Annotated in this window: 100 protein-coding genes and 1 pseudogene (2 of these 101 running past the window's edge); 38 read left to right on the forward strand and 63 right to left on the reverse strand. The window is 75.1% G+C overall.

The window, feature by feature from the left end:
- The 4 genes from ABZY20_RS21260 to ctaD form a co-directional block, all read right to left on the reverse strand.
- Positions 1-305, reverse strand: partial view of a helix-turn-helix transcriptional regulator gene (locus tag ABZY20_RS21260; RefSeq protein ID WP_356443060.1) — the 5' portion only. Its footprint begins 91 nt before the window's first position; only the first 305 of its 396 coding nucleotides appear in the window; the start codon lies at positions 303-305; the stop codon falls past the left edge of the window.
- Positions 306-353: 48 nt separating this feature from the next.
- A complete protein-coding gene (locus tag ABZY20_RS21265) occupies positions 354-1,079 on the reverse strand; it encodes an SDR family NAD(P)-dependent oxidoreductase (protein ID WP_356443061.1) in 726 nt (241 codons plus the stop codon).
- Positions 1,080-1,161: 82 nt separating this feature from the next.
- Positions 1,162-1,536, reverse strand: a complete 375-nt coding sequence (locus tag ABZY20_RS21270) for a hypothetical protein (RefSeq protein ID WP_356443062.1) — start codon at positions 1,534-1,536, stop codon at positions 1,162-1,164.
- On the reverse strand, positions 1,533-3,245 hold the full coding sequence (ctaD, locus tag ABZY20_RS21275; protein WP_356443063.1) for a cytochrome c oxidase subunit I: 1,713 nt from the start codon (positions 3,243-3,245) through the stop codon (positions 1,533-1,535). Before ctaD ends, ABZY20_RS21270 begins: the two co-directional genes overlap by 4 nt.
- 249 nt (positions 3,246-3,494) lie before the next feature.
- Here ctaD and ABZY20_RS21280 point away from each other — a divergent pair, with 249 nt between their 5' ends.
- Complete coding sequence (locus ABZY20_RS21280) at positions 3,495-4,589, forward strand: glutamate--cysteine ligase (RefSeq protein ID WP_356443064.1); 1,095 nt, start codon at positions 3,495-3,497, stop codon at positions 4,587-4,589.
- 17 nt (positions 4,590-4,606) lie between these two features.
- Here the strand turns inward: ABZY20_RS21280 and ABZY20_RS21285 are convergent, their stop codons facing one another.
- On the reverse strand, positions 4,607-4,957 hold the full coding sequence (locus ABZY20_RS21285; protein WP_356443255.1) for a hypothetical protein: 351 nt from the start codon (positions 4,955-4,957) through the stop codon (positions 4,607-4,609).
- A 217-nt stretch (positions 4,958-5,174) separates the two neighbouring features.
- Between ABZY20_RS21285 and ABZY20_RS21290 the strand changes: the two genes are divergently transcribed.
- The 4 genes from ABZY20_RS21290 (at position 5,175) to ABZY20_RS21305 (ending at position 10,109) form a co-directional block, all read left to right on the forward strand.
- Positions 5,175-6,413, forward strand: a complete 1,239-nt coding sequence (locus tag ABZY20_RS21290; RefSeq protein ID WP_356443256.1) for a PP2C family protein-serine/threonine phosphatase — start codon at positions 5,175-5,177, stop codon at positions 6,411-6,413.
- A gap of 114 nt (positions 6,414-6,527) precedes the next feature.
- Complete coding sequence (locus tag ABZY20_RS21295; RefSeq protein WP_356443065.1) at positions 6,528-7,628, forward strand: winged helix DNA-binding domain-containing protein; 1,101 nt, start codon at positions 6,528-6,530, stop codon at positions 7,626-7,628.
- A gap of 102 nt (positions 7,629-7,730) precedes the next feature.
- Positions 7,731-9,428, forward strand: coding sequence for a RecQ family ATP-dependent DNA helicase (locus ABZY20_RS21300; protein ID WP_356443066.1), 1,698 nt, complete (start codon positions 7,731-7,733; stop codon positions 9,426-9,428).
- 99 nt (positions 9,429-9,527) lie between these two features.
- Positions 9,528-10,109 (forward strand): hypothetical protein, encoded by a 582-nt coding sequence (locus ABZY20_RS21305; protein WP_356443067.1) that lies wholly within the window; start codon positions 9,528-9,530, stop codon positions 10,107-10,109.
- A 64-nt stretch (positions 10,110-10,173) separates the two neighbouring features.
- Here the strand turns inward: ABZY20_RS21305 and ABZY20_RS21310 are convergent, their stop codons facing one another.
- The 8 genes and pseudogenes from ABZY20_RS21310 to ABZY20_RS21345 form a co-directional block, all read right to left on the reverse strand.
- Positions 10,174-10,656, reverse strand: coding sequence for a hypothetical protein (locus ABZY20_RS21310; RefSeq protein ID WP_356443068.1), 483 nt, complete (start codon positions 10,654-10,656; stop codon positions 10,174-10,176).
- A gap of 147 nt (positions 10,657-10,803) precedes the next feature.
- On the reverse strand, positions 10,804-12,072 hold the full coding sequence (locus tag ABZY20_RS21315; protein WP_356443069.1) for a hypothetical protein: 1,269 nt from the start codon (positions 12,070-12,072) through the stop codon (positions 10,804-10,806).
- Positions 12,069-13,346 carry a bifunctional glycosyltransferase family 2/GtrA family protein gene (locus ABZY20_RS21320; protein ID WP_356443070.1) on the reverse strand — a complete coding sequence of 426 codons (1,278 nt, stop codon included), beginning with the start codon at positions 13,344-13,346 and terminating at the stop codon, positions 12,069-12,071. Before ABZY20_RS21320 ends, ABZY20_RS21315 begins: the two co-directional genes overlap by 4 nt.
- 131 nt (positions 13,347-13,477) lie before the next feature.
- The gene (locus tag ABZY20_RS21325) at positions 13,478-14,014 is read right to left on the reverse strand and encodes a cellulase (protein WP_356443071.1); all 537 of its coding nucleotides are present in this window, start codon (positions 14,012-14,014) and stop codon (positions 13,478-13,480) included.
- Between the two features lie 11 nt (positions 14,015-14,025).
- Complete coding sequence (locus tag ABZY20_RS21330; protein WP_356443072.1) at positions 14,026-14,535, reverse strand: SigE family RNA polymerase sigma factor; 510 nt, start codon at positions 14,533-14,535, stop codon at positions 14,026-14,028.
- Positions 14,536-14,766: 231 nt separating this feature from the next.
- Positions 14,767-15,117, reverse strand: coding sequence for a hypothetical protein (locus ABZY20_RS21335; protein WP_356443073.1), 351 nt, complete (start codon positions 15,115-15,117; stop codon positions 14,767-14,769).
- Positions 15,118-15,195: 78 nt separating this feature from the next.
- Entirely contained in the window at positions 15,196-15,561 is a 366-nt protein-coding gene (locus tag ABZY20_RS21340; protein ID WP_356443074.1) for a DUF6479 family protein, read from the reverse strand.
- Positions 15,562-15,598: 37 nt separating this feature from the next.
- Positions 15,599-16,053, reverse strand: a pseudogene (locus ABZY20_RS21345) (ChaB family protein).
- A 125-nt stretch (positions 16,054-16,178) separates the two neighbouring features.
- On the opposite strand from ABZY20_RS21345, the gene ABZY20_RS21350 reads away from it, so the two are divergent.
- Both ABZY20_RS21350 and ABZY20_RS21355 read left to right on the forward strand, forming a co-directional pair.
- Complete coding sequence (locus tag ABZY20_RS21350) at positions 16,179-16,553, forward strand: ferredoxin (protein ID WP_356443075.1); 375 nt, start codon at positions 16,179-16,181, stop codon at positions 16,551-16,553.
- 193 nt (positions 16,554-16,746) lie between these two features.
- Positions 16,747-16,863 carry a hypothetical protein gene (locus tag ABZY20_RS21355; RefSeq protein ID WP_356443257.1) on the forward strand — a complete coding sequence of 39 codons (117 nt, stop codon included), beginning with the start codon at positions 16,747-16,749 and terminating at the stop codon, positions 16,861-16,863.
- Positions 16,864-16,927: 64 nt separating this feature from the next.
- Here the strand turns inward: ABZY20_RS21355 and ABZY20_RS21360 are convergent, their stop codons facing one another.
- From ABZY20_RS21360 to ABZY20_RS21405, 10 genes are all read right to left on the reverse strand, one after another.
- Positions 16,928-17,938 carry a 2-hydroxyacid dehydrogenase gene (locus ABZY20_RS21360; RefSeq protein ID WP_356443076.1) on the reverse strand — a complete coding sequence of 337 codons (1,011 nt, stop codon included), beginning with the start codon at positions 17,936-17,938 and terminating at the stop codon, positions 16,928-16,930.
- Positions 17,939-18,066: 128 nt separating this feature from the next.
- Positions 18,067-18,681, reverse strand: coding sequence for a V-type ATP synthase subunit D (locus ABZY20_RS21365; RefSeq protein WP_356443077.1), 615 nt, complete (start codon positions 18,679-18,681; stop codon positions 18,067-18,069).
- Between the two features lie 4 nt (positions 18,682-18,685).
- Positions 18,686-20,083: a V-type ATP synthase subunit B gene (locus ABZY20_RS21370; protein WP_356443078.1), complete on the reverse strand. Its 1,398-nt coding sequence runs from the start codon at positions 20,081-20,083 to the stop codon at positions 18,686-18,688.
- A complete protein-coding gene (locus ABZY20_RS21375; protein WP_356443079.1) occupies positions 20,080-21,816 on the reverse strand; it encodes a V-type ATP synthase subunit A in 1,737 nt (578 codons plus the stop codon). Before ABZY20_RS21375 ends, ABZY20_RS21370 begins: the two co-directional genes overlap by 4 nt.
- Positions 21,813-22,331 (reverse strand): hypothetical protein, encoded by a 519-nt coding sequence (locus ABZY20_RS21380; RefSeq protein ID WP_356443080.1) that lies wholly within the window; start codon positions 22,329-22,331, stop codon positions 21,813-21,815. Before ABZY20_RS21380 ends, ABZY20_RS21375 begins: the two co-directional genes overlap by 4 nt.
- Positions 22,328-22,549, reverse strand: a complete 222-nt coding sequence (locus ABZY20_RS21385; RefSeq protein ID WP_356443081.1) for a hypothetical protein — start codon at positions 22,547-22,549, stop codon at positions 22,328-22,330. Before ABZY20_RS21385 ends, ABZY20_RS21380 begins: the two co-directional genes overlap by 4 nt.
- Positions 22,550-22,551: 2 nt before the next feature.
- Positions 22,552-22,974, reverse strand: a complete 423-nt coding sequence (locus tag ABZY20_RS21390) for an ATP synthase subunit C (RefSeq protein WP_356443082.1) — start codon at positions 22,972-22,974, stop codon at positions 22,552-22,554.
- On the reverse strand, positions 22,971-24,383 hold the full coding sequence (locus ABZY20_RS21395) for a V-type ATPase 116kDa subunit family protein (protein WP_356443083.1): 1,413 nt from the start codon (positions 24,381-24,383) through the stop codon (positions 22,971-22,973). The genes ABZY20_RS21390 and ABZY20_RS21395 overlap by 4 nt, the downstream gene beginning before the upstream one ends.
- Positions 24,367-25,290: a hypothetical protein gene (locus ABZY20_RS21400; protein ID WP_356443084.1), complete on the reverse strand. Its 924-nt coding sequence runs from the start codon at positions 25,288-25,290 to the stop codon at positions 24,367-24,369. The genes ABZY20_RS21395 and ABZY20_RS21400 overlap by 17 nt, the downstream gene beginning before the upstream one ends.
- Positions 25,290-25,769, reverse strand: coding sequence for a hypothetical protein (locus ABZY20_RS21405; RefSeq protein WP_356443085.1), 480 nt, complete (start codon positions 25,767-25,769; stop codon positions 25,290-25,292). The genes ABZY20_RS21400 and ABZY20_RS21405 overlap by 1 nt, the downstream gene beginning before the upstream one ends.
- 190 nt (positions 25,770-25,959) lie before the next feature.
- Between ABZY20_RS21405 and ABZY20_RS21410 the strand changes: the two genes are divergently transcribed.
- Entirely contained in the window at positions 25,960-26,805 is an 846-nt protein-coding gene (locus ABZY20_RS21410) for a CBS domain-containing protein (protein ID WP_356443086.1), read from the forward strand.
- Between the two features lie 112 nt (positions 26,806-26,917).
- Here the strand turns inward: ABZY20_RS21410 and ABZY20_RS21415 are convergent, their stop codons facing one another.
- The 10 genes from ABZY20_RS21415 to ABZY20_RS21460 form a co-directional block, all read right to left on the reverse strand.
- Entirely contained in the window at positions 26,918-27,172 is a 255-nt protein-coding gene (locus ABZY20_RS21415; protein WP_356443087.1) for an acyl carrier protein, read from the reverse strand.
- Between the two features lie 46 nt (positions 27,173-27,218).
- Entirely contained in the window at positions 27,219-28,967 is a 1,749-nt protein-coding gene (locus ABZY20_RS21420; protein ID WP_356443088.1) for a dihydrolipoamide acetyltransferase family protein, read from the reverse strand.
- A complete protein-coding gene (locus tag ABZY20_RS21425; RefSeq protein ID WP_356443089.1) occupies positions 28,967-30,031 on the reverse strand; it encodes an alpha-ketoacid dehydrogenase subunit beta in 1,065 nt (354 codons plus the stop codon). The genes ABZY20_RS21420 and ABZY20_RS21425 overlap by 1 nt, the downstream gene beginning before the upstream one ends.
- Positions 30,028-31,062: a pyruvate dehydrogenase (acetyl-transferring) E1 component subunit alpha gene (gene pdhA, locus ABZY20_RS21430; protein WP_356443090.1), complete on the reverse strand. Its 1,035-nt coding sequence runs from the start codon at positions 31,060-31,062 to the stop codon at positions 30,028-30,030. Before pdhA ends, ABZY20_RS21425 begins: the two co-directional genes overlap by 4 nt.
- Positions 31,059-32,861 (reverse strand): acetate--CoA ligase, encoded by a 1,803-nt coding sequence (acsA, locus tag ABZY20_RS21435; protein ID WP_356443091.1) that lies wholly within the window; start codon positions 32,859-32,861, stop codon positions 31,059-31,061. The genes pdhA and acsA overlap by 4 nt, the downstream gene beginning before the upstream one ends.
- Before the next feature lie 81 nt (positions 32,862-32,942).
- Positions 32,943-33,824, reverse strand: coding sequence for a universal stress protein (locus ABZY20_RS21440; RefSeq protein ID WP_356443092.1), 882 nt, complete (start codon positions 33,822-33,824; stop codon positions 32,943-32,945).
- A gap of 36 nt (positions 33,825-33,860) precedes the next feature.
- Positions 33,861-34,745 carry a universal stress protein gene (locus ABZY20_RS21445; protein WP_356443093.1) on the reverse strand — a complete coding sequence of 295 codons (885 nt, stop codon included), beginning with the start codon at positions 34,743-34,745 and terminating at the stop codon, positions 33,861-33,863.
- Between the two features lie 49 nt (positions 34,746-34,794).
- A complete protein-coding gene (locus ABZY20_RS21450; protein ID WP_356443094.1) occupies positions 34,795-35,664 on the reverse strand; it encodes a universal stress protein in 870 nt (289 codons plus the stop codon).
- Positions 35,665-35,754: 90 nt separating this feature from the next.
- Positions 35,755-36,339 carry a hypothetical protein gene (locus ABZY20_RS21455; RefSeq protein WP_356443095.1) on the reverse strand — a complete coding sequence of 195 codons (585 nt, stop codon included), beginning with the start codon at positions 36,337-36,339 and terminating at the stop codon, positions 35,755-35,757.
- A 140-nt stretch (positions 36,340-36,479) separates the two neighbouring features.
- Positions 36,480-37,124, reverse strand: coding sequence for a CBS domain-containing protein (locus tag ABZY20_RS21460; protein ID WP_356443096.1), 645 nt, complete (start codon positions 37,122-37,124; stop codon positions 36,480-36,482).
- Positions 37,125-37,353: 229 nt separating this feature from the next.
- Here ABZY20_RS21460 and ABZY20_RS21465 point away from each other — a divergent pair, with 229 nt between their 5' ends.
- The 5 genes from ABZY20_RS21465 to ABZY20_RS21485 all read left to right on the forward strand — a co-directional run bounded on the left by ABZY20_RS21465 (position 37,354) and on the right by ABZY20_RS21485 (position 43,237).
- Positions 37,354-38,352, forward strand: a complete 999-nt coding sequence (locus ABZY20_RS21465; RefSeq protein ID WP_356443097.1) for a pyridoxamine 5'-phosphate oxidase family protein — start codon at positions 37,354-37,356, stop codon at positions 38,350-38,352.
- Positions 38,353-38,399: 47 nt separating this feature from the next.
- On the forward strand, positions 38,400-39,050 hold the full coding sequence (locus ABZY20_RS21470; protein ID WP_356443098.1) for an OsmC family protein: 651 nt from the start codon (positions 38,400-38,402) through the stop codon (positions 39,048-39,050).
- 130 nt (positions 39,051-39,180) lie between these two features.
- On the forward strand, positions 39,181-41,928 hold the full coding sequence (locus ABZY20_RS21475; RefSeq protein WP_356443099.1) for a cation-transporting P-type ATPase: 2,748 nt from the start codon (positions 39,181-39,183) through the stop codon (positions 41,926-41,928).
- Entirely contained in the window at positions 41,925-42,584 is a 660-nt protein-coding gene (locus ABZY20_RS21480) for a TrkA family potassium uptake protein (protein WP_356443100.1), read from the forward strand. Before ABZY20_RS21475 ends, ABZY20_RS21480 begins: the two co-directional genes overlap by 4 nt.
- On the forward strand, positions 42,581-43,237 hold the full coding sequence (locus tag ABZY20_RS21485; protein WP_356443101.1) for a TrkA family potassium uptake protein: 657 nt from the start codon (positions 42,581-42,583) through the stop codon (positions 43,235-43,237). The genes ABZY20_RS21480 and ABZY20_RS21485 overlap by 4 nt, the downstream gene beginning before the upstream one ends.
- A 247-nt stretch (positions 43,238-43,484) precedes the next feature.
- Here the strand turns inward: ABZY20_RS21485 and ABZY20_RS21490 are convergent, their stop codons facing one another.
- On the reverse strand, positions 43,485-43,937 hold the full coding sequence (locus tag ABZY20_RS21490; RefSeq protein ID WP_356443102.1) for a universal stress protein: 453 nt from the start codon (positions 43,935-43,937) through the stop codon (positions 43,485-43,487).
- Between the two features lie 212 nt (positions 43,938-44,149).
- On the opposite strand from ABZY20_RS21490, the gene ABZY20_RS21495 reads away from it, so the two are divergent.
- Together ABZY20_RS21495 and ABZY20_RS21500 are read left to right on the forward strand one after the other, a co-directional pair.
- Entirely contained in the window at positions 44,150-44,869 is a 720-nt protein-coding gene (locus ABZY20_RS21495; protein WP_356443103.1) for a CBS domain-containing protein, read from the forward strand.
- 98 nt (positions 44,870-44,967) lie between these two features.
- A complete protein-coding gene (locus ABZY20_RS21500) occupies positions 44,968-45,384 on the forward strand; it encodes an Hsp20/alpha crystallin family protein (RefSeq protein WP_356443104.1) in 417 nt (138 codons plus the stop codon).
- A 104-nt stretch (positions 45,385-45,488) separates the two neighbouring features.
- On the opposite strand, the gene hypE is transcribed toward ABZY20_RS21500, so the two are convergent.
- The 8 genes from hypE to ABZY20_RS21540 are packed head-to-tail and all read right to left on the reverse strand — an operon-like array spanning position 45,489 to position 52,822.
- Entirely contained in the window at positions 45,489-46,523 is a 1,035-nt protein-coding gene (gene hypE / locus ABZY20_RS21505; RefSeq protein ID WP_356443105.1) for a hydrogenase expression/formation protein HypE, read from the reverse strand.
- Positions 46,520-47,623 (reverse strand): hydrogenase formation protein HypD, encoded by a 1,104-nt coding sequence (gene hypD / locus ABZY20_RS21510; protein WP_356443106.1) that lies wholly within the window; start codon positions 47,621-47,623, stop codon positions 46,520-46,522. Before hypD ends, hypE begins: the two co-directional genes overlap by 4 nt.
- Positions 47,620-48,285 carry a CBS domain-containing protein gene (locus ABZY20_RS21515; protein ID WP_356443107.1) on the reverse strand — a complete coding sequence of 222 codons (666 nt, stop codon included), beginning with the start codon at positions 48,283-48,285 and terminating at the stop codon, positions 47,620-47,622. Before ABZY20_RS21515 ends, hypD begins: the two co-directional genes overlap by 4 nt.
- Positions 48,286-48,303: 18 nt before the next feature.
- Positions 48,304-49,635 (reverse strand): Ni/Fe hydrogenase subunit alpha, encoded by a 1,332-nt coding sequence (locus ABZY20_RS21520; RefSeq protein ID WP_356443108.1) that lies wholly within the window; start codon positions 49,633-49,635, stop codon positions 48,304-48,306.
- Complete coding sequence (locus ABZY20_RS21525; protein WP_356443109.1) at positions 49,632-50,384, reverse strand: oxidoreductase; 753 nt, start codon at positions 50,382-50,384, stop codon at positions 49,632-49,634. The genes ABZY20_RS21520 and ABZY20_RS21525 overlap by 4 nt, the downstream gene beginning before the upstream one ends.
- A 1-nt stretch (position 50,385) precedes the next feature.
- Positions 50,386-51,204: an FAD/NAD(P)-binding protein gene (locus tag ABZY20_RS21530; protein ID WP_356443110.1), complete on the reverse strand. Its 819-nt coding sequence runs from the start codon at positions 51,202-51,204 to the stop codon at positions 50,386-50,388.
- On the reverse strand, positions 51,201-51,665 hold the full coding sequence (locus tag ABZY20_RS21535) for a cyclic nucleotide-binding domain-containing protein (RefSeq protein ID WP_356443111.1): 465 nt from the start codon (positions 51,663-51,665) through the stop codon (positions 51,201-51,203). The genes ABZY20_RS21530 and ABZY20_RS21535 overlap by 4 nt, the downstream gene beginning before the upstream one ends.
- Positions 51,662-52,822, reverse strand: coding sequence for a 4Fe-4S dicluster domain-containing protein (locus ABZY20_RS21540; RefSeq protein WP_356443112.1), 1,161 nt, complete (start codon positions 52,820-52,822; stop codon positions 51,662-51,664). Before ABZY20_RS21540 ends, ABZY20_RS21535 begins: the two co-directional genes overlap by 4 nt.
- 706 nt (positions 52,823-53,528) lie before the next feature.
- On the opposite strand from ABZY20_RS21540, the gene ABZY20_RS21545 reads away from it, so the two are divergent.
- Positions 53,529-54,404 (forward strand): universal stress protein, encoded by an 876-nt coding sequence (locus ABZY20_RS21545; protein WP_356443113.1) that lies wholly within the window; start codon positions 53,529-53,531, stop codon positions 54,402-54,404.
- 161 nt (positions 54,405-54,565) lie between these two features.
- Positions 54,566-56,935, forward strand: coding sequence for a glycosyl hydrolase family 65 protein (locus ABZY20_RS21550; RefSeq protein ID WP_356443114.1), 2,370 nt, complete (start codon positions 54,566-54,568; stop codon positions 56,933-56,935).
- A gap of 51 nt (positions 56,936-56,986) precedes the next feature.
- Here the strand turns inward: ABZY20_RS21550 and ABZY20_RS21555 are convergent, their stop codons facing one another.
- Both ABZY20_RS21555 and ABZY20_RS21560 read right to left on the reverse strand, forming a co-directional pair.
- Positions 56,987-57,244 (reverse strand): DUF1876 domain-containing protein, encoded by a 258-nt coding sequence (locus ABZY20_RS21555; protein ID WP_356443115.1) that lies wholly within the window; start codon positions 57,242-57,244, stop codon positions 56,987-56,989.
- Positions 57,245-57,338: 94 nt separating this feature from the next.
- The gene (locus ABZY20_RS21560; RefSeq protein WP_356443116.1) at positions 57,339-59,666 is read right to left on the reverse strand and encodes a heavy metal translocating P-type ATPase; all 2,328 of its coding nucleotides are present in this window, start codon (positions 59,664-59,666) and stop codon (positions 57,339-57,341) included.
- 273 nt (positions 59,667-59,939) lie between these two features.
- Here ABZY20_RS21560 and ABZY20_RS21565 point away from each other — a divergent pair, with 273 nt between their 5' ends.
- From ABZY20_RS21565 to ABZY20_RS21590, 6 genes are all read left to right on the forward strand, one after another.
- Positions 59,940-61,010: a zinc-dependent alcohol dehydrogenase family protein gene (locus ABZY20_RS21565; RefSeq protein WP_356443117.1), complete on the forward strand. Its 1,071-nt coding sequence runs from the start codon at positions 59,940-59,942 to the stop codon at positions 61,008-61,010.
- A gap of 31 nt (positions 61,011-61,041) precedes the next feature.
- Positions 61,042-61,731: a pyridoxamine 5'-phosphate oxidase family protein gene (locus tag ABZY20_RS21570; RefSeq protein ID WP_356443118.1), complete on the forward strand. Its 690-nt coding sequence runs from the start codon at positions 61,042-61,044 to the stop codon at positions 61,729-61,731.
- 154 nt (positions 61,732-61,885) lie between these two features.
- Positions 61,886-62,584 carry a response regulator transcription factor gene (locus ABZY20_RS21575; RefSeq protein ID WP_356443119.1) on the forward strand — a complete coding sequence of 233 codons (699 nt, stop codon included), beginning with the start codon at positions 61,886-61,888 and terminating at the stop codon, positions 62,582-62,584.
- A 185-nt stretch (positions 62,585-62,769) separates the two neighbouring features.
- Complete coding sequence (locus ABZY20_RS21580; protein WP_356443120.1) at positions 62,770-64,494, forward strand: GAF domain-containing sensor histidine kinase; 1,725 nt, start codon at positions 62,770-62,772, stop codon at positions 64,492-64,494.
- A 175-nt stretch (positions 64,495-64,669) separates the two neighbouring features.
- Positions 64,670-67,453 (forward strand): HAD-IC family P-type ATPase, encoded by a 2,784-nt coding sequence (locus ABZY20_RS21585; protein ID WP_356443121.1) that lies wholly within the window; start codon positions 64,670-64,672, stop codon positions 67,451-67,453.
- 81 nt (positions 67,454-67,534) lie between these two features.
- A complete protein-coding gene (locus ABZY20_RS21590; RefSeq protein WP_356443122.1) occupies positions 67,535-68,440 on the forward strand; it encodes a universal stress protein in 906 nt (301 codons plus the stop codon).
- 34 nt (positions 68,441-68,474) lie between these two features.
- Here ABZY20_RS21590 and ppk2 read toward each other — a convergent pair whose 3' ends face one another.
- The 7 genes from ppk2 to ABZY20_RS21625 all read right to left on the reverse strand — a co-directional run bounded on the left by ppk2 (position 68,475) and on the right by ABZY20_RS21625 (position 76,656).
- Positions 68,475-69,278, reverse strand: a complete 804-nt coding sequence (gene ppk2 / locus ABZY20_RS21595; protein ID WP_356443123.1) for a polyphosphate kinase 2 — start codon at positions 69,276-69,278, stop codon at positions 68,475-68,477.
- A gap of 241 nt (positions 69,279-69,519) precedes the next feature.
- Positions 69,520-70,023: a flavodoxin domain-containing protein gene (locus ABZY20_RS21600; RefSeq protein WP_356443124.1), complete on the reverse strand. Its 504-nt coding sequence runs from the start codon at positions 70,021-70,023 to the stop codon at positions 69,520-69,522.
- A 15-nt stretch (positions 70,024-70,038) separates the two neighbouring features.
- Positions 70,039-70,770: a CBS domain-containing protein gene (locus tag ABZY20_RS21605; RefSeq protein ID WP_356443125.1), complete on the reverse strand. Its 732-nt coding sequence runs from the start codon at positions 70,768-70,770 to the stop codon at positions 70,039-70,041.
- A gap of 32 nt (positions 70,771-70,802) precedes the next feature.
- Positions 70,803-73,496, reverse strand: a complete 2,694-nt coding sequence (locus tag ABZY20_RS21610) for a GNAT family N-acetyltransferase (RefSeq protein ID WP_356443126.1) — start codon at positions 73,494-73,496, stop codon at positions 70,803-70,805.
- Between the two features lie 110 nt (positions 73,497-73,606).
- On the reverse strand, positions 73,607-73,864 hold the full coding sequence (locus tag ABZY20_RS21615) for a HypC/HybG/HupF family hydrogenase formation chaperone (protein ID WP_356443127.1): 258 nt from the start codon (positions 73,862-73,864) through the stop codon (positions 73,607-73,609).
- 6 nt (positions 73,865-73,870) lie between these two features.
- Entirely contained in the window at positions 73,871-76,153 is a 2,283-nt protein-coding gene (hypF, locus tag ABZY20_RS21620; RefSeq protein ID WP_356443128.1) for a carbamoyltransferase HypF, read from the reverse strand.
- Positions 76,150-76,656: a hydrogenase maturation protease gene (locus tag ABZY20_RS21625; RefSeq protein ID WP_356443129.1), complete on the reverse strand. Its 507-nt coding sequence runs from the start codon at positions 76,654-76,656 to the stop codon at positions 76,150-76,152. Before ABZY20_RS21625 ends, hypF begins: the two co-directional genes overlap by 4 nt.
- A 236-nt stretch (positions 76,657-76,892) precedes the next feature.
- Here ABZY20_RS21625 and ppdK point away from each other — a divergent pair, with 236 nt between their 5' ends.
- Entirely contained in the window at positions 76,893-79,577 is a 2,685-nt protein-coding gene (gene ppdK, locus ABZY20_RS21630; protein WP_356443130.1) for a pyruvate, phosphate dikinase, read from the forward strand.
- A gap of 24 nt (positions 79,578-79,601) precedes the next feature.
- Here ppdK and ABZY20_RS21635 read toward each other — a convergent pair whose 3' ends face one another.
- Positions 79,602-80,165 carry a rhodanese-like domain-containing protein gene (locus ABZY20_RS21635; protein ID WP_356443131.1) on the reverse strand — a complete coding sequence of 188 codons (564 nt, stop codon included), beginning with the start codon at positions 80,163-80,165 and terminating at the stop codon, positions 79,602-79,604.
- Positions 80,166-80,240: 75 nt separating this feature from the next.
- On the opposite strand from ABZY20_RS21635, the gene ABZY20_RS21640 reads away from it, so the two are divergent.
- The gene (locus ABZY20_RS21640) at positions 80,241-80,522 is read left to right on the forward strand and encodes a metal-sensitive transcriptional regulator (RefSeq protein ID WP_356443132.1); all 282 of its coding nucleotides are present in this window, start codon (positions 80,241-80,243) and stop codon (positions 80,520-80,522) included.
- Between the two features lie 163 nt (positions 80,523-80,685).
- Here the strand turns inward: ABZY20_RS21640 and ABZY20_RS21645 are convergent, their stop codons facing one another.
- Positions 80,686-82,278 carry an FAD-dependent monooxygenase gene (locus ABZY20_RS21645; RefSeq protein WP_356443133.1) on the reverse strand — a complete coding sequence of 531 codons (1,593 nt, stop codon included), beginning with the start codon at positions 82,276-82,278 and terminating at the stop codon, positions 80,686-80,688.
- Entirely contained in the window at positions 82,275-82,889 is a 615-nt protein-coding gene (locus tag ABZY20_RS21650; RefSeq protein WP_356443134.1) for a hypothetical protein, read from the reverse strand. The genes ABZY20_RS21645 and ABZY20_RS21650 overlap by 4 nt, the downstream gene beginning before the upstream one ends.
- Before the next feature lie 204 nt (positions 82,890-83,093).
- On the opposite strand from ABZY20_RS21650, the gene ABZY20_RS21655 reads away from it, so the two are divergent.
- From ABZY20_RS21655 to ABZY20_RS21665, 3 genes are all read left to right on the forward strand, one after another.
- Complete coding sequence (locus ABZY20_RS21655; RefSeq protein WP_356443135.1) at positions 83,094-83,942, forward strand: oxygenase MpaB family protein; 849 nt, start codon at positions 83,094-83,096, stop codon at positions 83,940-83,942.
- Between the two features lie 61 nt (positions 83,943-84,003).
- Positions 84,004-86,574: a tetratricopeptide repeat protein gene (locus ABZY20_RS21660; RefSeq protein ID WP_356443136.1), complete on the forward strand. Its 2,571-nt coding sequence runs from the start codon at positions 84,004-84,006 to the stop codon at positions 86,572-86,574.
- A gap of 67 nt (positions 86,575-86,641) precedes the next feature.
- The gene (locus ABZY20_RS21665; protein WP_356443137.1) at positions 86,642-88,219 is read left to right on the forward strand and encodes an NAD(P)/FAD-dependent oxidoreductase; all 1,578 of its coding nucleotides are present in this window, start codon (positions 86,642-86,644) and stop codon (positions 88,217-88,219) included.
- A gap of 160 nt (positions 88,220-88,379) precedes the next feature.
- Here ABZY20_RS21665 and ABZY20_RS21670 read toward each other — a convergent pair whose 3' ends face one another.
- Together ABZY20_RS21670 and ABZY20_RS21675 are read right to left on the reverse strand one after the other, a co-directional pair.
- Positions 88,380-90,107 (reverse strand): serine hydrolase, encoded by a 1,728-nt coding sequence (locus tag ABZY20_RS21670; RefSeq protein ID WP_356443138.1) that lies wholly within the window; start codon positions 90,105-90,107, stop codon positions 88,380-88,382.
- Positions 90,108-90,369: 262 nt separating this feature from the next.
- Positions 90,370-92,793, reverse strand: coding sequence for a penicillin acylase family protein (locus ABZY20_RS21675; RefSeq protein WP_356443139.1), 2,424 nt, complete (start codon positions 92,791-92,793; stop codon positions 90,370-90,372).
- 239 nt (positions 92,794-93,032) lie between these two features.
- Here ABZY20_RS21675 and ABZY20_RS21680 point away from each other — a divergent pair, with 239 nt between their 5' ends.
- From ABZY20_RS21680 to ABZY20_RS21690, 3 genes are all read left to right on the forward strand, one after another.
- Positions 93,033-94,559, forward strand: coding sequence for an acyl-CoA synthetase (locus tag ABZY20_RS21680; RefSeq protein ID WP_356443140.1), 1,527 nt, complete (start codon positions 93,033-93,035; stop codon positions 94,557-94,559).
- A 75-nt stretch (positions 94,560-94,634) separates the two neighbouring features.
- Positions 94,635-95,486 carry an alpha/beta hydrolase gene (locus ABZY20_RS21685; RefSeq protein WP_356443141.1) on the forward strand — a complete coding sequence of 284 codons (852 nt, stop codon included), beginning with the start codon at positions 94,635-94,637 and terminating at the stop codon, positions 95,484-95,486.
- A 66-nt stretch (positions 95,487-95,552) separates the two neighbouring features.
- Positions 95,553-96,275: an alpha/beta hydrolase gene (locus ABZY20_RS21690; RefSeq protein ID WP_356443142.1), complete on the forward strand. Its 723-nt coding sequence runs from the start codon at positions 95,553-95,555 to the stop codon at positions 96,273-96,275.
- Here ABZY20_RS21690 and ABZY20_RS21695 read toward each other — a convergent pair.
- Positions 96,247-97,887, reverse strand: coding sequence for a sulfatase (locus ABZY20_RS21695; protein ID WP_356443258.1), 1,641 nt, complete (start codon positions 97,885-97,887; stop codon positions 96,247-96,249). The two genes, ABZY20_RS21690 and ABZY20_RS21695, sit on opposite strands and share 29 nt — an antisense overlap.
- Before the next feature lie 782 nt (positions 97,888-98,669).
- Between ABZY20_RS21695 and ABZY20_RS21700 the strand changes: the two genes are divergently transcribed.
- The 4 genes from ABZY20_RS21700 to ABZY20_RS21715 all read left to right on the forward strand — a co-directional run bounded on the left by ABZY20_RS21700 (position 98,670) and on the right by ABZY20_RS21715 (position 101,179).
- Entirely contained in the window at positions 98,670-98,912 is a 243-nt protein-coding gene (locus ABZY20_RS21700; RefSeq protein ID WP_356443143.1) for a DUF397 domain-containing protein, read from the forward strand.
- Between the two features lie 161 nt (positions 98,913-99,073).
- Positions 99,074-99,970 carry a universal stress protein gene (locus ABZY20_RS21705; protein WP_356443144.1) on the forward strand — a complete coding sequence of 299 codons (897 nt, stop codon included), beginning with the start codon at positions 99,074-99,076 and terminating at the stop codon, positions 99,968-99,970.
- Between the two features lie 52 nt (positions 99,971-100,022).
- Positions 100,023-100,622, forward strand: coding sequence for an ABATE domain-containing protein (locus tag ABZY20_RS21710; RefSeq protein WP_356443145.1), 600 nt, complete (start codon positions 100,023-100,025; stop codon positions 100,620-100,622).
- 59 nt (positions 100,623-100,681) lie between these two features.
- The gene (locus tag ABZY20_RS21715) at positions 100,682-101,179 is read left to right on the forward strand and encodes a hypothetical protein (RefSeq protein WP_356443146.1); all 498 of its coding nucleotides are present in this window, start codon (positions 100,682-100,684) and stop codon (positions 101,177-101,179) included.
- Between the two features lie 67 nt (positions 101,180-101,246).
- Here the strand turns inward: ABZY20_RS21715 and ABZY20_RS21720 are convergent, their stop codons facing one another.
- Positions 101,247-102,386, reverse strand: coding sequence for an aminoglycoside phosphotransferase family protein (locus ABZY20_RS21720; RefSeq protein WP_356443147.1), 1,140 nt, complete (start codon positions 102,384-102,386; stop codon positions 101,247-101,249).
- 234 nt (positions 102,387-102,620) lie between these two features.
- Here ABZY20_RS21720 and ABZY20_RS21725 point away from each other — a divergent pair, with 234 nt between their 5' ends.
- Positions 102,621-104,114, forward strand: a complete 1,494-nt coding sequence (locus ABZY20_RS21725) for a hypothetical protein (RefSeq protein WP_356443148.1) — start codon at positions 102,621-102,623, stop codon at positions 104,112-104,114.
- Between the two features lie 4 nt (positions 104,115-104,118).
- Here ABZY20_RS21725 and ABZY20_RS21730 read toward each other — a convergent pair whose 3' ends face one another.
- The 3 genes from ABZY20_RS21730 to ABZY20_RS21740 all read right to left on the reverse strand — a co-directional run bounded on the left by ABZY20_RS21730 (position 104,119) and on the right by ABZY20_RS21740 (position 108,563).
- Entirely contained in the window at positions 104,119-105,525 is a 1,407-nt protein-coding gene (locus tag ABZY20_RS21730; RefSeq protein ID WP_356443149.1) for a SpoIIE family protein phosphatase, read from the reverse strand.
- Between the two features lie 274 nt (positions 105,526-105,799).
- On the reverse strand, positions 105,800-106,894 hold the full coding sequence (locus tag ABZY20_RS21735) for a chemotaxis protein (RefSeq protein WP_356443150.1): 1,095 nt from the start codon (positions 106,892-106,894) through the stop codon (positions 105,800-105,802).
- Positions 106,895-106,991: 97 nt separating this feature from the next.
- The gene (locus ABZY20_RS21740; RefSeq protein ID WP_356443151.1) at positions 106,992-108,563 is read right to left on the reverse strand and encodes an alpha/beta hydrolase; all 1,572 of its coding nucleotides are present in this window, start codon (positions 108,561-108,563) and stop codon (positions 106,992-106,994) included.
- Positions 108,564-108,823: 260 nt separating this feature from the next.
- Here ABZY20_RS21740 and ABZY20_RS21745 point away from each other — a divergent pair, with 260 nt between their 5' ends.
- Entirely contained in the window at positions 108,824-109,507 is a 684-nt protein-coding gene (locus ABZY20_RS21745) for a chaplin (protein WP_356443152.1), read from the forward strand.
- A gap of 28 nt (positions 109,508-109,535) precedes the next feature.
- On the opposite strand, the gene ABZY20_RS21750 is transcribed toward ABZY20_RS21745, so the two are convergent.
- Both ABZY20_RS21750 and ABZY20_RS21755 read right to left on the reverse strand, forming a co-directional pair.
- Positions 109,536-110,270 (reverse strand): class I SAM-dependent methyltransferase, encoded by a 735-nt coding sequence (locus ABZY20_RS21750; protein WP_356443153.1) that lies wholly within the window; start codon positions 110,268-110,270, stop codon positions 109,536-109,538.
- Positions 110,271-110,416: 146 nt separating this feature from the next.
- Positions 110,417-110,902 carry a nucleoside deaminase gene (locus ABZY20_RS21755; RefSeq protein ID WP_356443154.1) on the reverse strand — a complete coding sequence of 162 codons (486 nt, stop codon included), beginning with the start codon at positions 110,900-110,902 and terminating at the stop codon, positions 110,417-110,419.
- 106 nt (positions 110,903-111,008) lie between these two features.
- Here ABZY20_RS21755 and ABZY20_RS21760 point away from each other — a divergent pair, with 106 nt between their 5' ends.
- A protein-coding gene (locus ABZY20_RS21760) for a GNAT family N-acetyltransferase (RefSeq protein ID WP_356443155.1) crosses the window boundary here: on the forward strand, positions 111,009-111,258 show its start. The gene runs 527 nt beyond the window's last position; only the first 250 of its 777 coding nucleotides appear in the window; it begins with the start codon at positions 111,009-111,011; its stop codon lies beyond the right edge, outside the window.

Genomic DNA, 111,258 nt, shown 5'->3' on the forward strand with positions numbered 1-111,258 from the left:
GTCAGCAGCGACACCAGCCGGTGCGGCCCGGCCTGGATCTCCACCTGGGCGGCGACGTCCCCGAGTTTCACGGCGGTGACGATGCCGGGGAACGCGTTGCGCACGGAGGTGTACGACACGTCCTCCTCGCCGTCCCCGCTCCTGGCCAGCTCCACGGAGAAGGCGGCCAGATCCCGCCCGTCGATCAGCCGCCGCCCGCCCTCGTCCCGATGGGTCGCCACCCGGCCCGCGTCCGCCCAGCGCCGCGCGGTGTCGGGACTCACGCCGAGGAGCCGTGCCGCCTGGCCGATCGTGTAGGACTGCATGGGCGCCAAGATAAGCGATCAGGACCGGCCCCTCTCGGCCGCGGCGTCTCAGAGCGCGCTGCCGGTCTCCTCGGCCAGGGCCCCCACGAGGCGGTTCTGGAACCCCTCGTCGTGCACCGCGCCATGGGGCTGCCGCCGCCTGCCGTGGTACCAGTAGCCGCCGCTGGTCAGCGCCTCCGGGTCGTCGCTCGTCACGAGCCACTCCTGCGTGCGGTGGCCCAGTTCGAGGTCGTCCGGCGCGTTCGGTCCGCCCATCTTCGTCGGCACCCAGCCGGGATCCACGGCGTTGCTCAGCACCCCGGGCCGCAGCCGGGCCACGGCGGCCGCGAGGGCCGTGACGAAGAGCTTGCTGTCGGCGTACGAGCCGGCCCCGGCGCCCCGCCAGTCGACCCCCTCCAGCGAGGGCCGCCCGCCGTAGTGCGAGCCGCTGCTCAGGTACACCAGCCGGCGCGGCCCGCGCAGCAGGGACGTCAGCAGATACGGGGCGACGACGTTCACCGGCATGACGGCCGGCCCGCTCCACACACCGGCGTTGTGGATGACCGCGTCGAGCGGCCCGGACCCGTTGAGCTCGTCGGCCACGCGCCGTACGGCGTCCCGGTCGGTGAAGTCGCCGACCACGAGCCCCGCCCCGCGGTCCACCAGCGGGCCGAGCCCGGAGGCGCGCTCCCGGTTCCGGGCGTGCACCACCACCTCGTGCCCGCCGGACAGCAGGGCCTGGGCCGCGTAGCGCCCGAGCCCGTCCGCGGACCCGGTCACCCGGATCCGGCTCACGATCGCTCCCCTCCTCGCCGCTCGGCTCTCCTTCGAGCCTGTCACGCTTCGGGGATCTCCGCCGCGGGCCGGGGCCGGCCGGTCAGCGGGAGAGCAGGCAGGCCAGTGCGCTCAGCCCGGCGGCACCGCTGAGGACCGCGCAGGCCCCGGCCGTGTGACGGCGCAGCAGGGCGGCCCGCAGTCCGGCGTAGCGGCTCTCGTACTCCCGGCGCAGCTCCTGGGCGCGCTGGACCGTGCCCAGCAGCAACTGGCGGGAGACGTCGAGGCGCAGGCGGACGTAGTGATCCGTCAGTTCCTCGGACTGGGCCGTGGTCAGCCACGGCAGCCGCGCACACAGCTCATCGGCCTCGCGCCGGATGCGGTCGTGGTGGGCCTGGGCGAGCAGATAGCCCTCGGCCTCCCGGACCAGATCGCCCTGCCCGGCGGATTCCAGCGCCTCGTGCCGGCCGCGTCTCACGGCCGTTCGCCCTTGTGGCCCTCGATGTCCACGGCGTCGCGCCTGCCGGTGTTCTCCGCCTGGTCCAGGACGGCCACGTCCGGGTGGCGCAGGTCGAAGGCGGGGGACTCGGAGCGGACCTTCGGCAGGGTGAGGAAGTTGTGGCGGGGCGGCGGGCAGGAGGTGGCCCACTCCAGGGAACGGCCGTAGCCCCAGGGGTCGTCGACCTGGACCCGCTCGCCCTTCTGGGCCGTCCGGTACACGTTGTAGAGGAACGGGAAGGTGGACAGCCCCAGGAGGAAGGCGCCGATCGAGGAGACCGTGTTGAGGGCGGTGAAGCCGTCGGCGGCCAGGTAGTCGGCGTAGCGGCGGGGCATGCCCTCCGCGCCCAGCCAGTGCTGCACCAGGAACGTGGCGTGGAACCCGACGAACAGCGTCCAGAAGTGGACCTTCTCCAGCCGTGCGTCGAGCATCGTGCCGGTCATCTTCGGCCACCAGAAGCTGAATCCGCCGAACATCGCGAACACGATGGTGCCGAACAGCACGTAGTGGAAGTGGGCGACCACGAAGTAGCTGTCGGTGACGTGCCAGTCCAGCGGCGGGGAGCCCAGGATGACGCCGGTGAGACCGCCGAAGAGGAAGGTGACCAGGAAGCCGGCCGCCCACAGCATGGGAGGCTCGAACGACAGCGAGCCCTTCCACATCGTGCCGATCCAGTTGAAGAACTTCACGCCCGTCGGCACGGCGATGAGATACGTCATGAACGAGAAGAACGGCAGCAGCACCGCCTGTGTGGCGAACATGTGGTGCGCCCACACCGCCACCGACAGCCCGGCGATGGCGATGGTGGCGCCGATCAGCCCCGTGTAGCCGAAGATCGGCTTGCGGGCGAAGACGGGGATGATCTCGGAGATCACACCGAAGAACGGCAGCGCCAGGATGTAGACCTCGGGGTGGCCGAAGAACCAGAACAGGTGCTGCCAGAGGATCGCGCCGCCGTTCTCGGGGTTGAACACCTGGGCCCCGAAACGCCGGTCCGCCTCCAGCACCAGCAGGGCGGCGGCCAGGACGGGGAAGGCCAGGAGCACCAGCACCGACGTGAGCAGCACGTTCCAGGTGAAGATCGGCATCCGGAACATGGTCATGCCCGGGGCGCGCATGCAGATGACGGTGGTGATGAAGTTGACCGCGCCGAGGATCGTGCCGAACCCGGACAGCGCCAGGCCCATGATCCACAGGTCCCCGCCGACGTACGTGGTGCGCTCGCCGCCGCTGAGCGGGGTGTAGGCGGTCCAGCCGAAGTCGGCCGCGCCCTGCGGGGTCAGGAAACTCGAGAACACGATCAGGCCGCCGAAGAGGAACAGCCAGTACGACAGCATGTTCAGCCGGGGGAAGGCGACATCGGGCGAGCCGATCTGCAGCGGCATGATCGCGTTGGCGAAACCGGCGAAGGTGGGCGTCGCGAACAGCAGCAGCATGATCGTGCCGTGCATGGTGAACGCCTGGTTGTACTGCTCGCCGGAGAGGATCTGCAGCCCCGGCCGGGCCAGCTCCGCGCGGATCGCCATCGCCAGCGCCCCGCCGACCAGGAAGAAGACGAAGGACGTGATCAGGTACAGATGCCCGATCTTCTTGTGGTCGGTGGTCGTCAACCAGGAGACGATCACCTTCCCTCTCCCGCGGCGCTCCACCGCGGGGGAGGGAGAGACCGGTTCGGTGTAGGTCGCCATGCGCTCCTCGTTCGGCAGCAACGGTGCCCGGAAAGCCGGGCAGGGGTGGGCAGCCCGCAGGAACCTAGCCCCCGGCCCCGGGCGGCATCGCCCCGCGCCGCCCACCGCTGAGCCGAACGACCCCATCAATCACTCCTTCGGGGGGTGCCGGGCTCGTCCTGGTTTGCCCGGGTGGTGTGCGCGGCACTCGGACCCCGCACGGGCCTGGCCCGACCCGGCCCGGTCACCGGGCGGAACAGAGGGTGGTCGATGACGACGATCGGCGTGGAAGAGGAGTACCTGCTGGTCGACCCGGTCACGGGCCTGCCGGTGCCGCAGGCGGACAAGGTGCGCCTGGCTGCGGGCCTGGGGCGTCTGGTGGCCGACCAGGAGGTGCAGTACGAACTGCTGCAGGCCCAGGTGGAGGTCGCCACCCCGGTCTCCAGCACGCTGGAGGAGGTCGGCGGCCACCTGCTGCGGCTGCGGCACGCGGTCGGGGTGGCCGCCGAGGAGCACGGCTGCCGGATCGCGGCCTGCGGGACGCCTCCGGTCCGGCACGGCCGCCCGGTGGCCGTCACCGACCAGGCCCGCTATCGGGCCATGGTGACGCAGGCCCCGCAACTGGTGGCGGAACAACTCGTCAACGGCACGCACGTGCACGTCGGCGTGCCCGACCGCGAGGCGGGCGTGCAGGTGATGAACCGGCTCCGGGCCTGGCTGCCGACCCTGACGGCCATGTCGGCGAACTCCCCGATGTGGGACGGCCACGACACCGGCTTCGCCAGCTGGCGCACGGTGATCTTCGGCCGCTGGCCGGTCAGCGGCATGCCCCCCTACTTCCGCGACGCCGACGACTACGACCGGCGCGTGGCCCGGCTGCAGGAGAGCGGGCTGATCTCCGACTGCGGCCAGCTCTACTGGCTGGCCCGGCTGTCGTCGACGTATCCCACCGTCGAGGTGCGGTGCCTGGACGTCCAGCTGCAGGCGGACGAGGCGGTCATGCTCGCCGCCGTCACCCGGGCGCTCGTCGAGACGGCCCTGGCGGAAGCGGTCACCGGCGCGCCCGCGCCCGAGCACGACCCGGAAGTGCTCCAGGCCGCCATGTGGCACGCCGCCCGCTACGGGCTGGACGACACCCTGATCGGCCCGCACGGCCTGCCGCACCGGGCCGGTGACGTGCTGTACGAGCTGCTGCGGTACGTCGCCCCGGCACTGGAGGCGTCCGGCGACGCCCGGCAGGTCGCCTCCCTGGTGCACCGGCTGCTGCAGAACGGCACCGGCGCCGACCGGCAGCGGGCCGCCCTCGCGCAGGGGGGCCTGCGGGCGGTCACCGAGCTGATCAGCGCCGAGAGCACGATGCCGTGACGCGCGGGCAGCGCCCCTCAGGCCGCCGCGGTGTAGGCGGCGGCCACGGCGGTGTCCGGGCGGGCGTGGACGACCAGGCGGGTGCCGGCCGTGTCGGCGTTGTCCTCGAGCGCGCGGCGGGTGGGCGCGCTGCCCGAGACCACCGACATCAGCACGCCCAGCCGGCTGCACAGCCGGTGCACCCGCAGCACCACGCTGACCGCCGCGCCCGCCGAGGCCTGTTCGTCCAGGACGACGACCACCGGCGCGGGCCGGAAGGCGTGGACCAGATCGGTGATCTTCGTGAGGAGCGCGGCGCGTCCGCCGATGCCGGGGTCGCGATGGACCGTGATGACGAGTACTCCGTGATCGAGCGAATGGGAAAGCAGCACGGCCTCCGCGCCTCCGTTTCCTGCCTCGGCGGGTCGATGCACCATGGAAGTACCCGGGGGAAGCGCTTCGAAGCGTCGGTTCCACGCCGCATCGGCGCGGCCGCCGGAGCGCTGGTCCGTGACCCGGCCTGTGAGACCCCGATTCGCGGGTAAGCGAGCAGCGGGGCGAAGGAGGTGGACCGTGACGGAGCGTAACGGCGAGGGCGGCCGGCGGATGCTCGCCGAGCTGCTGAACGCCAGCCACCTCATGCCGATCGAGCTGCTCCCGGCCAAGGCGACCGAGTGCGCCCGGGCCGCCTCCTTCCACCAGGTGCTGATCTACGTCGCCGACCTGCGCCGCCACACCCTGTGCCTGCTGTCCGGAGAAGGGGCGGCCCCCGAGGGGCACGAGAGGGAGCTGCCCGTCGAGGGCACCGTCGCCGGGCGCGCCTTCCAGTACGGCGACGTCCTGCCCGCCGGGCCCCCGGGCGGGGACGCCTTCGAGTGGTGGGTGCCGCTGCTGGACGGGACGGAACGCATCGGGATGCTCCGGGTGAGCGCCGAGCACAACGACGCCGGGGCGCGGGCGGACATGGAGGCGCTCGCGGCCCTCATCTCGCTGATCATCGTCAGCAAGCGCGGCACCAGCGACACCCTGGCCAAACTGGTGCGCGCACGCCCCATGAGCCTGGCCGCCGAGATGCAGTGGAACCTGCTGCCGCCCCGCACCTACGCGGACGGCAGGGTCACCATCTCCGCGGCCATGGAACCGGCCTACGACATCAGCGGCGACGTCTTCGAGTACGCCGTCGACGGGCCCCTCGTCCACCTGACGATCTTCGACGCCATGGGCCACGACACGGCGGCGGGCCTGTCCGGGGCCCTCGCCCTGGGCGCCTGCCGCAACTCCCGCCGCCAGGGCGCCGACCTCCTCGGCAAGGGCGACGCCGTCGAGGCCGCCCTCGTCGAGCAGTACGGCCACCGGCGCTACGTCACCGGCGTCCTGGCCGCCCTCGACACCCGCACCGGCACCCTGCAATGGGTCAACCGCGGCCACCACCCGCCCATCCTGATCCGCGGCAACCGCTGGACCAGCCACCTCACCTGCCGGCCCTCCCACCCCATGGGCACCGAACTCGGCCTGCCCGCCACCATCTGCGAGGAGCAGCTGCAGCCCGGCGACCGCATCGTGCTCTACACCGACGGCATCACCGAGGCACGCCGGGCCGGCGGCCCGGAGTTCGGCCTGGAGCAGTTCACCGACTTCCTGATCCGCCACCACGCCGACGGCCTGCCCGTCCCCGAGACCCTGCGCCGCCTCATCCAGGCCGTCCTCGACTACCACGACGGCCGGCTCCAGGACGACGCCACCGTCTTGATGTGCGAGTGGATCGGCCCGCACCTGGAACCGGCCGACACCGCGGCCGTCCTGACGGGCCTGTCGCCCGACGGCACGCCCGAAGACCCCGGCTGATCCGCCGGCCGGCGCGGCATGCGGTCAGGATCTGACCGCGACTGCTGGGACGGTGGCCCGGCCGGACCACCCCGCCCCGGGCCGGCCCACGACTCCCAGGACCGAGGTGCCCCGATGACCGTGCTCGACACCCGGGCGCTCAACCGCGCCACGCTCGCCCGCCAGCTGCTGCTCGACCGCGCCGACCTCCCCGTGCACGACGCCGTCGCGCACGTGTGCGGGCTGCAGGCGCAGGAACCGCAGGAGCCGTTCACCGGGCTCTGGTCCCGGTTGCGGGCGTTCGACCCGTCGGAGCTGTCGGAGCTGCTGACCGGGCGGCGCGTGGTGCGCGCCCCCCTCATGCGCCGCACCGTCCACCTCGTCACCGCCGGCGACCTGCTGTCCTGGCGGGCCCGGCACGACGCCATGCTGCGCCAGCGGGTCCTCGGGGTCTACCGCCGCGAGCTCGCGGACGTCGACCTGGAGGAACTCGCGCGGGCGGGCCGGGAGGTGATGGCCGACGGCGTGCCCCGCTCGATGCCCGAACTGGCACGAGCCGTCGCCGCCCGGTGGCCGCGGGCGGGCACCCGGCCGCTGGGGGAGATGCTCGTCGCCGCGCTCCTCCCGGCGGTGCAGCTGCCGCCGCGCGGAGTGTGGCGGGCCACGGGGGGCGCGCGGTACGCGCTGGTCTCCTCCTGGCTGGGCCGCGAGGCCGACCCGCCGTCCCCGGACGGCTCCGACCCCGTGGGACGGACGCTGGTCCGGCGCTACCTCGCCGCCTTCGGCCCCGCCGCCTCGGCCGACCTGCGCGCCTGGTGCGGCCTGGCCGGACTGCCCGCCGCCGTCAAGGCCGTACGCGGGGAACTGGTCTCCTTCCGCGACGAACGCGGCCGCGAACTGCTCGACCTGCCGGGCGCGCCGCGCCCCGACCCCGGCACACCCGCCCCGGTGCGTTTCCTGCCCGCGTTCGACAACGCCGTCCTCGGCTACCACGACCGCGGCCGGATCATCGACGACGCCCACCGCGGGCTGTCCGTCGCCGGGGCCCGCCTCGTCCTGGTCGACGGCCGTGTCGCCGCCACCTGGACCGTCGCGGCGGACACCGTCGAGGTCACGCCGCTGCGCCGCTTCTCGCGGGCCGACCGCGGCGCCGTCGCCGAGGAGGGCCGGGCGCTGGCGTCCTTCCTGTCCGCCGGGGAGAGCGACCGGGTGCGGGTCGCGGCGTCCCCCGCGTGACGCGGCCGGCGGCGGCCGCCTGATAGGGCACGGGACCGTGGGGTACCCAGAGTGCGCCGCGGGCGGTGTCGGGACGCGCCCGCCCCGAGCGAAGGAGCCCGCATGGGACGCAGGGCGCAGCGGACGGAAGCGGCCCCGGCCGCGCGCCTGCGGGAGGCCGCCGCCGAGGTGTTCGGCTGGGACAGCCTCCTGCCGGAGCAGCTCGCCGCCATGGAGTGGGTGCTCGACGGCGAGGACACCCTCGTCGTCATGCCCACCGGGTCGGGCAAGTCCGCCGTCTACCAGGTGCCCGCGGTGCTGCTGTCCGCGCCGGTCGTGGTCGTGTCGCCGCTGCTGGCCCTCCAGCGCGACCAGATCGCCGGCCTGCCGGACGACGAGCGGGTGCCCGGCGCCGTCGCGATCAACTCCGACCTCAACGCGGGCGACACGCAGGACGCGTGGGACGCGTTGCGCCGGGGCGAGGTGCGGCTGCTGTACCTGTCGCCGGAGCAACTCGCCAAGGACGAGGTGGTGGAGCGGCTGGCCGAGGCCGGGCCCGCCCTGTTCGTCGTCGACGAGGCCCAGTGCGTGTCCTCCTGGGGGCACGACTTCCGCCCCGACTACCTGCGCCTGGAGCAGGCGATCCGGCGCGTGGGCGGACCACCCGTGCTGGCCCTGACCGCCACCGCCGCCGCGCCGGTGCGCAGGGAGATCGCCGAACGCCTGGGCATGCGCCGGCCGCGGCTGCTGGTGGCCGGCTTCGACCGGCCCAACATCGGACTGGAGGTCCGGCGCTTCCTGGACGAGGAGGAGCGGCGCCGGGCCGTGGTCGAACGCGCCGCGGCCGAACCCGGACCGGGCATCGTCTACGCCGGGACCCGCAGGGACAGCGAGCACTACGCCCGCGAGCTGGCCGCCCTCGGACTGGCCGCGCAGGCCTACCACGCCGGACTGCGCGCCGCCGAACGCGAGCGCGTCCACGACGCCTTCCTCTCCGGCACGGCCGACGTGGTGGTGGCGACCTCGGCGTTCGGCATGGGCATCGACAAGGAGAACGTACGGTTCGTCCTGCACGCCTCGCTGCCCGGTTCCCTGGACGCCTACTACCAGGAGATCGGCCGCTGCGGCAGGGACGGCGAGCCCGCCCTGGCCGTCCTGCACTACCGGTCCGAGGACACCGGCATGCAGACCTACTTCGCCGGGCGCACACCCGGCCGCGAGACCCTGTCGGACGTGGCCCGGGCCGTCCACGAGCATGACGGCGACGCCCCCGGCCTGGACGAACTGCGCGCGGAGACGGGCCTGTCCAGGAACCGCGTCACGGCCGCGGTGAACCTGCTCGAGGAGGCCGACGCCGTGGCCACGGGCGCCGAGGGCGACGTCCACCCGGCCCCCGGCGTACCGCCGGAGCAGGCGGCCGAGCAGGCCGGGCAGACGGCGCGGGCGCACCGCCGCACCGACCGGAGCCGGGTCGAGATGGCCCGGGCGTACGCCGAGACCACCGGCTGCCGCCGGCGCTTCCTGCTCGGCTACTTCGGCGAGGACCACCCGGAGCCCTGCGGCAACTGCGACCTCTGCGACGAGGACCGCGCCGGGCCCGGGGAACGCCCCGCCCACCCCGCCGCGGCCGCCTACCCCGTCGGCACGGAGGTACGGCACGGGCAGTGGGGTGAGGGGACGGTGCTCAGCGAGGACCAGGACCGCATCACCGTGTTCTTCGGGCAGGCCGGCTACCGCACGCTGGCCCTGGAGGCGGTGGCCGGACAGGACGGCCTGCTGACCGTGCTGCGCAAGCCGGGCGAGAACCGGTGGGCCGTGTGACGCGCCGCCGTCCGCGCACCCGCCCCGCACAGGACCGTCGGGCGGTCCCGGGAGCACACTGGAAGAGTGCTGCCGGTGCTCATGAGGGGGTGTCGGCGAATGAGGACATCCGAGCGCACGACCGTGCGGTGGTGGCGGTGGCGGAGCAACCCGCTCCGGCGCCGGGTCGACGTCGTCGAGGCCTGGGTGGTGCTCGCGGGCTGGGTGTGCGCCCTGCTGGGCGGGGCGGTCGCGGGGCTGGCGGCGGCGGGCGCCGTCGGGCAGGCCGTCGAACGGCAGCGCGCCGGGAGCCATGAGGTGCGGGCGGTCCTCGTCCGGGACGCGCCCGGCCCGTCCCCCGACCGGGCGGCGAGCGACCAGCGGGTGTGGGGCGCGGTGCGCTGGACCGCGCCGGACGGCTCGGTCCACCGGGACCGGGCGCGGGTCCCACCCAGGGCGCCCGCCGGGAGCACGATCCCCGTCTGGGTGGACCGCGGCGGCGACCCGACGAGCCCGCCGGTGTCCGACGGCGAGGCCTGGCTCCACACGGGCATGGGGGGCGCGCTGGCCGGCGCCTTCGCGGGCGGGGTGCTGCTGGGGGCCGCCCGGCTGGCCCGGCTGGGTCTGGACCGGTTGCGGATGGCGCAGTGGGACGCGGAGTGGGAGCGGATCGACACGCGGCGCGGCTGGAAGACGGGGTGAGCACGGGCGGCGGCGCACCCGCCGCGGCGAGGTGCCGACGCGTCCGGGGCGCTGACTCCGGGTGCTATCCGGTCCGGGGCGCTGACTCCGGGTGCTGTCCGGAGGGCTGCGGGACGGGGGATCCCGTCGGGAGCGGGGTGGCCGTGGGCGCCGTGGCTCCCTCCACCTGCCGGACCGGGCCGGGACCCGGCCGGTCACCCGTGCCCGGGCCGGCGGACAGCTGGGCCCAGGCGCCCAGGGCCAGGGCCACCGCGGCGGCGGTGGCGACGACCCGGCCCACGCGCCGCGTCCTGGCACGGCGGTCCAGGTCCCGCCAGGCCACGCGGACCCACAGGTCCTCCGGCTGCCACAGGTCGCCGACGGCGTACGCGGGCTGCGGCTGACGGCCGGACGCCCGCTCCTTCGCGGAGGGCTCCCTGGGCGCGGAGGCGCGTATGGCGGACTCGCTGTCGGTGAGGAACTTCAGCCACACCTCGTCGGGAAGCGGCGCGGCACCGTCCGGCCGGCCGGGCTGCCCCCGCCCGTCGTCCGGTTCGTCGGTGGTCATCTGCCGTCATCCCCTCTCCGACCGTCGGCCTGGTCAGTGCGCGGTCAAGATCAGTATGACGCCCGGGCCCCGCGGCCGCCGCCTCATCACGGCTGCCGCTGCGCCGCCGAGACCGACTTGGAACGTGCCGGCGCGGTCGCCCGCCGTCTACGGCACCCCCAGCTCGAACAGCACGTAGCCCGCGTACGACCCGGAGGCCAGGGCCGCCGTGCCGAGCACCGCGGTCAGGGACGGCCACCTCAGGCGGCGCAGGGCGAGGGCGAGCGGCACGAACAGCGGGAAGAGCGGCAGCAGATAGCGCGAGACGTTGCCGAAGATCTGCTGGGTGGCCATCACCATGAGGTACGACAGCACCGTGTAGACGACCAGCACGGCCGGAGGCCGCAGCCGCAGCAGCAGCACGGTCAGCACCGGCACCGCCAGCACCACGCAGACCCCGATGACGTCCTCGAACGGCATCGCGAAGAGATAGTCGAAGTGCCCGACCGGGATCGACGTCAGCACGTCGGCGGTGTGCACACCCCAGTCGAACTTGTGGGCCCAGGCGCCGTCCTGCAGCTTGGAGTAGCCGTTGAGGTCGCCCATGCGGTAGTTGACCCAGGCCAGGTAGCCGAACAGGCCCAGCGGCGCGATCGCGACGGCGGCCAGCGGGCGGCGCGGCCCGTCCTCGCGCCGGCGCAGCGACAGCACTGCGGCGACGGCCAGGGCGGCCACCAGCGCGACGGCCGTGGGCCGGCAGAGCCCCGCCGCGAAGGTGAGCAGGCCCGCCGTCAGCCAGCGGCGCGTCATGACGGCGTGACAGGCCCACGCGGCCAGAGCCGTGTAGAGGGACTCCGAGTAGCCCGACCACTCGGTGCCGGAGCCCGGCCAGACCGCCCACAGTCCGGCCGCGACCAGCCCGGCCCGGTGGCCGCCCAGCTGCTTGGTGACGGCGTATATGCCGAGCGCGGCGGCGAACGAGGCGACGACGGAGACCGTCAGGCCGGCGCCGTACAGGCCGAGTCCGGTGCCCTCCGAGACCAGGCGCATCAGCGTCGGGTAGAGCGGGAAGAACGCGGCCGAGTTGCCCTCCAGGGTGATCAGGCCCTTGGCGCCCGGGACCGGCGTCAGCGCCGGGTCGTAGCCGTGCCGGGCGATCTGCTGGTACCACCAGCCGTCCCAGCTGGCCAGCACGTCCCAGGGGTGCTCGCCGCCGCCGAAGCGCGGGTTCTTCTCGCGGAAGTCGCCCGCGGAGTCCAGCAGGTACATGAAGACGGCGAAACCGGCCAGCTTCAGCACGCCGTACGTCAGCAGCACCGGCCCGAGACGCAGGGCGGCCGCGCGCAGCCGGGCACGGAACTCCTCTGCGCCGCCCGGAACTTGAGGGTCGTCGCGGTCCGTGCCGACGGGTGGGCGGTGCAGCTGGGCGGTGCTCATGAGGCGGCGGGTCCCGTCGTGCGGCGGGAGGGGAACACCCAGGCCCGGAAGAGGAGGAAACGCACCAGGGTGGCGGCCAGGTTGGCGGCGACCAGCGTCCCGAGCTCGACCCGGTGACCGGCCCCGGGCGCGCCGTGGTGCAGGACCGCGAGCGAGCCGCTGGTCAGCGCCAGGCCGACCAGGAACGTTCCGAGACCCTTGAGGTGGTGGCGCAGCGCGCCGCCGCGGCCCCGCACCCCGAAGGTGAGCCGCCGGTTGGCGGCGGTGTTGGCGACCGTGCCGACGAGCAGGGCGAGCGCGTTCGCCGCCTGGGCTCCCGCCACCGGCCTGAGCGCGGTGAACAGCAGCAGGTGGCACAGGGTGCTGGCGAGCCCGACGGCGGCGAAGCGGACCAGGTGCCGGGCCAGTCCCGCCGGCACCTCCCCGGCCGGATCGCCGTCGCCGCGGCGCAGCGCGGCCAGCGGCAGCCGGCCGCGGGCCAGGGCGCGGCCGAGCCGGGCCATGCCCCGCAGGTCGGCCAGCGCCGTGGACAGCAGGTGCACCCGGCTGTCCGGGTCGTCGACCCAGTCCACCGGCACCTCGTGGATCCGCAGCCCCGCGCGCTCGGCGATCACCAGCAGCTCGGTGTCGAAGAACCACCCGCGGTCCTCGACCAGGGGCAGCAGCCGCTCGGCGACGTCCCGCCGCACCGCCTTGAACCCGCACTGCGCGTCGGAGAACCCCACGGCCAGCGTGGAGCGCAGCAGCCCGTTGTAGCAGCGGGAGATGATCTCCCGCTTGGGTCCGCGCACCACCCGCGAGCCGCGCGCCAGCCGGGTCCCTATGGCGATGTCCGAGTGGCCCGAGATCAGCGGCGCCACCAGGGGCAGCAGCGCCGCCAGGTCGGTGGACAGGTCGACGTCGAGGTAGGCGAGCACCGGGGCGTCGGAGCGCGACCAGGCCACGTGCAGCGCGCGGCCCCGGCCCTTGGCGGCCAGCCTGATCCAGTCCGTGCCGGGCAGTTCGGCGGCGAGCCGTGCGGCGATCTGCGGGGTCCGGTCGGTGCTGGCGTTGTCGGCGACGGTGATGCGGAAGGCGTACGGGAACGTCTCGCGGAGGTGGGCGTGCAGCCGCCGGACGGACCGCTCCAGGTCGTCCTCCTCGTTGTGCACGGGGACGACCACGTCGAGGACGGGATCCCCGGGGTGCGCGGGCAGGGGCGCCCGGCGCGGCAGCGCGGACGCCCGGCAGGCGGCCGGGCGGTCGATCAGCGGCGACCGCCGAACGGTTCTCATGGGTGCTTCACGGTCTCCTTCCGGCGCCGGGCGGGCCGGACGCCGTTTTCCGGGCATGCCGAAGACGCCCGTGGCGGGTGGTGCGGGGTGCGGGGCGCGGTGCCCCGGGTCGGGGAGGGCCGCTCAGGCGGCTATTCGAGGGAGGCCGACGCCGAGGGCTCCTCCGTCTGCGCGGGCGGGGACGGCGGGACGGTGGTGCGGGTGGGGGTGGGCTCGGGTGCCGGCGGCGCCGAGGTGGCCCTGGGCCGGGGAGGCTCGGGGGACTCGGTGGCCGGTGCCGGAACGGCCGGCTCGCTCGTCGTCGTGACCGGGGTGACGGTGGTGGCGTGGGTGGCGGGGGAGGACGTCGACGGCAGTGTTGTCGGGGTCCCGCTCGGCTCGGGAGACTCGGTCGGCGAGGGGCTGCCGGGCACCGGCGTCCGGCTCGTCACCGGCGGCGGCCGGTCGTCGGCGGGCGGCTGGGCCCGGGTGAGCATGCCGGGCAGCAGCGCGAGCCCGACGCCGATCCCGGCCACGGCCACCGCGGAGCCGCCCGCCCTCCACAGCAGCCGCGCCCGGCGGCGGGCCCGGATGCCCGCGTGCAGCCGCTGCCGGTGCTCGGGCTCGTAGGGGGTGTGCTGGTGGGTGTCGCGCAGCAGGCGCGACAGGTCCCGCTCGAAGTCGTCCATCGGTTCTCCCTTCACCCCACGGGCCTGACGGCGTCGGACAGGAGCGTGCGGAGCCGGGCGACCCCGCGTGACGCGTGGGACCGCGCGGTGCCCACGGGACAGCCCAGAGCCTGGGCGACCTGGGCCTCGGGCAGGTCCTCGTAGTAGCGCAGCACCACCGCGGCGCGCTGTTTCGGCGGCAGCAGGGCGAGGGCGGCCTCCAGCCGCGAGCGCTCCGCCACGGCGGACGAGAGGTCGCCCGGGCCGGCCCGGTCGGGCAGTTGCTCCACCGGGCGCTCACCCCACCAGCGGCGGCGGGCCGAGCGGGCCGCGAGCCGTACGAGCACGGTGCGCACGTACGCCTCCGGTGCCTGCTCGGCGACCTTCGGCCAGGCGAACCACAGCTTGACCAGGGCCTCCTGCACCAGGTCCTCGGCGCGTTGCCGGTCGCCGCCGGTGAGCAGCCGCCCGACATGGAGCAACGCCGACCAGCGGGCGGCCGCGAACTCGTCGAAGCCGTCCGCCCCCCGAACCTGCTCCATCCTCACCGTCCTGCGTCTCAGTGGCCTCCTACACCTCTCCAAAGACGCTGGACCCCTCCCCGCGATGCACTTCAAACCTGTGATCCACCTCACTTGTGCGCGCTCCCGAGCGGTCCGGGCCGGGAGGCGGTCCGGGCCGGGAGGCGGTCCGGGCATGGCGAAGGGCCCGTGCGCAGGCACGGGCCCTTCTTTCGGCAGGCGGGCCGGTCGTCTCGTGGACCGGCCGGGTTCCTACGTGCGGTCACCCTTCGGCTTGCCCCGCTGGTCGGGCGTGCCGTGCGGCGGCGGGCCGAACGGCTCGGGCGAGGTCGCGGGCGACACCGGGGAACCCGCCTGGCCCCGGCCCGTCTCGGGACGCAGCGCGCCCGGATCGCCGGACGTCGGCTCGGCGCCCGCGCGGAGCTGCTCAAGGCGGGAGCCGAGCAGCTCGGTCACCGGCAGCCGGTCGGCGTGCGACCGCTCGTACGCCAGCAGTTCCTCGACCTCGTCCTCGGACAGCGACCGCACACGGCTCTCCAGGCCGCCGATCGGCAGATGGTCGTAGTCGGGCAGCGGCAGGCTGTCGCGGGCGGGATCGGCCATCGTTCTCACTTCCCTGTGTACGGCGTGTACGACTTGCTCTCGCACGACGTGAGGGGCGGGGTGCCGCGGTGCGGCGGTTCAGTGGCCGCCGGGGCCGCCGCTGCCGAAGCCGCCGCTGCCGCCCCCGTTCCACCGGGGGCGCTCCCGCGACGCGCTCGTCCGGTCGCTCTGCCCGCCGTTCGCCTTCAGCTCGTGCGGCGTCAGACGCTGGTCGCTTCTCGGCACCTCCTCCGGCTCCCGGTGCTCACGCGTCTCACGGACCGGCCCTCCGTCGGGCAGCCGCGGCTGCTCCTCCGGGCGCGGTACGGGCGGCTCCCTGCGCTTGTTGCGATAGCCGAGGACGAAGGCTCCCAGCAGCAGAGCCACGACCACCACACCTGCCACGACCAGGCCGATTCCGAGGGCGCCACGGCCCGCGGCCAGCTCCATCCATGCGGTATTCATGGCACGCGGGTACCCCCGGACCTCACGGCGAACCGGCTCACCGCGACTTCGGGCGCGACCTTCGGGACGACCCGGAGTCCGAACGCGAGGACCGCGAGGACGGCTGCGAGGACCGGGTCCGCGAGCGGTTCTCCCCGCGGACCGCGTCCAGCAGCTCCGCCTTCGACATCCGCGACCGCCCCTCGACGCCCAGCCGCCTGGCGAGGTCGTAGAGGTGCTCCTTGGACGCGTGCTCGTCGACGCCCTCGCCGCTGCGGCCGCCCCGCTGCCGGGGCCGGGCCGACCGCGGGTCCGAGGGTCCCTTGCGGCCGCCCTCCTTGCGCTCCCAGTGGTCGCCGACCTTCTCATGGGTGTGCTTCAGGGCGCCGAAGGCCGTGCGGTGCGCCCCTCGCCGTACTGCTCCACCGCCGAGTCGTGCGCCTTGATCCAGGTGCGCCGGGCCTCCTCGGAGGACCGCTCCAGAGTCGAGGGAAGCTCCTCTCGCCCGGGCATGTCACCCACCTCCGTGTCTCGTCCTCCCGCGCCGGCCGGGTGCCCGTCGGGCCGGGCGGGAAAACCGGGCGGAACCCGTGCGGGGACCGGGTTTGACCGGTGCCGACCGGGGCTACCCGCGCGGTGTGACTTCGACGACATCCCAGCAGGAGCTGTTCCGGTTCCTGGAGGACCGTTTCGCGTGTGCGCAGGCGTGCACCGAGTGCGCCCGGGCGTGCGCGCTGCGCGCGAGCCTCGTGGATCCCGACGGCACCGAGAACCAGGAACTCGTCCGGCGCAAGGGCATCATGTGCGCGGAGGTCTGCGACACGACCTGCCGTGTGCTGTCCGAGCAGAACCAGGTCGACGAGTCGAGCATCCGCGTGCAGGTGGAGTGGTGCCGGACCGTGTGCCTGGAGGCGGCCCACGTCTTCGACCGGCAACCGGGAGCGGAGGACTCGGCGGCCGCCTGCCGCGCGTGCGCGCGGGCCTGCACGAACTTCCTCGCGACGCTGAACTGACCCGGCGCCGTCCGCGGTGCGGCCACGGCGGTGTGCGCCGACAGGACCGGCCCGCCGCTGACGTACCGTCAGGCGTTGCTCGGTCGGCCATGGCGGTGGGCCTGCTGGGCACCCTCGCGGTGCTGCACCTGGCCACCTCGAGCGGTGGTCCCGGCACGGGCAACGGGACGGGAGGGTGGGCGCCGTCGTGGCCGTGCTCCTGGGACTGCTCGCCCTGGCGATCGGCCGGCGGGCCCTCACCCGCTCGCGACGCGCCGGACACCCCGCCGGTCTCCCGGAGCCCGCGCGGGAGCCGGGGTCCGCGCCGTAGCGGCCGCCTGCCGGGACGGCACGGCCGCGCCGCCGGTGCGGCACCGCGCCGTCCCGCCGGTGTGTCAGGAACCGGGGTGGACCAGCGTGTTCCGGCTCGTCCGGCCGGCCAGGTGGTCCTCGACGTTGCGCACGGTCGTCTCGGCGATCTGGCCGACCGCCTCACGGGTGAAGTACGCCTGGTGGGAGGTGACCAGCACGTTCGGGAAGGTCATCAGCCGGGCGAGCCGCTCGTCGGTCATCACCTCCAGCGACTTGTCGAGGAAGAACACCCCCGCCTCCTCCTCGTACACGTCCAGCCCGACGCCGCCGAGCCGGCCGGCGCGCAGCGTGGCCAGCAGGGCGTCGGTGTCCAGCAGGCCGCCCCGGCTGGAGTTGACCAGCACCGAGTCCGGCTTCATCAGCTCCAGCATCCGGGCGTCCACCAGGTGGTGGGTGTCCGGAACCAGCGGTACGTGCAGGCTGACCAGGTCGGACTCGGCGAACAGCCGCTCGTGCGGGACGTACTCCATGCCGAGGGCCAGGCACTCGGGGTTCTCGGCGACGTCCCACCCCAGCAGGCGCATGCCGAAGCCGTGGGCGATCCGGGCGAACGCGGTGCCGATCCTGCCGGTGCCGACCACCCCCGCGGTGCGGCCGTGCAGGTCCCGGCCCAGCAGACCGTCGAGACGGAAGTCGAACTCGCGCGTGCGGTGCGCGGCCCGGACGATGCGCCGCCCCACGGCCAGGGCGAGCGCCCAGGCGAACTCCGCGACCGAGTACGGCGAGTAGGACGACACCCGGGCCACGCTCAGCCCGAGCTCCCGGGCCGCGGCCAGGTCGATGTTGTTGTAGCCGGTGGCCCGCTGGGCGATCAGCTCGGTGCCGCCCCGGGAGAGCTCCCGCAGCACCTCGGCGTCGAGGGTGTCGTTGACGCTGCTGAGCACGATCTCGTGACCGGCCGCGGTGGGCGCGGTGTCCCGGTCGAGGAACAGCTGCAGACACCGCAGCTCGCGCCGGTCGCCGAACGCCTGGTCGAACGCCGCCCGCAGCAGGGGCTGCTCGTCGGTGAGGACTCCGTACGCGATGATCTCCACGCCGTTCCGCTCCCGCTTCCGAGGGGCCTGCAGTGGTGTGCCGTGTGCCTCCGCAGCGAACCCTAGGCGACGTCCCGCGTCCGCGCGCGGGCGGACGGCGACCGCCGGGCCCCGGTCCGTCCGGGGTGTCAGTCGCGCCGGGACTCCGAGGCCCACCGCCTGCGTACGGCGTCCTCGTGCTCCGCCTGCTCCAGCATGGCGTCCACGCGGGCCAGCGCGCTCTCCAGGCGCGGGATCCACTGGCGGCGCAGCGCGCGCAGCCGCCGGCGGGTGGTGCGGGTCTCCGCTCCGACCGCGCGTGCCGCCTCACCGGCCGCGGCCGACTCGGCGGCCGCCCGGACCGCCTCGGCGTAGGCCGCCTCGGCCCGGAGCAGCGCGGTGTTCGCCGCGGGCGGGCCGTCCGGGGCCCGTTCGGGGACCGTGCACGACACGGCGCCCGGATGGCGCACCCCCATGGTGGAGGTCCAGTGCACCTCCACCGTGGCGCGGGGGGCTGCGGGCGGGGTGTCCAGGGCGTCCTCGCCGCTCAGCAGCAGTCCGCGCCGCAGCCAGGTCTCGGCCTCGGCCAGGCGCGCGTGCCAGCGATCCCGGGCGGCGGCGTCCTCGCGCAGCAGCCGGTCGTGCGCGGTGCGCAGGATGCGCAGCTTCTGGTCCAGCAGGTCCGCCCCGCGCCGGGCGACCTCCAGGCTGCGGGACAGCCGCATCCGGCCGGCCCGGCCGGGCGGGGTGCGCAGATCGGCCACGGCCTCACCCGCTCTCGTCGGGGAGACGGGCGGCGAGGAACCCGGCGGGCAGCATGGTCAGCTGGCTGCGCGGCAGCGTCAGCAGCACCCGCCAGGCCCGCTCCAGCGTCTCGTCCAGCGTGCGCGACTCGTCGCGCCGCTGGTCCACCAGCCCGTGCGCGAACGCCTCGTCGAAGTCGAGGTAGCTGCGGTCGGTCGGCGTGAGGGCCGCCTGGCCCACCAGGTCGGCCAGCTCCTTGACCTGGCGGGCGCGGGCCAGCGCCGAGAGCAGCTGGGCGGCGACGTCCAGGTGGTCGTCACGGGTCCGGCCGGGTCCGGCGCCCTTGCGCATCAGGCGGGACAGGGAGGACAGCGCGTCCACCGGCGGGTAGACGCCCCGGGCCTGGAGGTGCCGGGAGAGCACGATCTGACCCTCCGTGATGTAGCCCGTGAGGTCCGGCACCGGGTGCGTGATGTCGCCCGCGGGCATGGTGAGCACCGGCAGCACCGTGACCGAGCCCGGCAGACCCCGCACCCGTCCGCAGCGCTCGTACAGGGAGGCCAGATCGCTGTACAGGTAGCCGGGGTAGGCGCGGCGGGCGGGGATCTCGCCGCGGGCCGCGGAGACCTCGCGCAGGGCCTCGGCGTAGCTCGTCATGTCGGTCATGACGACCAGGACGTGGCGGCCCTGCCTGAACGCCAGGTGCTCGGCGACGGTGAGCGCGATGCGCGGGGTCAGGATCCGCTCGATCACCGGGTCGTCGGCGGTGTTCAGCAGGAGCACCAGCTCGTTCGCCGCGGAGCGCTCCTCCAGGGCGTCGCGGACGAACGCCGCGTCCGCGTGGGTGACGCCCATGGCGGCGAAGACCACGCAGAACGGCTCCCCGCCGGACGTGGACTGGGCGGCGATCTGCGCGGCCAGTTCCAGGTGCGGCAGCCCGGCCGCCGAGAAGACGGGCAGCTTCTGCCCGCGGACGAGCGTGGTGAGGGCGTCGACGGCGCTGACGCCCGTCAGCACCGGCTCGGCGGGCGGCTCGCGGCGCACCGGGTTGACCGGGCTGCCGCCGACCGCCGAGGTGCCGGCGGCGAAGACCGGCGGCCCGCCGTCGAGCGGCTCGCCGCGCCCGTTGCAGACCCGGCCCAGCCAGCCCGGCCCGACCGGGACGCGCAGCGGAGCACCCGTGAAGGCGGCCCGCAGCCGCGCCGGGTCCATGCCGGCGGTGTCCTCAAGGACCTGCACGACGGCCGTGCCCCGGTCGACCTCCAGGACCAGTCCGTGCCGCTGCGCCTCACCGTCGGGGGAGAGCAGCACGAACTCGTCCCAGCCCACCCCCTCGACTCCGTCGACCACCGCGAGCGGCCCGCGCAGTTCCCGTACCGAGGTGAACTCGACACGGTCCCGCTCCGCACGGCCGGCGCTCATCTCAGCTCCTCCAGCCGGGCCAGCATCGTGTCGCACAGGGTCCGCACCAACGGGGCGTCGTGCGGTCCGGCCTCCTCGCGGGCCCGCAGGACGGGCGAGAAGTCGACCTCCTCGATCCGGGAGGCCGGAACCCCCGCGCCGGCCAGCTCGTGGCAGCGGGCGACGACCGCCAGCACCGCGTCGGCCAGGGCCGCGGTCTTCTCCGGGCTGCTGTAGGCGTCCCGCTCCGACAGGGCGCTCTGCTGCAGCAGGCCCTCGCGCACCAGCCGGCCGCCCAGCACGCTGACCCGCTCCCGGTCGGGCAGCGCGGTGATGCCGAGCAGGTCGACCAGGTCCGCGAGCCGGTCCGCCTCGGCGAGCAGCTCCGCCACACGGGCCCGGCGGACCGGCCGCTCGGGGTCGTCCGCGGTCGCCGTGCGCCCGCCGAGCACCTCGGCGTCGCGGGAGAAGGACTCCGCCCAGGACACGGCCGGATAGTGCCGCGCGTACGCCAGGTCCCGGTCCAGGGTCCACAGGCAGCGCACGAAGCGCTGGGTGTGGGCGGTGACCGGCTCCGCCATGTCGCCGCCGGGCGGGGACACCGCCCCGATGACCGTGACCGACCCCTCGCGCCCGCCGAGCGTGGTCACCGCCGCGGCCCGCTCGTAGAACGCGGCGATCGCCGAGGCCAGCCCCGCCGGGTAGCCCTCCTCGGCGGGCAGCGCGCCCGTGCGCGAGGCGAACTCGCGCAGCGCCTCCGCCCAGCGGGAGGTGGAGTCCGCGATGACGACCACGTCCAGGCCCATGTCCCGGAAGTACTCGGCGACCGTCACCCCCGTGTGGACGCTGGCCTCTCTCGCCATCATCGGCATGTTCGAGGTGTTGGCGACGATCACCGTGCGGTCGGCCAGGCGTCCGCCGGTGCGCGGGTCGGTCAGCGCGCTGAAGTCGTCGATGACGTCGGCCATCTCGTTGCCGCGCTCACCGCAGCCGACGTAGACGATGACGTCCGCGTCGCACCACTTCGCGATCTGCTGGAGCAGCACCGTCTTGCCCGTCCCGAAACCGCCCGGCACCGCGACCGTGCTGCCCAGCGCCACCGGGAAGAGCAGGTCGATGACGCGCTGCCCGGTGTGCAGCGCCCGGGAGGAGTCCAGGCGTGAGCGGACCGGCCGGGGTCTGCGCACGGGCCAGCGCGTCGTGATCCGCACGTCGGTCCCGGCCACCGTCGCGACGACCGAGTCCTCGGCGTACCGGCCCGCTCCGGCGAGGTACTCGATCCGGCCGGAGCACCCGGGCGGTGTCATGATCCGCACCCGCACCGGTCCGGCGTCGTGGATCTCGCCGAGGACGTCACCGGGCGCGGCGTCGCCGCCCTCGGCCGCGAGCGGCACGAAGTCCCGCTCCACCGGCGCCGGGGGGCCGGCGTCGGCCGGACGGGGCTCCAGCCAGGCGCCCGTCGTCGACAGGGGACGCAGCAGCCCGTCGAAGATCCCGCCGAGCAGGCCCGGGCCGAGGGCGGCCGTCAGCGGCCTGCCCAGCGGACGGGCCGGCATGCCGGGTGCGAGACCGCCGGTGTACTCGTACGCCTGGACGGTGACGACGGTGTCCCGGATCGCGACGACCTCACCGGGCAGCCCCGCCTCGCCCAGGGCGACCAGGTCGTTCATGGCCGTCCCGCCCAGGCCCTCGGCCTGCACGAGCGGACCCGCGACACGGACGATGCGGCCGGCGCCGCCCGGCTCGCGTGTCATGGCGCCCACAGCTCCTCCACCTCCACCCCGTTCAGGGCCGCCGACCGGCGGGCGATCGCGGTCAGGGACAGGTCGAGACGGCGCCCGGGCGCCTCACCGACCACGCCGCCGTCCGCCGTCCGCTCGATCCGCGCGTCCGGTCCCAGCACCCGGCGCGCCCGCTCGGCCAGCCGCTCCCGCAGTTCCGCACAGGCCAGCTGCCCGACGCCGTGCTCCACCTGCCGGCACAGTTCCTCCCAGCACGCGCGGCGGGCCCGCAGCTCCCGGGCGCGGGCCGCCCGGCGCCGGCGCACCCGCCCGGCCGCCAGCGCGGCGGCCGCGTCGGCCTCGCCCCGGGCCCGCGCCTCGGCGAGGATCTCCCCGGCCCGGCCCTCGGCGTCCCGCAGCGTGGCGGCGGCGTCCCGCTCCGCGTCCGCCAGCAGGGCGCGGGCCTCCGCCCGGGCGGCGGCGAGCAGCCGCTCCCGCACCGGCTCCACCGTGGCGGCCGCTCCCTCCGGCAGCGTGGTCCGCGTCATGGCGGCATCACCGCGACCAGCGGACTGCCGCCCTCCAGCCGGCCGGTGCCGAGCGCCCGCGCCGCCGCCGGGGTGACGATCACCAGCCCGGTCCCCGCGGGCAGCCGGCCCCAGGCGGCCCGTACCGCGTCCGCGTCCTCGGCCGGCAGCACCACGACACCCGCCGTGGCCAGCCCCAGGACCCGCAGCCGTTCGCCGATCGCCGCCACGCCCGCCATCGCTACGCCTTCCCGATGAGGATGATGGCGACGACCAGCCCGTAGATGGCGATGCCCTCGGCGAGGCCGACGATGACCATGGCGCGGCCGAACAGCTCGGGGCGTTCGCTCAGCGCCGCCAGCGCCGCCGCGCCCGTGTAGGCGACGGCGATCGCCGCGCCGATCGAGGCCCCGGCCACCGCGATGGCGGCGCCGATGAGGGCCGCCGAACCGGAGCCGGAGCTCTCCGCCGCCGTCGTGGCGGCGTCCGCCCGCGCCGCGCCCCCGCTGAGCGCCACCAGCAGCAGCGCCAGGGCCCCCGCGAACAGCGCCCCGTCCGCGGCGAGGACCCACCGCAGCGCGGCTTTGCCGCGGCGCCGCAGCAGCATGCGGGTGGCGGCGAAGGCCGCGAGCAGCGCGGGCAGCGCGATCAGCCAAGTGGTCATGGTGTCACCTCCGTGCGGGACTGGGTCGGCACGTGCCAGGGCCTGAACGGCCGGCCCTCCGCGTCGAACACCCGGGAGAACAACTCGTAGAACTCCAGGCGCAGGGCCTGGACGCCGGCGACCAGCGCCTCCAGGGCGAAGGTCAGCGCGTTGCCGAGCACAAACACGAGCACCGCCGCGGCGAACGCCACCGGGCCCGCCCCCGCCAGGGCCGTGGTGCCCTGCCAGACGATGGAGCCCAGCGCCGCGTGCGTGAGCCCGAACGCGGCGAGCCGGGCGAAGGAGATCGTGTTGGACCCGATGCGGACCACCACGTCGAACAGCTGGATGCCGGTCTGCAGCGCCCCCGCCGCCCCGCCCCCCGACGTGGCGAACAGCCCCGTGCCGGCCAGCGCCAGCCCGGCCACGCCGACGACCGCCCCGCCACCGGCGAGGACCGGCGCGCGCAGCAGCACCCCGCAGGCGAGCAGGGCCAGACCGAGGAAGACAGCGGCCCCCGCCACGCCCGACGCCGCGTACAGGGCCCGGGCCGGTCCGCCCTCGCGCCACCGGTTGACGATGCCCGCCGCGTACGACGCCGCCAGCAGGACCGCACCGAAGGCCACCGCGCTGCCCAGCAGCCGCATCGGCTCGTCCAGGGGGTCCAGCCACAGCACCGGCAGCACACCGGTCGGGCCGAAGAACTCGCCGTACGCGACCCCCGCCAGGACGCTCGTGCCGCCAGCGGCGGCGAGGAACGGCCACGCCGGGCGCAGCGCTGGCCAGCGGCGCAGCCGCCCGGAGCGGATCAGCAACGCGCCGAGGAGCAGCAGCAGCCCGTGACCGGCGTCGCCGAACATCATCCCGAACATCACCACGTAGGCCACGCCCGCGGGCAGCGTGGGGTCGATGTCGGTGTACGGGACGGTGCCGTAGGTGCGCACCAGCGGCACCATGGACCGCCGCACCCGACCCGCCTCGGACAGCCGGGTCGGCGGGTCCACGCCGCCCGGCGCGCGCAGCGGCACCACGGCGCCCCCGGCGTCCGCGAGCCGGGCGCCGAGCCGTTCGACGTCGGCGGCCGGGCACCACCCGGCCAGCGCCGCCACGGCACCGTGCGGCACCGCGGCCCGCTGGTAACGCTCCAGTTGCTCCTCGCCCGCCAGCAGGTCGGCGCGGCCCTGCGCGCGCAGGGCGTCCAGGTCGGGCGGCGTGGGCGACAGCAGCGGCCGGACGGGCGCGGCGCCCAGGGACCTCAGCCGGCGCGCGGCCGGTCCGGGCGCCTCGTCGCCGTCGTCGACGCCGCGGTCCAGTTCCACGCAGCCCGCCTCCGCGACGCGCACCAGGACCTCCCGCAGCGCCGGGCGCGGGGCGACGACCGCCACCCGCCGCATCCGGGCCGGGGTCCAGGATTCAGCCCACGAGTTCATCGAAGGCCTCCCGTGCCGGGCCGCCGTGCGCGGCGCACTCCAGGGCGGCGCGGACCCGCCACGCGTCGGCGCCCAGGACCGCCACCGCTCCCACCACGGGCGTCACGTCCAGCCGCGCCCGGCGCAGCAGGAGCAGACCCTCCCGCTCGATCGAGGACCACCAGCGCGCCTCGGCCCGCCACAGGTCCCCGGGCCGCCCCGTGTCCCGCAGGGCCCAGCGGGCCGTGGGAGGCAGCGCGGTGCGGAAGTCGTCGAACGCCGTCGCCCGCACGGCGGCGCCCAGCGTGCGGACCGCGTACGCGGTGGCCGCGGGCGCCAGCGGGCGGGCGGCCAGGAACTTCTCGCGGGCCACCAGCAGGGCGGCCTCCCCGGCGGCCCAGCGGGCGGCCGTCGGCACGTTCGCCACCGTCCGGGCGGCCGCCGACAGCCGCATCCCGGTGAGGATCGCCGCAGGCGAGTCCGCCCCGGGGTCGCCCCACAGGGAGGCGGCCAGGACGGCGCGCACCTCCGCGGCGGACGCGGCACCCGCCAGGCGGGGCCAGGCGGTGGACAGCGCCCCGAGGCGGTGCGGGGGCGGCTGCGGTTCCCCCGCGAGCGCGCGCAGCCGGTCCCGGGTGTTGTCGATCTCGAACCGTGCGGCCAGCAGGCGTACGGCGGCGGAACCGGGCCGCGGCTGCCAGCCGGCCAGCACGCGCAACTGCCACACCAGGGCCGCCGTGACGGACCGCCCGGCCTCGGCCGGTCCGGCCCGCACGTCGAGTCCCCGCCGGTAGGGCGTGCCGGCCAGGGCGCGCAGGGCGTCGAACAGGCCGGGCGCGGTCGCCAGGCCGCGTGCGGTCTCCGGGCCGGCGCGCCGGCCCGCCATCGCCCGCGCCCGGGTCACGCCCGCTGCCCATCCGGCGCCCATCACGCCTCCCGGGACGGTCCGGCCGGCCCGGCGTGGGGCGCGCCGGGCGGCTCGCCGGTCAGTTCGGCGGCCACCCGGGCCACCAGGCGGGCCGCCAGGGCGGGCGTGCGCTCGGCCGCCCGCCGGCGCAGGTCCCGGACGCCGGCCTGGGAGGCGGCCTCGGCACGGGCGGCCTCCCGCTCCGCCTCGGCCACCAGCCGGTCGGCGGTCTCCTTGCGGACCCCGGGCGCGCGCGCCAGGGCGTCACCCACCGTCCGCTCGGCCCGTTCCGCGGCGACGCGGCGCCGCTCGGCGGCCTCGCGTGCGGCGGCCTCCCGGATCGCCGTGGCCTCGGCGGTGGCCTCGTCCAGCAGGGCCAGCGGAGGGCTCAGCTCGGCGGCGAGTTCGGCGGAGCGGTCGGCCGGGACGTTCCCGCCGACGGCCGGACCCGGTGAACCGGCCGGCCGGAAGCGCGCGAGGAACTCACGGAATCCAGGCATGCGCACCTCCTGGCCCGACGCCGGTGCCGCGGGCTGCGGCCACCGCTCCTGCCTCCACGCTAGGGAAGAACGGCGGCGGCCACACATGGACCGTTCGACCCGCGGCAGGGGCCGGGCGGCCCTGGCCCGGCCACCGGCCCCGGAGAGACGGTGGACTCGGGGTCGTGGACCATGAGCGCGGGAGGTTGCCATGAGCGGCCGAGACACCAGGGAAGCGGGCCGGGCGTCGGCCGACGCGCGGCGCACCCTTCCGGCACTCGCCGGCGAGCCGGCCGAGGAGTTCCGCCAGGACCTGATGGTGCGCTACCTGCGCGCCATGGCGTCCACGGCGCGCACCGCCGAACCGGTCCAGGAGGCCACCGGCCCGGCCGCCGCCCCGCGGCAGAAGCCGCTCACGGACCTTCAGGTCTTCGACATCATGCGGCGTTCGGTGCCCGTGGCCTCGGTCGACGCCGGCACCCCGCTCCTGGACGTCGCCCGGACGCTGGCCCGCAGCAAGGCCGGGGCCGTGCCCGTCCTGGACGACGAGCGACGCGTCGTCGGCGTCGTGGCGGAGTCCGATCTGCTCGCCCGGGTCGCGAGCCTCACCGGACCGGAGGAGGAACCGGGCCTGTTCGGCAAGCTGTTCGGCCGGCGGCGCGGCGAGGACGCGGGCGATACGGCCGCCACCCTCATGACGGCGCCGGCGCTCACCGTCCACCCCTGGACCACCGTGGCCGCGGCGGCGCGCGAGGCCGCCCGCTCCCGGATCCGGCAGGTCTTCGTCACCGACCACAGCGGCCGGCTGGCCGGCGTCGTCACCCGCAACGAACTGCTCCACGCGCTCGTGCGGGACGACGCCGCGGTCCGGGAGGAGATCGTCTCGCGCGTGTTCGACGCGTGCGGGGTCGACCCCGCACGGGTGGCGGTGCGCGTCCGCAACGGCGTCGTCACCCTCACCGGCGTCCTGGCCGCCGACCGGATCCCCGCGCTGACCGACGCGCTCGCGCGGATCCCGGACGTGGACGAGGTCGAGAACCTGCTCGCCGAGACCTGACCCCGCGGGGGGCCGCGTGGGCGCGGGGCGCGGGCCGTGCGCGGTGGGGGAGCCGCTCACCAGGTCCTCATCACCAGGTCCTCTTCACCAGGTCCTCCTCACCCGGTCCTCCTCACCCGGTCCTCTCGACCAGGAAGTCGACCGAGTCGGCCAGGGTGGTCAGCCTCGGGTAGTCGGACTCGTCGATGTGCACGCCCGTGCGCTGCGACAGGATCTCCACGAGCGTCAGGAAGTCCAGGGAGTCCAGCTCCAGCGCGTCGCGGAACGGGTCGTCCGGGCGCAGACGGTCGAAGTCGGCGTCCGGAACGATGTCGGTGAGGGACTCCTTCAGGACGGTCAGCGCGTCGGCGCGGTTCAGGGTCTCCATCGCGGTCACACTCCTCGCTTCTGCCGGGACTCGGTCCTCCCGCGCCCTACAACTCCCCGGGCCGCTGCAGCAGCCGCCCGACCTGCGTGAGATAGCGCGCCCCGACGGCGCCGTCGCTCGCACGGTGGTCGGCGGACAGGGTGGCGGTCACCACCGGGCGCACCCCCAGCAGCCCGTCCGTGGCCCACGGCCGCTCGACGACCGTGCCGAACCCGACGAGCGCGACCTGCGGCGGGTGGATCACGCCGAACACCGTCTCCACGCCCTGCTCGCCGAGGTTGGTGACGGTCAGGCCGGCCCCCGTCAACTCGCTGCCGCGCAGACGGCCCTGGCGTGCCCGCCGGACGAGGTCCTTGAGCGTGGCCATGAGCGCCTCGGGCGGGAGGGTGTCGGCGTCGTGGATCACCGGGCTGAGCAGTCCGCCCTCCCGCAGGGAGACGGCGACGCCCAGGTGCACGCCGTCGGCGGGGACGAAACCGCCGTCCCGCCAGAACCCGTTCAGCTCCGGGACGTCCCGCGCCGCCACGGCAGCGGCCTTCAGCAGCAGGGCCGCCGGGATCAGCCGGTCGGACGGCGGCCTGCCCTGGTTGCGTTCGCGCAGCCACCGCAGGGCCGCCGCCAGGTCGATGACGGTGGACAGGTAGTAGTGCGGGATCTCGCGCTTGGAGCGGCTCATGAGGTCGCCGACGGCCCGGCGCATCGCCGCGGAGCGCTGCTGCCGCTCCTCGCCGTGCCGCGGCACCGGGGCCGGTTCCCGTGCGGACGGGGGCCGTTCGCCGTCCGGCGGCGGGGGCGGGGACGGGCGCAGGCCCGGCTCGTACGGCGCGGCCCCCGTCGGCGCGGCCGCCGCCGCGTGGACGTCCGCGGCCCGTATCGCACCGTTCTCCCCGGTGCCGTGCAGGACCGTCAGGTCGACGCGGAGCTCGTGGGCGAGGCGCCGGGCGTACGGGGTGGCGCGGACGCGCCCGGGCGCCGACGGGGCAGGGGCGGCCGTCTCGGATTCGTGCGGGGGAGGGGCTGTGTCGGGTCCGGGCGCGGCAGGGGCCGTCTCGGGTCCGGGCGGCGCGGGGGCCGTCCTCTGATCGGGCGTGGCAGGGGCCGTTTCGGTTGCGGGTGGGGCGGTGGTGCGTCGGGGCCCGGCCGGGGCGGCGGCACGCTCGATGTCGGCGCGGGTGATCCGGCCGCCCCGGCCCGTGCCGTGCAGGTGGGACAGGTCGACGCCCCGGTCGGCCGCCAGGTGCCGTACCAAGGGGCCCGCTTCGGCGGCCGGTTGACGCTCGTCGGGCGGTGGCTCCGGGGGCGGCGGGGCCGGGGCGCCTCCGGCCGGTTCCGGCACGCGACCGGGCTCGGGCCCGCGCCCGGCGGGCGGCCCGGGGGCGGGTGCCGCGGCAGGGGGCGACGGCGCCGCCGTGGGTTCGGGTGCGGGGGAGGGCTCGCGTGCGGCCGGTGCCGCGCGCGGGGTGGGGGCGTGTCGCGCGGGGGCCTCCTCCCGGGCGGCGGAGGGCGCCTCCCGCACACCCCCCTCCACCGGCCCTCCAGCCCCCTCCCGCCCGGCGGCCGGCCCGCTCTCGATCACCGCCAGCGGCGTGCCCACCGGCACGCGCGTGCCCGGGGGCACGAGCAGGCGCCCCACCGTTCCGGACTCGAAGCACTCCACCTCGATGGCGGCCTTGTCCGTCTCGACGACCGCCACCACGTCACCCTTGCGCACCCGGTCGCCGGGCCCGACGAGCCACTCCTGGAGCAGCCCCTCCTCCATGTCCGCGCCCAGCGAGGGCATCGTGAACTCGGCCATCAACCCGCCCTCCCCGCCTCGGCCGGCGCCGCCGCACCGGGGGAGCGGACGGGCTCGCCGAGCGTGCGGCGCGCCGCGGCGACGATGCCGGCCGGCTGCGGCAGCGCGGCCTGCTCCAGCTTGCGCGCGTACGGCACGGGAACCTCGGCGCTGCACACCCGCTCGACCGGGGCGTCGAGGTCGTAGAAGTGCTGTTCCGTCAGCCGCGCGGAGATCTCCGCGGCCAGGCTGCCGCTGCGCCAGCCCTCGTCGACGACGACGGCGTGGTGGGTGCGGGCCACCGAGCCGCCGATCGTGGCGTCGTCCAGGGGCCGCAGCACGCGCAGGTCCACGACCTCCGCGTCCACGCCGTCGCCCGCCAGCTCGTCGGCCGCGGCCATCGCCTTGGGCAGGGAGCCGCCGTAGGTGATCAGGGAGACGTCGGTGCCGGGCCTGCGCACGGCCGCGTGGTCGAGGTCGACCGGGCCCGCGTCGGGCGGGAGGTCGCCCGAGGTGTTGTACAGCCCGCCGTGCTCGAAGATCAGGACCGGGTCGGGGTCGGCCAGCGCCGGGGCCAGCGTGTGGCGGGCGTCGGCGATGGTGGCCGGGGCGATCACCCGCAGGCCCGGGATGTGGGCGTACCAGCCCTCCAGGCTGTGCGAGTGCTGGGCCGCGAGCTGCCGCCCGGCGCCCGTCGTCATCCGGATCACGATCGGCACGGGCAGCTGGCCGCCGGACATGTGCAGCAGCGTCGCGGCGTTGTTGAGGATCTGGTCGAGGGCCAGGAGACTGAAGTTGACGGTCATGATCTCGACGACGGGCCGCATCCCCGCCAGGGCCGCGCCGATGCCGGCGCCGACGAACCCGGACTCCGACAGCGGCGCGTCGCGCACCCGCTCGGGCCCGAACTCCTCCAGCAGGCCGAGACTGACGCCGAAGCAGCCGCCGTACCTGCCGACGTCCTCCCCCATGAGGAAGACCCGCTCGTCGGCGCGCAGCGCGTCCCGCAGCGCCTCGCGCAACGCCTCGCGGTAGGTGGTCTTGTGCTCGGCCGGGTCACCCCCCGGCGCCTGGGCGGCGGTCATGGCCGGGCCACCTCCTCCACCGGGCTGGTGACGTACTTCAGCAGGTCCCCGGCCGGTTCCTCCGGAGCGCGCTCGGCGGCCGCGACGGCCCGGTCGATGTCGGCCCGGACCCGTTCCTCCAGCTCGGTGCGTGTGGCGTCGTCCAGCTTCCCCTGCTCGCGCAGCCGCGTGTCGAGCAGGTCGACCGGGTCGCGTTCCTTCCAGCGCTCGATCTCGGCCTTGTCCCGGTAGCGGTCGGAGTCGTACATGGAGTGGGCGCGGAAGCGGTAGGTGCGCATCTCCAGGAAGTGCGGCCCGGTCCCCGAGCGCACGCCCTCCGCGGCCCGGCGGGCGGCCTCCTCCACGGCCAGCACGTCCATGCCGTCCACCGCCCACGACACCATGCCGTAGGAGGCGGCGCGCAGCGCGAGATCGGTCTGGGCCTGGTGGCGTTCCAGGGCGGTCCCCATCGCGTACAGGTTGTTCTCGCAGACCAGCAGCAGCGGCAGTTCCCACAGCGCGGCGAGGTTGGCCGTCTCGTGGAACTCGCCCTCGGCGAAAGCGCCGTCACCGAAGAAGCAGCAGGTGACCCGGGAGCGGCCGGCCATACGGTCGGCGAGGGCCAGGCCTGCGGCGAGGGGCAGCCCGCCGCCCACGATGGCGTTGCCGCCGTAGAAGCGGCGCCCGGCGTCGAACAGGTGCATGGAGCCGCCCCGTCCGCGGCTGCACCCGGTCACCTTGCCGAACATCTCTGCCATGACCGCCTCGGCCGGGACGCCGCGGGCGAGGGCGTGACCGTGTTCCCGGTACGTCGAGACCACCGCGTCGTCCTCGGTCAGTGCCTCGTTGGTGCCGACGGCGACGGCCTCCTCGCCGATGTACAGATGCATGAAACCGCGGATCCGGGCCTGGCTGTACAGCTCCACGCAGCGTTCCTCGAAGCGGCGGATCCGCAGCATGGAGTGCAGCAGGGACAGCCGGTGCGCCGCCTGCCGGTCGGTGCGCGCCTTGGACTTGGCCCGGGGCCTGCGCGGGGGGCGGGTGGTGGTCATGCGGACCCCTCCGTCGATTCCAGGGTGGACGTGTCGCCTTCCGGCAGCCCGGTCTCGCGGGCGCGCAGCAGACGGCGCATGACTTTGCCGCTGCGGGTGTGGGGGAGGTGCTGGTCGAAGGCGATCTCCCGCGGTGCCACGGCCGGACCGAGCCGCCGCCGGCCGAAGGCGAGCAGCTCCCGCCGGATGGGGGCGCCCGGCTCGAAGCCCGGCCGCAGGGACACGAACGCCTTGACGACGTTGCCGGCCACGGCGTCGGGCCGCCCGATCACCCCGGCCTCGGCGACCGCCGGATGTTCCATCAGCGCGCTCTCCACCTCGAACGGCCCGATGAGGTGCCCGGCCGACTTGATGACGTCGTCGGCCCGCCCCACGAACCAGTACCAGCCGTCCGCGTCCCGCCGCACGAGGTCCCCGGTGAGGTACCAGCCGTCCGCGAACGCCGCCTCGGTCCTCCGCTCGTCGTGCAGGTAGCCCCGGAACATCGACGGCCAGCCGGGCCGCAGCGCCAGCTCGCCCTCCTCGCCGGGATCCTGAACCTCCGTCACCCGGCCGTCGGCGACCAGGGCGCGGCCGTCCTCGCCGCGCCGCAGGACGGTCGCCTCCACCCCGGGCAGCGGGCGCCCCATGGAACCGGCGCGGATGTCGCAGCCCGCGAAGTTGGCGATCATGATGGCGCCGGTCTCGGTCTGCCACCAGTTGTCGTGCACCGGCAGCCCCAGGACGTCGCGCCCCCACAGCACCGCCTCCGGGTTGAGCGGTTCGCCGACCGAGGCGATGAAGCGCAGCGCGTGCAGGTCGAAGGAGCCGGGCAGGTCGTGCGGCCCGTCGCGCGGCGTCGTCCGCATCAGCATCCGCAGGGCCGTCGGCGCGGTGTACCAGACGCCGACCCGCTGTTCGGCCAGGATCCGGTACCAGCGGCGGGCGTCGAAGTCGCCCTCGTCCACCACGACCGTGACCCCGTGCATGAGCGGGGCGACGACGCCGTAGGACATGCCGGTGACCCAGCCCGGGTCGGCCGTGCACCAGAAGACGTCGTCCGGGTGCAGGTCGAGGGCGTAGCGCGCGGTCGCGAAGTGGGCGACGGCCGCCTCGTGGACGTGGACGGCGCCCTTGGGCGTCCCGGTGGTGCCGCTGGTGAAGTGCAGCAGCGCCATGTCGTCCGGTGACGTGGGCGGGATGGCGAAGGTGTCGGGCGCCGCGGCCGTGAGCGCGTCGTACGCCAGGGTGCCCGGCAGGTCGCCCGCGCCCTCGCCGACGATCAGCACATGGCGCAGGCCCGGAAGCCGCTCGCGTTGCCCCGCGACCTTCCTGCGGTACAGCTCGGCCGTGGTCACCAGGACCCGCGCGTCGCCCAGCCGCAGCCGCTGCGCGACCGGGTCGGGCCCGAAGGCGGAGAACAGCGGGCACAGGACACTGGTGTTCTTCAGCGTGCCCAGCACCACGGTGTACAGCTCGGGGCAGCGTCCCAGCAGGGTCGTCACCCGGTCGCCCCGGCCGACGCCGAGCTCGCGCAGGACGTGCGCGAACCGGGCCGTGGAGCGGGCCAGCTCCCGGTACGTCACGCAGGTGACCGTGTCGTCGCGGCCCACGCAGCGCAGCGCCAGGGCCTCTCCGCGCCCCGCCGCGACATGCCGGTCCACGGCCTCGTGCGCGATGTTCAGGCCCTGTCCGCCGGGCAGTCCGTCGAGTTCGGCCCGGGCGGCGGACCAGGAGAAGGCCGCCCGGGCCGCGTCGTAGTCGTCCAGGTTGGGCGGCACCCGCGGCGCGGGGTCCTTGCGGACCGTCTGCCAGGACATGTCAGCCCCCTTCCCACCGGGCCTGTCTCCACCATCCGTCACAACGCCGCGGCGCGCACGGGGCCGAAGGGCCCGGACACGTCAGGCCTGCCCGGGACGCACCACGATCACGGGGCAGTGGGCGTGGTGCAGGACGGCCTGGCTGACCGACCCGAGCAGCAGGCCGGTGAAACCGCCCCTGCCCCGCGCCCCGACGACGAGCACCTGCGCGTTCGCGCTCGCGTCGATGAGGGTGCGGCGCACCTGGCCGACGGCCGGCCGCTGCCGCAACCGCACGTCCGGGTACCTCTCGCGCCCGCCGGCCAGCGCCTTTTCGAGGACGTGCCCGGCGTGTTCCAGCAGGTGGATCTCGTCGAAGGTGACGAACGGCGGGTCGGCCGGACCGGCGTAGGCCTCCGGGCTGCCCGGGCGGCACACGTGCACCGCGACGAGGTCCGCGCCCCGCAGGGACGCCTCGGCGAACGCGAACCGGACGGCCGCCTCGTTCGCCGGCGCGTCGTCGACCGCCAGCAGGACCGGCCCGCCCGGGCCGGTCCTGCCCCGGACCACCAGCACCGGACAACGGCCGTGCGCCGCGAGGTGCGCGGAGGTCGAGCCCAGCAGGAGACTGCCGAAGGCGCCCAGGCCGCGGCTGCCGACCACCAGCAGCGACGCGGTGCGCGAGGCGATCTCCAGCACCATCAGCGGCTCGCCCACCGCGATGTCGCGGTCGACGTCCAGGTCCGCTGCCACCGCGCGGACGCGGCGCTCGGCCTCGGCCAGGGTGCCGTCCAGCAGTTCGCGGACGCCCGCCGTCGCCGGGTTCCACGGCGGTCCCGCCGGCAGCCCGTGCAGATGCGGCGAGCCGAAGGCGTGCACCAGCCGCAACTGCGCGCCGCGCCACGCGGCCTCGTGCGCCGCCGCCGTGACCGCGTCCAGGCTCGACGGGGAGCCGTCCAGGCCGACCACCACCGGTTTCGTCATGTCAGCTCCTCCCGCCCGCACCGGGGCCGCGGGCCGCTACCGCTCCCGGTGCCGCGGGACCACGAACACCGGGCAGCGCGCGTGGTGCAGGACGCCCTGGCTCACCGACCCCAGCAGCATCCCGCCGAAGCCGCCGTGCCCGCGGGTGCCGACGACGAGGCCCAGCGCGTGCTCGGAGGCGTCCACGAGCGTCTTGACGGGGTGCCCCTTGACGACCTCGTGGCGCAGCTCGACGTCGGGCCGGGTGCCGGCGCGTCCCGCCACCGTCTCCGACAGCAGCCGGCGGCACTCCTGCAGCGCCGCGTGCTCGTCCAGCACCCCGAGCACCGGCGTGTGCCAGACGTACAGCGCCCGCAGCTGCGCGCCGCCGTGCAGGGACGCCTCCTCGAAGGCCAGGTCGACGGCGGCTGCCGCGTGCGGGCTGCCGTCGACGCCGACGACGAAGTGGGGCGGCTGCTGCGTGACGTGCTCCGGTTCGCGCAGGACCACCACCGGGCAGGCCGCGTGCGCGGTGAGCGGCAGGGCGACCGCGGCCGTGGTGAACAGCTCCCGCGCCGGGCCCAGATGCCGGGACCCGAGCACGATCAGCGTGGCCTGGTGCGACTGTTCGGCCAGGACCCACGCCGGGTGCCCCTCGGCCAGCAGCGTGGAGGTGTCCACGCGGGGGTGCCGCGACTCGACGAACGCGAGCGCGTCCTTGAGCGCGTCGTTCCCGGCCGTGTGCAGGTCGGCCCGCCACTGCTCCCAGCTGGGCAGCCCCTCCTCGGGACGGTACCCGGGGACCGGTTCGCCCTGCGCGTACACCAGCGTCAGGGGCAGACGGCGCCGCTCCGCCTCGTCGGCGGCCCAGGCCAGTGCCATGCGTCTGCCCGGATCGGGGTCCACCCCGACCACGATCGGTTCGCGTCCTGCGGTGAGCATCGTCAACGCCTCCAGAGGTCGTCGCCCGGCCGGCTCGCGACCGGGCCGGTCATCCCCGTACGACCACGACGGGGCTGTGCGCGTGATGGAGCACGGCCTGGCTCACCGAGCCCAGCAGCAGGCCGGAGAAGCCGCCGCGGCCACGCGAGCCGACGACGGTGAGCCGGGCGGTCCGGCTCGCCTCGATCAGGGCCTCACGCGTCGGCCGGCGCACGACCTTGTGCTCCACCTTCACGTCCGGGTACAGCTCGCACGTCCCGGCGAGGGCCTCGGCCAGCAGCCGCTCCTCCGCCGCGGCGAGCGCTCCGGGCGGGTTGGAGTAGGGCTCGGACGGGTCCTGCGGCGGGGGCAACTGGGCGTTCCACGTCGTCCACGCGTGCAGGGCCACGACCGGGGCACCCTGGGCGGTGGCCTCCTCCAGGGCGAACCGGACGGCGGCCGCGCCCGCGGGGGACCCGTCGACGGCCAGCAGGATCGGTCCCGCCGGGTCCGCGTGCTCACGCACCACCAGCACGGGGCAACGCGCGTGAGCGGCCAGCCCGGTGGCCGTGGAGCCCAGCAGCAGCCCCGCGAACCCGCCGTGGCCCCGGCTGCCCACGACGATCATCCCCGCCGTCCGGGACTGCGCCTCCAGCACGCTCAGCGGCTCGCCCGGGAGCACGAGCCCCGAGACCTCGACGTCCGGCTCCGTGCTCCGCGCGCGCAGCACCGCGTCGGCGACCAGGGACTCCGCCGTGCGGCGCGCCCCCTCCACCACGGCCCGCGGCAGCACCGTGTCCACGGGCAGGCGGCCCGGCCGTGCCTGGGCGTGCACCACACGCAGCGCGGCGCCCCGGAACGCGGCCTCCCGGGCCGCGTACGCGACGGCGTCCATGCTCTGCCCGCTGTCGTCCACTCCCGCGATCACCAGGTCACTCATCACTCCTCCTCCCGCCCTTCACCGGGCCCGGGGGCCGGTGAACCGCCCTCGGGAGCGGTCCGGGCAGCGGCCCCGGCCGGAGCCGCCGGCTCAGCTGGTCGCGCGGCCCCACTGGGAGTCGGCCTTCTGCCAATCCTCGTCCCAGGCACGCCCGCGGCGCCTCTCCAGGACGACGTGCGCCCCGTAGAAGCCCGCGGCGGCCGCGGCGGCGACGGCGGCGAAGGAGGCGGCGCCCATGAAGGCCGCCTCGATGTCCGCCTCGCCCGGGCTCTGCGGTTCGGGGGCGAGCCGCCCCTGCCGGTCCGTCCACACGACGACCTCTTCACCGGCCTTCGCCCCGGTGGGCACCTGCGTCTCCCCCGTGCGGGCCGCGCCGTCCCGCGCCGTCCAGCGCACGGTCCCGACGACCCGGTCGCCGACCGTCCCGCCGCCGGTGAAGGGATCGGACGTGTCGCGGACCAGGGTGGCGGTGACGGCCTGGCGTTCGGCCCGGCGCTGGGCGAGCGAGTCCACCGTGGCCCGGGCGCTCAGCACGCCTGCCACGGGACCGGCCACGGCGACGACGAGCCAGACCGCCAGCAGGATCCAGGCCTCCAGCACGTCCTCGCGGCGGCGCAGCGGATTGCGGCGCCAGCGCCACAGGCGCGATCGCCGGACGGTTCTGCTCGTACGCATCGTGCTCACCTCCGGCCCTCGCCTCCAGCGTCACGCCGGGAGGCACCGCGGGGGAGGGGCCGTTCGGGCACCGCTCGGGCCCGGACGGGGCCCACCGGCCCCACGAGCAGGACCGCCACGCGCGGGGCGGCTCGCGGCCGCTAGGAGCGGCAGGTCAGGTCCGCCTCCACGGACACCACCCCGTCGACGCCGCGGCACAGCCGCTCGACGACCGGGATGAGCCGCTCGGAGTCGACGCGGCCCTTGAGGACCACCCGGCCCTCGCGCACCTCGACCGTCACGTCGGAGGGGGCGAGGCCCAGGGTGCGGACCAGCACGTCGCCGGCGATCTCGTCGCGCAGCGCGTCGTCCCTGCGCAGGAAGACCCGCAGCAGGTCACCGCGGCTGACGATGCCGACCAGCCGCTCCGTCTCGTCGACCACGGGCAGCCGCTTGACTCCCCGGGCGTCCATCAGCCGCGCGGCTTCGACGACCGTCCACTCCGGCCGTGCGCAGACCGCCGGAGCGGACATCAGCTCCCCGGCCACGAGAGCGCTGTCCGGCTCCGGGGCCCCGTCCACGGTGTACGTGAGCGGCGGCGGCACGGCCGGGTCGGGCCGCTCCGCGATCGTGCGCAGCAGGTCCGCCTCCGACACCACACCCACCGGATGGCCCAGGTCGTCGACCACGGGCAGCGCGGTCACCTCGTTCTCGGCCAGCAGTCTGACGATGTCCTTGAACGGCGCGTCCTGGTGCACCCGGACGACGCCGTGGGTCATGAGGTCTCCGACCGTGCGGTGCTGCATGGCGCTCCTCCCTCGGGTCCGGCGACCGACCGCGGGCCCTGCCCGTTCGGCGGCCGCCCGCAGTCCTCTCCTTCCAGGCTGACCGGGGGCACCGGGACGCGCTTGGGGCCTTCGTGCAGGACGGAGGGGCCCTTTCGCCCCGGACCGCCGGGACCTTCGGTCCGTTGGTGCGGGCCTGCCCCCCGCGTGATGCTGGAGGGACAGAGCCATCGACGGAGAGGGCACGGTCATGCACGCCCACCTTGGCGACCGGCTGATCGTCGAGAGCCCGTCCACCGGCAGCGTCCGGCGCGACGGTGAGATCGTCGGCCTGCACCACGAGGACGGCACACCGCCGTACGACGTCCGCTGGTCGGACACCGGCGACGTCACCCTCCTCTTCCCCGGGCCGGACGCCCACGTCCTCCCTCGAGGCCACGAAACCGCAGGCCACGAAACCGCAGGCCAAGAAACCGCAGGCCAAGAAACCGCAGGCCAAGAAACCGCAGGCCGAGAAACCGCAGGCCCGGAATCCACCGGCGGAACCGCGGACCGCGAGGAGCCCGCGCCGCGCACGCCGCGGCCGGACGCCGGCCCGCCCGCCGGATCCGGGGACGTCGGCCGCCGCGTGGCCGCGGCACGCCGACGGCGCGGACTGACCGTGCGGGAGACCGCTCACCGCGCCCGCATGTCACCGGAGTACCTGGAATACCTGGAGACCCGCGCCGCCGACCCGAGCGTGGGCACCCTGCTGCGCCTGGCCGACGCGCTCGGCACCACCCTCCTCGAACTGCAGGGCGGCGACCGCGAACGGCCCCCGGGGCAGGGGCAGGCGATGTACCACCCGGACCTGCGGGACCTCGACGAGCAGGAGTGCCGGACCCTGCTCTCCACCCACGGCGTGGGACGGATCTCGCTGACCACACCGCACGGTCCCGCGGTCTTCCCCGTCAACTACGACGTGGTCGACGGGGCCATCGCCTTCCGCACCGCGCCCGACGCCGCCCCGGCCGGCGCCGCGGGCCACCGGGTGGCGTTCGAGGTCGACCACGTCGACGACGCCATGAGCCAGGGCTGGAGCGTCCTGGCGGTGGGCCGGGCCCGGGCCGTCACCGACCCCGAGGCCGTCCGCCGCCTCGACGAGCGGGCGCGCACCGGCCCCTGGGCCGGCGGAGGGCGCACGCTGTGGATCTCGATCGCCGTCGACCGGCTGACCGGACGCCGCATCGTCCCGGCCGGCGGCGCGTGAGGCAGGGACCGTCGCGGCAGGACCAGCCGACAGGAGCCGTGAGGAAGATGAAGACGCGCTGTGGCCGCACGATCAACGTCACCCGGTTCGCCCCGCCCGGGCTGCCCGCCCCCATGGGGCGCGTCGTCCTGGACACCTCCTTCGCCCCGCACGACGAGGGCGAGCTGTGGGCGTCGCTCACCGCGGAGGAGGCCCGCCGCCTGGCCGGGCTGCTGCTGTTCCAGGCCGCCGCCGTGGACCCGGAACCGGCGGGCCCGCCGGACGTGGCCGAGGTGGTGCCGATCCAGGGCGACGCCTACGAGATTCGCGTGCGCGGCCACGTCCTGACGGTCGACCAGCCGGTCCCCGACGGCGGCAACGACACCGCCCCCACCCCGGTGGAGCTCTTCGTGGCCTCCGTGGCCTCCTGCGCGGCGCACTACGCGGGCCGCTACCTCGACCGCCACGACGTGAGCCGGGAGGGCCTGTCCGTCCGCGCGGAGTACCGCATGGCCGACGACCGGCCGGCCCGGGTCGCCGCCCTGACGCTGACCGTCACCGCCCCCGCCCTGCCCGAGCGACGGCAGGCGGCGCTGCGCGCGGTGGTCTCCCACTGCACCGTGACCAACACCCTGGCCCGGGCGCCCGAGGTGGACCTGGAGGTCCGGTGCGCCGCCGGCACCGAGGCCGCCCGCGCACCGCAGGCGAGCCAGGGATGAGCGGCCGCCGGCCGGGCGGCCACGCCCGGCCATGAAGGCCCTGCGCCCCCGGCAGGGCGAGCGGCATGCCGCCCCCGCGGGCGCCGGCACACCGGCGCCGCCGACCGGGCAGGGGGCACGGCAGGAGGGTGTGCACGCACGCGTGCACACCCTCGCGGTCCCGGACGTCTTCGCCGCCCTGGACAGCTCCGCCCAGGGCCTGACCACCAAGGCTGCCGGCGAGCGGCGCGCGGCCCACGGCCCCAACGAACTGCCCGTCGCGGGCCGCCGCCCCGCCTGGCGCCAGCTGGCGGCCCAGTTCACCGACCTGTTCGCGATCGTGCTGATGGCGGCCTCGGCCATCACCTTCCTCGCCTACGCCCTGGAGGAGCCCCGCGAGCCGGGCACCGCGCAACTGGCCGTGGCCATCGTCTGCGTGGTGCTGCTGAACGCGGCGATCGGGTTCGTGCAGGAGTACTCGGCGGAACGCACGGCCCAGACCCTGCAGGCGATGGTCCCGCACCGCTGCCGGGTGCTGCGCGACGGCCGGCCCGGCGAGCTTCCCGTGCAGGACCTCGTCCCGGGGGACGTGGTGATGCTGGAGGCGGGGGACACCGTGCCCGCCGACTGCCGGCTGGTCGAGGCCCACGACGTGACCGTCAACAACGCGGCCATCACCGGCGAGAGCGAACCGGTGCCCCGCACGGCCGGGCCCGACGCGGGGGACGAGGCCCTGCGGGCCCGCAACTGCGTCCACATGGGCACCGACGTGATCACCGGCGCGGCCCGGGCCGTGGTCTTCGCCACCGGGCAGGCCACCGAGTTCGGCCGCATCTACCGTCTGACGGCGGCAGCGCCCCGGCAGAAGACGCCCCTGCAGCGCGAGGTCGCCTGGATGGCCCGCCGGGTCTCCCTCACCGCGCTGGCCGTGGGCCTGCTGCTCTTCGCCGTCCGGCTGCCCACCGGGCAGGGCACCGTCTCCTCGTTCGTCTTCGCCCTCGGTGTGATGGTGGCGCTCGTGCCCGAGGGGCTGCCCGCGACCCTGTCGGTCTCCCTCGCCCTCGGCGTCCGCCGGATGGCCCGCCACCAGGCCCTGGTCAAGAAGCTCGTGGCGGTCGAGGCGCTCGGGTCGACCACGGTGATCTGCACCGACAAGACCGGCACGCTCACCCAGGCGGAGATGACCGTCGTACGGCTCTGGGCCTGGGACCGCGAGCACACCGTCACCGGAGTGGGCTACGAACCCACCGGAGAGGTGAGCGAGCCCGGGCAGGTCCGGGAACTGCTGCGGTCGGCGGCGCTGTGCTGCGACGCGCGGCTCCTGGCACCGTCCGACGGCGCCCGCCGGCGCGTCCTGGGGGACACCACCGAAGGGGCGCTGCTGGTCGCCGCCGCCAAGGCGGGGCTGGACCTGGCGGCGGAGGAGGCGGCGGCCCCGCGCATCGCCGAGCACCCCTTCGACTCGGTACGGCGGCTGATGAGCACCGTGCACGAGGAGGACGGCACCCGGCGGATCCGGGTGAAGGGCGCGCCGCTGGAGGTCCTCGACCGCTGCACCCGGATCGACGACGGCTCCGCCCCGGTCGAGCTGACCGCCGCCCGGCGTGCGAGAGCCGCCGAGGTGGCCGACCGGATGGCCGCGCAGGGCCTGCGCGTGCTCGCGGTCGCCGAGCGGGAGCTGACGGACCCGTCGCAGGACCGCGACCGGGACGAGCGTGACCTGACCCTGCTCGGCCTCGCGGGCATGATGGACCCGCCCCGGGAGGAGGTGCGGGCCGCCGTCGACTCCTGCCGCCGGGCCGGCATCCGGATCGTCATGGTCACCGGCGACCACCCGCTGACGGCGGAGGCTGTGGCCCGCCGCGTGGGCATCGTCCGGGGCGACCGGCCCGGGGTGGTGACCGGCGCGGAGCTGGACGCCCTGGACGACACCGCGCTGGACCGCCTCGTCGGGCAGGAGCGGGAACTGCTGCTGTGCCGGGTCGCCCCTGAGCACAAGATGCGCGTGGTGACCGCTTTCCAGGGGCGGGGCGAGGTCGTCGCCGTCACCGGTGACGGGGCGAACGACGCCCCCGCCCTCAAACACGCCGACATCGGCGTGGCGATGGGCGCCTCCGGCACCGACGTGGCCCGCGAGGCCGCCGAGATGGTGCTGCTGGACGACTCCTTCGGCTCCATCGCCGTGGCCGTACGGCTGGGACGCGCCGTCTACCAGAACATCCGCAAGTTCCTGGTCTACCTCTTCAGCTCCAACATCGGGGAGCTCGTCCCCATCCTCGCCGCCACCTTCACCGGCTTCCCCCTCGTCCCGATCACCGCGGTCCAGGTGCTCGCCATCGACCTCGGCTCGGACGTCCTGCCCTCCCTCGCACTCGGCGCCGAACCACCCGAGTCCGACGTCATGGACCGGCCGCCGCGACCACGCCACGAGCGGCTCTTCTCGCTGGCCGTGGTGCGCCGGATCCTGTTCCTCGGCGGCATCCAGGCCCTGGGCGTGTGCGCGGTGTTCTTCTGGCACGTCGGCAGCTCGGGCATCCCCTTCGCCGACTTCACCGCCGACGACCCCGTGTACCGGGAAGCCATCACCCTGGCCCAGGGCGGCATCGTGCTCAGCCAGTTCTTCAACTCCCTGGCCGTGCGCACCGAGCGCGTGAGCGTGTTCAAGGCGGGGTTGTTCAGCAACCCGCGGCTGATCGTGGCCGGGCTGATCGGGATCGGGTTCATGGCCGCGATCAGCTATCTCCCGCTGCTGCAGAGCGTGTTCCACACCGCCCCGCTCGCCGCCGGCGACTGGGCGCTGCTCACCGCCGTGGGCACCCTGCCGCTCGCCGCCGACGAACTCCGCAAGATGCGGCTGCGCGCGCGACACGCGTCCCGACCGGAAGGAGACCCGCGATGAGAGTCCTCATCGCCGGATGCGGCCGGATCGGCTCGGCCCTGGCCGTACGGCTGGCCCACGAGAACCACGACGTGCACGTCGTCGACCGCGACCCGGCCGCCCGGCGCCGCCTCCCGCCGGGGTTCGCCGGCCCGTACCACGTCGGCAACGGCTTCAGCCGCGGCGTCCTGGAGCAGGCGGGGGTACGGCACAGCGACGCACTGGTCGCCGTCACCTCCGGCGACAACAGCAACCTCGTCATCGCCCGGACCGCCAAGGAGACCTACCGGGTCCCCATCGTCCTCGCCGGCGTCCACGACCCCCGGCACGTGAGCCTCTACGCCGGACTGGGCATCCCGGCCGTCTGCGACGTCACCTGGTCCGTGCACCGCATCCACCAGCTCCTCCTGCACCGCGACCTGACGCCCGACATCAGCTTCGGCAACGGGGAGACACTCCTGATCCGCTCCGCCGTGCCGGCCTACCTCACGGGGCGGCCGCTCGCCGAGTTCGAGGTCGAGGGCGAGATCCGGGTGGTCGAGGTGACGCGCGGCGGCCGCTCCGTGCTGCCCCTGCACACCACCACCGCCGCCCCGGACGACGTCGTCACCTTCGCCGTCGCCGCCACGTCACTGCGCCGGCTGCGCGGATTCCTGGACAAGGAGCTGGGGACATGAACGTACTGATCGCCGGGGCGGGCCGGCTGGGCACCCAGGTCGCCCACGTGCTCGCGGCGGCGGGCAACGCCGTCACCCTGGTCGACGCCGACGAGGCCCGTCTCGACGCGCTGGGCGGACGGTTCGACGCCCGCCTGGTCACCGGGGACGGCAGCGAGGCGGCCGTCCTCGAACGGGCCGGCGCCGCCCACGCCGACCTGGTGGTCGCCGCCACCGGGCGGGACGAGGACAACCTCGTCATCAGCCTGCTGGCCAAACGCCGCTTCTCCGTGCCCCGCGTGGTCGCACGCGTCAACGACGACGAGAACACCTGGCTGTTCGACCGGCGCTGGGGCGTCGACAGCGCCGTCCCGGCGGCCACCCCGATCGTCTCCCTCATCGAGGAGGCCACCGGGGCGGCGGACACCGTGGCACTGCTGCGGCTGAGCAGCGCGGGCGTCGGGATCATCGAGACCGCGATCACCGCCGGGTCGAAAGCGGCCGGGCGGCCGCTCGGCGACACGCGCCTGCCCGAAGGCACCCTCGTGGCCACCGTAGTCCGGGACGGCGTGCCCACCGCGCCGAGCCCCGGCATGGTCCTGCGGCCCGGCGACGAACTCCTGCTCGTCTCCCACGCCGCCGGCGAGGAGGAGATCCACGCGGCGTTCCAGTGACCGCCGCCGGAGTCACGCGGCGTACCGGTCGCCACTGGGAGACCGCGCGGCACCGGCGTGGCCGCCCGGCGGGGGACGGCGTCGCGCGGTGCGCGGTCGGTGCGCGGGATCGCTGTCCCGGCGGACCACGACGACCGGGCAGATCGGGTGCTGGACCGGTGCGGGTACGCGGCGTACCGGTCAGCGTTGCGAGACCGCGCGGCACCCGCGCGGCCGCCCGCGGGGGACGGCGTCGCGCGGTGTGCGGTCAGTGTGCGGGATCGCTGTCCTGGCGGACCACGACGACCGGGCAGAACGCGTGCTGGGCGCAGCGCTGGCTGACGGACCCCAGCATCGCCCGGGCGAACGCGCCCCGGCCGCGGCGGCCCACGACCAGGAGCTCGGCCCCCTCCGATGCCTGGATCAGCGCCTCCGACGGGTCGCCCTCGACGAGGACCTCCCGCAGCAGCGCCGGAGGCTCGCCCGGGAAGACGGCACGCAGCTCCTCCGCGAAGCGCTCCCGCGCCTGCTCCAGATCGAACTCCGGATCGATCGCCGGTCCGCTCCAGCCGCGGGCGGACGGCGTGTCCCAGACGTGGATCGCCTCGACGATCCCGCCGACCGTCCGCGCGTACCGCTCGGCCCAGCGCAGGGCCGCATGGGAGGAGGGCGACCCGTCCACGCCCACGACCAGCCGCGGTGTCGGCTCGGGAGTATCCATGGTCGCCTCACTCACTAGTCGTCGCTTCCGTTCGCAACGCGCGCTCGCGCGCTCATGCCAGCCTTCCGCGCGCCGGGGGCGGGCAGTAGGGCCGACCGGCCCGGATCAGCCGTACGGGACGCGGGGCCGGGCCGTTCGGCCCATGCCCCCGGCGCCTGGACGGGGGATCCTGGGAGCGTCGGGAGCTGTCGCCCCGCAGGTGGGAGGACGTCATGCACGGCTCTGTGTACACCGTGAGCGATGTGATGACCCGGACCGTCGTCGCCCTGGCCGTCGGCGCCCCCTTCAAGGAGATCGTGCGGGCGGTGGAGGGGCGGCGCATCAGCGCGCTGCCCGTGGTCGACTCCGGCAACCGGGTCGTCGGCGTGGTCTCCGAGGGGGACCTGCTGCGCAAGGAGGAGTTCCGCGGCAGCGATCTGGAGCGGGGACCGCGGGCCCGGCCGCCGGAAGGGCTGCGCAAGGCCCAGGGGATCACGGCGAGCGACCTGATGACGTCCCCGGCCGTCACCGTCCACCCCGACGCGACCCTCGCCCGGGCCGCCCGGATCATGGCGCGGCACAAGGTCAAGCGGCTGCCGGTCGTGGACGACGACGGGGTGCTGCGCGGCATCGTGAGCCGTTCGGACCTGCTCCGGGTCTTCCTCCGGGCGGACGGCGACCTCGCCGAGGAGATCCGGCACGACATCCTGGCCGGCCGGCTGCCCGACGGGATCGGGTCGGTCCGCGTCGAAGTGCGCGAGGGGGTCGTCACGCTCACCGGCCGGGTGCCCGACAGCTCCGTCATCCCCCTGACCGTGCGCCTGGTGCGGTCCGTGGAGGGCGTGGTGGACGTGCGCTGCGAGCTCACCGGCCCCCGGCACCGTCCGGTTCTGGAACCGGACCTCGAAACAGAGGAGGAGGGCAGGCGGTCGGTGCCTCAACGGAAGGCGTGAGGTGCCCGGGTGGGCCGGGCGGCCCTGCGGACGGGCCGTCCGGCCCTCGCGGAACGCGCCCGGCGGGCGGAGACTGAAAGTGCGGGAAGGAGGGTGATATGAGCAGCATGCTGGAGCGACTGCCGGGCTGGCCCGACCTGTTCGGCTGGGCGGAGACGGGGCTCCCCGGGGCGCACGTCGCCCCCGGGCTGCACGGCATCCGCATCGAGGAGCACCTCACGGACGACGGCACGTACGTCGTACGGGCCGAACTCCCGGGTGTGGACCCCGAGAAGGACGTCGAGATCACCGTCGACAGCGGCCTGCTGACACTGCGCGCCGAGCGGTCCGAGCAGACGACCGAGAAGCACCGCACCGAGTTCCGCTACGGCACCTTCGTCCGTTCCGTCCGGCTTCCCGCCGGGGCGAAGGACGATGAGGCGACGGCCGAGTACGAGGACGGTGTCCTGACCATCAAGGTCCCGGTCCCGGAGGCGAAGACGGGAACCAGGGCCATCCCGGTGCGGCACGTCTGAGAGCGGCGGGCGTCCGCACCACCCCGTGTGCGCGGCCGGTGTCACACCGACCGCGCACACGTCTGCGCGTACCCGGTGCGTGCCCGGCGCCTGCCGCGGACGGCTCAGCAGATCCGCGGCAGTTGCTCGCCCAGCGGCATGTCCACCACGCGCCGCGCACCGACCAGCGTGCGCAGCACCACCCGGCCGGCCGGCTCCGGGGGGCCCACCTCCCCGATGCGCACGGCCTCCTGCCCCTCGGGCAGGGACCGCAGCGCGGCGAGCGCCTCCTCGGCCGCCGACGGCGCGGTGAACGCCACCAGGCAGCCCTCGTTGGCCACGGTCAGCGGGTCAAGGCCGAGCAGGTCGCAGGCGGAGGCGACGGCGGGGGGCACCGGGACGGCGCTCTCCTCGATCCGCACGGTCACCCGCGCGTCACGGGCGATCTCGTTCAGGGCCGCGGCCAGTCCGCCCCGGGTCGGGTCGCGCAGCGTGTGCACGGCCGCACCGAGGGGCGCCAGGGCGTCGACCAGGCGGTGCAGGGGGCGGCTGTCCGAGGCGATGTCGCTCTCGAAACCGAGCCCTTCGCGCGTGGACAGCACGGTCGTGCCGTGCAGCCCGATCGGACCGGACAGCAGCACGGCGTCCCCGGGGCGCGCGAGCGCGGCGGAGGGCCGCAGCCCCAGGTGCCGCTGTCCCACGCCGGTGGTGTTGACGAAGATCCGGTCCACGGCGCCGCGGCCCACGACCTTGGTGTCACCGGTGACGACCGGCACCCCCGCCTCGCGGGCGGCCTTGCCCAGCGACTCCAGCACCCCGCGCAGTTCGGCCAGCGGCAGCCCCTCCTCGAGGATCAGGGCCACGGACAGCGCGATCGGCCGCGCCCCGCGCATGGCGACGTCGTTGATGGTGCCGTGCACGGCGAGGGAGCCGATGTCGCCCCCGGGGAAGAACAGCGGGCTGACGACGAAACTGTCCGTGCTGATCACCAGATCCGGGTGGCCCGGCAGCAGCGCCGCGTCCTCCAGGACCTCCTGCTGACCGTCGAGGGCGGGCAGCACCAGCGCGTCGAGGAGCTCGGCCGACAGCCGCCCTCCCGCGCCGTGACCGAGCAGGACGACGTCGTCCTCGTGGTGCGGGACGGGGCAGTCGAGGGTCATGACGGAAGCCCTTCCTTCGTGCGGCCGGCGGCGAAGAAGGCGGCGCAGGTGCCCTCGGCGGACACCATCGGCGCGCCGAGCGGACGGCGGGGCGTGCAACGGGTGCCGTAGGCGGGGCAGTCGGTGGGCAGCCGGGCGCCGGTCAGGACGGCACCGGCGATGCACTCCGGGTCCTCGACGGCGTGCACACCGCCGACGTCGAACCGCTTCGCGGCGTCGAACCGCTCGTACTCCGCGTTCAGTTCGAGGCCGCTGCCGGGCAGGCTGCCGATACCGCGCCAGGCCCGGTCGGTGACGCGGAACACCGTGCGCATCGCGTCCTGCGCCTCGGTGTTGCCCAGCCGCCGCACGGCCCGCGCGTACTGGTTCTCCACCTCCCAGCGCCCCTCCTCCAGCTGCCGTACGGCCATCAGCACACCCTCCAGCAGGTCGAGCGGCTCGAACCCGGTGACGACGACGGGCACGCGGTGCCGGGCGGCGATCGGCTCGTACTCGCGCCAGCCCATCACCGCGCAGACGTGTCCCGCCGCCAGGAACGCCTGCACCTCGCAGCCGGGGTCCTCCAGGAGCGCGGTCATGGCGGGCGGCACCAGGACGTGACTGACCAGCATCGAGAAGTTGCCCAGCCCCAGCCGCGCGGCGTGCAGCACCGCCATGGCGTTGGCGGGCGCGGTCGTCTCGAACCCCACGGCGAGGAACACGACCTCGCGCTCCGGGTGCTCCCGGGCGATGCGCACCGCGTCCATCGGCGTGTACACCACCCGTACGTCCGCGCCGCGCGCCCGCAGGGACAGCAGGTCGGTGCCGGTGCCCGGCACCCGCAGCATGTCGCCGAAGCTGGTGAGGATCACACCCGGCCGGGCGGCCAGCGCCATCGCCCGGTCCAGGGTCTCCAGCGGCGTGACGCACACCGGGCAGCCGGGGCCGTGGATCATGCGGATGCCGGCCGGCAGCAGTTCGTCGATGCCCTGGCGGACCAGGGTGTGGGTCTGGCCGCCGCAGACCTCCATGATCCGCCAGGGCGCGGAGGCGGTCCGGCGCAGCTCGTCCAGCAGGCGCCGGGCGAGCGCCGGGTCGCGGTACTCGTCGAGGTACTTCATCCGGGATCCCGCACGCTCACCCCGCCGGACAGCGCGAGGTCGACGTCGACGACACCCTCGACGGACCGCACCAGACGGGCGACGATCGGCACCAGGGACGTGTCCCTGAGGGTCCCCGTGAGGGTCACCACGCCGTCGGAGACCTCCACCCGGACGGGCGCCTCGGAGGCGGGGAAGAGGGGGGCGAGGATCTCCTGGCGGATCTCCTCGGCGATCTCGTCGTCGGTCCGCAGGAAGACCTTGAGCAGGTCGGCCCGGCTGACCACGCCTTCGAGGAGCCCTTCGGCGTTGACGACGGGCAGGCGCTTGACCTTGCGCTGGGCCATCACCCGGGCCGCCTGCGCGAGGGTGGCGTCGGGATGGACGGTGACGGCCGGCGTGCTCATCACGTCCGCGGCGGTCATCCCCCCGGCCTTGGCCAGGTCGGTCAGCCGGTGCATCTGCGTGAGCCGGTCCGGGTCGCCGCCGCGGAACTCCTCCTTGGGCAGCAGATCGGCCTCGGACACGACACCGATCACCCGCCCCTCGCCCTCCAGCACGGGCAGGGCGCTGACCTTCCACTCCTGCATGAGCTTGACGAGGTCCCTGAACGAGGCGTCACGGCCCACCGCCACGACGGTGTGGGTCATGACGTCGCTGACGATGTGCGGGCTGATGCGCATGGTGTCCTCCTCGGGACGTCAGACGCGGTCGATGGTCAGGTCGAGGAAGTGGGTGGAGCAGGAGATGCACGGGTCGTGGTTGCGGATGGCCCGCTCGCACAGGTGCGTCAGTTCCTCGTCGGTGGGATCGCCCTCGGCGAGGACACGCTCGACCGTGCGGACCAGGTCGTCCTCGATGGCGCCCTGGTTCTGCGAGGTCGGCGGCACCAGGCACGCGTCCGTGACGGTGCCCTCGGCGTCCAGCCGGTAGCGGTGGTAGAGCAGCCCGCGCGGTGCCTCGGTGGCGCCGTGGCCGGTCCCGGCCGCGGGCGGGACGTCGACGTGGGGGCGTTGCGGCGGTTCGTACGCGTCGATGATCCGCAGCGCCTCGTCGACCGCGTACACCACCTCCACCGCCCGCACCAGCGCCGAGCGGTACGGGTTGCGGCAGACGGCGCCCCGCGCGGGATCGCCGAGCCCGGCCTCGCGGGCCGCCTCCCGGGCGGTGGGCGACAGCCGGGCGCCGCCGACCGCGAACCGGGCGAGCGGACCGGTGAGGTGGCGCCGTCCGTCGAGCCGGGAGTGCAGCGCCGTCGAGTGGGGCACCTGCTCCTCGCGCACGTGGTCGGGGAACTCCGCGACCGGGAAGGCCGTGCGGACCCCGTCGGCGCGCAGCACGGTCGGGGTGCCGTCGTCGATGGCGTACCCCGCCGGGGAGTCCAGGGCCAGGAAGTCGGCGTCGAGGGCGGAGTCCGGGAAGTCGAAGCCGGCGACCCAGCGGACGGTGTCCCAGGCGTCGTCGGCGGCGCGGCGCAGCCGCTCGGCCAGCGGCCGCAGCTCCGCCCGCGCCGGCGCGCGGTGGAAGCCGCCGAGGCGCACGTTGACCGGGTGGATGGCGCGGCCGCCGAGCTGTTCGAGGAGCGCGTTGCCCGCCTGCTTCAGCCGCAGCCCGCGCTCCACGTCCTCGCGCCGGGTGCGGGCGAGGCCGACGGCGCTGTCGCAGCCGAGGAAGTCCGGGGCGTGCAGCAGGTACAGGTGCAGGGCGTGGCTCTCGATCCACTCGCCGCAGTACAGCAGCCGGCGCAGGTCGCGGACCGGACCGTCGACCGTGACCCCGCAGGCGTCCTCGATCGCCCGGCAGGCGCTCATCTGGTACGCCACCGGGCAGATCCCGCACACCCGGGCGGTGATGTCGGGCGGTTCGGTGTAGGAGCGGCCGCGCAGGAACGCCTCGAAGAAGCGCGGGGGTTCGTAGATCCGCAGCCGGGCCTGCTCGACCCTGCGGCCGGCGACGCGCAGGTGCAGGGCGCCCTCGCCCTCCACCCGGGCCAGGGAGCCGACCCGCAGGACACGGGAGCCGCGGTGGGTCATGACCGCACCTCCTTGTCGAAGGCGGTCGCGTTGAAGGTGCGCAGGAGACGTTCGACGTCGCGGTCGTCGAGGCCGTCGCGCTGCAGCAGCGGGATGAGCGCGCGCAGGTTCGGCGACCCCGACGGGCCGAAGCAGCCGTAGCAGCCGCGCCCGTAGGCCGGGCAGATCGCCCCGCACCCGGCGTGCGTGACCGGCCCGAGGCAGGGGGTGCCGTGCGCCACGGTGACGCAGACGGTCCCGCGGCGCTTGCACTCGAAGCACACGCTGTGGTCCGGCACGTCCGGCCTGCGGCCGGCCAGGAAGGCGGTGATGACCTCCAGGAGCTGCCGGCGGTCGATGGGGCAGCCGCGCAGTTCGAAGTCGACGTCCACGTGGTCCGCGACGGCGGTGGAGGTGGCCAGGGTGTCGATGTAGTCGGGCCGCGCGTACACGGTGCGGGTGAACTCCTCGACGTCCGCGAAGTTGCGCAGCGCCTGGATGCCCCCGGCGGTGGCGCACGCGCCGATCGTCACCAGGAAGCGGGACTGCGCGCGGATCTCCCGCACCCGCTCGGCGTCGGCGGGGGTGGTGACCGACCCCTCCACCAGCGCGAGGTCGTACGGGCCGGGCTCCACCGCGCTCGACGCCTCCAGGAAGTGCGCGATGCGCACCTTCCCGGCGAGGGCGAGGAGTTCGTCCTCGCAGTCCAGGAGGGTGAGCTGGCAGCCGTCGCAGGACGCGAGCTTGAACACCGCGAGCGTGGGGGTCATGTCACAACTCCCTCACCGAGAGCAGGGATTCGGCGCGGTCCCAGCCGATCACCGGACCGTCGCGGCACAGCAGCACCCCGCCGAGCTGGCAGTGGCCGCAGTGCCCGGTGGCGCAGCGCATGTTCCGCTCCAGCGAGACCCGGATGCGGTGCGCGGGCAGACCGCGGTGGCGCAGGTCGCGGGCGGTGGCGCGGATCATGACCTCGGGGCCGCACACGTAGGCCGTGGTGTGCTTTGGTGCGAACGCCGCCGTGTTCAGCAGCGTGGTCACCAGACCGACGTCGCCCCACCAGGTCCGGGACGGCCGGTCGACCGTGGCCCGGCAGTGCGGCGGGCCGGGGGAGTCCGCCCAGGCGCGGACCTGGCCCGCGTACAGCAGGTCGTCCTCCGTGCGGGACCCCACCAGGAGGTTCAGTCGGCCGTACGCCCGCCCGGCCTCCAGCGCGGCCAGGACGAGCGGGCGCAGCGGCGCGAGGCCGATGCCGCCCGACACGACCACGAGGTCCTGACCGGCCGCCCGCTCCAGTCCCCAGCCGGTGCCGAAAGGGCCGCGCAGGCCCACCGTCGCGCCCGGCCGCAGCGCGGCCAGCGCGGCCGAGACCGCCCCCACCGCACGGATGGTGTGGACGAGCTCCCGGTGCCCGATGCCGGACACCGAGACGGGGATCTCCCCGACCCCGAAGGCGTACACCATCGCGAACTGCCCCGGCGCGAACGGCTCCAGGGCCCGCTCGCCGGCGGGCACCAGCGTCAGGCTGACCGTGTCGGCCGTCTCGCGCCGCACGCGGCTCACCCGGTGGGGTACGGGGAGATCGCTCATCGCCCGCTCCCGCTCCCGCTGCCGTACGGCCCGTACAGGTCCAGCAGCCGGATCCGGGAGGCCTGCAGCCGGTGCGCCACGACCCGGCCCACCCAGGTCGCGACGGCCCGGCCGAACTCGGGATCCTGCGCGCACATCGCCCGCACGGTCTCGGCGTCGAACTCCCAGGCCCGCACCGGGCTGAGCGCCTCGGCTCCCAGCTGCCACACGTGCGGTGCGAAGTGCCAGGACCAGCCGAGCAGTTCGCCGTGGCCCAGGGACTCGATGACGGCGGCGCGGCGGCCGGGCACGTGCAGGTCGAGCAGGACGGTCCCGGTCCGGATGATCCAGAACCGGTCGGCGCGCTGCCCCTCCTCGAAGAGGCGCTGCCCGCCCTCGAAGGAGACGTCGCGGGCGATGCTCATCAGCCGGTCGCGGTGCTCGACCGGGAGGGCCATGGACAGGGTGGTGGCGGAGGTCATTGTTCCGGCTCCTTCTGCTTCTCGCGCCGCAGGCGGTCGGCGAGTTCGCCGTGCAGTGCCGCGGCCTCCTCGGTGATGTCGATGCCGACCGGGCACCAGGTGATGCACCGTCCGCAGCCCACGCAGCCGGTGCTGCCGAACTGGTCGTACCAGGTGGAGAGCTTGTGGGTGAGCCACTGGCGGTAGCGGCTGCGCCCCGAGGACCGCACCGGCCCGCCGTGGAGGTACGAGAAGTCCACGTCGAAGCAGGAGTCCCAGCGCAGCCACCGCTCGGCATGGTCGCCGGTGAGGTCGGTGACCTCCTCGGTGGTGGTGCAGAAGCAGGTCGGGCAGACCATCGTGCAGTTGCCGCAGGTCAGGCAGCGGGCCGCGACGTCGTCCCAGCGGTCGGCCTCCTGGCTCGCGCCCAGCAGCGTGCGCAGGTTCACCGGCGGCATCGACCGCCCCATCCGGTCGCGGGCCGCGTCGACCGCGTCGCGGGCCGCGTCGCGCGTCGGCGGGTCGGCCGGCCGGTGCGGTACGGCGGACAGCACCTCCTGCCCGGCCTCGCTGCCCACGCGGACCAGGAAGCGGTGACCCCCGTCGTCCAGGACCTCGGTCAGCGCCAGGTCGAACCCGGCGTCGGCGGCCGGACCGCTGCCCATCGAGACGCAGAAGCAGGTGGCGCCCGGTTCCGTGCACTCGGCGGCGATCAGGAAGGCTCCCGTGCGCCGCCGCGCGTAGCCGCTGTCCTGATACCGCCCGCCGGCCAGGACCCGGTCCTGGATCGCGATGGCCCGCAGGTCGCAGGGGCGTACCCCCAGGAAGGCGTACGAGGGCTGCCCGGCGTCCGCCTCGGTGACCGCCAGGCCGCCGTCCGGGGTGCGGTCGGCCTCCCAGAGCTTCTCCCGCTGGGGATGCAGGAAGGTCTTCCAGGACTGCGGACCCGCCGTGTGGGCGAACACGGCGCCGTCGTCGCGCGGCACCAGGCGGTAGCGGCCCGCCTCGACCTGCGTGCCCCAGCCGAAGGGCAGGTCGTCGGCGGACGTGATCGCGTCGAGCACCACGGCACCGTCCCGGACGGTCGGCCCGATGACGGTGCGGCCACGCGCGTCCAGGAGCCGGACCAGGGCGTCCAGCCCGTCCCTGTCCAGGACGCCGTCTGCCGGGCTGTTCATCGTCGTCGCCCTCCGCGTGTCGTCGGACCCCCTGTTGTCAGCCTGTTCCTCCGGCGGGTGCGCCACCACGGGCCGCCCGGGCACCGCGATGGGGACCTTCGGCCTCGATGGGGCCGGCGGGAGAGGGAGGGGCGTGGGCGGCGGGCGCCGCCGGCGGAGGCCGGGACGTCACCCGCGCACGATGGACGGGAAGGACATCCGCTTCTCGCAGATCCTGATTGCGCGGTGCGCGGCCCGGAGCCGCTTCCCCGCGTCTTCCGTGATGTCCTTCCCGTCACTGTCAGCACACCACGTGCGCGCCGCGGCCGCCAGGGCCGTTCGGCCCGGAAGGGCCGGCCGGACGCCCCCGGGGTCACCGGCCGCCCCCGGGGCCGCTCAGTAGGGCAGGGGGCGCCCGGACGGAGTCCGCGGGTCGGGAGGATCCGGCCGCGGCACGGGCCGGGGGCGCTTGGTCTCCTGGATCCTCTTCATGCTGATCGCCTCACGTCGTGACGCGTTCCAGGGGCCCAGCCTCACCGATCCGCGGCGGTCCGGTAAGGGGCGACCGGCCCCTTTCCCGGTGCGCAACGGGACCCCCGCCCCGGGAGGGCCGAACGTCCTGGGCCGTGGCCCGATCGCCCCTGCCGACGGCCGCGCAGGAGTGCGACCGTGACAGTGATACCCCCTGCTGCACGACACGGCAGCCCGGAAGATTGGCGGTGAAGTCATGGAACTGCCCTTGGTCGTGGGAGTCGACGGATCCGACGGCAGCATCCTGGCCATCGACTGGGCGGTGGACGAGGCCGCCCGCCACGGTCTGCCGTTGCGGCTGGTCTACGCCTCCCTGTGGGAGCGCTACGAGGGGGCGCTGCCGTCACTGAACCGGGAGCGCCCTTCGGAGAAGGTGATGGCGGACCACATCGTGGCGTCCGCCGAGGAACGCGTCAGGCGGCTCAACCCCGATTTGAAGGTGTCGGGCGAGGCGGTGGCGGCGGAAGCGGTGTCGGCCCTGCTGAGCGAGGGCGACAACGCCACCGCCCTGATCACCGGCTCACGCGGCCGCGGCGAGCTGGCGGGCGCGCTGCTGGGCTCGGTGAGCCTGGCCGTCGCCGCCCGCTCGTACTGCCCGGTCGTCGTGGTCCGGGGCGACAAGGCGGGTCTGGCCGGCACCCACGGCCGGGTCCTGCTCGGCGCCGGAGACCCCGACACCAGCGGCGAGGCCGTCCGGTTCGCGTTCCGGGAGGCCGAGGCGCGCGGCTGCGAACTCGACGTGGTGCGCGCCTGGCGCTGCCCGGTCAGCGACAGCGCCGATCACGCGGCACTGGCCGAGGACTCCGCGCACCAGCACGAGGCGCAGGCGTCCGAGCTGGTCGACGCGCTGGTCACCGAGGAGGCCGCCGACCACCCGGCCGTCCGGGTGCGCAGGGTGACGGTCGAGGGACCGGCCCGCAAGGTGCTGGTCAACCGCTCGGCCGCCGCCGATCTGGTGGTCGTCGGCGCCCGGCGCCGGTCCGGTCACTTCGGCCTCCAGCTCGGCCGGGTCAGCCACACCCTGCTGCATCACGCGGCCTGCCCGGTCGCGGTCGTGCCCCAGCGGACCTGAGAGCCGGCCGGTACGCGCCGCGCCGGTGAACGCCCTGGTCTCCGGCGACACGCCGTCGCCCGTGCCGCGGGACACCGGGGCCCGCCCGCCCGGGGTGACACTGGTCCGGCAGGACCTCCATCCGGGGCACCGGGCCCCGGAGCCGCGAAGGGGGCAGCCGCATGCGGGCCTGGACCTGGCAGTACGAGGGATACGACCCCACACAGGAGCGCCTGAAGGAAGCGCTGTGCACGCTCGGCAACGGGCGCTTCGCCACCCGCGGGGCGCTGCCGGAGTGCGCGGCGGACGACGTCCACTATCCCGGCACCTACGCGGCCGGCTGCTACAACCGCCTCGTCTCCGTCGTCGCGGAACGCCGCGTCGAGAACGAGGACATGGTCAACCTGCCGAACTGGCTGCCGCTGCGCTTCCGGCCCGTCGGCGGCACCTGGCTCACCCCGGACACCGCCCCGGTCCTCGACCACTGCCTGGTGCTCGTCCTGGACTCGGGGCTGCTGGAGCGCGAGACCCGCTACGGCCTGGACGGCGATCGCGTGCTGACCGTACGGCAGCAGCGCCTCGTCCACATGGCCGATCCGAACCTGGCCGCCCTGCGCACCGAGTTCACCGTCGACGGCGGCGCCACGGAGCTGGAGGTCGAGGCGGCGCTCGACGGGGGAGTCGTCAACGCCGGAGTGCGGCGCTACCGCGGGCTGGAGGGCCGCCACCTGACCCATGTGCACACCGGCACCGCCGCCCCCGGCACGGTCTGGCTGCGCTGCCGCACCCGCACCTCCGACATCCGCGTCGGCATGGCGGCCCGGCTGACCGCCGACGCCCCCGTCACCGACAGCCACGAACACCCGCGGGCGCTGCAGCGGGTGCGGCTGCTCCTGGAACCCGGCCGCACCCGCACCGTCGACAAGACCGTCGCCCTGCACACCTCGCGCGACCCGGCGATCAGCGACCCGCTGCAGACCGCCGTGGACCGGGTGGGCGACGCCCCCGGCTTCGAGACGCTGCTCCGGTGGCACGTCACCGCCTGGGGCCAGCTGTGGCGGCGGGCCGAGATCGACGTCCCCGGGGAACCGGGGGCCATCCTGCGCCTGCACCTCTTCCACGTCCTGCAGACCCTCTCCCCGCACACCGCCGACCTCGACGTGGGCGTCCCGGCCCGCGGTCTGCACGGCGAGGCCTACCGCGGGCACATCTTCTGGGACGAGCTGTTCGTGCTGCCCTACCTCAACCTGCACTTCCCGGAGGTCTCCCGCGCCCTGCTGCGCTACCGCCACCGGCGCCTGGACCGGGCCCGCGCAGCCGCCCGGGCCATCGGCTGCCGCGGCGCCCTCTACCCCTGGCAGAGCGGCAGCGACGGACGCGAGGAGACCCAGCGCCTGCACCTCAACCCCCGCTCGGGCCGCTGGCTGCCCGACCACACCCATCTGCAGCACCACGTCGGTTCGGCGATCGCCTACAACGTGTGGCAGTACTGCGAGGCCAGCGGCGACACGGAGTTCCTGCACACCAAGGGCGCCGAGATGCTGCTGCAGATCGCCCGCTTCTGGGCCGACTCGGCCACCTGGGACGAAGGGCTGGGCCGCCACCGGATCCGCGGCGTGGTCGGCCCCGACGAGTACCACGAGAGCTACCCCGGCGCCGCGGCGCCCGGCCTCGACGACAACGCGTACACCAACGTCACGGCGGCCTGGGTCCTCGCCCGCACCCTGGAGGTGCTGCGCGAGCTGCCGCAGGCCCGGCGGCGCGAGCTGTTCGAACGCGTCGATCTGGCCGGCGACGAGCTGGAACGCTGGGAGACCGTCTCCCGCACCCTGCACGTCCCCTTCCACGACGGGGTCGTCAGCCAGTTCGAGGGCTACGGCGACCTCGTCGAACTCGACTGGGAGGGCTACCAGAAGCGCTACGACGACATCCGCCGGCTCGACCGGATCCTGGAGGCCGAGGGGGACACCGTCAACCGCTACAAGGCCTCCAAGCAGGCCGACGTGCTGATGCTCGGCTACCTGTTCTCCCCCGGCGAGCTCCAGTCGCTGTTCCACCGGCTGGGGCACCGGCTCGACGAGGCGAGCTGGCACCGCACCGTCGACTACTACCTGGCGCGCACCAGCCACGGCTCCACGCTCAGCGGACTCGTCCACGGCTGGATCCTGGCCCGCGCCCGGCGCGCCGAGGCGTGGCTGTTCTGCCAGGAGGCCCTGCGCGGCGACGTGGCCGACCTGCAGGGCGGGACCACCGGCGAGGGCATCCACCTCGGCGCGATGGCCGGCACCCTCGACCTCGTCCAGCGGGGCCTGACCGGGCTGGAGACCCGGCAGGGCGCGCTGTGGCTGGACCCGGTGCCGCTGCCGGAGCTCTCGTCGTACGGGTTCTCCCTGCAGTACCAGGGGCACTGGGGCGTGCGGCTGCGGCTGGAGCGCGGTCTGCTGGAGGTCTCCGTGCCGCCCTCCGAGCTCCCCCCGATCGCGGTGCGGCTGCCCGACCGGACGGTGGGCGTCGAGCCCGGCGGGACGAGCCGGCTGCTGCTGCCCGACTGAGAACCGCGCGTGCGCCGCGCCGGCGGCACACGCGCGGTTCCGGGGCCGGGATCAGGCGTCGACGGGGCCCGTCAGCATGACGATGTCGTCGGCCGCCACGTCGTGCAGCCGGATCGCGAGGTCCTCCAGGGCCCGGCTCGCGGCGAGTTCGTCTCCGATCTCGGGCACCGGCCGGTCGATGGGATTGCGCCGGGCCGTCCCCCTGCCCGTCACGGTCGAGGTGTCCCGGGTGCTGAGCACGGCACGTGCGTGCGTGGTGTCGCCCTCTTCGGAGATGAAGATCTGTACCGTCCACTGCTTGGCTTCCATGGTGATCACTCCCGTGCCGGAGCCGCTCCTTCGTCTTCACCCTGCGCGCGGGCGGGCCGGCCGCACCAGTGCCGAACGGCCCCCGCGGGGGTGCTCATGGGGCCAGGGAGAAGTAGCTCTCCTCCTCCTGCGCGAAGTGCAGGCGCAGCACGGTGTTCAGGCCGTACAGGCAGGAGCGGAGGTCGTCGAGCTGCTCGGGGGCCGGGCCGCCGTCACCGGAGGCGTGCGCGAGACGCAGATGGGTGTCGATCCGGCGCGCGAGGCGCTCGATCTCCGTGTGCGCGCGGCTCATGGTGGCGGTGGCCTCCGGACCGCCGAGAGCGGGAGCGAGGGCGGGGTAGAGCCGGTGCTCCTCGGCGTACTCGTGCGGCAGCAGCCGCTCGGTCAGCAGCCGGTGCGCGTCCTCGACCGCGGCGAGGGCCTCGGGGCCGGGGTCGTCCGACAGCCGGTCCGCGGCGGTGCGCACCGCTTCCAGCACGTCCTGCAGGTCGTCGTGCTCGGCGGCGAAGCGGTGGATCAGGGCCTCGGCCGCCGGGGTCAGGGAGGGCCGCGCGGCCCGGTCCACCCGCAGCGCCCGCAGCGCGTTGAGGATGACCGCGACGTCGATGCCCTCCTGCAGCAGCGCGCCGACGGCCGGCGGCAGCAGCCCGGCGGCGGCCGCCGCCATGGCCGCCAGCGACATCAGCATGCCGCCGAGGGCGCTCTGCACCGCGATGCGCCGGGCGCGCACGGCCATGGAGACCGCGTCGGCCAGACGGTCCACGCGGTCGGTGGTCAGCACGACATCGGCGGCCTCGGAGGCGGCCGTGGAACCGCGGGCGCCCATGGCCACGCCGACGTCCGCGGCGGCGAGGGCGGGGGCGTCGTTCACGCCGTCACCGACCATCACGGTGACCGCGCTCTTCCGCTCGGCCCGCACGGCGGCGACCTTGTCGGCCGGGCCGAGTTCGGCGCGGACACCGTCCAGGCCCAGCACGGCGGCGACCTCGCGGGCGGGCTCGGCGCGGTCCCCGGTGAGCATCAGCACCCGCTCGATCCCCGCCGTGCGCAGGTGGCGCACGGTGCGCGGGGCGTCGGGGCGCAGCGGATCGCGCAGCAGGACGGCGCCGGCGGCCTGCCCGTCGACGGTGAGCCAGGCGACGGCCGCCCCGTCGAGCAGGGCGCGGTTGCCGACCGCCTTGGCCCAGGCCGGCCGGGGGCCGTCGAAGTCGGCGCGGCCGATGGCGACGCGGTGCCCGTTCACCGTCCCGGTCGCGCCCCGGCCCGGCTCCTCGGTGACGTCGGCGGCGGCCGCCGGCCTCAGCTTGCGCTCCTGGGCGGCGGTGACGATGGCCCGGGCGAGCACATGGGGCGAGTACTGGTCGACCGAGGCCGCCAGGCGCAGCACCTCCGCCGGCGTCCAGCCGGGCGCGGCGCTGACGTCGACGACGCGCGGACGGCCGCCCGTGAGGGTGCCCGTCTTGTCCAGCAGCAGGGTGCGGGCCCGGCCCAGGTTCTCCAGCGCCCCGCCGTCCCGGACGACCACGCCCAGGCGGGAGGCCCGCGAGAGACCGGAGACGATCGCCACCGGCGCGGCCAGCAGCAGCGGACACGGCGTGGCCACCACCAGCACCGCGACCGCCCGCACCGCGGAGCCGCTGATCAGCCACGCCAGCCCCGCCACGGCCAGCGACAGGGGCAGGAACCAGGCCGCGTAACGGTCGGCCAGCCGCACCACCGGCGCGCTCTCCGCGCGGGCCTGCCCGGCCAGCCGCACGATCCCGGCGTACGTGCTGTCCCGCGCGGTCGCCGTCGCGCGCAGGCCGAAGGCACCGCCCGCGTTGACGGCCCCGCTGCGCACACCCGTCCCGCGGCCCCGTTCCACCTGCAGGGGCTCACCGGTGAGCACCGACTCGTCGAGGACGGCCGTATCGCTCTCCACGGTGCCGTCGACGGGGACCACCTCGCCCGGGCCCACCACGAGCGGGTCCCCGACGGCCACCTCGTCCAGGGCCACCGTGCGCACCCCGTCGGCCGTGCGCAGACGGGCCGAGCGCGGCGCGTGTTCCAGCAGGGCGCGCAGATCGTGGGAGGCCCGCCGCCGGGCGGCGGCCTCCAGCGCCCGCCCCGTGGCGAGCATCAGCCCGACCAGCGCCCCCGCCAGGTACTCGCCGACGGCCAGGGTGCCGCCGAGGGCGAGGACCGCGATCACGTCCACGCCCGCGTGCCCGCGGTGCAGCGCCAGAAGCACCCATCCGACCGCGGGAACGGCCGCGGCGACGGTGCCCAGGGCCCACAGCAGGTCGGCGAGCGGTTCGTCGCCGGCGAGCCAGGCGGCGCCGCCGGCGGTCACCGCCGCCGCCGTGACGACCAGGAGCACGGCTTCCAGCGAGGGCGCCGCGGCAAGGCGGCGCAGACGGTTCGTGAAGGCGGAGACGTTCATGAGACACCTCGGTCCGTCCGGGCGGCGACCGTCGACAAGGCCCCCCACCATGACAGCGCGTCCGGCGGGGGCGGCGGCAGGGGCTTACGGCCCTAGTCGGCGCGCCGGCCGGCCGCGTGGCGCCGCGATGGGGGCCGACCGGCCCATGCGGACCTCGTCCAGCTGGTCAAAGATGAAGGAGTGGGGCGTTTCCGGCGCCCGCAGGGGGCGCCGCGTGCGCCCGACGGTTCCGAGCAGTCACGCCGAACGGCCCAAGGCCCAGGGAGGCAGCTCATGAAGGGCTTCGTATTCCACGGCACCGGCAAGTCCGCCTGGGAGGAGGTCCCGGACCCGGGCATCAAGGATCCCACCGACGCCGTCGTCCGGGTCGACGCCGTGACCATCTGCGGGACGGACCTGCACATCCTCAAGGGCGACGTGCCCGAGGTGCCCGCCGGGACGGTGCTGGGGCACGAAGCGGTCGGCGAGATCGTCGAGACCGGCAGCGACGTACGCACCGTGCGGCCGGGGGACCGGGTCCTCGTCTCCTGCATCACCGCCTGCGGCCGCTGCCGCTTCTGCAGGCAGGCCGCCTACGGCCAGTGCCAGGGCGGCGGGGGCTGGATCCTCGGCCACCTGATCGACGGCACCCAGGCGGAGTACGTCCGCGTGCCGTACGCCGACCTGTCCGTGCACCCCCTGCCGGGCACCCTGACCAGCCAGGACGCCGTGCTGTTCGCGGACATCTTCCCGACCGCCTACGAGGTGGGCGTGATCAACGGGGCCGTGGCGCCCGGGGACACGGTCGCCGTCGTCGGAGCCGGGCCCATCGGACTCGCCGCGATCCTCACCGCCAAGCTGTACTCGCCCGAGCGGATCATCGCCGTGGACCTCGCCGAATCCCGGCTGGAGGCCGCCCGGCGGCTCGGCGCGGACGCCGTCGTCCCCGCGGGCGAGGGCCCCGAGCAGCTGGTCTCCGACCTCACCGGCGGCCTGGGCGCCGACGTGGTGATCGAGGCCGTGGGCGTGCCGGAGAGCTTCGAGATGTGCACCCGGATGGTGCGGCCCGGCGGACGCGTCGCCAACGTCGGCGTCCACGGCGAGCCCGCGACCCTGCACCTCGAGGAGCTGTGGATCAAGAACGTGACCATCACGACCGGACTGGTCGACACGTCCTCCACGCCCACGCTGCTGCGGATGGCGGCCGCCGGACGCGTGCCCACCTCGCCCCTGGTGACCCACACCTTCCCGCTGGACCGCATGGAGGAGGCCTACGAGGTCTTCGCGCACGCCGGCGAGACCGGCGCGCTCAAGGTCGTGCTCGGCGAGCCGCGCCACGACGAGCTGGCCGTCCCGGCGGCATGACGGCGCGAGGGGAGAAGGAGGCGACGGACTCGTGCAGCACCACATGCAGGTCCGGGGCGACCTGGGGCGCCGCGTCGCCGCGCGCCGCGCGGAACTCGGTCTGACGCAGGAGGAGACGGCCCGGCGCGCGGGCATGGCCACCAGCTATCTGCGCTACCTGGAGGAGTCCCGCGCCCCCACGCCGGGGCGCGGCGCGCTGCTCCAGCTCGCCGGGGCGCTGGAGACCACCCTGACCACGCTCACCGGGGGCGACAGCGACCTGCCGCCCGGCCTGGCCGGGGCGGGCCGGCGACCGCAACTGGTGACGCTCGACGCCGAGGAGTGCTGGAGCCGGCTGGGCGCGCACGGCGTGGGCAGACTCGCCCTGGTCAGCGCCGGCGGACCCACGGTCCTGCCCGTCAACTACACCGTCGTCGACCGCACGATCGCCTTCCGCACCGCCCCCGGCACCGTCCCCGCACAGGTGCTCGGCACCCGCGTGGCGTTCGAGGTCGACCACCTCGACGAGGCGTTCAGCCGCGGCTGGAGCGTCCTGGTGCGCGGCCGGGCCCACGGCGTCTCGGACCCGCAGGCCCTCAGCCGGCTGCGGGACGCGGCCCGCAGCACGCCCTGGGCGGGCGGCCGGCGCGAGATGTGGGTCTGCATCGACGCCGTCGAGATCAGCGGCCGCGACATCCGGGAAGGACCTCCGGGCCCGGCACCGGCCCGCGGCGGCGACTGACCGGCCGCCACCGCGGTGAGGGCCGATCGGGTGGTCTCCCGCAGGTCGGGGCCGACCGGCCCTGGCCACGGGGCGCGGGAGCGAGAAGGATCCGGAGGGACGCCGGCGCCGCTCACGGCCGGGCACCGGCGCCGGACGCGGAAGGAGCCCTCCGATGGCGGACAGCGAGCAGCGGCCCGGCCCGGACGACCCGATCCGGGTGTTCCTGCTGGACGACCACGAGGTCGTGCGGCGCGGGGTGCACGACCTGCTGGAGGAGGAGCCGGACATCACCGTCGTCGGCGAGGCCGCCACCGCCGAGCAGGCCCTGGCGCGCGTCCCCGCCCTGCGGCCCCGGGTCGCCGTACTGGACGTGCGGCTGCCCGACGGCGACGGCGTCGGCGTCTGCCGGGAGCTGCGCTCGCGCCTGCCCGATCTGGTCTGCCTGATGCTCACCTCGTTCGACGACGAGGAGGCGCTGCTCGACTCGATCATGGCCGGGGCGTCCGGATACGTGCTGAAGCAGATCCAGGGCTCCGACCTCGTCTCCGCCGTGCGCACCGTGGCCCTCGGCCAGTCGCTGCTCGACCCGGCCGCCACGGCCCGGCTCATGGCCCGGCTGCGCGAGGGCGGCGAGCAGCCCGGGGCGGAACCCGAGGCGCTGCCGGGCCTGACGGCGCGCGAGCGGGAGATCCTGGCGCTCATCGGCGAGGGTCTGACCAACCGCCAGATCGGCCAGCGGCTCTACCTCGCCGAGAAGACGGTGAAGAACCACATCTCCCGCCTCCTCGCCAAGCTCGGCGTCGAGCGGCGCATCCAGGCCGCCGTCATCGCCACCCAGGCCCAGGACAGGACCAGGCCGGAAGGCCACTGACGCCCGCTGACCGGCAGCGTTGGTCAAGACCGCCGCCGGGGACGACAATGAGGGGGCGGAAGACCACCGTCGGTACGACCCGGCCCGGCCATCGCCGCCCGGAGCCCCAGGCCCGGGTGACGACTCCCACGTGTTCCGGGGCGCTGCGGGCGTGGTGACGGCGAAGGGGAGCTGGAGGACCACCCGTGACAAGCTCCGGCGAATCCGAGGATGCCCGCGTCCGGCTGCCGCAGCTCAGGCTGGACGAGCTGCTGGAGGAGCTGCAGGCGCGGCTGGACGCCGCGAGGGGCACCCGCGACCGGGTGCACAGCCTGCTGGAGGCGGTGCTCTCGGTAGGCCGTGAACTGGACCTGGAACAGGCCCTGCGCAGCATCGTGCAGGCCGCCGCCGTGCTCGTCGACGCCGAGTACGCCGCCCTCGGTGTGATCACCCCGGACGGCGAGCGGCTGTCGGAGTTCCTCACCGAGGGCGTCTCCGAGGAGCAGATCGCCGAGATCGGCCACTATCCGGAGGGCCACGGCATCCTGGGGGAGCTGATCCGCCACCCCGAGCCGCTGCGGCTGGAGAAGATCTCCGAGCACCCGGCGTCCTACGGCTTCCCGGCCCACCACCCGCCGATGAACACCTTCCTGGGCGTCCCGATCCGGGTGCGCGACCAGATCTTCGGCAACCTCTACCTGACCGAGAAGCGCGGCGGAGCGGCGTTCGACGAGGAGGACGAGTCGGTCCTCGCGACACTGGCGGTCGCGGCGGGCGTCGCGATCGACAACGCCCGCCTGTACGAGGAGTCGCGGCTGCGCGAGCGCTGGCTGCAGGTCAGCGCGGAGATCACGCAGAGCCTGATGTCCGGCAGCGAGCGGGGCGAGGTCCTCGGGCTGATCGCCGAACGCGCGCGGGAGATCACCGCCGCCGCTCTCGCGGTGGTCGCGGTGCCGGTGGAGGGCACCGGGTCGCTCACCGTGGAACTCGCCCTCGGCGAGGGAGCCGGGGCGCACCGGGGGCGGGTGCTGCCGGTGCAGGGCAGCCTGATCGGCCGGGCCTTTTCCGGGGGCAGCCCCGTCACCAGCGCCGACCTGTCGGCCGACGAGAGCCTGTCCGCCGACCCGGCGCGCGTCACCGGACTCGGGCCGGCCGTCGCCGTCCCCATCGGCACCGGCGAGGGCGTGCGGGGAGTGGCGCTGCTGGTGCGCGAGGCCGGGAGCCCGGCGTTCACGGACAAGGAGACCGAGCCGCTGCAGGCGTTCGCCGCGCAGGCCGCCGTCGCCATGGAGCTCGCCGAGCGCCGCCGGGACGTCGAGCAGATCGCCATGCTCCAGGACCGCGACCGCATCGCCCGCGACCTGCACGACCTCGCCATCCAGCGGCTGTTCGCCACCGGCATGACGCTGCAGAGCGCGGGACGCTTCATCGAGCACCCCGAGGCCTCGCAGCGCGTCATGCGCGCGGTGGACGACCTCGACGAGACCATCAAGATCATCAGGTCCACGATCTTCGGGCTGCGCTCGCGTGAGGACGCGGCGCGCTCCGGCCTGCGCGCACGGGTGGTGCACGTGGTCGGGGAGAACGCGCCCGTGCTGGGCTTCGCGCCCAGCCTGCGGATGGAGGGCCTGCTGGACACGCAGGTGCCGAAGGAGATCGCCGACCACGTGGTCGCCGTCCTGTCGGAGGCGCTGACCAACATCGCCCGCCACGCCCGGGCCGAACGGGCCGAGGTGGCCCTGGAGACCGACGGCCGCGAGGTCCGCCTCTCGGTCACCGACGACGGCGTCGGCATCCCGCCCGGCGGACGCCGCAGCGGCCTGCGCAACATGGCCGAACGCGCCGAGCAGCTGCACGGGACGTTCGAGGTGACCAGCCCGGCCGGCGGCGGCGTGTGCCTGGTGTGGTCCGTGCCGGTGAAGCAGCCCTGAGCCCGGCCGGAGCCCGCTAGGGCCGGTCGGCGCCGCCACCGAGCCCCTCCGGCCCTGTGCCCGGCGCGGGGCGCCGTCCAGTCTGGATGCGCAGGAGCAGCTCGCCGGGCGGGTGCCCGGAGACCGGAGGCTGCCGCCGTCCCGTCCCGGCCGTCGCCCCACGACAAGGAGTGACATGGATGGTCAGCCGACGGCCGAAGTCACACGGACGGCCCCCCTTCGGCAACCCGCCGCGGTCCCGGACGCCTACCGGCTGGAGGCCGCCCGGGTGGCCGCGCACCTCGGTGTCGATCCGGCGACCGGGCTGAGCGCGGGCGAGGCGGAGGAACGCCTCGCAGCCGTCGGGCCGAACCGGCTCGCGGAGCCGGCCCGGCGCCCCGAATGGCTGAAGTTCCTCGACCAGTTCCGCAACTGGCTGATCGGCATCCTGCTGATCGCGGCCGTGGTGGCCGCGGCCCTGGGCGACTTCCGGGACGCCGTCGTCATCACCGTCGTCCTGCAGATCAACGCCGTGCTCGGCTATCTGCAGGAGCGGCGTGCCGAACGCAGCCTGGAGGCGCTGCGCCGGATGCTCGTGCCGACCGCCCGGGTCCGCAGGGACGGTGTGGAGGAGAGGATCGAGGCGGCGGCGCTCGTCCCGGGCGACATGGTCCTGCTGGAGGCCGGCGACCGGGTCCCCGCGGACGGCCGGCTGACCGTCGCGGAGTCCGTGGAGGTGGCCGAGGCGGCCCTGACCGGCGAGTCCCAGCCCGTGCCCAAGAGCGCGGCCGCGGTCGCCACCGGCGCGGACGCGCCGCTGCCGGTGGCCGAGCGCGGCAGCGTCCTGTTCATGAACACGGCGCTGACCCGCGGCCGTGCCGAGATGATCGTCACGGCCACCGGGATGCGCACCGAACTCGGGGCGATCGCCGAGGCGCTGCGCTCCGGCGCCGAGCCGCCGAGCCCGCTGCAGGTCCAGCTGGACAGCCTCGGCCGGCGGCTCGCCGTGCTCAGCGGCGTCGCCGTCGTCGCCTACGCGGTCGTCGCCCTGCTGCACGGGGAGGCGCTCGCGGACATCGCGCTGCGGTCCGTCGCCCTGGCCGTGGCGGCCATTCCCGAGGGGCTGCCCGCGGTGCTGGCCCTGACACTCGCCCTGGGCGTCTACCGCATGGCCCGCCGCGGCGCCATCGTCAAGCGGCTGGCGTCGGTGGAGTCGCTGGGGGCGGCGACGGTGGTGTGCAGCGACAAGACGGGCACGCTGACCCTCAACGAGATGACGGCGCGGGCCCTGTGGAGCGCCGGGCGGCTGTACGAGGTCACCGGCGAGGGATATGCGACGACGGGTGCCGTCCGCCCCGCCGGCTCCTCGGCCGCCGCGCCCGCCGAGGCCCTGCGGGAGGCCGTGCTGCCCTTCGCCGCGTGCAACGACGCGCGCCTGACCGACCGGGGGTTCGTCGGGGACCCCACCGAGGCCGCCCTGGTGGTGCTCGCCGCCAAGGCGGGGATCGACGCCGGCCGGCTGCGGTCGCAGGCGCCGCGCACGGGCGAGGTGCCCTTCGACGGGGCCGCCAAGTTCATGGCCACGTTCCACCCCGGGCCCGGCGGACGCGTCCGCGTGTACGTCAAGGGCGCGGTGGACGTCCTGCTGGGGATGTGCTCCGACGTGCTCACGGAGGACGGCACGGAGCCTCTCGACGACCGGCACCGCGGCGAGATCCAGGCCGTGACCGCACGCTGGGGCGGGGCCGGGCTGCGCGTCCTCGGCGCGGCCACGGCCGTCCTGGACGGCGTGCCGGGCCCGGGCGGGCTGACCGGGCTGACGCTGGTGTCGATCACCGGCATCGCCGACCCGCCCCGCCCCCAGGCCCGCGACGCGATGGCCCTGTGCCGCTCGGCCGGGGTCGCCGTCAAGATGATCACCGGCGACCACGCCGACACCGCGGCCGCCATCGCCCGCGAGCTGGACATCCGCGGCGACGTGGCCACCGGCGCCGACCTGGACGCCATGACCGACGGGCAGCTCGCCGAGCGCGTCGACGGCATCGGGGTGTTCGCCCGGGTGGCCCCCGAGCACAAGGTGAAGATCGTCCGGGCCCTGACCAGCCGCGGGCACGTCGTCGCCATGACCGGCGACGGGGTCAACGACGCCGCCGCGCTCCGGGCCGCCCACATCGGCGTCGCCATGGGCGTCACCGGCACGGACGTCGCCAAGGAAGCCGCCGACATGGTCCTCACCGACGACGACTTCTCCACCATCGTGCGGGCGGTGCGCGAGGGCCGCGCCATCTACGCCAACATCGTCAAGTTCGTGCGCTTCCAGCTCGCCACCAACATCGGCGCCATCCTGACCCTGCTGGGCGCCGCCCTGGCCGGACTGCCCGCTCCGCTCACGGCCGCCCAGCTGCTGTGGGTCAACATCATCATGGACGGCCCGCCCGCGATGGCCCTGGCCGTCGACCCCGCCCGCGACGACGTGATGCGCCGCCCCCCGCGGGACCCCGGCGAGCGGATCCTCGACGCCCGCAGGATCCTCGCCATCGGCCGGGCGGGCGCCGTCATGGCCGTGGGCACCGTCGTCCTGCTGTGGCTGGCGCGCGCGCCGTTCGGCACGGACACCGCTCTGACCATGGCGTTCACCACGTTCGTGCTGTTCCAGCTGTTCAACGCCCTGAACGCGCGCGCCGACGACGGCCCGCTCCTCGGCCGCGACCAGCTGCGCAACCGCACCCTGTGGTGGTGCCTGGCCGGGGTGCTCGCCGTCCAGGTGCTGGCCGTGCACCTGCCCTGGGCCCGCGAGGTCTTCGGCACGGTCCCGCTCAGCGCCGGCCAGTGGGCCGTGTGCCTGGCCACCGCGTCCACGGTGCTGCTGGTGGAACTCGTCCTGCGCGCGGTGCGGCCGGCGCCGCGGCGGTGGGGCCGAACGGGCCGTGCCGGGGACCAGCGGCCCCTGCCCGGCGAGCACGCCCCGGCACGATCCTGAGGGCGGATCCCCGGATCCCCGGATCCCCGGATCCCCGGATCCCCGGATCCCCGGATGATGAAGCATCAGGAGGTGGACAGCATGTCGCGCACCATCATGGTCGGCCTCGACGGCTCCCCCGAGAGCCGGGCCGCCGCCGAGTGGGCGGCGCGTGAGGCCACGCTGCGTCATGTCCCGGTGCGGTTGGTGCATGTCCGGGAGCCCGTCCCCGCTCACCTGGCCCAGGCGCCGCTGCTCGGCCCGGAGACCGTCCAGGACTGGACCGAGTGGATCCCCCGCGAGACGGCCGAAGGGCTGGCGCTGCGTCACCCGGGCGTGGAGGTGACCACCGTCCACGAGGAGGGCCGTCCCGCCGACGTGCTGTCCGACGCGGCGCGGGACGCGGAGCTGCTGGTTCTCGGCTCCCGCGGGATGAGCGGGGTCGCGGGCTTCGTCGTCGGCTCCGTGGGCCAGGCCGTCGTCGCCCGCGCGCAGGCGCCGGTGATCCTGGTGCGGGCCGGTGAGCAGGCCGCCGACGAGCACGCCATGGACCCGGCCGGCATCCCGTCCGCCGCGACCGCGTTCCGCCCGGTCCTGCTCGGCCTGGACACCCGTGGCCACCACGAGGCGGTCGTCTCGTTCGCGTTCGAGGAGGCGGCCCGCCGCGGCACGCCCCTGTGCGTGCTGCACGCCTGGAACCTGCCGCCGTACAACATCTACGGCCTGGCCGACGGGGTGAGCCTCTACGACGAGCTGGTGCGCAAGCACGCCGAGGAGCTCACCGACGCGCTCGGCCCCTGGCGGAACAAGTACCCGGCCGTCGAGGTGGTCGAGGAGTCCCGCTGCGGCAGCCCCGCGAGCCATCTCGTCAAGGGCGCCGGCGACGCCTCCCTGATCGTCGTGGGACGGCGCATCCGGCGCAGCGCGTTCGGCGCGCACATCGGCTCCGTCGCCCACGCGGTGATGCACCACGCCGCCGCACCCGTCGCCGTCGTGGCACACCCGTGACCCCGGGGAGCGGTCCCCGGCCCCGGACCGTCCGTCACAGGCGCGCCGCGTGGTCGGGGACGTACGTCTGCAGGTCGCGCGGCGGGCGCTGGTAGCCCGTCGAGGGCGGCCGGTCCGGCAGCTCCAGCACCTGGGGCGGCACCTCGTGGTACGGCACGGAGTCCAGCAGATGCGCGATCATGTTCAGCCGGGCGCGGCGCTTGTCGTCGCTCTCCACCACGTACCAGGGCGCCTCGGCGATGTCGGTGTGCACCATCATCTCGTCCTTCGCCCGCGAGTACGCCTCCCAGCGGGTCACCGACTCCAGGTCCATCGGGGACAGCTTCCAGCGCCGGAGCGGATCCTCCAGACGCCGCCGGAAACGCTCCTGCTGCTCGGTGTCGCTCACCGAGAACCAGTACTTGCGCAGCAGGATGCCGTCCTCGGTCAGCATCCGCTCGAAGATCGGGCACTGGCGCAGGAAGAGCCGGTGCTCCTCCTTGGTGCAGAAGCCCATCACGTGCTCCACGCCGGCCCGGTTGTACCAGGACCGGTCGAACAGCACGATCTCCCCGGCGGCCGGCAGGTGCTCGATGTACCGCTGGAAGTACCACTGGGTGCGTTGCCGCTCGGTCGGTCTCGGCAGCGCGGCGATCCGTGCGACACGCGGGTTGAGGTGCTCGGCCACCCGTTTGATGGTGCCGCCCTTGCCGGCGGCGTCCCGCCCCTCGAACACGACGACCAGACGGGCACCCTCGGCGCGCACCCACTCCTGCAGCTTCACCAACTCCGTCTGCAGGCGCAGCAGTTCCCTCTCGTACGCCTTGCGCGGCAGCCTCGCCGTCTTCTTGTCCGCCATGCCGCCTCCCCGCGCTCCACGGCGCCTCGGGCCTGTGTTCCAGCACCGTACTGTCCGGCCGGGGGCCGCGGGGGCGGGGGGGGGGCGCGCGGCGGGGGCGGCGGGGGGGGGGCGGGGGGGGGCGCCGGGGGCGGCGGTGACGGTGGCGCTCTCGAAGTAGCCCGGCTTGAGGTACTGCTTCTGGGCGACGGGCTCCGGCCGGGAGGCCCGGCCGGAGCGGCACGTCGTGCGGCACGGGCCGTCAGAGCTCGGGGCCCTCGAGGTCCCCGGCCACCATGGCGGCCCACCGGCTGATCTGCTCGAAGTCGCGGAAGTCGCCGCCCTTGCCGGAGTTGACGATCATCCGGGCCACGCGCCCCTTCACCTCGCCCTCCAGACGTCCCCCGAAGGTGACGTGGCCGCGGGCGTCGATCCGGTCCGCGATCCGCCGCACCCCGGGCGCCGGCGGGATGTCCCGCTCGGACGCAGACGGGTCCAGCGGCCCGCTGCTGAACAGCCACACCGGCCGGTCGGCCAGGGCCTTGCGGTGCCGCCGCGCGAAGCGGCGGGCGTCGCGCTGCCAGCGGCCCGCGTACAGTCCGCCGCCGAGGACGACCGCGCCGTACGGCCTCAGGTCGGTGACCTCCGAGGCGGGCCGCACGGCCACGGCCAGCCCTTCCTTGGCCAGGATCTCGCCGATGTGCTCGGCGATCTGGGCCGTCGATCCGTTGGTGGACCCGTAGGCCACCAGTACCTGCTCCTGCATCGCTTCCGCACCTCCTCACAGTCCGCGCAGCCAGTGATCGGTGATCGCCTGCGGGGCCGGCTCGCCCTGCTGCCGCCAGGAATCGTCGAAGCGGCAGGTGAGGCGGTCGACGACCGCGACCACACCGTCCAGCTGCCGGCACATCTCCACCGCCAGGATCACCTCGCTGCGCCGCTCCAGGGTCCCGGTGAGCGTGACCACGCCCTCGTGGACGTCCACGTCGACGGCCTGCGGCGTCAGCCACAGGGCGCGCACCAGCACCTCGTTGCGGATCGCCGACCGGATCTCCGCGTCCGGCCGCAGGAAGACCTGCAGCAGGTCGCGCCGGGTGACGATGCCGACGAGCCGCTCCTCGTCGTCGACGACCGGCAGCCGTTCGACGCGGTGGCGCGCCATGACGCGGGCCGCCTCGGCGACCGTCGCGTCGCTGCGGACCGTGACGGCGGGGCGGGACATCAGCTGCCCGGCCGTCCGCGCGCCCGCCTTGGCGCGGCGGGCCCGCGCGCCCGGCGTCCACCGCGGCGGGTGGATCCGGTGCCGCGTCGCGGACGGGCCGGGAGTCTCGGCCTGCCTGGTCATCAGGTCCGTTTCGGAGATCACCCCGAGGACCTTCCCGTCGTCGTCCACCACCGGCAGGCCGCTGATCCGGTGCTCGGCGAGCAGCCGGGCCACCTCCTTGAACGGCGTGCCGTGTTCGGCGCGGACGACGTCGGCCGTCATCAGGGCACCGACCTTGCTGTGCTTCATGGCCTCCCGCCTTCCTTCCGTGCTGCGCGCGTTCACCGGAGGCGGCGCAGATAGGGGTCGTGGGCGCGGCGCGGCAGCAGCCGGATCCGGGCGTCGAGGGCGGTGACCCGCTCGGGCCGGGCGAGCAGCGGATTGACGTCCGCCTCCGCCAGCTGCGGCAGGTCCTCCGCCATCCGGGACAGCCGCAGAAGGAACTGCTGCAGCCCTTCCAGATCGACCGGGCGGTTGCCGTCGCGTCCGAAGAGCAGGGGGGCGCAGCGCGGTGCGGTGATCAGGTCGTGCACGTCCTGGTCGGTGAGCGGGGCCAGCCGCGCCGCGTGGTCGGCCAGGACCTCCGTGGCCGTGCCGCCGAGCCCGAACAGCACCAGCGGCCCGAACACCTCGTCCTGGACCACACCCGCGAAGAGCTCGATGCCGCGCGGCGCGAGCGGCTGCACCACGGCCCCCGTCATCACATGGCCGAAGCGGACGTCGAAGTCCCGGAAGGCGGCCCGCACCTGGGCGTCGCCGCGCAGGTCCAGATGGATCGCGTGCCCGGCTGTCTTGTGCACCAGGCCCGGCCAGTACGCCTTCAGCACGACCTGCCCGTCCGGCCCTTTGAGCCGGTCGGCGGCGAGCACCGCCTCGTCCTCGGTCTCCGCCCACGCCCACGGCGACTGCGGGATGCCGTAGCAGTCCAGCAGTTCGGCGCAGGTCCGCGGATCGAGCCAGGCCCCCTCGGGATGCCGTTCCAGGAACCGGTCGGCCACGGCCCGGGCACGCGCGGTGTCCACGCCGTCCAGGGCGGGGACGGTGCCGGCCGGCCGGGCCAGCCGGCGGGCGCGCCCGGCGGCGTGGGCCAGGGCGCGGGCGGCCGCCTGCGGGTCGGCGTAGGCGGGCACGTGGCCGGGGCCCGCGGGCAGCAGCCGGACCGGGACCTCCTGGTCCAGCAGGACCGCGGCGGTCGTGCGGCCGCGCCGCCCGGGCGCCCGGGTGAGCGCCTTGACGAGGTCGTCGCCGGTCGCCGCCGCGACGGCGGTCGGTACCAGCGCGACGAGGATCGCGTCGATGCCGTCGTGGGCGGCCAGCCGGTCCAGGCAGGCGCGCAGCTGCTCCTCGGAGACCGCGGCCGACGCGTCGACGGGATTGGCGGCGCTCGCCCCCGGCGGCAGCACGCCGAGCAGGTCCTCGGTCAGTCCGGGCGGCAGCGGGGGCAGGTTCAGCCCGGCCTCCGCGCAGGCGTCGGCGGCCAGCACCCCGGCGCCGCCCGCGTTGGTGACCACGACGATCCGGCCGGCGGCGGGCAGCGGCTGGGAGTGCAGCAGGGCGGCGGTCTCCAGCAGTTCCGGGACGGTGCGGGTGGCGGTGATCCCCGCCTGGGCGAAGAGCGCGCGCCGGGTCATGGTCGTCGTGGCGGCCGCCGCGGTGTGCGAGGCGGCCGCCCGGCGGCCCGCCTCGGTACGGCCCGCGTCGACGGTCAGGATGGGCATGCGGCGGGTGACGCGGCGCGCGGTGCGCGAGAACGCGCGGGGGTTGCCGAAGGACTCCAGGTGCAGCAGCGCCAGGTCGGTGCGCCCGTCGGACTCCCACCACTGGAGCAGGTCGTTGCCGCTGACGTCGTACTTGTCGCCGAGCGAGACGAAGCTGGACACGCCGATGCCGAGCCGTTCCAGACCGCCGAGCAGGGCGATCCCGACCCCGCCGGACTGCACGGCGACGCCGGCGCTGCCCGGGGCGGGGTGGGCGGCGGCGAAGGTGGCGTCGAGCCGCACGCCCTCCTCGGTGTTGGCCAGGCCGAGGCAGTTGGGGCCGACCAGCCGCATGTCGTGCTCGCGGCAGGCCGCCAGCAGCGCCCGGGACTGCTCGGCCGCGAGTCCCGCGGAGACGACCAGCAGCGAGCGGACACCGGTTCGCCCGCACTCCTCGGCGACCCGGGCGACGTCCGCGGCGGGCACGGCGATCACCGCCAGGTCGGGGACCTGCGGCAGCGCACTGACCGACGGGTGGGCCCGGACGCCGAGAATCGTCGTCGCCGCCGGGTTGACCGCGAACAGCGCGCCCCGGTAGCGGCCCGTGATCAGGTTGTGCAGCACGGCCCGCCCCACCGAGCCCGGCCTGCGCCCGGCCCCGACCACGGCGACGCACCGCGGTCGCAGCAGCGGCACCAGACTGGCCACGTCGGCGGCCTGCCCGCGGCGCTCGACGCTCGTGCGGTAGTCCTCCGTGTCCTCCAGCGGGATCACACAGTGCACCTCGGGTCCCGAGAACCGCCGCTCGGCGCGCAGTCCCAGGTCGGCGAAGACCTTGAGCATCTCGTGGTTCTCGGCGAGCGCGTCCGCGGTGAAGGTCCGCACCCCGTGCGCGCGGGCGGCGGAGACCAGGTGCTCCAGCAGCAGCGTGCCCACGCCGCGGTGGTGCCGGTCGTCACCGACGGCGAGCGAGATCTCCGCGCTGTCCTGCGACCCGTCCCCGGTCTGGTACTCGGCGATGCCGATGATCCGGCCGCCGTGCTCGGCGACCAGCGCCCGGTAGCCGGAACCCTCCGGCTGGGCGACCCGGGCGGCGGCCTGCTCGGCGGAGCGCCGGCTCACGGAGAAGAAGCGCCGCCGCAGGTTCGCCTCCGACATCTGCCCGTACAGCCGCAGGACGCCCTCCCGGTCGTCCGGCCCCGCCGGCCGTACGCACACCGTCGTGCCGTCGGTGAGCAGCGCGTGCACCCGTTCGCCCGAGTCCGGGATGGCGGTCATGGCAAGCCTTTCGTCGGCAGCTCTGCACTCTCAGCCTCGCCCCGGTGAGGCGGTGGGCCGATGGGCCGGACGGGGCACGCCGCGGGGCCCGACGGTCCCGGGGCGTCCCGTCACGGCAGCGGCTCGCCCAGCTCGGTCTGCACGGCGTCCGCCATCGCGCGCAGCACCTCCAGCGTGCGCCGCGCCTCGGCCTCGTCGACCTCGGTGATCGCGAAGCCGACGTGCACGATGACGTACGTCCCGACGTCCGCGCCGGGCGTGTAGTCGAGGCAGACCTCGCGCCGCACCCCGCCGAAGTCGACGGTGGCCGTCCGCAGTCCGTCGTCGTCGTGGATCTCCAGGACACGTCCCGGGATGCCCAGGCACATCACCGTTCACCTCTCCTCGGCGAGCCGGGCGGCGGCCACCGCGGCCTGGCCGTAGCTGATGCCGCCGTCGCCGACCGGAACCTCGCCCCCGACGAGCACGCGCAGCCCCTGCGCGCGCAGCTGCCGCCGCACCTCGGTCAGCAGCAGCCCGTTGACGAAGCACCCTCCGCCCAGGCAGACGGTGCGGGGCGCGCCCGCCTCGACGGCCCGGGCGACCAGGCCGGCGGTGGCGAGCGCGAGCGTGCGGTGGAAGGCGGCCGCCAGAGCGGGCACCGGCTCACCGCCCGCCCGCCGCTCCAGCAGGTCGGCCACCGTGGCCGACGAGTCGTACACCCACAGGCCGCCCGCCCGCACGATGCGGTGGGCGAGCGGTACGGCGTGCCCGGTCGCGGTCCCGGCCGCGGCCTCCAGCCGCACCGCCGCCTCGCCCTCGTAGCCGACGTGGCCGCCGAGCCCCAGCAGGGCGGCGGCCGTGTCGAACAGGCGCCCGGCGCTCGACGCGCGGGGGCAGCGCACGCCGCGCCGCACCATCGCGCTCACGGCCCGCACCTCGGCCGGGTCCAGGCGCTCGGTGAACCGCCGGACGAGCCCGGGGGAGGGGCGGGGCGTGCCCAGCGCCTCGGCGTCCAGCAGATGGCCCAGGGCCGTGCGGCACGGGTGCCGCACGGCCGCGTCACCGCCGGGCAGCGGCGCGGTCGCGAACCGGCCCACGCGGCAGAAGCCGCCGCCCGGACCGGCCACGAGGACCTCGCCGCCCCACAGGGTGCCGTCGTCCCCGAGGCCCAGGCCGTCGTAGGCGACGCCGAGGACCGGCTCGCGCACCCCGTGCTCGGCCGCCACGGCGGCCACGTGCGCGTGGTGGTGCTGCACCGCGATCCGGCGCACCGGCAGGCCGAGCGCCCACTGCGTGGACAGGTACCCGGGGTGCAGGTCGTGCGCGACCGCCTCCGGTTCGACGCCGGTGAGCCGCTTCAGATCGTCGTAGGCCCGCAGGAACGCCTCGTGGGTCGCCGCGTCGGACAGATCGCCGGTGTGCGGGCCCAGATGGGCCCGGCCGTGCGCGGCGAGCGTGAAGGTGTGCTTGAGCTGGGCGCCGGCCCCGGCCAGGGGCGTGGGGACGTCGAGGGGCAGCGGCGCCGGGGCCAGGCCGCGGGCCCGGCGGACGGTGATCCGGGTCCGGCCCGTGACCCGCACCACCGAGTCGTCGTAGCGGGACCGGATCGGACGGTCGTGGGTGAGGAAGCCGTCGGCCACCGAGGCGAGCGCGCGGCGCGCCGCGTCGTCGTCGATCGCGATCGGCTCGCCGCCGAGGTTGCCGCTGGTGACGACCAGGGGGCGGGCCAGGCCGTCGAGCAGGAGGTGGTGCAGCCCGGTCGTCGGCAGGAAGAGACCGAGCCGCGGCGCACCGGGGGCCACCTCGGGCGCGACCGGGTGCCGGCGCCGGGCGGGCAGCAGCACGACGGGGCGTTCCGGCGAGGTGAGCAGCGAACGCGCGCCGCCGCCGATCCGCGCCAGGGCGGCCGCCGCCTCGACGTCCCTGACCATCACCGCGAACGGCTTGGCCGGGCGCTGCTTGCGCCGCCGCAGCTCGGCCACGGCGCGCCGGTCGTCCGCGTCGCACACCAGCTGGTAGCCGCCCAGTCCCTTCAGGGCGACGATGCCGCCGCCGGCGATCACCCGGGCCGCCGCCCGCAGCGCGTCCTCGCCGCGCAGCCCGGCCCACGCCAGACGGGGGCCGCAGTCGGGGCAGGCGACGGGCTCGGCGTGGAAGCGGCGGTTCGCCGGGTCGCCGTACTCGGCCGCGCACGCCGGGCAGAGGGGGAAGCGGCGCATGGTCGTGCGCTCGCGGTCGTAGGGGAGGCCGTCGATGATCGTGGCCCGGGGCCCGCAGTCGGTGCAGTTGATGAACGGGTAGCGGTGGCGCCGGTCGGCGGGGTCGTACAGCTCCCGCAGACAGGCGTCGCAGACCGCCGCGTCGGGCGGGACCTCGCGGGCCGCCGCCCGCGCGGCGCCGGGGACGCTGTCGCGTACGTGGAAGCCCCGGCCGGGGACGGTGAGCCCGCGGGCGAGGCCGACCCGCCGTACGCGGGCCAGGGGCGGTGCCCCGGTGCCGAGGCGGGCGGCGAACGCGTCGATGGCGCGCGGGTCCCCGGCGACCTCGCCCTCCACGTGCCCGTCGACGTTCGCCACCCAGCCGTCGAGCCCCAGCCCGACGGCCGTGCGGTAGACGAAGGGCCGGAAGCCGACCCCCTGCACGATCCCCAGGACCTCGAAGCGCCGCACGGTCATGGCCCGGACCTCGCTCCGGCGGAGCGGTAGCGGGCGATCTCGTCCTCGACCGAGGCGACGAGCGGTGCCACGGCGCCCTCGACCGCGGGGGTCAGACCGGTGCCCAGGGAGTCGTCGGCGCCCTCCACCGCGTACACGACGAGACGCCCGGGCAGCCGGCCCAGGGCGCGCGCGAGGTCGACGGCCTCGCCGAGCCCGAGCCCGTGCGAGCTGGTCGTCGGCGGCCGGCCGAGGCGCTCGGCGTCCAGTTCGAGCCGGTGGACCGTGCCGGGGCGCCCCGGGTGCGCGTGCGCCGCGTCCACCACCACGGCCAGACCGGCGCCCTCCCACAGCCCGATCAGACGGCCCGGCTCACCGTCGCAGGTCGCGACCACGGTGCCGGGCGGAAGCGCGCCGCTCCCGGCCCGTTCCCGCAGCCGGGCGGCCACCGCCCAGCCCACGCCGTCGTCCCGCCGGAACTCGTTCCCGACGCCGATGACGGCGATCCGCGTCCGCGACCCCATGCACTCCACGCTGCGCCCGCCCCGGCCCCCGCCCCCAGGGCCGAACGGCCCCCACCCGGCGGGCCGGACCGCCCGCGTGCGGTGCCGGCCGAGCCGGTCGACACTGGGGTACGGGCCGGCCGGCTCCCGCCGGACGGGACCGGCGGCCCCGGCTCGGGGGCCGGAGCTGTCCGTGACGCCGGCGGTGGGGTGGCAGCACCGTCACCGCCGTGCCGCGCGAGCGAGGGACGCCATCCATGAGCACACCGACCCCGTACGTGTACACGTTCGCCGAGGGCGGCCGGGACATGGCCGGCCTGCTGGGCGGCAAGGGAGCGGGCCTGGCCGAGATGACTAGGCTCGGCCTGCCCGTGCCACCCGGCTTCACCGTCACCACCGAGGCCTGCCGCACGTACCTGGAGACCGGGCAGGAGCCGCCCGGACTCGGCGCCGCGGTGGCGAGCGCCCTGGCGGACCTGGAACGCGCCATGGGACGCCGGCTCGGCCGGGCCGACGACCCGCTGCTGGTGTCCGTCCGGTCCGGGGCGCGCTTCTCCATGCCCGGCATGATGGAGACCATCCTCGACATCGGCCTCAACGACGACTCCGTCGTCGGCCTGGCCAAGGCGTCCGGGCAGGAGCGGTTCGCCCGGGACTCCTACCGGCGGCTGCTGCAGATGTTCGGCCGCACCGTCATGGGCGTGGACGGCGCCCTGTTCGAGCAGGCCATCGCCGCGCACACGGCCGCCCGGGGCGCCACCGACGACCACGCCCTCGGCGCGGGTGAAATGGCCGCCCTCGTCGAGGAGTTCAAGGCCGTCATCCGCCGGGAGACCGGTGAGGACTTCCCGCAGGATCCCTTCGAGCAGCTCTACCGCGCCATCCGCGCGGTCTTCGCCTCCTGGAACAGCGAACGCGCCCGCGTCTACCGGCGCCGCGAGCACATCCCCGACGACCTCGGCACCGCCGTGAACATCCAGGCGATGGTCTTCGGCAACCTCGGCCCGGACTCCGGCACGGGCGTCGCCTTCACCCGCGACCCGGCCACCGGCGAGAGCGGCGTGTACGGCGACTACCTCCCCGACGCCCAGGGCGAGGACGTCGTCGCCGGGGTCCGCAACGCCGTGCCGCTGACCGAGCTGAGGCACCTCGCCCCCCGGGTGTACGACGAGCTCGGCGACCGTCTGCGCACCCTGGAGGGCCACTACCGCGACCTGTGCGACGTCGAGTTCACCGTCGAGCGCGGACGGCTGTGGATCCTGCAGACCCGGGTCGGCAAGCGCACGGCGGAGGCCGCCTTCCGGATCGCGCACGAGCTGCGCGCGTCCGGCACGGTCGACGCGGACGAGGCGCTGGCCCGCGTCGACGGCGACGAGCTGACCCGGCTGATGTTCCCCCGCTTCGCCACCCGCACCACCGACGTGCCCGTCGCCCACGGCGTGCCCGCCTCGCCGGGCGCGGCGGTCGGCGTCGTCGTCTTCGACTCGGAGGCGGCCGGGCGGCGCGCGGCCGCCGGGCAGCACACCGTGCTGGTCCGCCGCGAGACCACCCCGGACGACCTGCCCGGCATGATCGCCGCGCAGGCGGTGCTGACCAGCCGCGGCGGCAAGACCAGCCACGCCGCCGTCGTGGCGCGCGGCATGGGCAAGGTCTGCGTCTGCGGCGCCGAGGACCTGGTCGTCGACACCGCGGCCCGGCAGTTCACCACCCCGGCCGGGGTGGAGGTCCACGAGGGCGACACCGTCTCCGTCGACGGCACGGCCGGGAACGTCTACCTGGGCGCGGTGCCCCTGACCGCGTCGGAGGTCAGCGGCTGCCTGGAGACGGGCGAGGCCACCGGGCCGCTGACGCGCGCGGTGCTGAGCGCCCTGGCCCACGCCGACTCCGTGCGACGTCTGGAGGTCCGCGCCAACGCCGACACACCCGAGGACGCCGCCCGCGCCCGCAGGCTCGGCGCCCAGGGCATCGGGCTGTGCCGCACCGAGCACATGTTCCTCGGCGACCGCAGGGCCCTGGTCGAGGCGATGATCCTGGCCCGCGACGACACCGCGCGCGAGGAGGCCCTCGCGGCGCTCCTTCCGCTGCAGCGCGAGGACTTCACCGGCATCCTGGCGGCCATGGACGGCCTGCCGGTGACGATCCGGCTGCTCGACCCGCCGCTGCACGAGTTCCTGCCCGACCGCGTGGACCTGGCCGTCCGCCTCGCCTCCGCCGCGCACCCGGACCCGCACGACCGCGAGCTCCTCGCCGCCGTGGAGCGCATGCACGAGGAGAACCCGATGCTCGGGCTGCGCGGCGTGCGCCTGGGCCTGGCCGTGCCCGGTCTGGTCGCCATGCAGGTGAGGGCGATCGCCGAGGCCGTCGTGCACCGGCTGGGGGAGGGCGGGCGGCCCCGCGCCGAGATCATGATCCCGCTCGTCGGGACGGTCGAGGAGCTGCGGCTGGCGCGCACGGAGACCGAGCAGGTCCTCGCCGAGGTCGCCGCCGGGACGGGCACGACCCTGGACTGCCCGGTCGGCACCATGATCGAACTGCCCCGGGCCGCCCTCACCGCCGGCCGGATCGCCCAGCTCGCGGACTTCTTCTCCTTCGGCACCAACGACCTCACCCAGACCACCTGGGGCCTGTCCCGCGACGACGCCGAGGCCTCCTTCTTCCCCCTCTACCTGGAGAAGGGCGTCTTCGCCGCGTCCCCCTTCGAGACCCTGGACCAGGAGGGCGTGGGCCGGCTCGTGGAGATCGCCGTCGAGGCGGGCCGCGCGGTCCGCCCGCGCCTGGAGACGGGCGTGTGCGGCGAGCACGGCGGCGACCCGGCGTCCATTCACTTCTTCCACCGGGCCGGCCTGGACTACGTCTCCTGCTCGCCGTTCCGGCTCCCGGCGGCCCGGCTGGAGGCGGGCCGGGCGGCGCTCACCGGCGTCACCGGCAGCGACAGCGCCTGAGGCGCCCGCCGGGCGGTGCGGACCTCAGCCGCGCAGCGCGGCGAGGGTGGCGTCCAGGTCGGCCGCCCTGGGCCGGTTGTGCGGCAGCCTGGCGAGCACGCGGGCCATGCCGCAGGTGTCGGTCAGGGCCGAGAAGACCAGGCCGCCGGCCACGCCCGCGGAGATCCACCGTGCCTTGGGCCGCAGCCGTCCGGCGAGCAGTCCCGTGAGCACGAGGGCCCCGGCGGCCAGGCGCACCTGGCGTTCCATCGCCCAGGGCGCGCGGGTGCCGGCCGGGCGGTGGACGTCGTGGCCGAGCTGCGTCCAGGTGCTGGTGCCGCCGGTCAGGGTGGCGGCCTCGATGCCCTCCTCGGCCAGGCGCCGGCAGGCTTCCGCGGAGCGGGCGCCGGAGGCGCAGACGACCAGCAGGTCACCGCGCCCGGCGGCCTCCCTGAGGGTGGGCAGGGCGACGTCGAGGTGGTCGAGGGGGATGTTGTGCGCGTCGGGCAGGTGGCCGGTCGCGTATTCACCGGGGGTGCGTACGTCGATGACGGTCAGCTCGTGCAGGCGCGCGCTGGCCTGATCGGCGGTGAGGGCGGTGTGGGACATGGGCACTTCCTTTGCTCGTGTGAGTCACCCCTTCGGTAGGATACCCGCCGGGGTATCGGTGAAGGGGTGTGGGCTGTGGAACTGGCGATGGCGGCCGGGGAACTGAAGACGGTGGTGAACCGGCTGCGCCGGGCGCAGGGCCAGATCGCCGGGGTGATCGGCATGATCGAGGAGGGCCGGGACTGCGAGGAGGTGGTCACGCAGCTCGCCGCCGCGTCCCGGGCGCTGGACAGGGCGGGCTTCGCGATCATCGCCACGGGCCTGCAGAGGTGCCTGAGCGACGGTGACACGGCCGCCCCGGAGGACCGGGAGCAGATGCGGGCGCGGCTGGAGAAGCTCTTTCTGTCGCTGGCCTGAGGCCCTGCCGTCGAGGGGCCGAGGGGGCGCCGGCAGAACCGCGGTCGGCGCGAAGCCGGGCGGCCGCACACCAAGGCGTCACCGAAGCCGGTGCGAAGCCGGGCGGGCGCGTACCCGAGAGCGTCACACCAGGGCCGGCCGGGCGGCCGCGTACCCGAAGGCGTCACACCAGGGCGTGCGGGGACACCGGCACGCCGGCCAGTGCCAGCCAGCCGGCCAGGCCCGCCGGGTCGGTCGCGCCGCACTGGTAGCCGACGTGGCCGTCCGGCCGGACCGCCACCAGTCCGCGGCCCGGGCTGTTCGCCAGCCGCAGGACGGTGACCCGGGCATCCGGCAGGGCCTCCGGCAGCGGGCGCTCGGCGTCGCGCTGCAGCAGCACATGCACACCCGGCCCGGCCAGCAGGCCGTGCAGCCGCCGCGGCGCCCCCGTGGTGACGACGGTCGCGTCCGGCAGCCGGTCGCCCGGGCGGGGAGCGCCCCGCAGCCGGGGTGTGCCCTGCACCGACAGCGGGCTGTGCCGGTAGTTCACCCGGAGCTGGGACAGCACGCGGACGCCCTCGGCCACCAGCCGGCTCCGGTTCAGCAGGACGGGCACGGCCGGGGCCGCCCAGGGCGCGGCCACTCCGCGGAGCCACGAGGGGATCCGCCCGGTCGACGCCTCCGCCCAGAACGCCGTGTGCGTGAGGGCGAGCCGGCGCTGGGCGGCCGCCCTGCGCTCCGCGTCGTAGGAGTCCAGCAGTACCGCGTCGTCGGGCCCGGCACCGGCCCCGTCACCGTCGCGTGCCGCGGCGAAGCCCAGTTTCCAGCCGAGGTTGACGGCGTCCTGGATGCCGGCGTTCATGCCCTGGCCGGTGGCCGGGGAGTAGTTGTGGGCCGCGTCCCCGGCGAGGAAGAGCCGCCCCCGGCGGAACCGGTGGGCGAGGCCGCACCGCAGCGGCACGCGCGCGGACCACGCCACACGCTCGATGTCCGCCTCCGTCCCCGCGTCGCTCAGCAGCCGTTGCAGATCCGCCTGCGGGACGGCGGGCCCTGGCTGGCCGAAGTTGCGGGCGCCTCCCGGCGGGGCCGCCCGCGTGGCCAGCAGCCGCCAGTCGGCCTGCTCGCCCAGCGGGAAGAGGAAGGCCAGGCCGTCACGGCCCGCGAACACCCGCGCACCCGAGGAGCCGGGGGCCCCGGCCGCATCCGCCAGGTCCAGGTCGGCGAGCACCACCTCCACGGCGTACGGCCTGCCCTGCCACCCGATGCCGGCGCACGCCCGCACGGTGCTGGCCGGACCGTCGCACCCGGCGACGAAGCGGCAGCCGATCTCCTCCGTGCCGCGCGGCGAGCGCAGCACCGCCGACGCCTCGTGCCCGCCGTCGCGGGCCACGACCAGCTCCGTGCCCCGCTCCACCCGCACACCCCGGTCGGCGAGCGCCCGTGTCAGCACCCCCTCGACGTCCGTCTGCCGCACCAGCGCCAGATACGGGAACGCCGTCTCCGGCAGCGCGAAACCGGACAGACCGGCCTCGACGACACGCGAGCCGAGACGCAGCTCGGCCGACGGGGCGGTGTCCGCCCGTTCCAGTACGGCGTCGGCGAGCCCGAGGGGACGCAGGACCTCCAGGGTGCGCGGGTGCAGGATCAGCGCGCGCGACGGTCGGAAGAACTCGGGCCGCCGCTCGACCAGCCGGACGCGCGCCCCGTGGTCATGCGCCGCCAGCGCCAGCGTCAGACCGGTCGGACCGGCGCCGACGACCAGGACGTCCACCGTCATCGCCGCGTCCCGGCCGTCACCCGCCACCACACCGGGGCGTCGTCCGGCCCCCACGCGGAGGTGCCGTCCCGTTCCCCCGCGTCGTCCCTCGCCCCGCCCCCGACCGGGTGGTTCCCGGCGAGGACGTCGTCGCGGCGCACCCCGGGCAGCACGGTGTAGCCGATCGAGCCGGGCACGCTGACCAGGGCCAGCACCCGCCACAGCGACCGGGCGTAGTGCTCGGCCCGCCCGGCGCCGTCCCACTCGTACAGACCGCGGTAACGGCCGCGGTCGTCGTTCTCCAGCCACAGCTTCGAGGCGAACCCGGGGAAGCCGGCGAACAACGGCGTGTTGAGCAGACTCTCCGCACGGAAGACCGCGTGCCCGGCCCCGTGGACCCGGCGCAGCCGGAAGACCACCACCAGCGTGCAGGGGTTCCTCGCCAGCCCGCTGCCGAGGCGGGTCTCCCGGTAGACGCGGGCCGAGGTGCCGTCGGCGAACCGCACGCGCCTGCCCACGTGCTCCCGCGGGAGGTGGAGCCGGCGCGCCGCGAGCAGCGCGCCGGAGGCCAGGAAACACGCCGCCACGGCCCGCCACGCCTCCGCAGGGGGGAGCGGCCTCTGTTCGCTCATCGCGCTCTCCCTTCTCGGGTGAGCCGTGCCGATCCCGGAACGCGGATGCGGGCCACGGCCAGGGAGCAGTACCGGCGTCCACCAACCTATGACCACCCCGGCGAGCCCGCACATCGACCGCGGTGACCGCGGTGACCGCCGTGCGCGGCTGTCGACCCGCCGCCCCGGCTGTGCCATCGTGGGCGCCGGGCGGAGGTGAGGCGCGTGACCGGCGCGGACCCCGGGCTGTTCGGCCCGAGATCGGTGACATGGCAGCTCCACGGCGACCCCATGATGTGGATCGCCGGCATCCGGGCCCTCTACCTCCAGGCCCTGCATCCCCGGGCCGTGCGCGGCGTCCTGCAGAACTCAGACTTCCGGCGTGACGCCTGGGGCCGCCTGATGCGCACCGCGCACTTCGTCGGCACGACGACCTACGGCACCACCGAGGCCGCCGAGCGGGCCGGCGCCCGCGTCCGCAAGATCCACAGCATGCTGTCCGCGACCGACCCGGACACCGGCGAGCGCTACGGCGTCGACGAACCCGGGCTGCTGCTGTGGGTGCACTGCGCCGAGGTCGACTCGTACCTGCACGTCCTGCGCCGGTCCGGGATCCGCCTCACCGACGCCGAGGCCGACCGCTACCTCGCCGAACACCGGCACAGCGCCCGCCTGGTGGGCCTCGACCCCGCCGCCGTGCCCGCCGACCGGGCCGGGATGGCGGAGTACTTCGCGAAGGTGCGCCCGCGGCTGGCCGCCGGACCCGAGGCACGCGAGGTGGACGACTTCCTGCTCCGCCCGCCGACGCACCCGCTCCTCGTACCGGCCCGCGAGGTGCTGTGGCGGCGCGTGGCACATCTGGCGTACGCCTCCCTGCCGCCGTACGCCCACGAGCTGTACGGCAGACCGGCCCCCGCGCCCGCCACCGTGACCCGGCGACTGCGCCTCACCGGTCTCCTGCTGCGCCGCGTTCCCGCCCGTGTGCGCTGGCAACTCCCGCCCCGGCACATCCTGCGGGCCGTGGAGCGGCTCGGCCCCCACGCGCGTCCGGCACCGTACAAACTCGGACGATAGCCCGCCATACTGGGTGGGCCAGGGGGCGGGCGAACAGCTACCGGGGGGAGCGTCGCGCGACATGGGGGAGACCAGGCTCATCCACGGCCGGTACCGGCTGCTCGATCCGATCGGGCGCGGCGGCATGGGCGAGGTGTGGCGGGCACGGGACGAGTCCCTGGGCCGGCACGTCGCCGTCAAGTGCCTCAAGCCGCTGGGTCCCGGCCACGACCACGCCTTCACCCGGGTGCTGCGGGAGCGGTTCCGCCGCGAGGCCCGGGTGGCGGCCGCGCTGCAGCACCGCGGCATCACCGTCGTCCACGACTTCGGTGAGTCCGGCGGCGTCCTCTACCTCGTCATGGAACTGCTGGAGGGCCGCAACCTCAGCCAGCTCCTGGAGGACAACAAGGGGCATCCGCTGCCCGTCGCCGAGGTCCTCGAGATCGCCGAGCAGACCGCCGCGGCCCTCGCCTACTGCCACGAACAGGCCATCGTCCACCGGGATCTGAAGCCCGCCAACATCGTGCGGCTCGCCGACGGCACGGTGAAGATCTGCGACTTCGGCATCGCCCGCCTCGGCCACGACATCGGCTTCACCTCCCGGCTGACCGGCACGGGCATCGCCATGGGCACCCCGCACTACATGTCCCCGGAGCAGATCAGCGGCACCGAGGTCGACCAGCGCAGCGACCTCTACTCCTTCGGGTGCGTGCTGTACGAGATGGCCACCGGCGTACCGCCGTTCGACCTGGACGACGCCTGGGCGATCCTCGTAGGCCACCGCGACACCCCGCCCCGCCCGCCGCGCGAGCACCGACCCGGACTGCCCGGGTTCCTGGAGGCGGTCATCCTCGACCTGCTCGCCAAGGAACCCGCCGAACGCCCCGGCGACGCCCGCGAACTGGCCCGCCGGATCAGCGCGCACCGGGCCGCACCGGTGTACGTCCCGGCCGTCTCGGCGCCCCGGCCCGCCCCGGCATGGCCCGTGTCCGCCCAGGGGGCGGCGATGGCTTGGCCCGCACCTGCCGTGGGGGAGGACGCGGCCGGATCGGAGCAGCGGGTGGCTGAGTCTGCCTCCGACGCGACGGGGCAGGGCGTGTGGCCTGCGGCCGGCGCGGGAGTGCAAGGTGCTCGCGTCGCCGCTGACGGGGTGGCCGTCGCGGCTGACGGGCTGGCGCAGGGCGTTCGGGCCGTCCCCGAACCGTGGCCGCACCCGGCACGGCTCGCGCCCGGCGCCCCGGCGGAGGCTGAACCCGCGCCGCACTCCCCGGCGCCGGGGACTCCCCTCACACCCCACTCCGCAGCGCGGCAGCCCCGCCCCGCCTCCCACCTCACGGCGCCCCCCGCCCCCCGGCTGCCGTCCTGGACCCGGGGCATGACCACCGGCCGCACGACGGCAGGTGCCGGGCCGCGCGCCGCGGTGCCCGGCCCCGAGGCCCGGCTGTCCGGTGAGTGGATCGCCCGGCCCGGTACCGGCCCTGTCCAGGACACCGTCGCCGAGGCGCGGCCCACCCCGTCGCCCGAGGTCCTGAGCGCCCTCGCGGGCCGGCACGACGCGGGGCTCGGTCTCGGGCGGCTGGGCCGGTGGGCGGAGGCGGGGGAGGTGCACCGGGCCGTCGCCGCCGAGCGCGAGCACCTCCTCGGCCCCGACCACCCCGACACCCTCGCCAGCCGCTACGAGGTCGCCTTCACCCTCAGCCGCACCGGCCGCGCCCCCGAGGCCCTGCGCGCGTTCAAGCAGGTCGCGGAGGCCAGGATCCGCACCCTGGGCGCCGAGCACCCCGACACCCTGGCCGCCCGCCAGGAGATGGCCTACGTACTGGGCCGGCTGGGACGCCCCTTCGACGCCCACCGGGTCTACACCTGCGTGCTGTCCGCCCGGGAGCGCACCATGGGCCCCGACCACCCCGACACCCTGCGCTGCCGCCACAACCTCGCCTTCAACCTCGGCCGCCTCGGCCGCCCGGAGGACTCCCACCGCACGGCCCGCGAGGTGGCCGCCGCCCGCGCCCGGGTGCTCGGCCCGGACCACCCCGACACCCTCGTCACCCGCTACGAGGTCGCCTACGCGCTCGGCCAGCTGGGCCGCTGGGACGAGGCACTGGAGACCTACCGGGAGGTGGCCGCCGCCCGTGCCCGGGTGCTCGGCCCCGACCACCCGGACACCCTCGCCGCCCGCCACGAGATCGGCATCAGCCTGGGCCGCCTCGGCCGCGGCGCGGAGGCCCTGGACCTCTACAGCGCCCTCGCCGGGGACCGCACCCGCATCCAGGGCCCCACCCACCCGGAGACCCTGCGCGCCCGGCACGGCCGCTGCGTCAACCTCGGCCGGCTCGGCCGCTGGGAGGAGGCCCTGGCCGAGTCCCGCGAGGTGAGCGCCCTCCGCGAACGGGTCCTCGGCGCCGACCATCCGGACACCCTGGTCAGCCGCCGCGAGGTCGCCGTCGGCCTCGGCTGGCTGGGCCGCTGGGCCGACGCCCTCACCGCGTACCGGCAGGTGGCCGACGCCCGCGAACGGGTCCTCGGCGCCGACCACCCCGACACCCTCGCCGCCCGCCACGACCAGGCACACTGCCTGCGGCAACTGGGCCGCCGCGCCGAGGCCGCGGCGCTGTACCGCAGGCTGGCGGCCCTGCGGCAGCAGCGGGCCTGAGGCGGGGTGGGGCCTTCCGGCCCAGCGCGCTCTGGCCGACGTGGATCACCCCGTGTTACGAAGAACCATGACCGCACCCCTGGGAAACCGCGTGCACCGGACGTACGACGCCGTCATCGTGGGCGGCGGCCACAACGGCCTGGTCGCGGCCGCCTACCTGGCCCGGGCCGGCCGCTCCGTGCTGGTGCTGGAGCGGCTCGGCCACACCGGCGGGGCGGCGGTGTCCACGCGGCCGTTCGCCGGCGTCGACGCCCGGCTGTCCCGCTACTCGTACCTGGTCAGTCTGCTCCCGAAGAAGATCGTCCGGGACCTCGGCCTGGACTTCCGGGTACGCACCCGTACGGTCTCCTCCTACACCCCCGCCGAGCGCGACGGCCGCCCCACCGGGCTCCTGGTCGGCGGCGGCGAGCGCCGGACCAGGGAGGCCTTCGCCCGGCTCACCGGCTCCGACCGCGAGTACCGGGCCTGGCAGGACTTCTACGGCATGACCGGCCGCGCCGCCCGGCGGATCTTCCCGACCCTCACCGAACCGCTGCCGACCCGCGAGGAACTACGGGCCCGCCTCGACGACGAGGAGGGCTGGCGGACGTTGTTCGAGGAGCCGATCGGGGTCGCCGTCGAGGGGCGCTTCACGGACGACCTGGTGCGCGGTGTCGTCCTCACCGACGCGCTCATCGGCACCTTCGCCGACGCCCACGACCCGTCCCTGGAGCAGAACCGCTGCTTCCTCTACCACGTGATCGGGGGCGGCACGGGCGCCTGGGACGTGCCCGTCGGCGGCATGGGCGCCCTCACCGACGCCCTCGCCGACACGGCGCGCGCCGCCGGCGCCGTCCTGGCCACCGGCCACGAAGTGCTGCGCATCGCCACGGACGGCCACACGGCCGAGGTCACCTACCGCACGGCCGACGCCGAGGGCACGGTCGCCGCCCGGCACGTCCTGGTGAACGCGTCCCCGCAGGCCCTCGCGGACCTGACCGGCGACCCGCCCCCGCCCCCCGCCGAGGGCGCCCAGCTGAAGGTCAACATGCTGCTGGAGCGCCTGCCGCGGCTGCGCGACACCGCCGTCGACCCGCGCGAGGCGTTCGCCGGCACCTTCCACATCGCCGAGGGCTACGAACAGCTGGCGACCGCCCACGCCCAGGCCGCGGCCGGTGAGCTGCCCGCGGTGCCGCCCTCCGAGATCTACTGCCACTCGCTCACCGACCCGACCATCCTCGGGCCCGGCCTCGCCGAGCGCGGCTGCCACACCCTCACCCTGTTCGGCCTGCACACCCCGGCCCGGCTCTTCGACCGGGACAACGACGCCGTGCGCGAGGAACTCCTGAAGTCCACCCTCGCCCGGCTCGACGCCCACCTGGCCGAACCCCTCGCCGGCTGCCTGGCCACCGACGCGGACGGACGGCCCTGCATCGAGGCCAGGACCCCGCTCGACCTGGAGCGCGACCTCGGCCTGCCCGGCGGCCACATCTTCCACCGCCCGCTGAGCTGGCCCCACGCCCAGGACGGCACGGGCCGCTGGGGCGTGGAGACCCGGCACGCCAACGTGCTGCTGTGCGGGGCCGGCGCGGTGCGCGGGGGAGGGGTCAGCGGGGTGCCCGGGCACAACGCGGCGAAGGCCGTACTGGAAGACGGGGCCGGCTGAAGCGCACACCGATCCGCGGGCACTCCGAATGCACGCAAGTGATCCGTACCGCCGGCCGCCCCAGCGGACGGCCGCACCGACCCGGGAGGCTCCCCTGGCCGGGCTCAGCCCGGCCGGACCTCCAGGAGGCACTCAAGGGCCGACCAGTGAGGCGACCGCCTCAGCCGGCCGACGGCGCCCACCCCGCCGCTTCGAGGCGCGCCCGGTCCGCCGGGCGCGCCTCGTCGAACAGGACGCCGTCGGCCGCCGTCACGCGCAGCGCGTCGACATAGCAGCCGCGGCCCACGTAGAGCCGGTCCGTGGCGTACCGCCAGCGCAGGGTGAGGGCGCGGGCCGCGGGGACGCCGGCGGTGAGCCGGTGCCAGACGCGGCCCGACCAGCCGGTGACCGTCCCCGACGGGTGGCGCTCGGGGTCCTCGCCGCGGCGCGACGTCGTGAACGGCACCGGCTGCCACGTCGTACCGCCGTCGGAGGAGGACTCCAGCGCCAGGGCGTCGGCCTTCGGCTCGGTGTCCCACCACAGCACGCACTCCAGCCGCACCCCGCCGAAGGACGTGTCGAGCGCGGGCAGGGTGAGCGTGGCCGTCGCCGACGCCGCCATACCGGAGAACCAGGCCGTGCGGCCCCGCACCGGGCGGACCGCCACGGCCCGCGCCAGGTGGTTCGCGGCGGCCACCCGGGGCGCGGACCCGGAACGCCAGGTGCGCACCGGGTGCACGGAGTTGCCGAGCACCACGAGGAACGAGTCGGTGGTCGGGTCGAGCACCAGTGAGGTACCCGTGAACCCGGTGTGCCCGGCGGTGCGGGGCGTGGCCATCGCGCCCATGTACCAGTGCTGGTAGAGCTCGAAGCCGAGCCCGTGCTCGTCCCCGGGGAACGCGGTGTTGAAGTCGGTGAACATCAGCTCCACCGACTCCGGCCGCAGGATGCGGGTCCGCCCGTAGACACCGCCGTTGAGCAGCGTACGGCCGAGGACCGCCAGGTCCCACGCGTCGGAGAACACGCCCGCGTGGCCCGCGACCCCGCCCAGGGCGAAGGCGTTCTCGTCGTGCACCTCGCCCCACACCAGTCCCCGGTCCAGCCCCGACCACGGCGGGCGCGCGTCCTCCGTCGCGGCGATCTTCGGGCGCCAGGAGGCGGGCGGGTTGTACCGGGTGCGGCGCAGGCCGAGCGGCGCGGTGATCTCCTCGCGCAGCAGGACGTCCAGGGCGCGTCCGGTGATCTGCTCCAGCACCAGCTGCAGCGAGATGAGGTTCAGATCCGAGTACAGGTACGCGGTGCCCGGGGCGCTGACCGGCTTCTCGTCCCAGATGCGCCGGAGCTTCTCCTCGTACGTCGGCGCGCTGTACAGCGGGATCCAGGCGCGGAACCCCGAGGTGTGCGTGAGGAGCTGACGGACCGTGACGTCCTGCTTGCCGGCCCGGCCGAACTCCGGCAGGTACGAGGCGACCTTCGCCTCCAGGTCCAGCCGTCCCCGCTCCACCTGCTGCACGGCGAGGAGCGAGGTGAACAGCTTCGACACCGAGGCCAGGTCGAAGACGGTGTCCTCGGCCATCGGGATCTGCTCCTCGGGCGGGAACTCCACACCGGTGTCCGTCTTCTCGTCGTAGGCCCGGTAGCGCACGGCCGTGCCGAGGGGCCGGTGCAGCGCGACGGTGCCGCCGCGCCCGGCGAGCAGGACGGCGCCCGCGTACCAGGGGTGCTCGGGGGACGGGCCGAGGAAGGCCTCGGCGTCGGTGACCAGACGGCGCAGGGGCGCGGCGAGCAGCCCGGCGCGTGCGGCGGTTCCGTGCCGCAGGGTGGGGCGATGGCCCGGCGGGGCGGCGTCGGCGGGCCGGGCGCCCAGCACGGACAGCGGCGCGAGGGCGAGCGCACCGCCCAGGGCCATCCCTCCTCGGGTCAGTTGACGCCGAGTCAGTTCTCCGCTCGCCGGTCTGCCGGTCACCGCACACCCCTTCGCCTCGACCGCCGCATACGTCCCCGGAAGTATGTCCGTCGAACACGGCGGTGAACCGGACGGCGAGCGGTCCGCAGCGGCGCCGCTCCGGTACCGCCGACCTTCCGCGGGACGCGTCCTGATGGAGCATCAGAGATTTGTCGCCGCCCCTGGCAGGGTGCCGCCACGGTCGGCGGCACCCCTGCCCGCACGGTCAGCGGCGCTCGTGCACCCGGACGACCTCCAGCCGCGGCGAGGACAGGATGTCCCGCTCGCAGAAGCGCGACGTCACCCACTTCTCACCGGAGAACAGCCGCGTCTGGTCGGCGTGGTGCGGCGAGTGAGGGTTCGACGACTGGGAGTAGGTCAGCAGCGTCCGCGCCACCGGGCAGCGGCTGTCGTCCCAGCCCACCGCCTGGAGGTGGCTCGTCCCGAACGGCACCTGCGTGTAACCGCCGCCTGCCGGGTCCCACCTCGGCTCCAGCACGTTCCAGACGCCGAGCCGCCCCGCGCCGCCCGGCATCGGCAGCCGCCCGCCGTCGCGGACGACGAACTGGTGCGCCCCGAGCGGCGCGTCCAGCGCGATGCCCGCGGCGCGCAGTTCGGCCACCGCGTCGGCGAGGGCGGTGGCGAAGCCGGGCGCCCCGGTGTTCAGCGTGCGGGGGGTGCGGACCGGGTCGGCGGCCGAGAACGGCACCTTCCACAACTGCCCGCGCGGCACGGACGGTTCCAGCTTCCGCCAGAACCGGTCGAAGAGCAGGGCGCCCCGGCTGCCGGTGTCCATGGTGCGGTCCCACTTCCTCAGCACCCCGCACGCCTGCGACACGTCGACGGCCGTGCCGTCACTGCCCGTCGCCGTACCGCCCGGCAGCGCGGCGCACGCCCTGGCCGTGTCCCCGGCGGCGAGGTCACCCGCAGGCACCCGGTTGGCGAACTGCTGCCGCTGGAGGTCGCGCACGGTCAGACCGCCCCGGTCCGCCATCGCCGCGACGTCCTCGATCCCGCCGCGGGTGCGCAGCCCGAGCTGCGTGCCCACCGTGCCGAAGACCCGCTCGTAGCCGGTGAGCGGCCGGTCCGCGTTGGTCATCCAGGCCGTGTCGTTCGAGTTCGCCACGTACGGCGCGTCCTGCAGCGTCGGCATCCGCGCCGGCCCGAAGATGCCCGGTGCGACGGCGTCGGGGTCGCGGCCGAGCGCGCAGTCACCGCGCGAGCCGTCGAGGACCGCGATGCCGGACGCCGGGTACGTGGTCCTGCCCAGCTCCGTCGAGCAGCGCTCGGCCAGCTCGTCGGTGATGCGCGGCAGCACCTGGGACTGGGTGAAGAGGGAGTGTCCCGCGCGGTCGGCGGCGATCGTGTTCACCCAGGGGATGCCCTGGTGCCGCGCGAGGGACGCCAGGACATCCGCCGTGCTCCGCGCCTTGCCGAAGCCCAGCGAGGTGTCGGCGAAGCGCAGATTGGCGGCGTTCGGATCGTACAGCGCGTACGCCGTCGTGGCCGTCCACGGCAGCGGCACCTGCGGGCTGAGGGAGGTGACGACGGGGCCGTAGCGCGTCCACCACTGGGTGCGGGTCACCGGCGTGCCGTCCTTCACGGCGACCGTCACGGTCCGCTTCGTCATCCGCTCCGGCCTGCCGTCGACGAGGTACGTCGTGGGGTCGGCCGGATCCAGCGTCAGCCGGTGGAAGTTGGCCGGAATGCCGGTGGAGACGGTGTGGGTCCACGCCACATGTGCGCTGAACCCGATGGAGATCGCGGGTATGCCGAGCAGGGACCCGCCGGACACGTTCAGCTCGCCGGGGATGGTCTGCTGCGACTGCCAGAACCGGCGCCCGCCCTCCCACGGGTAGTGCGGGTTGCCCAGCAGCAGACCGCGCCCGCCGGCCGTGGTGTCGCCGCGGAAGGCGACCGCGTTGGAGCCCATGCCGGGATCGCCCCAGAGCTCGTCCGCCGCCTCGGCCACGGCCCGCGCGTCGGGGGTGCGGACAGCGGCGCCGGTGGCGGTCGCCGGTCCGGCCGGCGGCTGCGCGGCCGTGATCGTGTCCACGAAGCGTCCCTCGCCGGATACGGAGGCGATGGCGAGACCCCGCGCCGCCACGTCCAGCTCGGTGACCGGACGGACCCAGGAGGCGCCCGCACAGGCCGGATCGGTGATCTTCCGCTGCTTCAGCCAGGCGTTGTACCCGGCCGCCCAGCCGCGCATCAGGGCCCTGACCTCGCGGCTCGGGCCCACCGGCGCGGGCTTCTCGAGCAGTTTCTGCACCGTGCGGGACTCGCGGACCCCGCGGAAGTACAGGTCGCTGGCGAGGTTCGTGCGGGCGCCCGAGAGGTCGCCGCCGGCGGCCGCGTCGGCGCCGAAGTGGCGGGACCGCTCGCCCCGCAGGGTGACGAACCCGTCGGCGAGGGTGCAGACCTCGTCGGCGGCCTGCGCCCAGCCCGTGCCGAAGCCCAGGCCGGCGTAGTCCTTCGCGAGGATGTGCGGAATGCCGTACTCGGTGTACCGGATGACGGCGGACAGGCCGGCGCCCGAGGGGCGCTGCCCGGCTCGCCCCTCGTCCGGGGCGGCCGCCGCGGGTAACGCGGACGCGGCGGTGAACAGGGCCGTGGCCCCGAGAACGAGTCGTCTCCAGCGGGTGCGCATCGTGCCTCCCGGCTTCATCCTGGTCGAGGAGAGGTGCGGCCAGGCGCACGCGACCGCGCACGCCCGGCTGTCGGATCCATGACACCGGACGCGTGATCCATCCGGGGAGGTTGATTCCACCGGTACGGTTCTCGCCACGTGGGGGCGATGTGGGGGATCCGGCGTGATGCGGGGCCGCGGCGGGCGGCGGCAGCAGCGGTCCTTGACCTCCCGAGGCGGTGAACCGAGGATCGGGTCTCATGACGACGCCCGGACACGGCAGCACGGTCGACGGAGTCCTACGGCGCAGCGCCCGGCGCACCCCGGCGCGCGTCGCGGTGGAGTACGGCGAACGCACCTGGACGTACGAGGAACTCGACACGGCCGTCTCCCGCGCGGCGAGCGTCCTCCTCGGCCAGGGGCTGTCCCCGGGCGACCGGGTCGGCGCCTACGGCCACAACTCCGACGCCTACCTCATCGCCTTCCTCGCCTGCGCCCGCGCGGGCCTGGTGCACGTCCCGGTCAACCAGAACCTCACCGGCGACGAACTCGCCTACATCGTCGGCCAGTCGGGCAGCTCCCTGGTCCTCGCCGACCCCGGCCTCACCGACCGGCTCCCCGACGGCGTACGGACCGTGCCGCTGCGGGACGCCGGCGACTCCCTGCTCGCGCGCCTGCCCGGGGCACCCGCGTACGACGGTCCGGAGCCGCACGCCGAGGACCTCGTGCAACTGCTGTACACCTCCGGGACGACGGCCCTGCCCAAGGGCGCGATGATGACGCACCGGGCCCTGGTGCACGCGTACCTGAGCGCCATCACGGCCCTCGACCTCAGCGCCGGCGACCGCCCCGCGCACTCCCTGCCGCTGTACCACTCGGCGCAGATGCACGTCTTCCTGCTGCCCTACCTCGCGGTCGGCGCGACGAACATCGTCCTCGACGCACCCGACGGCGACCGGCTCTTCGACCTGATCGAGACGGGCCGCGTCGACAGCCTGTTCGCGCCGCCCACCGTCTGGATCGCCCTGGCCGGCCGACCCGACTTCGCCACCCGTGACCTCAGCGGCCTGCGCAAGGCGTACTACGGGGCGTCGGTCATGCCGGTCCCCGTCCTCGAACGCCTCCGCGCACGCCTCCCGGAGCTGGCCTTCTACAACTGCTTCGGCCAGAGCGAGATCGGCCCCCTGGCCACCGTCCTCGCCCCCGAGGAGCACAAGGGCCGCATGGACTCCTGCGGCCGCCCCGTGCTGTTCGTCGACGCGCGCGTCGTCGACGAGGACGGCAAGGACGTGCCCGACGGCACCCCCGGCGAGATCGTCTACCGCTCCCCGCAGTTGTGCGAGGGCTACTGGGACAAGCCGGAGGAGACCGCCGAGGCGTTCCGCGACGGCTGGTTCCGCTCCGGCGACCTCGCGGTGCGCGACGCCCACGGCTACTTCACGATCGTCGACCGCGTGAAGGACGCCATCAACTCCGGCGGCGTCCTGATCGCCTCCCGCCAGGTCGAGGACGCCCTCTACACCCACCCCGGAGTCGCCGAGGCGGCCGTCGTGGGCCTGCCCGACGAGCGCTGGATCGAGGCGGTGACGGCCGTCGTCGTCCCGCGCGGCGACGTGACGGAGGCGGAACTGATCGACCACGTACGGCAGAAGCTCCCGCCGTTCAAGGCACCCAAGCGCGTGGTGTTCGTGGACGAACTCCCCCGCAACGCCAGCGGGAAGATCCTCAAACGGGAGCTCAGACAGAGGTTCGGGGACGGCGGGGCGGCCACGGCGTCCGGCGGGTGACGGCCGCGTCGGCGGCACCGTCCCCGCCCCGCGACCGCGTTGCGCCGCAGCGCACCGCCGACCATGATCGACCGTATGCCGACCTTCAGCGCCCCGGACGGAACCCGGCTCGCCTACCACCTCCGGGGCGAGGGCGAGCCGCTCGTCGTCCTGCCCGGCGGGCCCATGCGGGCCTCCGCCTACCTCGGGGACCTGGGTGGGCTGCACGCCCACCGGCAGCTGGTCCTGCTGGACCTGCGCGGCACGGGGGAGTCGGCGGAGCCGGAGGATCCCGCGACGTACCGGTGCGACCGGCTCGTGGACGACGTCGAGGCGCTGCGGCGGCACCTCGGGCTGGAACGGATGGACGTGCTCGCGCACTCGGCGGGCGGAAGCCTGGCGATGCTCCACGCGGCCCGGTATCCCGAGCGGGTGCGGCGGCTGGCGCTCGTCACGGCCATCCCCTGGGCGCTGGGCATGGCGGCCTCGCCCGGGCAGCGGCGGGCCGCGGCCCTGCGACGGCGGGACGAGCCGTGGTTCCCCGAGGCCTTCCCGGCGTTCGAGGCCTGGCTGGCGGACCCCGCGGGCTTCGACCCCGTCATCCGGCCCTTCTGGTACGGACGTTGGGGCGCCGCGGCGCGGGCGCACGCCGACCGCGACGAAGCGGAGACCAACGACCGGGCCGCGGACCTCTACGGAGCGGACGGCGCCTACGACCCGGCCGCCACACGCGCCGCTCTCGCCTCCCTGGCGGCTCCGGTGCTCGTGCTGGCCGGTGAGGCCGACGGCGGGCCCGTCCCGGCCCTGGCGCGCCGCAGCGCCGAGGTCTTTCCGGCGGCCGAGTTCGCCGTGCAACCCGGTGCCGGCCATTATCCGTGGCTGGACGACCCGGAGTGGTTCACGCGGCGGGTCGCCGCCTTCTTCCCGGCGCGTGGCCCGCGTTCGTAGACGGGGCTCTTCTGCCGTCGGCAGAACGGGCCGTCCGCGCGCCGCGCGTGCCCCTACCGTCGCCGGATGGACACCGAACCACCCACCGTGCGGACCGTACAAGCGAATGGGATCACCCTGGCCTACCGCGCCTGGGGCCCGCGGGACGCACCGCCCGTGGTGCTGCTGCACGCCCGCGGTCTGGACAGCCGCGACTGGGAGGGGACCGCACCGGCACTGGCCACCGGACCGCGCCGGGTGTACGCCCTCGACCTGCGCGGACACGGCCGCAGCGACCGGCCCGGCGACTACGGCTTCGAGGCCATGGCCGACGACGTCCGGGCCTTCCTCGGCGCGCTCGGTGCCGAACGCGCCGACGTCGTGGGGCACTCGCTCGGCGGCCTCGTCGCCTGTCTGCTCGCCCAGCACAGCCCGCGGCTCGTGAACCGGCTCGTCCTGGAGGACGTGCCCGCGCCCTTGCCGCTGGACCCGCCGCGCCCGCCCGCCCAGCGGCCCGACGGCGAACCGCCCTACGACTGGGCGATGATCCTCGCCACCGACCGGCAGCGCAACGCCCCCGACCCGGTGTGGTGGGACCACATGGGGCGCATCACCATGCCCACGCTGCTCATCGGCGGCGGAGCGGGCAGCCTCGTCCCCCAGGAGCAGATCACCGCTCTCGCCGGCCTGCTTCCCGACGCCCGGCACGTGACGATCGAGGCGGGACACCTCGTGCACGAGGCGCGGCCGGAGGAGTTCCTCGCGGTGGTGGCGGAGTTCCTCAGCCCCGCGGACCGTACGCCGTCATGAAGCGGTCGCGGAACTTGTCCATGCCCCACCGGGGCGCGTCCCCGGCCGGCTTGAGACCGTCGGTCCAGCCCCAGTCGGCGATGCGCTCCAGGACCTTCTCGTCGCGGGCGACGATCGTCACCGGCACGTCCTTGCCGGTGTCCCCGGCGGTGACGGTCGGCACCGGCTGGTGGTCGCCGAGGAAGACCAGCACCGTGTCGTCGTCGCCGTAGCGCTCGACCCACTCGGTGAGGCTGCGGATCGAGTACGCGATGGCCTTGCGGTACTCGGTGCGCACCTTCTCCGGGTCCTTCCAGACCTCGGCGGGGTCGGTGCCCTCCTTCTTGATCCGGTGGAAGACCGAGCCGTCGCCGAGGTCCTCCCAGTCGATCATGCGGGCGATGGGGGACCAGGGGTTGTGGCTGGAGGCCAGGATGATCTCCGCCATGATCGGCTCACGGTTCTCCTTGCCGTGCTCCAGCCGCTCGAACGCCTCCATGCTGAACTGGTCCGGCACGGGCGTCCAGCTGAAGTACGGGCCGTGGTAGCCGAGATGCTCCGAGTCGTAGATGTGGTCCAGCCCGAAGAACTTGCCCTCCGGCCAGGCCCGCCGCACCCCCGGCACGATGCCGACGGTCCGCCAGGCACCCGTCTTGCCGAAGTACTTGGTGAGCGTCATGCGGTCGCTCGTGGTCAGACTGCGGTACCGCTGCTGGTTCTTGATCCACAGCCCGGACAGGAACGTCGAGTGGGCGAGCCAGCTGCCCGCGCCCGTCACCGGCGACTGCAGCCAGCCGCTGCGCGACGCGAAACCCGCTGCCTTCAGCCTGCCGGTGCCCTCCTCGAGCACGGCGTCGGTCTGCTCCGCCATCGCCGGGTCGTCGATCGCCACCCGGCCGTAGCTCTCGATGAAGGTGAACAGGACGTCCTTGCCGCGCAGCCCCGTGAGCAGCTGGTCCGGCGGCGTCTTCGCGAACGCGTCCACGGCGGCCTGCCTCCGGAAGACCCGGGCGTCCTCCAGCCCCGCGCGCACCTGCTCCACGCGGTTGCCGACGAACTCGGCGTTGCCCTTGGTCGCGACCGGTACGGCGCCCAGCTGCAGGCCCAGCGTCATGCAGGTGATCCAGGCGGTGCCGAGGATCAGCGTCGTACGGGCGGCCACGGGCCGGTGCCGCACCATCAGGTTCGTCAGCCGTACCACCGCGAGGGTGGTGAGCACGAGCACGGCGACGAACAGGACGATCACCCCGACCACGGCCAGCACCTGGCCGGTCCGGCCGAAGGTCTCCCGGAGGAAGTCCGTGGCGTGCTCGATGAGGATCCAGTCAAGGACCAGGTCGAAGGGCCGGGCCAGCACCTGGTAGAAGCCCATGTCGACGAACTTCAGGACCGTGAGCAGCCCGAGGAACGCGCCCGCCACGACCGCCGTGATCCTCCGGGGCCGCGCTGGGAGCGCGAGCAGCAGACCGGCGAGCAGCACGCCCTCGGCGGGGATCCGCAGGAACGACGCGAACTCGATCCGCTCGATCCGGTTCGGCACCAGCAGCGCGAACACCACGAGCGCCCCGGCCAGCACGGTCGTCGCGGCGGACACGCCGCGTGCGGTCCGTGGATGGCGACGCCACCGAAGCAACCGGCGGAACCGGCGGAACCGGCCGCGCTCGGCCTCGCGCGCCGCCGGGTCCGGGACATCCCCGGCGGTCGTCGCCCGCGGGTCCCGCGTGGTGGTCTCCTTCCGGGGCTTCAGGTCGTCGGTCCCGTCCTGCGGCTCCGCGGTGACCGTCCCTTTCTCCGGCTCCGCGGTGACCGTCCCCTTCTCCGGCTCCGCGGTGACCGTCCCCTTCTCCGGCTCCGCGGCGACCGTCCCCTTCTCCGGCTTCGCAGCGACCGTCCCCTTCTTCGGCTCCGTCCCGTCGGCGTCTGCCTCCGCCCGGGACTCCGAGGACGCCCCCTCCACCCGAGGCCTCTCCTCCACCGGGGACTGCCCGCCGCCCCGCGCCGCCCCCGCGTCGTCATCCGGTTCCGCCCCGCCCCCGGTCCTGTCCGGCTGCTGGTGCGGGCGAGTGAAGAGCGACACCCGGTGGTCCTTCCGTGCGGTCCTGCGATGGCATGGCAAACAGAGCCCGGTGAGCGGGCCTGCCACCACCAGTACGTCCGCACGTCACCTCGGGTTCAACCGACGGGCCGGAGAATCACCCGTCCGCGACCCCAGCCGCCTCCGCCACCTCCCGCGCCCACCGGCAGTCCGTCCTGCCGCGCGGCGACCGCCGGACCGACTCGGTGATCACCAGCCGGCGCGGCGTCCTGCGGCCGGCCGGTCGGCCACCGCGGGAAGGACCCCCCTCACGTGCCCTGTCGGCGGTGGGACGCGATCGCTAGGCTGGCCGCGGACGACGAACCGGGAGGAGCACGGACGTGGCCGACACCACCACCCAGCAGCGCCCGCTCACGGGCTGGGACAAGCCGGACCTGGACCTCAGCAACGCGCAGTGGCAGTCCAGCAGCCGCGGCCGGGGAGATGTGCAGATCGCCTTCGTGGAAGGCTTCATCGCCATGCGCAACAGCGGCCGCCCGGAGAGCCCCTCCCTGATCTTCACGCCCGACGAATGGGGCGCGTTCGTGTCAGGAGCGCGCGAGGGAGAGTTCGACCTCACCTGACGGCGGCGGGCCCTCGGCCCGGGCCGCCGTGATCCGGCGGCCGATCGGGGGTGTTCCGCTCGCTTTTGCGGACACGCGACCTGAGGCAACCTCCCACGGCCGGCGCCTGAGCCAGGCTGGCCCAGGAGGCACACGGTCGTACATCCGGAGGTGAGGACCCCATGAGCACCCTGCCGGTCGTCGCGGCGGTCGACGGTTCGGACGACAGCCTGCGCGCCCTTGACTGGGCCGTCGACGCGGCCCGCAGGCGCGCGGCGCCCCTGCGCGTGGCCCACGTGCGCCAGTACGCCCACTGGGCCCAGCACGAGGTCCTCGCCGCCGACCCGCGCGACGACCCGGTCCTCGACCGGGTCCGCGCCCGCCTGGGCGGCGGTGCCGACCAGCCGGCCACCGACTACGTCGGTGTGGAGGGCGCCGCCAGTGCCGTCCTGCCCGAACTGGGCGCCTCCGCACAGCTCCTCGTGCTCGGCTCCCGCGGCCGCGGCGGCTTCGCCAGCCTGCTGCTCGGCTCCACCAGCCTGGCCGTCGCCCGGGACGCCGAGTGCCCCGTCGTCGTGGTGCCGCCCCGCGCCGGACGCGAGGTGCGCGGCGCGGCGCCGGCCGGTCCCGGAGCCCGCGTGGTCGTCGGGCTGAAGGTGGAGGGGCCCGACGAGGCCACGCTCGAGTTCGCCTTCGCCGAGGCCGCCCGGCGCGGCGCCCGGCTCCAGGCCGTCGCCGCCTACCCGTGGCCCGCGCAGCCCTGGATGCTGCCCGGGGAGATGCCGCCGCCGGTGGTCGACCAGGACGTGATCGCGGACGAGACCCGGGTCCTCGCCGAGGGCTTCCTCGCCCCGCACCGCGAGCGCCACCCCGACGTCCCGGTCGAGACGGCCGCCGCGGCGGGCGACGCGGCCGGGCACCTCGTGGCCGCCTCCCCGGACGCCGACCTCGTCGTCGTGGGCCGCCACCGGCGGCACCTGATGGCACCCGCCCGCATGATGGGCTCCGTCACCCACGCCGTCCTGCTGCACGCAGCGAGCCCCGTCGCGGTCATCCCGCCGTCACCACCGGACGCCTGACCCCGGGGCGCCCCACGGGTTAATGGATACGAGCGGGGCTATCATTAGCGCCATGCGGGAACCGATCAGCGGGGACGCCCGGCTCGCCCTGGACCTGGCGCTCACCCTCCGCCACGACGGCAGCGGCGGCGTCCACGACGACCTCATCGACCCGGCGGGCCTGACCGCCTGGGTCCGCGCCCATCCCGAGGTCCTCCCGGACGCCGCCCGCTTCACCGCCGACGACGCCCGGCTGGCCGCCGTCCGCACGCTGCGGGCCGCCGTCCGCGCGCTCTTCGCCCGGGCCGTGCGCCCCGGCGAGCCGAGCCCCGCGGACGCGGCCCGGACGATGCCCCTGCCCGAAGCCCTGCGGCGGCTCAACGAAGCAGCCGCCCGCACCCCCACCGTGCCGGTCCTCGACTGGCCCGAGGACGGCGGTCCGGCCCTGCGCCGGCAGCCCGCCGGCGGGGCCGGCGACCTGACCGCGGCCCTCGCCCAGGCCGTGGCCGCGTTCCTCGCGAGCCCCGACCGCGACCGGCTGCGGGCCTGCCACGCGCCGCGCTGCGTGCGGTACTTCCTCAAAGAGCACCCCCGCCAGGAATGGTGCACACCGTCCTGCGGCAACCGCGCCCGGGTGGCCCGCCACCACCGGCGGCACCGGGCGACCGCATAGGGCCGGTCCAGCCGCCGCCCGGCCGCCCCTTCGCAGGCCCGGGCACGTACCATGGCGGCATGTCGTTCCTCCGCCGCCGCAGCGCCACGCCCGCCGGGCCCGACTTCGACGTACTGGCCATGGACCCGGGCGACTGGCCGGGCAACCTCGGTGCGGGACTGCTGCCCGCGCCCGACGGCACCTGCCAGGGCGTCTTCCTGCGCTACGACCTGTTCGGCGGCCGCGGCCCCGCCATGATCATCGGGAACCTGCCCGAGGGCTCCCCGGCCCGCGACGTCCCCGAGGGCGAGCCCCCCTTCGAGGTGGCCCAGCTGCTGCTGGCGCTGGAGAACGACGAGGAGGTCACCGTCGTCGGCACCGAGGACGTGCCGGTGATGCAGGGCGACAACCTCCTCATCGTGCGCCGCGTCAAGCTCTCCGAGAGCCGGATCTCCTGCGTGCAGTTCGACCGCAGCGACAACGTTTTGGTGACCATCGCCGCCTGGGACCGCCCCATCACGGACGACCTCTACGCCCTCCTCAAGCCCCTGCCCGCGGAGCTCTTCCAGCAGGACTGACCCCCGGCCGGAACACGAGAGAGCCGCTGTGCGCCCGGCCGGGCGCACAGCGGCTCTCTCGTCCCCGTCAGCGAGTGCCGACCGCCGCGCGCACGGCCCGCCGGGCCAACTGGCAGTCGTCGTGCAGCCGCCGCAGCAGCAGCCGCTGCTCCTCACCGGACGGCGCAGCAGCCGGGTGGGCCGGGCCCGGTGCCGCCGGGGTCGCGTCGTGCATCGAACGCTGCACGGCCGTCTCGTACGTACGGATCTCCCGGGTCAGCACCAGCATCAGGTTCACCAGGAAGGCGTCCCGGGACGCCGGGCCCGCCGACTGCGCGATCTGGCTGATCTGACGACGGGCGACCGGCGCGTCCCCGAGCACCGACCACAGCGTCGCCAGGTCGTAGCCCGGCAGGTACCAGCCCGCGTGCTCCCAGTCCACCAGCACTGGACCGGCCGGTGACAGGAGCATGTTCGACAGCAGCGCGTCGCCGTGGCAGAACTGGCCCATGCCCTGCCGCCCGGCGGCCTGCGCGATGCCGTGCAGCAGTTTCTGCAGGTCACCCAGGTCACGGTCGGTGAGCAGGCCCAGTTCGTGGTACCGCGAGATGCGGGCCGCGTAGTCGAGCGGGGCGTCGAACGTGCCCGCCGGCGGCCGCCAGGCGTTCAGCCGGCAGATCGCGCCGAGCGCCGCCCTGATGTCCCCCCGGGGCGGTGCCTCGGCCGGGTGCCGCTGGAGCGCCGCCACCCGCCCGGGCATCCGCTCGATCACCAGGGTGCAGTTGTCCGGATCCGCCGCGATCAGTCTCGGCGCCCGCACAGGAGGGCGGTGCCGGACGAACGAGCGGTACGCCGCTATCTCGTGGCGGATCCGCTCGGACCAGGCGGGCGAGTGGTCCAGTAAGCACTTGGCGACGGCCGAACTGCGCCCGGTCGTACCGACCAGCAGCACGGACCGGCCGCTGCGGCGCAGCACCTGCACCGGGCTGAACTCCGGGCAGATGCGGTGCACCGACGCGATGGCCGTGCGCAGCTGCGCGCCCTGAGGGCCGGACAAGTCGAGTCTCCCGCTGAGCGGTTGCGTGCCGAGCGACGCGCCGCGCCGGGCCCGGGCAGCGCCGAGCACGGGGGCCGCCGGCCGCGCGGGGGCGAGGTAGGGGCCGCCGTCCGCGGGGCGGGGGTGCAGCGACCGGGGCGGTGCGGACACGGAGGACGATGCTGCGTACATGGCCTGGACAGATCCCTTCGTGTGCCTGCGAGAACAGCGCACCACCCGGCCCGGAGGCCCGGGATCACCCTGGGGAATGCCCCTGCGGCGACCGGGTCGGGGTGGCGCGTTCCTACCTGACACCGGATGGCCGGTGGCACACCATCTGGCGCACCCTGGCGAACCCTGGCGAATAGTCGCCCGGCAAGTCTGCCCGGGCTACTGTCAACTCAGCCGAGAACCTGGGGGCTTGACGTGAGTGGACAACCCAACACCCGGCTCGCGGACCTGTTCGGCCTGGCCGGCTGGTCCAAGGGCGAGCTCGCGAGGCTGGTCAACCGGCAGGCGGCGGCCATGGGCCATCCCCAGCTGGCGACCGACACCTCCCGGGTGCGGCGGTGGATCGACATGGGAGAGATCCCGCGCGATCCGGTGCCGCGGGTGCTGGCGGCTCTGTTCACCGAGCGTCTCGGCCGTGTCGTGACCATCGAGGACCTCGGTCTGGTCCGGCACGGGCGTACGGGGAAACGGCAGGGCGGCGGGAACACGGAGTCTCCCGACGGTGTGCCGTGGGCGCCCGAGCGGACCGCCGCGGTCCTCACCGAATTCACGGGAATGGACCTCATGCTCAACCGACGCGGCTTGGTGGGCGCGGGCGCCGCGCTCGCCGCGGGATCCGCACTCAGCAGCGCCATGTACGACTGGCTGCACACCGACCCTGCCCTGGCTGCCGACGCTCCCGACCTCGACCACTCCCTGCACGCCGACCCCGCTGGGTTCGACCGCTACGAGGCCGCCCCCATCGGGTCGCAGGAGATCGAGGAACTGGAGCGCTCGGTCGAGGTGTTCCGCGCCTGGGACGCCGCCCGTGGCGGCGGGCTCCAGCGCAAGGCCGTGGTGGGCCAGCTCAACGAGGTGGGCGGCATGCTCGCCTACCGTCACCCACCCCATCTCCAGCGGCGCCTGTGGGGCGTCGCCGCCAACCTGGCCGTCCTCGCGGGCTGGATGTCGCACGACGTCGGCCTGGAGCCCACGGCCCAGAAGTACTTCGTCATCGCCGCGCACGCGGCCAGAGAGGGCGGTGACCGCCCCCGCGCGGGCGAGGCACTGTCCCGCGCGGCGCGCCAGATGGTGCATCTGGGCCGCCCCGACGACGCCCTGGACCTGATGAAGCTCGCCACGTCGGGTTCGGGCGAGGAGGTGCTGCCCCGTACCCGGGCGATGCTCTACACCATCGAGGCGTGGGCACAGGCCTCCATGGGCAAGGGCCAGGCCATGCGCCGCACGCTGGGCCGCGCGGAGGACCTGTTCGTCTCCGACAAGGCCGACGTGCCCCCGCCGGACTGGATGCAGACCTTCAAGGAGGAGGACCTGTACGGCATGCAGGCCCTGGCCTACCGCACGCTCGCCGAGTTCGAGCCGGGCGCGGCCGTCCATGCCCAGCACTACGCGGAGAAGGCACTGGCCCTCAGGATCGACGGCCGGCAGCGCTCGAAGATCTTCGACTACCTGTCGATGGCCTCGGCCTGCTTCATCGCGGACGACCCCGAGCAGGCCGACCGCTACGCGCGCCTGGCGCTGGTGTCGATGGGCTCCAACTCCTCGCACCGCACCTGGGACCGGCTGCGCCAGATGTACCGGCTCACCGCGGAGTACTCCGGTTACCCGAAGATCGAGGAGCTGCGGGAGGAGATCAAGCTCGCCCTGCCGAAGCCGAAGGGCAGGAGCGGCGATCACGCGCCGGCCTGAGTGCCTATGACGGCACGCGGACGACGAGCACGCAGGCGTTGTCCTCGCGCTCGCTCTCGCCGAACTCCTGGACGACGGTGCGTACGCAGTCCTCCGCGCTGCGGGCTCCGGCCAGGCGCGGCGCCAGGTCCAGCAGGAGGTGCGCGGCGTCCGCTCCGGTGTGCCCGGGCACCAGCCCGTCGGTGTGCAGGAGCAGCAGGTCGCCTGCCTGGAGGGTCTCTTCGGCCTGTCCGTACACGGCGCCCGAGGTGGCGCCGAGCAGGACGCCGTCCGGTGCGTCCAGCGCGCGCCCCGTCCCGTCGCGGAACAGCAGCGGGGCGGGGTGTCCGGCCTGCGCCCAGACCAGGGTGCGGGTGGCGGGCCGGTAGCGGCAGCAGACGGCGCTGCCGAGGGCGGGTTGCACGGTGGCGTCGAGTAACTGGTTCAGCCAGGACATGAGTTGTCCCGGCCGGGCGCCCGCCATCGCCATGCCGCGCACGGCTCCGAGCAGCATGGTCATGTTCGAGGTGACGCCGACCCCCTGCCCGGTCAGGTCGCCGACGCTCAGCAGCGTCTCACCGTCGGTCAGTTCGAGCGCGTCGTACCAGTCGCCCCCGATCATCGTCCGTGTGGACGCCGGCAGGCACCGGGCCGCGAGGTCGAGGGTGCCGGTGCCCCGGTGCGGGAGCCGCAGGGAGCCGCGCCAGGGCGGCAGCACGGCCTCCTGCAGCTCGGCCGCGAGCCGGTGCTCGGTCCGCGCCGCCTCCCGCTGGTCGTGGAGCGAGTCCCGGGTCTCGCTCACCACCCGCTGGGTGCGGCGCAGTTCGCTGACGTCCCGCAGGACGGCCCACATCGAGACGGTCCCGCCGTCGGTGTCGAGCACCGGCTCGCCCATCATGTGCACGGTCCGGACGTCGCCGCCGGGGCGTGCGATGCGGAACTCGCCGTCGATGGGCCGCGCGTCGACGAGGCAGTCGGTCACCATCGCCGTCAGCTTCGGCCGGTCCTCGTCGAGCACCAGGGACGGCAGCTCGTCGAGGGTGAGCGGGCCGGCGGCGGGGTCGCGGCCCAGGATCCGGTAGAGCTCGCCGGACCAACTGGCCTCGTCCGTCAGCAGGTTCCACTCGGCGCTGCCGACCCTGCTGAGCAGCGAGCCCTGCGGGGCGGCGGCCGGTTCGGGGGCGGCGGCGGGCAGGGGGCCGTCGCGCAGCTGGGCGAGGTGCTCGTCGAGGTCGTCGAGCTGGTGCAGGGCGAGGTCGTACAGGGCGCGCTGCCAGCGTCCGCGGGGGTGGTCCGCCCCGTTCCCCTCGGCATCGCGGCGTACCGCGTCCACGTCGCCCTTCAGCCGCCGCGTCTGTGTGATGAGCGCGTCGACCGAGCCGCGTCCGGGCGGCTGGGCGGCGGGGCGGCCCGCGGAGAGGTGGGACGGCATGACGCACTCCGATGCGGGAACGGTTCGGCCAAGGCGGACTAAGGGACCGCTACGACTGTCGCACAGCCCGCGACGCCCTGTAAGGGATTTGGCACCACACGATACGGTGGTGCTTCCGGCATATGCCACCGTCTCGCGGAGTTACTCAGAGGTAGCCGTGGGACCCCGCGCCCGCAGGGTCAAGTCGTAGGGTACACATGGTATTTGACGATCCGTCGGCCATGCGCCGCCGGGTCCCTCCGGGTGTTCGACGGCCCTGCGTTCGAAGCCCCGCTCAGTACCTCAGGACCCCGGCGATGCCGTCCGCGTCACCGAGGGTGCCGTCCGGGACGAAACGGACGTCCGCTCCGGTCTCCAGGCACTGCTCGACGATCTCGTCCACGATGTCGCTGCGCGAGTCGAGGTCGCCCTCGGAGACGAGGACCAGATGTCCGCCGGTGTCCCTGACCGTCACCCGGTAGTTCTCCTCGACGGCCAGCAGCCGGACGCGGCCGTCCCGCGCGCTCTGCCACAGCTCGTCGACACCGGCGGCGAACTCCCGCCGCCCGCGGGCGGTTTCGAGCGCGCGCGTCACGGCGTCCGCGCTCCGGCGGGCCTCCGCCTCGAGCACCGGGCGCATCGCCTGCCGGACCGCCTCGGGCGTGCCGTGCGCGAGCCCGCCGTGCGGGACGTGCGTCGCCTCGCCGGTGGCGGTGCCGACCTCCTCCAGCAGGGAGAGGGCGGCCGGCTCGCCGGTGACGTACAGCGGCCGCGGCTGGTCGCGCAGGACGGCGCCCATCGCCGTGTCGGTCTCGCGCACGAACTGGCGGGTGCGCTCCTCCCGGAAGGCGCTCGCCACGTCGCCGACGCGCTGCTGCCGCTCCGGGTCGAAGTTCTCCACGCGCCGGGTCAGCGGGAAGCCCCCGACGTGGGCCTCGGTGACGCGGTCGGCGCCGCCGTCCCACAGGGTCGCGCGGTCGGCGGCGAGCGACAGCACCCAGAAGGGCCGCTCGGCCGTCTGCGCCGAGACGAGGTTGCGCGTGAGGAAGGTGTCCGACAGGACCACGCGTTCCGGCACCGGTCTGGCCAGCGACCACACCTGGTGCTCACCGGGGGCCGCGAAGATCACCAGGCCGTCCTCGGCGTACGTCAGGTCCACCTCGGACAGGGCCCGGTCGAGGTGCCGGGCGACCTCGGCGCGCCGCTCCCTGGTGACCGCCGGATCCTCCTGCAGCCGGCGTTTGGCCTCGGCCACCGCGTTGCGCAGCCGGACCTGGTCCTGGGCGTTGTAGGGCTCGCGCCGGTGTGTCGGCGTCAGCACGGAGACCGCGGGGTAGGGGCGCGGGCGCCGCAGCTCGGCGAGGGTCGCGGGACTCAGAACGTGCTCCATGACAGCACGATAGAACCGATTCGCCTTCAGGGCATTCGGGGCAATCCGTTCACCCTCGGGAGGGCTGGTGCCGCGCCCCCGGTTCCCCGGCTCCGGCTCACTCGCTGTCGTGGTCGGAGCCGCAGGAGCTGCCGTCCGGCGGGAGGGTGCCGTAGAGCAGGAAGGCGTCGACCTTGGCGTGCACGCACTTGGAGGAGCCGTAGCCGGTGTGGCCCTCGCCCCGGTTGTCGAGCACCACGGCCGAGGACCCCAGCCGCTCGGCCGTCTCCACCGTCCAGCGGTACGGCGTCGCCGGGTCGCCGCGGGTCCCGACGAGCAGCATCCTCGGCGTGCCGACGTCCTTGACCTCGTCGCGTATGTAGTCGGTGCCCTTGGGGCGTCCGTGGCACATCAGCACCTGGGTGAGCCGGTACCGGCCGAAGACCGGTGACGCCTGCTCGTAGCGGGCCCGCAGCCGCCCGAGGTCCTCGGTGAGGCGTGCCGCGGAGGGGCGGTCGGGGTCGTCGGCGCAGTTGACCGCCATCAGGGCCGCCGGCAGGTTGTCCAGGGGCACGTCCTGCGGGTCGGTGAGCCCGCGGTGGGCGTCCCGGCCGGGCGGCCGGGTGAAACCGCCGTACAGGAACGCCTCCAGCCCGCTCGTGTCGCCCGACTCCAGCAGCTGGGCGACGGCCCGCTGGAGCGAGGGCCACAGCTCCCTGCTGTAGAGGCCCTGCGCGAGCGCGCCCGCGAAGTCCTGGCCGGAGAACGCCTGGCCGAAGTCCGTCGGCACCGGGTCCCTGTCGAGCGACCGGACCACCTCGACGGCCTGCTTCCTGGCCTCCCGCGGGTCGCGCCCGAACGGGCAGGCGATGTCGTCGGTGCACCAGGTGAGGAAGTTCTCCAGCGCCGTCTGCTGTCCCTGCGCGCTCGCCACGCCCTGCTCGGTCAGCGGCTCGGTCAGCGTGTCCACGCCGTCCAGCACCATCCTGCCGACCTTGTCGGGGTACTGGGCCGCGTAGACCGCCCCGAGCCGGCTGCCGTAGGAGAAGCCCAGGTAGTTGAGCCGGCCGTCGCCGAGCGCGTCGCGCATCACGTCCAGGTCGCGGGAGGCGTTCACCGTGCCGATGTGCGGCAGGACCGGGCCGGAGTGCTCGGCGCACTCGGCCGCCGCGTCCCGCAGGGTCTTCAGCGCCGCCTGCGGATCGGCCGCACCGGCTTCGCCGGCGGCCGCCTCCAGGGCGTCCTCGGAGGCGTTCCCGCAGCTGACCGGCGAGGACCGGCCGACGCCGCGGGGGTCGAAGGAGACCACGTCGTAGCCGTCCGTCAGGCCCATGAAGTCCTTGCCGCCCAGGGCGAGCTGGTTCACGCCCTGGGCGCCCGGGCCGCCGAAGTTCAGCAGGACCGAGCCCCGGGACTCGCCCGTCGCCCGGTAGCGGGCGACGGCGAGGTCGAGGGTGCCCTTGCCGGGCTCGGCGTAGTCGAGCGGCACGGTGACCTTGCCGCACTGCAGGTCCTTCGGCATCTCCGGGCCCGGGCAGGCGGACCAGGCGACCTTCTGGTCGTAGAACCGCGACAGACCGGGTGGGGGGTCGTCGGCGGCCGGCAGCCCCGTACCCGCCAGGGCCAGCCCGGCCACGCCGGCGACCGCGCAGCGCCTGACCGAGGGGCGCGTGGACAGCTTGGCCAGCATGGATGCCTCCAGGGACGCCCCACGGCGTCCTCGCCCACGATAAGCGCGCCCCCCGGGCCGCGCCTCCGGGGAACCGGGGCCGCGGGGGCCCGCCGTGCCGCGGGTGGCCGCGTGGCCCATACGAAGGGTTTTACCGCTAGTTCGACAACCGGGCCGCTCGATGGAGTGAAAGGCCGATAAGCCATAACTCGGACCGGTCGTCCCGCGTTCTACCCCGTGCGGGTGAGTGCCCGCGACGATGTCTGGAAGGCAGGGACCCCATGAGACGGGTTACCCGAAACGGTGTGTTCGCCGTCGTCGCCGCCTCGGGCGCGATGGCCGTGACCGTCCCCGCGTACGCCGGATCCGGGGCGGACGGCTCCGCGGCCGGTTCGCCCGGAGTGGTCTCCGGCAACACCGTTCAGCTGCCGGTGCACGTCCCGGTGAACGTGTGCGGCAACACCGTGAACGTGGTGGGGCTGCTGAACCCCGCCGCGGGCAACAGCTGCGCGAACGAGGACGACGGCCGGGACGAGCGGCGAGGCGGTCCGGGCGGCGCGGCCGCCGAGGGCGGTGCGAAGGACTCACCGGGCGTGGTCTCCGGCAACGGCGTCCAGCTGCCGGTGGACCTCCCGGTCAACGTCACCGGCAACTCCGTGAACGTGGCCGGTGTCGGCAACCCGTCGACCGGCAACACGTCCGCGAACACCCCCGGCGACCGCCCCGTCCGCCCCCGCCCCCACCACCCGCCGAAGCCGGCCCCCGAGCCGTCCACCCCGCCCCGCACGGCCCCGGAACCGGAGCTCGACCCGAAGCCGGAGCCGGACCGGCCCGCGACCCTGCCGCGGGCCCAGGGAGCGCTCGCCCACACGGGCGCTGACCACGCCCTCCAGAGCGTCGCCGCGAGTGCCGCGCTGGTGCTCGGGGGCGTCGTGCTGCGGCGGCGCTTGCGCCGGGAGGGCTGAGCGCGCCCCCCTCACGGGCCCGGGGCGCTCAAGCCGCCTCCGCCACCCCCGTCAGCAGCACCATTCCGGTGCCGCCGTGGTCCGGCAGGGTCGGGTCGGCGTCGATGTGGGTGAGGCGCAGGTCCCGGGTCAGCGGGCCGAAGACCTCGCCGACCGCGGCCGGGCCGACCGGGCAGCCCGGCCAGCGCGAGGCCGGGCCGACCCGGTAGGTCGCCGTGTTCTCCATGAACGCGGCGACCAGCCGGCCGCCGGGGGCGACCGCGCGGACGAAGGCGCGGCAGAGCCCGGCGAACTCGTCGAAGTCCTCGGTCACGCTCTCGGCGACGAAGTGCATGGAGGCCAGTTCGTACGAGCCCGGCGGCAGCGCGCGGACGTCGCCGTGCACGACGTTCACCGGGGCGAGCGCACCGGCCAGCGTCGCCGGGACCGCGGGGTTGAGCCGCCGGCACAGCGCGTGGAAGGGGAGCCAGCTCGCCTCCGGGCGGTGGCAGAGCTGCTCCTCCAGATAGGCGACGTTGCCCGCGCCCGCCTCCACGGCGTCGATCATGCGGCAGGCCGCGGACGCCAGGATCAGCGGATACAGATTGGGACCCGCCCCGAACTCCACCGCCCGCGTGATCCCGCCGGGCGGCAGACCCCGGTAGAACGCGGAGTGGTGCGCGATGACGGCCGCGTCCGACGGATGCACCTCGCGGTAGTTCTCCGCGAGGTAGTCGGCGACCGGCCAGCGGTCCCAGTCCACGTCGTCGTTGTGCGTCGTCATGGCCGTCCAGCCCCTCGGCCCCTCGTCCGCGGTGGGAAGCGTGGGCACAGCCGGGTCAGGGTGCCGTTCGATCGTAGGTTCGCCCGTCCGGCCCTGCATCCCCGGGCGGAGGGCCCGCACGGGCGGCGCGTGCGGGTGCCGCCGTCTCAGCCGCGGCCGCGGTGGAACCGCACGTGCAGCTCCCGCACTTGATCGACCAGTTCGGGCACGGGGCCGTCGACGGCTACACCGGGTGCCACCTCGCGGACGGGAAGTGTCCGGACGGGCGGCGCGGGGACGTCCAACTCGGCGAGCCACGATCCGAGTTGCTCCGACGAGGCGACGTACACGATGCGGCCCAGGCCGACCCAGGCGTGCGCGGCCGCGCACATGGGGCAGTGCTCGCCGGAGGTGTAGACCGTGGCAGCCGCCCGCTCCTCGGGCGTCAGACGGGCCGCGGCCAGCCGTGCCAGCGCGAACTCGGGGTGCCGGGTCCGGTCGCCCGAGGCCACCCGGTTGCGGTCCTCGCCGAGAACCGTGCCGTCCCCGCCGACCAGGACCGAACCGAAGGGCTCGTCCCCGGCGTCGAGCGCCTCGGCCGCGAGCTCCACGCAGCGGCGCAGGTACGGCAGTTCCGTGTCCTTGACGACCATGGTGCGGGTCCCTTCCGTGACGAGCTGATCGCTCAGGACACTATGGCGCCCGCACCCATCGGGAAAACCCGTTGCCGGGCCTCCCGGCGGATGCTGAGGTGCGTCCATGCATCCTGCCGAGCTGCTCGCCCTGTTCGACCGCCTCCTGCGTGAGGAGGCGCGCCCGGACGGGCCCGGAGTCCTCGTCGAGCGGTGCGGCGGCGTCGTCCGCCGGACCGCCGCCGCACCGGAATGGAGCGGCATCCTGTGGTCCGGCCTCGACGAGGCCGGGGCCGACGCGGCGATCGCCCGGCAGATCGGCCACTTCGGCGCGCTCGGGCTGGAATTCGAGTGGAAGCTGTACGGACACGACCGGC

Origin of the sequence: Streptomyces sp. NPDC006624 (assembly GCF_040611555.1) — a bacterium.
GTDB lineage: Bacteria > Actinomycetota > Actinomycetes > Streptomycetales > Streptomycetaceae > Streptomyces.

What these genes read in the sequence shown, in the direction of transcription:
- ABZY20_RS21280 (WP_356443064.1), top strand. Translation starts at nt 3,495, where the DNA reads ATGACGACGATCGGCGTGGAAGAGGAGTACCTGCTGGTCGACCCGGTC.
- ABZY20_RS21540 (WP_356443112.1), bottom strand. Translation starts at nt 52,822, where the DNA reads ATGAACAGCCCGGCAGACGGCGTCCTGGACAGGGACGGGCTGGACGCC.
- ABZY20_RS21455 (WP_356443095.1), bottom strand. Translation starts at nt 36,339, where the DNA reads ATGCGTACGAGCAGAACCGTCCGGCGATCGCGCCTGTGGCGCTGGCGC.
- ABZY20_RS21290 (WP_356443256.1), top strand. Translation starts at nt 5,175, where the DNA reads ATGCTCGCCGAGCTGCTGAACGCCAGCCACCTCATGCCGATCGAGCTG.
- ABZY20_RS21625 (WP_356443129.1), bottom strand. Translation starts at nt 76,656, where the DNA reads ATGGGGTCGCGGACGCGGATCGCCGTCATCGGCGTCGGGAACGAGTTC.
- ABZY20_RS21600 (WP_356443124.1), bottom strand. Translation starts at nt 70,023, where the DNA reads ATGCAGGAGCAGGTACTGGTGGCCTACGGGTCCACCAACGGATCGACG.
- ABZY20_RS21660 (WP_356443136.1), top strand. Translation starts at nt 84,004, where the DNA reads ATGGGGGAGACCAGGCTCATCCACGGCCGGTACCGGCTGCTCGATCCG.
- ABZY20_RS21390 (WP_356443082.1), bottom strand. Translation starts at nt 22,974, where the DNA reads ATGACCACTTGGCTGATCGCGCTGCCCGCGCTGCTCGCGGCCTTCGCC.
- ABZY20_RS21635 (WP_356443131.1), bottom strand. Translation starts at nt 80,165, where the DNA reads ATGTCCCACACCGCCCTCACCGCCGATCAGGCCAGCGCGCGCCTGCAC.
- ABZY20_RS21485 (WP_356443101.1), top strand. Translation starts at nt 42,581, where the DNA reads ATGAACGTACTGATCGCCGGGGCGGGCCGGCTGGGCACCCAGGTCGCC.
- ABZY20_RS21445 (WP_356443093.1), bottom strand. Translation starts at nt 34,745, where the DNA reads ATGCTCACCGCAGGACGCGAACCGATCGTGGTCGGGGTGGACCCCGAT.
- ABZY20_RS21755 (WP_356443154.1), bottom strand. Translation starts at nt 110,902, where the DNA reads ATGGTCGTCAAGGACACGGAACTGCCGTACCTGCGCCGCTGCGTGGAG.
- ABZY20_RS21405 (WP_356443085.1), bottom strand. Translation starts at nt 25,769, where the DNA reads ATGCCTGGATTCCGTGAGTTCCTCGCGCGCTTCCGGCCGGCCGGTTCA.
- ABZY20_RS21520 (WP_356443108.1), bottom strand. Translation starts at nt 49,635, where the DNA reads ATGACCCACCGCGGCTCCCGTGTCCTGCGGGTCGGCTCCCTGGCCCGG.
- ABZY20_RS21310 (WP_356443068.1), bottom strand. Translation starts at nt 10,656, where the DNA reads ATGACCACCGACGAACCGGACGACGGGCGGGGGCAGCCCGGCCGGCCG.
- ABZY20_RS21555 (WP_356443115.1), bottom strand. Translation starts at nt 57,244, where the DNA reads ATGGAAGCCAAGCAGTGGACGGTACAGATCTTCATCTCCGAAGAGGGC.
- ABZY20_RS21450 (WP_356443094.1), bottom strand. Translation starts at nt 35,664, where the DNA reads ATGAGTGACCTGGTGATCGCGGGAGTGGACGACAGCGGGCAGAGCATG.
- ABZY20_RS21645 (WP_356443133.1), bottom strand. Translation starts at nt 82,278, where the DNA reads ATGACGGTGGACGTCCTGGTCGTCGGCGCCGGTCCGACCGGTCTGACG.
- ABZY20_RS21465 (WP_356443097.1), top strand. Translation starts at nt 37,354, where the DNA reads ATGCACGCCCACCTTGGCGACCGGCTGATCGTCGAGAGCCCGTCCACC.
- ABZY20_RS21710 (WP_356443145.1), top strand. Translation starts at nt 100,023, where the DNA reads ATGCGGGAACCGATCAGCGGGGACGCCCGGCTCGCCCTGGACCTGGCG.
- ABZY20_RS21415 (WP_356443087.1), bottom strand. Translation starts at nt 27,172, where the DNA reads ATGGAGACCCTGAACCGCGCCGACGCGCTGACCGTCCTGAAGGAGTCC.
- hypD (WP_356443106.1), bottom strand. Translation starts at nt 47,623, where the DNA reads ATGAAGTACCTCGACGAGTACCGCGACCCGGCGCTCGCCCGGCGCCTG.
- ABZY20_RS21575 (WP_356443119.1), top strand. Translation starts at nt 61,886, where the DNA reads ATGGCGGACAGCGAGCAGCGGCCCGGCCCGGACGACCCGATCCGGGTG.
- ABZY20_RS21565 (WP_356443117.1), top strand. Translation starts at nt 59,940, where the DNA reads ATGAAGGGCTTCGTATTCCACGGCACCGGCAAGTCCGCCTGGGAGGAG.
- hypF (WP_356443128.1), bottom strand. Translation starts at nt 76,153, where the DNA reads ATGACCGTGCGGCGCTTCGAGGTCCTGGGGATCGTGCAGGGGGTCGGC.
- ABZY20_RS21735 (WP_356443150.1), bottom strand. Translation starts at nt 106,894, where the DNA reads ATGGAGCACGTTCTGAGTCCCGCGACCCTCGCCGAGCTGCGGCGCCCG.
- ABZY20_RS21395 (WP_356443083.1), bottom strand. Translation starts at nt 24,383, where the DNA reads ATGAACTCGTGGGCTGAATCCTGGACCCCGGCCCGGATGCGGCGGGTG.
- ABZY20_RS21340 (WP_356443074.1), bottom strand. Translation starts at nt 15,561, where the DNA reads ATGAATACCGCATGGATGGAGCTGGCCGCGGGCCGTGGCGCCCTCGGA.
- ABZY20_RS21690 (WP_356443142.1), top strand. Translation starts at nt 95,553, where the DNA reads ATGGACACCGAACCACCCACCGTGCGGACCGTACAAGCGAATGGGATC.
- ABZY20_RS21670 (WP_356443138.1), bottom strand. Translation starts at nt 90,107, where the DNA reads ATGGCCCTGGGCGGTGCGCTCGCCCTCGCGCCGCTGTCCGTGCTGGGC.
- ABZY20_RS21425 (WP_356443089.1), bottom strand. Translation starts at nt 30,031, where the DNA reads ATGACCGCCGCCCAGGCGCCGGGGGGTGACCCGGCCGAGCACAAGACC.
- ABZY20_RS21590 (WP_356443122.1), top strand. Translation starts at nt 67,535, where the DNA reads ATGTCGCGCACCATCATGGTCGGCCTCGACGGCTCCCCCGAGAGCCGG.
- ABZY20_RS21560 (WP_356443116.1), bottom strand. Translation starts at nt 59,666, where the DNA reads ATGAACGTCTCCGCCTTCACGAACCGTCTGCGCCGCCTTGCCGCGGCG.
- ABZY20_RS21410 (WP_356443086.1), top strand. Translation starts at nt 25,960, where the DNA reads ATGAGCGGCCGAGACACCAGGGAAGCGGGCCGGGCGTCGGCCGACGCG.
- hypE (WP_356443105.1), bottom strand. Translation starts at nt 46,523, where the DNA reads ATGACCCTCGACTGCCCCGTCCCGCACCACGAGGACGACGTCGTCCTG.
- ABZY20_RS21665 (WP_356443137.1), top strand. Translation starts at nt 86,642, where the DNA reads ATGACCGCACCCCTGGGAAACCGCGTGCACCGGACGTACGACGCCGTC.
- ABZY20_RS21715 (WP_356443146.1), top strand. Translation starts at nt 100,682, where the DNA reads ATGTCGTTCCTCCGCCGCCGCAGCGCCACGCCCGCCGGGCCCGACTTC.
- ABZY20_RS21680 (WP_356443140.1), top strand. Translation starts at nt 93,033, where the DNA reads ATGACGACGCCCGGACACGGCAGCACGGTCGACGGAGTCCTACGGCGC.
- ABZY20_RS21460 (WP_356443096.1), bottom strand. Translation starts at nt 37,124, where the DNA reads ATGCAGCACCGCACGGTCGGAGACCTCATGACCCACGGCGTCGTCCGG.
- ABZY20_RS21525 (WP_356443109.1), bottom strand. Translation starts at nt 50,384, where the DNA reads ATGACCCCCACGCTCGCGGTGTTCAAGCTCGCGTCCTGCGACGGCTGC.
- ABZY20_RS21300 (WP_356443066.1), top strand. Translation starts at nt 7,731, where the DNA reads ATGGGACGCAGGGCGCAGCGGACGGAAGCGGCCCCGGCCGCGCGCCTG.
- ABZY20_RS21535 (WP_356443111.1), bottom strand. Translation starts at nt 51,665, where the DNA reads ATGACCTCCGCCACCACCCTGTCCATGGCCCTCCCGGTCGAGCACCGC.
- ABZY20_RS21325 (WP_356443071.1), bottom strand. Translation starts at nt 14,014, where the DNA reads ATGGACGACTTCGAGCGGGACCTGTCGCGCCTGCTGCGCGACACCCAC.
- ABZY20_RS21545 (WP_356443113.1), top strand. Translation starts at nt 53,529, where the DNA reads ATGGAACTGCCCTTGGTCGTGGGAGTCGACGGATCCGACGGCAGCATC.
- ABZY20_RS21530 (WP_356443110.1), bottom strand. Translation starts at nt 51,204, where the DNA reads ATGAGCGATCTCCCCGTACCCCACCGGGTGAGCCGCGTGCGGCGCGAG.
- ctaD (WP_356443063.1), bottom strand. Translation starts at nt 3,245, where the DNA reads ATGGCGACCTACACCGAACCGGTCTCTCCCTCCCCCGCGGTGGAGCGC.
- ABZY20_RS21745 (WP_356443152.1), top strand. Translation starts at nt 108,824, where the DNA reads ATGAGACGGGTTACCCGAAACGGTGTGTTCGCCGTCGTCGCCGCCTCG.
- ABZY20_RS21705 (WP_356443144.1), top strand. Translation starts at nt 99,074, where the DNA reads ATGAGCACCCTGCCGGTCGTCGCGGCGGTCGACGGTTCGGACGACAGC.
- ABZY20_RS21585 (WP_356443121.1), top strand. Translation starts at nt 64,670, where the DNA reads ATGGATGGTCAGCCGACGGCCGAAGTCACACGGACGGCCCCCCTTCGG.
- ABZY20_RS21720 (WP_356443147.1), bottom strand. Translation starts at nt 102,386, where the DNA reads ATGTACGCAGCATCGTCCTCCGTGTCCGCACCGCCCCGGTCGCTGCAC.
- ABZY20_RS21750 (WP_356443153.1), bottom strand. Translation starts at nt 110,270, where the DNA reads ATGACGACGCACAACGACGACGTGGACTGGGACCGCTGGCCGGTCGCC.
- ABZY20_RS21375 (WP_356443079.1), bottom strand. Translation starts at nt 21,816, where the DNA reads ATGACACGCGAGCCGGGCGGCGCCGGCCGCATCGTCCGTGTCGCGGGT.
- ABZY20_RS21385 (WP_356443081.1), bottom strand. Translation starts at nt 22,549, where the DNA reads ATGGCGGGCGTGGCGGCGATCGGCGAACGGCTGCGGGTCCTGGGGCTG.
- ABZY20_RS21610 (WP_356443126.1), bottom strand. Translation starts at nt 73,496, where the DNA reads ATGACCGCCATCCCGGACTCGGGCGAACGGGTGCACGCGCTGCTCACC.
- ABZY20_RS21380 (WP_356443080.1), bottom strand. Translation starts at nt 22,331, where the DNA reads ATGACGCGGACCACGCTGCCGGAGGGAGCGGCCGCCACGGTGGAGCCG.
- ABZY20_RS21740 (WP_356443151.1), bottom strand. Translation starts at nt 108,563, where the DNA reads ATGCTGGCCAAGCTGTCCACGCGCCCCTCGGTCAGGCGCTGCGCGGTC.
- ABZY20_RS21305 (WP_356443067.1), top strand. Translation starts at nt 9,528, where the DNA reads ATGAGGACATCCGAGCGCACGACCGTGCGGTGGTGGCGGTGGCGGAGC.
- ABZY20_RS21515 (WP_356443107.1), bottom strand. Translation starts at nt 48,285, where the DNA reads ATGCGCATCAGCCCGCACATCGTCAGCGACGTCATGACCCACACCGTC.
- ABZY20_RS21315 (WP_356443069.1), bottom strand. Translation starts at nt 12,072, where the DNA reads ATGAGCACCGCCCAGCTGCACCGCCCACCCGTCGGCACGGACCGCGAC.
- ABZY20_RS21650 (WP_356443134.1), bottom strand. Translation starts at nt 82,889, where the DNA reads ATGAGCGAACAGAGGCCGCTCCCCCCTGCGGAGGCGTGGCGGGCCGTG.
- pdhA (WP_356443090.1), bottom strand. Translation starts at nt 31,062, where the DNA reads ATGACCACCACCCGCCCCCCGCGCAGGCCCCGGGCCAAGTCCAAGGCG.
- ABZY20_RS21470 (WP_356443098.1), top strand. Translation starts at nt 38,400, where the DNA reads ATGAAGACGCGCTGTGGCCGCACGATCAACGTCACCCGGTTCGCCCCG.
- ABZY20_RS21605 (WP_356443125.1), bottom strand. Translation starts at nt 70,770, where the DNA reads ATGAAGCACAGCAAGGTCGGTGCCCTGATGACGGCCGACGTCGTCCGC.
- ppdK (WP_356443130.1), top strand. Translation starts at nt 76,893, where the DNA reads ATGAGCACACCGACCCCGTACGTGTACACGTTCGCCGAGGGCGGCCGG.
- ABZY20_RS21500 (WP_356443104.1), top strand. Translation starts at nt 44,968, where the DNA reads ATGAGCAGCATGCTGGAGCGACTGCCGGGCTGGCCCGACCTGTTCGGC.
- ABZY20_RS21550 (WP_356443114.1), top strand. Translation starts at nt 54,566, where the DNA reads ATGCGGGCCTGGACCTGGCAGTACGAGGGATACGACCCCACACAGGAG.
- ABZY20_RS21420 (WP_356443088.1), bottom strand. Translation starts at nt 28,967, where the DNA reads ATGGCCGAGTTCACGATGCCCTCGCTGGGCGCGGACATGGAGGAGGGG.
- ABZY20_RS21480 (WP_356443100.1), top strand. Translation starts at nt 41,925, where the DNA reads ATGAGAGTCCTCATCGCCGGATGCGGCCGGATCGGCTCGGCCCTGGCC.
- ABZY20_RS21330 (WP_356443072.1), bottom strand. Translation starts at nt 14,535, where the DNA reads ATGGAGCAGGTTCGGGGGGCGGACGGCTTCGACGAGTTCGCGGCCGCC.
- ABZY20_RS21295 (WP_356443065.1), top strand. Translation starts at nt 6,528, where the DNA reads ATGACCGTGCTCGACACCCGGGCGCTCAACCGCGCCACGCTCGCCCGC.
- ABZY20_RS21320 (WP_356443070.1), bottom strand. Translation starts at nt 13,346, where the DNA reads ATGAGAACCGTTCGGCGGTCGCCGCTGATCGACCGCCCGGCCGCCTGC.
- ABZY20_RS21495 (WP_356443103.1), top strand. Translation starts at nt 44,150, where the DNA reads ATGCACGGCTCTGTGTACACCGTGAGCGATGTGATGACCCGGACCGTC.
- ABZY20_RS21675 (WP_356443139.1), bottom strand. Translation starts at nt 92,793, where the DNA reads ATGCGCACCCGCTGGAGACGACTCGTTCTCGGGGCCACGGCCCTGTTC.
- ABZY20_RS21440 (WP_356443092.1), bottom strand. Translation starts at nt 33,824, where the DNA reads ATGACGAAACCGGTGGTGGTCGGCCTGGACGGCTCCCCGTCGAGCCTG.
- ABZY20_RS21400 (WP_356443084.1), bottom strand. Translation starts at nt 25,290, where the DNA reads ATGGGCGCCGGATGGGCAGCGGGCGTGACCCGGGCGCGGGCGATGGCG.
- acsA (WP_356443091.1), bottom strand. Translation starts at nt 32,861, where the DNA reads ATGTCCTGGCAGACGGTCCGCAAGGACCCCGCGCCGCGGGTGCCGCCC.
- ABZY20_RS21490 (WP_356443102.1), bottom strand. Translation starts at nt 43,937, where the DNA reads ATGGATACTCCCGAGCCGACACCGCGGCTGGTCGTGGGCGTGGACGGG.
- ppk2 (WP_356443123.1), bottom strand. Translation starts at nt 69,278, where the DNA reads ATGGCGGACAAGAAGACGGCGAGGCTGCCGCGCAAGGCGTACGAGAGG.
- ABZY20_RS21685 (WP_356443141.1), top strand. Translation starts at nt 94,635, where the DNA reads ATGCCGACCTTCAGCGCCCCGGACGGAACCCGGCTCGCCTACCACCTC.
- ABZY20_RS21370 (WP_356443078.1), bottom strand. Translation starts at nt 20,083, where the DNA reads ATGAGCGCCGGCCGTGCGGAGCGGGACCGTGTCGAGTTCACCTCGGTA.
- ABZY20_RS21730 (WP_356443149.1), bottom strand. Translation starts at nt 105,525, where the DNA reads ATGCCGTCCCACCTCTCCGCGGGCCGCCCCGCCGCCCAGCCGCCCGGA.
- ABZY20_RS21335 (WP_356443073.1), bottom strand. Translation starts at nt 15,117, where the DNA reads ATGGCCGATCCCGCCCGCGACAGCCTGCCGCTGCCCGACTACGACCAT.
- ABZY20_RS21615 (WP_356443127.1), bottom strand. Translation starts at nt 73,864, where the DNA reads ATGTGCCTGGGCATCCCGGGACGTGTCCTGGAGATCCACGACGACGAC.